At 72.1% G+C, this 114537-nt stretch carries 102 protein-coding genes and 2 riboswitches (1 of these 104 running past the window's edge); of the genes, 56 read left to right on the top strand and 46 right to left on the bottom strand.

Features of this window, described 5'->3' with window-relative positions; translation table 11 throughout:
• Positions 1-146 precede the first annotated feature (146 nt).
• The gene (locus tag ABZV93_RS10385) at positions 147-1163 is read left to right on the top strand and encodes a HEAT repeat domain-containing protein (RefSeq protein WP_354933169.1); all 1017 of its coding nucleotides are present in this window, start codon (positions 147-149) and stop codon (positions 1161-1163) included.
• A 6-nt stretch (positions 1164-1169) separates the two neighbouring features.
• Here ABZV93_RS10385 and ABZV93_RS10380 read toward each other — a convergent pair whose 3' ends face one another.
• From ABZV93_RS10380 to ABZV93_RS10370, 3 genes are read right to left on the bottom strand one after another with little or no spacing between them, the layout of a single operon-like run.
• On the bottom strand, positions 1170-1358 hold the full coding sequence (locus tag ABZV93_RS10380; protein ID WP_354933167.1) for a hypothetical protein: 189 nt from the start codon (positions 1356-1358) through the stop codon (positions 1170-1172).
• Complete coding sequence (locus ABZV93_RS10375) at positions 1355-2320, bottom strand: EamA family transporter (RefSeq protein WP_354933165.1); 966 nt, start codon at positions 2318-2320, stop codon at positions 1355-1357. The genes ABZV93_RS10380 and ABZV93_RS10375 overlap by 4 nt, the downstream gene beginning before the upstream one ends.
• A gap of 3 nt (positions 2321-2323) precedes the next feature.
• Positions 2324-4129, bottom strand: a complete 1806-nt coding sequence (locus ABZV93_RS10370) for an NAD+ synthase (RefSeq protein ID WP_354933163.1) — start codon at positions 4127-4129, stop codon at positions 2324-2326.
• Between the two features lie 142 nt (positions 4130-4271).
• On the opposite strand from ABZV93_RS10370, the gene ABZV93_RS10365 reads away from it, so the two are divergent.
• Both ABZV93_RS10365 and ABZV93_RS10360 read left to right on the top strand, forming a co-directional pair.
• Positions 4272-5609 (top strand): glutamine synthetase family protein, encoded by a 1338-nt coding sequence (locus tag ABZV93_RS10365; RefSeq protein ID WP_354933161.1) that lies wholly within the window; start codon positions 4272-4274, stop codon positions 5607-5609.
• A gap of 6 nt (positions 5610-5615) precedes the next feature.
• The gene (locus ABZV93_RS10360) at positions 5616-8642 is read left to right on the top strand and encodes a bifunctional [glutamine synthetase] adenylyltransferase/[glutamine synthetase]-adenylyl-L-tyrosine phosphorylase (protein ID WP_354933159.1); all 3027 of its coding nucleotides are present in this window, start codon (positions 5616-5618) and stop codon (positions 8640-8642) included.
• 38 nt (positions 8643-8680) lie between these two features.
• On the opposite strand, the gene ABZV93_RS10355 is transcribed toward ABZV93_RS10360, so the two are convergent.
• From ABZV93_RS10355 to ABZV93_RS10330, 6 genes are all read right to left on the bottom strand, one after another.
• Positions 8681-9952, bottom strand: a complete 1272-nt coding sequence (locus ABZV93_RS10355; RefSeq protein ID WP_354933157.1) for a DUF2786 domain-containing protein — start codon at positions 9950-9952, stop codon at positions 8681-8683.
• Positions 9953-10140: 188 nt separating this feature from the next.
• The gene (locus ABZV93_RS10350; RefSeq protein WP_354933155.1) at positions 10141-11271 is read right to left on the bottom strand and encodes a 3-deoxy-7-phosphoheptulonate synthase; all 1131 of its coding nucleotides are present in this window, start codon (positions 11269-11271) and stop codon (positions 10141-10143) included.
• A gap of 365 nt (positions 11272-11636) precedes the next feature.
• Positions 11637-12083, bottom strand: coding sequence for a GNAT family N-acetyltransferase (locus tag ABZV93_RS10345; RefSeq protein WP_354933153.1), 447 nt, complete (start codon positions 12081-12083; stop codon positions 11637-11639).
• A gap of 96 nt (positions 12084-12179) precedes the next feature.
• Entirely contained in the window at positions 12180-13961 is a 1782-nt protein-coding gene (locus ABZV93_RS10340; protein ID WP_354933151.1) for an ABC transporter ATP-binding protein, read from the bottom strand.
• Entirely contained in the window at positions 13958-15919 is a 1962-nt protein-coding gene (locus ABZV93_RS10335; protein ID WP_354933149.1) for an ABC transporter ATP-binding protein, read from the bottom strand. The genes ABZV93_RS10340 and ABZV93_RS10335 overlap by 4 nt, the downstream gene beginning before the upstream one ends.
• A gap of 119 nt (positions 15920-16038) precedes the next feature.
• On the bottom strand, positions 16039-16176 hold the full coding sequence (locus tag ABZV93_RS10330) for a hypothetical protein (protein ID WP_354933147.1): 138 nt from the start codon (positions 16174-16176) through the stop codon (positions 16039-16041).
• Positions 16177-16399: 223 nt separating this feature from the next.
• Between ABZV93_RS10330 and ABZV93_RS10325 the strand changes: the two genes are divergently transcribed.
• Complete coding sequence (locus ABZV93_RS10325) at positions 16400-16975, top strand: YceI family protein (protein WP_354933145.1); 576 nt, start codon at positions 16400-16402, stop codon at positions 16973-16975.
• A gap of 29 nt (positions 16976-17004) precedes the next feature.
• On the opposite strand, the gene ABZV93_RS10320 is transcribed toward ABZV93_RS10325, so the two are convergent.
• Together ABZV93_RS10320 and ABZV93_RS10315 are read right to left on the bottom strand one after the other, a co-directional pair.
• On the bottom strand, positions 17005-18165 hold the full coding sequence (locus tag ABZV93_RS10320; RefSeq protein ID WP_354933144.1) for an AAA family ATPase: 1161 nt from the start codon (positions 18163-18165) through the stop codon (positions 17005-17007).
• A gap of 122 nt (positions 18166-18287) precedes the next feature.
• Positions 18288-18611: a GNAT family N-acetyltransferase gene (locus ABZV93_RS10315; protein WP_354933142.1), complete on the bottom strand. Its 324-nt coding sequence runs from the start codon at positions 18609-18611 to the stop codon at positions 18288-18290.
• Between the two features lies 1 nt (position 18612).
• Here ABZV93_RS10315 and ABZV93_RS10310 point away from each other — a divergent pair, with 1 nt between their 5' ends.
• The 3 genes from ABZV93_RS10310 to ABZV93_RS10300 all read left to right on the top strand — a co-directional run bounded on the left by ABZV93_RS10310 (position 18613) and on the right by ABZV93_RS10300 (position 21092).
• Positions 18613-19299, top strand: a complete 687-nt coding sequence (locus ABZV93_RS10310) for a DUF402 domain-containing protein (RefSeq protein ID WP_354933140.1) — start codon at positions 18613-18615, stop codon at positions 19297-19299.
• Positions 19292-19870 carry a GNAT family N-acetyltransferase gene (locus tag ABZV93_RS10305; protein ID WP_354933138.1) on the top strand — a complete coding sequence of 193 codons (579 nt, stop codon included), beginning with the start codon at positions 19292-19294 and terminating at the stop codon, positions 19868-19870. The genes ABZV93_RS10310 and ABZV93_RS10305 overlap by 8 nt, the downstream gene beginning before the upstream one ends.
• Positions 19871-20180: 310 nt before the next feature.
• Positions 20181-21092: a helix-turn-helix transcriptional regulator gene (locus ABZV93_RS10300; RefSeq protein ID WP_354933136.1), complete on the top strand. Its 912-nt coding sequence runs from the start codon at positions 20181-20183 to the stop codon at positions 21090-21092.
• Between the two features lie 80 nt (positions 21093-21172).
• On the opposite strand, the gene ABZV93_RS10295 is transcribed toward ABZV93_RS10300, so the two are convergent.
• A complete protein-coding gene (locus ABZV93_RS10295; RefSeq protein WP_354933134.1) occupies positions 21173-22030 on the bottom strand; it encodes an aminoglycoside phosphotransferase family protein in 858 nt (285 codons plus the stop codon).
• A gap of 155 nt (positions 22031-22185) precedes the next feature.
• Positions 22186-23610: a type I glutamate--ammonia ligase gene (gene glnA / locus ABZV93_RS10290; protein ID WP_354933132.1), complete on the bottom strand. Its 1425-nt coding sequence runs from the start codon at positions 23608-23610 to the stop codon at positions 22186-22188.
• A 243-nt stretch (positions 23611-23853) separates the two neighbouring features.
• Here glnA and ABZV93_RS10285 point away from each other — a divergent pair, with 243 nt between their 5' ends.
• Positions 23854-24315 carry an RDD family protein gene (locus tag ABZV93_RS10285; RefSeq protein WP_354933130.1) on the top strand — a complete coding sequence of 154 codons (462 nt, stop codon included), beginning with the start codon at positions 23854-23856 and terminating at the stop codon, positions 24313-24315.
• A gap of 37 nt (positions 24316-24352) precedes the next feature.
• On the opposite strand, the gene ABZV93_RS10280 is transcribed toward ABZV93_RS10285, so the two are convergent.
• Both ABZV93_RS10280 and lipA read right to left on the bottom strand, forming a co-directional pair.
• On the bottom strand, positions 24353-25051 hold the full coding sequence (locus ABZV93_RS10280) for a DUF4191 domain-containing protein (RefSeq protein ID WP_354933127.1): 699 nt from the start codon (positions 25049-25051) through the stop codon (positions 24353-24355).
• Between the two features lie 71 nt (positions 25052-25122).
• A complete protein-coding gene (gene lipA / locus ABZV93_RS10275; protein WP_354933125.1) occupies positions 25123-26067 on the bottom strand; it encodes a lipoyl synthase in 945 nt (314 codons plus the stop codon).
• A gap of 104 nt (positions 26068-26171) precedes the next feature.
• Between lipA and ABZV93_RS10270 the strand changes: the two genes are divergently transcribed.
• Positions 26172-26750 carry an inosine/xanthosine triphosphatase gene (locus tag ABZV93_RS10270; RefSeq protein ID WP_354933336.1) on the top strand — a complete coding sequence of 193 codons (579 nt, stop codon included), beginning with the start codon at positions 26172-26174 and terminating at the stop codon, positions 26748-26750.
• 19 nt (positions 26751-26769) lie between these two features.
• Here ABZV93_RS10270 and lipB read toward each other — a convergent pair whose 3' ends face one another.
• Complete coding sequence (gene lipB, locus ABZV93_RS10265) at positions 26770-27429, bottom strand: lipoyl(octanoyl) transferase LipB (RefSeq protein WP_354933123.1); 660 nt, start codon at positions 27427-27429, stop codon at positions 26770-26772.
• Between the two features lie 93 nt (positions 27430-27522).
• On the opposite strand from lipB, the gene ABZV93_RS10260 reads away from it, so the two are divergent.
• Together ABZV93_RS10260 and ABZV93_RS10255 are read left to right on the top strand one after the other, a co-directional pair.
• Positions 27523-29307, top strand: coding sequence for a serine/threonine-protein kinase (locus ABZV93_RS10260; protein WP_354933121.1), 1785 nt, complete (start codon positions 27523-27525; stop codon positions 29305-29307).
• A gap of 66 nt (positions 29308-29373) precedes the next feature.
• Positions 29374-31026, top strand: a complete 1653-nt coding sequence (locus tag ABZV93_RS10255; protein ID WP_354933119.1) for a protein kinase — start codon at positions 29374-29376, stop codon at positions 31024-31026.
• 33 nt (positions 31027-31059) lie between these two features.
• On the opposite strand, the gene ABZV93_RS10250 is transcribed toward ABZV93_RS10255, so the two are convergent.
• The 3 genes from ABZV93_RS10250 to lpdA all read right to left on the bottom strand — a co-directional run bounded on the left by ABZV93_RS10250 (position 31060) and on the right by lpdA (position 35380).
• Positions 31060-31953 (bottom strand): TIGR01777 family oxidoreductase, encoded by an 894-nt coding sequence (locus tag ABZV93_RS10250; RefSeq protein WP_354933117.1) that lies wholly within the window; start codon positions 31951-31953, stop codon positions 31060-31062.
• Between the two features lie 188 nt (positions 31954-32141).
• Positions 32142-33941: a 2-oxoglutarate dehydrogenase, E2 component, dihydrolipoamide succinyltransferase gene (gene sucB, locus ABZV93_RS10245; RefSeq protein WP_354933115.1), complete on the bottom strand. Its 1800-nt coding sequence runs from the start codon at positions 33939-33941 to the stop codon at positions 32142-32144.
• A gap of 47 nt (positions 33942-33988) precedes the next feature.
• Positions 33989-35380 (bottom strand): dihydrolipoyl dehydrogenase, encoded by a 1392-nt coding sequence (gene lpdA, locus ABZV93_RS10240; protein WP_354933113.1) that lies wholly within the window; start codon positions 35378-35380, stop codon positions 33989-33991.
• A 351-nt stretch (positions 35381-35731) separates the two neighbouring features.
• Between lpdA and ABZV93_RS10235 the strand changes: the two genes are divergently transcribed.
• The gene (locus tag ABZV93_RS10235) at positions 35732-36100 is read left to right on the top strand and encodes a hypothetical protein (protein ID WP_354933111.1); all 369 of its coding nucleotides are present in this window, start codon (positions 35732-35734) and stop codon (positions 36098-36100) included.
• 67 nt (positions 36101-36167) lie between these two features.
• Here ABZV93_RS10235 and ABZV93_RS10230 read toward each other — a convergent pair whose 3' ends face one another.
• Complete coding sequence (locus ABZV93_RS10230) at positions 36168-37679, bottom strand: leucyl aminopeptidase (RefSeq protein WP_354933109.1); 1512 nt, start codon at positions 37677-37679, stop codon at positions 36168-36170.
• 146 nt (positions 37680-37825) lie between these two features.
• On the opposite strand from ABZV93_RS10230, the gene gcvT reads away from it, so the two are divergent.
• The 3 genes from gcvT to ABZV93_RS10215 all read left to right on the top strand — a co-directional run bounded on the left by gcvT (position 37826) and on the right by ABZV93_RS10215 (position 39901).
• Positions 37826-38920, top strand: coding sequence for a glycine cleavage system aminomethyltransferase GcvT (gene gcvT / locus ABZV93_RS10225; protein WP_354933107.1), 1095 nt, complete (start codon positions 37826-37828; stop codon positions 38918-38920).
• A 69-nt stretch (positions 38921-38989) separates the two neighbouring features.
• Positions 38990-39298, top strand: a complete 309-nt coding sequence (locus tag ABZV93_RS10220) for a helix-turn-helix transcriptional regulator (RefSeq protein WP_354933105.1) — start codon at positions 38990-38992, stop codon at positions 39296-39298.
• Positions 39299-39337: 39 nt separating this feature from the next.
• Positions 39338-39901 carry an ATP-dependent Clp protease proteolytic subunit gene (locus ABZV93_RS10215; RefSeq protein ID WP_354933103.1) on the top strand — a complete coding sequence of 188 codons (564 nt, stop codon included), beginning with the start codon at positions 39338-39340 and terminating at the stop codon, positions 39899-39901.
• Here ABZV93_RS10215 and ABZV93_RS10210 read toward each other — a convergent pair.
• From ABZV93_RS10210 to ABZV93_RS10195, 4 genes are read right to left on the bottom strand one after another with little or no spacing between them, the layout of a single operon-like run.
• Entirely contained in the window at positions 39856-40800 is a 945-nt protein-coding gene (locus tag ABZV93_RS10210) for an ECF transporter S component (RefSeq protein WP_354933101.1), read from the bottom strand. The two genes, ABZV93_RS10215 and ABZV93_RS10210, sit on opposite strands and share 46 nt — an antisense overlap.
• Positions 40797-42506, bottom strand: coding sequence for an ATP-binding cassette domain-containing protein (locus ABZV93_RS10205; RefSeq protein WP_354933099.1), 1710 nt, complete (start codon positions 42504-42506; stop codon positions 40797-40799). The genes ABZV93_RS10210 and ABZV93_RS10205 overlap by 4 nt, the downstream gene beginning before the upstream one ends.
• Entirely contained in the window at positions 42503-43675 is a 1173-nt protein-coding gene (locus tag ABZV93_RS10200) for an energy-coupling factor transporter transmembrane component T (RefSeq protein ID WP_354933097.1), read from the bottom strand. The genes ABZV93_RS10205 and ABZV93_RS10200 overlap by 4 nt, the downstream gene beginning before the upstream one ends.
• A gap of 4 nt (positions 43676-43679) precedes the next feature.
• Positions 43680-44462, bottom strand: coding sequence for an SCO2322 family protein (locus ABZV93_RS10195; protein WP_354933095.1), 783 nt, complete (start codon positions 44460-44462; stop codon positions 43680-43682).
• 171 nt (positions 44463-44633) lie between these two features.
• Positions 44634-44770, bottom strand: a riboswitch (cobalamin riboswitch).
• Between the two features lie 236 nt (positions 44771-45006).
• Here ABZV93_RS10195 and ABZV93_RS10190 point away from each other — a divergent pair.
• Positions 45007-45216 carry a hypothetical protein gene (locus ABZV93_RS10190; protein WP_354933093.1) on the top strand — a complete coding sequence of 70 codons (210 nt, stop codon included), beginning with the start codon at positions 45007-45009 and terminating at the stop codon, positions 45214-45216.
• Positions 45217-45268: 52 nt separating this feature from the next.
• Here ABZV93_RS10190 and ABZV93_RS10185 read toward each other — a convergent pair whose 3' ends face one another.
• Positions 45269-45871: a DUF3043 domain-containing protein gene (locus ABZV93_RS10185; protein ID WP_354933091.1), complete on the bottom strand. Its 603-nt coding sequence runs from the start codon at positions 45869-45871 to the stop codon at positions 45269-45271.
• Between the two features lie 366 nt (positions 45872-46237).
• Here ABZV93_RS10185 and ABZV93_RS10180 point away from each other — a divergent pair, with 366 nt between their 5' ends.
• From ABZV93_RS10180 to ABZV93_RS10165, 4 genes are all read left to right on the top strand, one after another.
• Positions 46238-47062 (top strand): PspA/IM30 family protein, encoded by an 825-nt coding sequence (locus tag ABZV93_RS10180; protein WP_354933089.1) that lies wholly within the window; start codon positions 46238-46240, stop codon positions 47060-47062.
• On the top strand, positions 47059-47337 hold the full coding sequence (locus ABZV93_RS10175) for a hypothetical protein (RefSeq protein ID WP_354933087.1): 279 nt from the start codon (positions 47059-47061) through the stop codon (positions 47335-47337). The genes ABZV93_RS10180 and ABZV93_RS10175 overlap by 4 nt, the downstream gene beginning before the upstream one ends.
• 130 nt (positions 47338-47467) lie before the next feature.
• Positions 47468-48370, top strand: coding sequence for a zinc metalloprotease HtpX (gene htpX / locus ABZV93_RS10170; RefSeq protein WP_354933085.1), 903 nt, complete (start codon positions 47468-47470; stop codon positions 48368-48370).
• A gap of 93 nt (positions 48371-48463) precedes the next feature.
• Positions 48464-49033 (top strand): hypothetical protein, encoded by a 570-nt coding sequence (locus ABZV93_RS10165; RefSeq protein ID WP_354933083.1) that lies wholly within the window; start codon positions 48464-48466, stop codon positions 49031-49033.
• 40 nt (positions 49034-49073) lie between these two features.
• Here the strand turns inward: ABZV93_RS10165 and ABZV93_RS10160 are convergent, their stop codons facing one another.
• Entirely contained in the window at positions 49074-49976 is a 903-nt protein-coding gene (locus ABZV93_RS10160) for a GNAT family N-acetyltransferase (protein ID WP_354933081.1), read from the bottom strand.
• 111 nt (positions 49977-50087) lie between these two features.
• Here ABZV93_RS10160 and ABZV93_RS10155 point away from each other — a divergent pair, with 111 nt between their 5' ends.
• Together ABZV93_RS10155 and ABZV93_RS10150 are read left to right on the top strand one after the other, a co-directional pair.
• Positions 50088-51194 (top strand): glycerate kinase, encoded by a 1107-nt coding sequence (locus tag ABZV93_RS10155; protein WP_354933079.1) that lies wholly within the window; start codon positions 50088-50090, stop codon positions 51192-51194.
• Between the two features lie 136 nt (positions 51195-51330).
• The gene (locus ABZV93_RS10150; RefSeq protein WP_092655922.1) at positions 51331-51696 is read left to right on the top strand and encodes an iron-sulfur cluster assembly accessory protein; all 366 of its coding nucleotides are present in this window, start codon (positions 51331-51333) and stop codon (positions 51694-51696) included.
• 151 nt (positions 51697-51847) lie between these two features.
• On the opposite strand, the gene ABZV93_RS10145 is transcribed toward ABZV93_RS10150, so the two are convergent.
• The 8 genes from ABZV93_RS10145 to ABZV93_RS10110 all read right to left on the bottom strand — a co-directional run bounded on the left by ABZV93_RS10145 (position 51848) and on the right by ABZV93_RS10110 (position 64053).
• A complete protein-coding gene (locus ABZV93_RS10145; protein ID WP_354933076.1) occupies positions 51848-53407 on the bottom strand; it encodes a CehA/McbA family metallohydrolase in 1560 nt (519 codons plus the stop codon).
• Between the two features lie 101 nt (positions 53408-53508).
• A complete protein-coding gene (locus ABZV93_RS10140; RefSeq protein ID WP_354933074.1) occupies positions 53509-56415 on the bottom strand; it encodes a hypothetical protein in 2907 nt (968 codons plus the stop codon).
• The gene (locus tag ABZV93_RS10135; protein WP_354933072.1) at positions 56412-58202 is read right to left on the bottom strand and encodes a sugar ABC transporter permease; all 1791 of its coding nucleotides are present in this window, start codon (positions 58200-58202) and stop codon (positions 56412-56414) included. The genes ABZV93_RS10140 and ABZV93_RS10135 overlap by 4 nt, the downstream gene beginning before the upstream one ends.
• Entirely contained in the window at positions 58202-59683 is a 1482-nt protein-coding gene (locus ABZV93_RS10130; RefSeq protein WP_354933070.1) for an extracellular solute-binding protein, read from the bottom strand. The genes ABZV93_RS10135 and ABZV93_RS10130 overlap by 1 nt, the downstream gene beginning before the upstream one ends.
• Positions 59676-60527 carry a hypothetical protein gene (locus tag ABZV93_RS10125; RefSeq protein WP_354933068.1) on the bottom strand — a complete coding sequence of 284 codons (852 nt, stop codon included), beginning with the start codon at positions 60525-60527 and terminating at the stop codon, positions 59676-59678. Before ABZV93_RS10125 ends, ABZV93_RS10130 begins: the two co-directional genes overlap by 8 nt.
• Before the next feature lie 80 nt (positions 60528-60607).
• On the bottom strand, positions 60608-62074 hold the full coding sequence (locus tag ABZV93_RS10120) for a M81 family metallopeptidase (protein WP_354933066.1): 1467 nt from the start codon (positions 62072-62074) through the stop codon (positions 60608-60610).
• 79 nt (positions 62075-62153) lie between these two features.
• On the bottom strand, positions 62154-63071 hold the full coding sequence (locus ABZV93_RS10115; RefSeq protein WP_354933064.1) for an amidohydrolase family protein: 918 nt from the start codon (positions 63069-63071) through the stop codon (positions 62154-62156).
• Entirely contained in the window at positions 63061-64053 is a 993-nt protein-coding gene (locus tag ABZV93_RS10110) for an aldo/keto reductase (protein WP_354933062.1), read from the bottom strand. The genes ABZV93_RS10115 and ABZV93_RS10110 overlap by 11 nt, the downstream gene beginning before the upstream one ends.
• 221 nt (positions 64054-64274) lie before the next feature.
• Between ABZV93_RS10110 and ABZV93_RS10105 the strand changes: the two genes are divergently transcribed.
• On the top strand, positions 64275-65651 hold the full coding sequence (locus ABZV93_RS10105) for an enolase C-terminal domain-like protein (RefSeq protein ID WP_354933060.1): 1377 nt from the start codon (positions 64275-64277) through the stop codon (positions 65649-65651).
• A 58-nt stretch (positions 65652-65709) separates the two neighbouring features.
• Here the strand turns inward: ABZV93_RS10105 and ABZV93_RS10100 are convergent, their stop codons facing one another.
• Positions 65710-66240, bottom strand: coding sequence for a hypothetical protein (locus ABZV93_RS10100; protein ID WP_354933058.1), 531 nt, complete (start codon positions 66238-66240; stop codon positions 65710-65712).
• Positions 66241-66634: 394 nt separating this feature from the next.
• Here ABZV93_RS10100 and ABZV93_RS10095 point away from each other — a divergent pair, with 394 nt between their 5' ends.
• From ABZV93_RS10095 to ABZV93_RS10075, 5 genes are all read left to right on the top strand, one after another.
• Entirely contained in the window at positions 66635-67636 is a 1002-nt protein-coding gene (locus ABZV93_RS10095) for a carbohydrate kinase family protein (protein ID WP_354933056.1), read from the top strand.
• A 148-nt stretch (positions 67637-67784) separates the two neighbouring features.
• On the top strand, positions 67785-68645 hold the full coding sequence (gene coxB, locus ABZV93_RS10090; protein WP_354933054.1) for a cytochrome c oxidase subunit II: 861 nt from the start codon (positions 67785-67787) through the stop codon (positions 68643-68645).
• Positions 68646-68731: 86 nt separating this feature from the next.
• On the top strand, positions 68732-70420 hold the full coding sequence (gene ctaD / locus ABZV93_RS10085) for a cytochrome c oxidase subunit I (RefSeq protein ID WP_354933052.1): 1689 nt from the start codon (positions 68732-68734) through the stop codon (positions 70418-70420).
• Complete coding sequence (locus ABZV93_RS10080; RefSeq protein WP_354933050.1) at positions 70417-70812, top strand: cytochrome c oxidase subunit 4; 396 nt, start codon at positions 70417-70419, stop codon at positions 70810-70812. Before ctaD ends, ABZV93_RS10080 begins: the two co-directional genes overlap by 4 nt.
• Before the next feature lie 216 nt (positions 70813-71028).
• On the top strand, positions 71029-72228 hold the full coding sequence (locus tag ABZV93_RS10075) for an Ig-like domain-containing protein (protein WP_354933048.1): 1200 nt from the start codon (positions 71029-71031) through the stop codon (positions 72226-72228).
• A gap of 169 nt (positions 72229-72397) precedes the next feature.
• Here the strand turns inward: ABZV93_RS10075 and ABZV93_RS10070 are convergent, their stop codons facing one another.
• Positions 72398-73273 carry a class I SAM-dependent methyltransferase gene (locus ABZV93_RS10070; protein WP_354933046.1) on the bottom strand — a complete coding sequence of 292 codons (876 nt, stop codon included), beginning with the start codon at positions 73271-73273 and terminating at the stop codon, positions 72398-72400.
• A 94-nt stretch (positions 73274-73367) separates the two neighbouring features.
• Between ABZV93_RS10070 and ABZV93_RS10065 the strand changes: the two genes are divergently transcribed.
• Complete coding sequence (locus ABZV93_RS10065) at positions 73368-73952, top strand: TetR/AcrR family transcriptional regulator (protein ID WP_354933044.1); 585 nt, start codon at positions 73368-73370, stop codon at positions 73950-73952.
• An 80-nt stretch (positions 73953-74032) separates the two neighbouring features.
• Here ABZV93_RS10065 and ABZV93_RS10060 read toward each other — a convergent pair whose 3' ends face one another.
• The 4 genes from ABZV93_RS10060 to ABZV93_RS10045 form a co-directional block, all read right to left on the bottom strand.
• Positions 74033-75748 carry a ubiquinol-cytochrome c reductase cytochrome b subunit gene (locus ABZV93_RS10060; RefSeq protein ID WP_354933042.1) on the bottom strand — a complete coding sequence of 572 codons (1716 nt, stop codon included), beginning with the start codon at positions 75746-75748 and terminating at the stop codon, positions 74033-74035.
• Positions 75745-76779 carry a Rieske 2Fe-2S domain-containing protein gene (locus ABZV93_RS10055; RefSeq protein ID WP_354933040.1) on the bottom strand — a complete coding sequence of 345 codons (1035 nt, stop codon included), beginning with the start codon at positions 76777-76779 and terminating at the stop codon, positions 75745-75747. Before ABZV93_RS10055 ends, ABZV93_RS10060 begins: the two co-directional genes overlap by 4 nt.
• Positions 76776-77603: a cytochrome c gene (locus ABZV93_RS10050; RefSeq protein ID WP_354933334.1), complete on the bottom strand. Its 828-nt coding sequence runs from the start codon at positions 77601-77603 to the stop codon at positions 76776-76778. Before ABZV93_RS10050 ends, ABZV93_RS10055 begins: the two co-directional genes overlap by 4 nt.
• A gap of 79 nt (positions 77604-77682) precedes the next feature.
• Positions 77683-78261: a heme-copper oxidase subunit III gene (locus tag ABZV93_RS10045; protein ID WP_354933332.1), complete on the bottom strand. Its 579-nt coding sequence runs from the start codon at positions 78259-78261 to the stop codon at positions 77683-77685.
• A 220-nt stretch (positions 78262-78481) separates the two neighbouring features.
• Between ABZV93_RS10045 and ABZV93_RS10040 the strand changes: the two genes are divergently transcribed.
• Together ABZV93_RS10040 and trpD are read left to right on the top strand one after the other, a co-directional pair.
• Positions 78482-78937 carry a hypothetical protein gene (locus ABZV93_RS10040; RefSeq protein ID WP_354933038.1) on the top strand — a complete coding sequence of 152 codons (456 nt, stop codon included), beginning with the start codon at positions 78482-78484 and terminating at the stop codon, positions 78935-78937.
• A gap of 10 nt (positions 78938-78947) precedes the next feature.
• Entirely contained in the window at positions 78948-79991 is a 1044-nt protein-coding gene (gene trpD / locus ABZV93_RS10035) for an anthranilate phosphoribosyltransferase (RefSeq protein ID WP_354933036.1), read from the top strand.
• Between the two features lie 71 nt (positions 79992-80062).
• On the opposite strand, the gene ABZV93_RS10030 is transcribed toward trpD, so the two are convergent.
• The 3 genes from ABZV93_RS10030 to ABZV93_RS10020 form a co-directional block, all read right to left on the bottom strand.
• Positions 80063-80344 carry an Lrp/AsnC ligand binding domain-containing protein gene (locus ABZV93_RS10030; protein WP_354933034.1) on the bottom strand — a complete coding sequence of 94 codons (282 nt, stop codon included), beginning with the start codon at positions 80342-80344 and terminating at the stop codon, positions 80063-80065.
• Positions 80345-80384: 40 nt separating this feature from the next.
• Positions 80385-82154: a DEDD exonuclease domain-containing protein gene (locus ABZV93_RS10025; protein ID WP_354933032.1), complete on the bottom strand. Its 1770-nt coding sequence runs from the start codon at positions 82152-82154 to the stop codon at positions 80385-80387.
• Positions 82155-82249: 95 nt separating this feature from the next.
• On the bottom strand, positions 82250-83011 hold the full coding sequence (locus ABZV93_RS10020) for a class I SAM-dependent methyltransferase (RefSeq protein ID WP_354933030.1): 762 nt from the start codon (positions 83009-83011) through the stop codon (positions 82250-82252).
• A 362-nt stretch (positions 83012-83373) separates the two neighbouring features.
• On the opposite strand from ABZV93_RS10020, the gene ABZV93_RS10015 reads away from it, so the two are divergent.
• The 6 genes from ABZV93_RS10015 (at position 83374) to ABZV93_RS09990 (ending at position 91079) form a co-directional block, all read left to right on the top strand.
• Positions 83374-84696 carry an NYN domain-containing protein gene (locus ABZV93_RS10015; protein WP_354933028.1) on the top strand — a complete coding sequence of 441 codons (1323 nt, stop codon included), beginning with the start codon at positions 83374-83376 and terminating at the stop codon, positions 84694-84696.
• 186 nt (positions 84697-84882) lie between these two features.
• A complete protein-coding gene (locus tag ABZV93_RS10010; RefSeq protein WP_354933026.1) occupies positions 84883-85224 on the top strand; it encodes a hypothetical protein in 342 nt (113 codons plus the stop codon).
• Between the two features lie 202 nt (positions 85225-85426).
• A riboswitch (cyclic di-AMP (ydaO/yuaA leader) is annotated at positions 85427-85595 on the top strand.
• Between the two features lie 10 nt (positions 85596-85605).
• Positions 85606-86625, top strand: a complete 1020-nt coding sequence (locus tag ABZV93_RS10005) for an NlpC/P60 family protein (protein WP_354933024.1) — start codon at positions 85606-85608, stop codon at positions 86623-86625.
• A 174-nt stretch (positions 86626-86799) separates the two neighbouring features.
• Positions 86800-88125 (top strand): hypothetical protein, encoded by a 1326-nt coding sequence (locus ABZV93_RS10000; protein ID WP_354933022.1) that lies wholly within the window; start codon positions 86800-86802, stop codon positions 88123-88125.
• A gap of 456 nt (positions 88126-88581) precedes the next feature.
• Positions 88582-89850 carry a M48 family metallopeptidase gene (locus ABZV93_RS09995; RefSeq protein WP_354933020.1) on the top strand — a complete coding sequence of 423 codons (1269 nt, stop codon included), beginning with the start codon at positions 88582-88584 and terminating at the stop codon, positions 89848-89850.
• An 83-nt stretch (positions 89851-89933) separates the two neighbouring features.
• Complete coding sequence (locus ABZV93_RS09990; protein WP_354933018.1) at positions 89934-91079, top strand: glycosyltransferase family 4 protein; 1146 nt, start codon at positions 89934-89936, stop codon at positions 91077-91079.
• A gap of 563 nt (positions 91080-91642) precedes the next feature.
• Here ABZV93_RS09990 and ABZV93_RS09985 read toward each other — a convergent pair.
• A complete protein-coding gene (locus ABZV93_RS09985) occupies positions 91643-92332 on the bottom strand; it encodes a UdgX family uracil-DNA binding protein (RefSeq protein ID WP_354933016.1) in 690 nt (229 codons plus the stop codon).
• 239 nt (positions 92333-92571) lie between these two features.
• Here ABZV93_RS09985 and ABZV93_RS09980 point away from each other — a divergent pair, with 239 nt between their 5' ends.
• From ABZV93_RS09980 to ABZV93_RS09965, 4 genes are all read left to right on the top strand, one after another.
• Complete coding sequence (locus tag ABZV93_RS09980) at positions 92572-93558, top strand: DUF3500 domain-containing protein (protein WP_354933014.1); 987 nt, start codon at positions 92572-92574, stop codon at positions 93556-93558.
• Between the two features lie 207 nt (positions 93559-93765).
• The gene (locus tag ABZV93_RS09975; RefSeq protein WP_354933012.1) at positions 93766-94218 is read left to right on the top strand and encodes an SRPBCC family protein; all 453 of its coding nucleotides are present in this window, start codon (positions 93766-93768) and stop codon (positions 94216-94218) included.
• Positions 94219-94508: 290 nt separating this feature from the next.
• The gene (locus ABZV93_RS09970) at positions 94509-95474 is read left to right on the top strand and encodes an ROK family glucokinase (protein WP_354933330.1); all 966 of its coding nucleotides are present in this window, start codon (positions 94509-94511) and stop codon (positions 95472-95474) included.
• The gene (locus ABZV93_RS09965; RefSeq protein WP_354933010.1) at positions 95474-96514 is read left to right on the top strand and encodes an ROK family glucokinase; all 1041 of its coding nucleotides are present in this window, start codon (positions 95474-95476) and stop codon (positions 96512-96514) included. The genes ABZV93_RS09970 and ABZV93_RS09965 overlap by 1 nt, the downstream gene beginning before the upstream one ends.
• Before the next feature lie 80 nt (positions 96515-96594).
• On the opposite strand, the gene ABZV93_RS09960 is transcribed toward ABZV93_RS09965, so the two are convergent.
• Positions 96595-97332: a GntR family transcriptional regulator gene (locus ABZV93_RS09960; RefSeq protein ID WP_354933008.1), complete on the bottom strand. Its 738-nt coding sequence runs from the start codon at positions 97330-97332 to the stop codon at positions 96595-96597.
• Positions 97333-97531: 199 nt separating this feature from the next.
• Between ABZV93_RS09960 and ABZV93_RS09955 the strand changes: the two genes are divergently transcribed.
• The 11 genes from ABZV93_RS09955 to ABZV93_RS09905 all read left to right on the top strand — a co-directional run bounded on the left by ABZV93_RS09955 (position 97532) and on the right by ABZV93_RS09905 (position 110073).
• Complete coding sequence (locus ABZV93_RS09955) at positions 97532-98533, top strand: Gfo/Idh/MocA family oxidoreductase (protein WP_354933006.1); 1002 nt, start codon at positions 97532-97534, stop codon at positions 98531-98533.
• Entirely contained in the window at positions 98530-99474 is a 945-nt protein-coding gene (gene iolC / locus ABZV93_RS09950) for a 5-dehydro-2-deoxygluconokinase (RefSeq protein ID WP_354933004.1), read from the top strand. The genes ABZV93_RS09955 and iolC overlap by 4 nt, the downstream gene beginning before the upstream one ends.
• A gap of 20 nt (positions 99475-99494) precedes the next feature.
• Positions 99495-100499: an aldolase gene (locus ABZV93_RS09945; protein WP_354933002.1), complete on the top strand. Its 1005-nt coding sequence runs from the start codon at positions 99495-99497 to the stop codon at positions 100497-100499.
• Positions 100496-101386: a 5-deoxy-glucuronate isomerase gene (gene iolB / locus ABZV93_RS09940; protein ID WP_354933000.1), complete on the top strand. Its 891-nt coding sequence runs from the start codon at positions 100496-100498 to the stop codon at positions 101384-101386. The genes ABZV93_RS09945 and iolB overlap by 4 nt, the downstream gene beginning before the upstream one ends.
• On the top strand, positions 101383-103272 hold the full coding sequence (gene iolD, locus ABZV93_RS09935; protein WP_354932998.1) for a 3D-(3,5/4)-trihydroxycyclohexane-1,2-dione acylhydrolase (decyclizing): 1890 nt from the start codon (positions 101383-101385) through the stop codon (positions 103270-103272). The genes iolB and iolD overlap by 4 nt, the downstream gene beginning before the upstream one ends.
• A 50-nt stretch (positions 103273-103322) precedes the next feature.
• Positions 103323-104864, top strand: coding sequence for a CoA-acylating methylmalonate-semialdehyde dehydrogenase (locus tag ABZV93_RS09930; protein WP_354932996.1), 1542 nt, complete (start codon positions 103323-103325; stop codon positions 104862-104864).
• A 207-nt stretch (positions 104865-105071) separates the two neighbouring features.
• A complete protein-coding gene (locus ABZV93_RS09925) occupies positions 105072-106118 on the top strand; it encodes a sugar ABC transporter substrate-binding protein (RefSeq protein WP_354932994.1) in 1047 nt (348 codons plus the stop codon).
• Between the two features lie 4 nt (positions 106119-106122).
• Entirely contained in the window at positions 106123-107214 is a 1092-nt protein-coding gene (locus ABZV93_RS09920; RefSeq protein ID WP_354932991.1) for an ABC transporter permease, read from the top strand.
• Positions 107211-108023 (top strand): ATP-binding cassette domain-containing protein, encoded by an 813-nt coding sequence (locus ABZV93_RS09915; protein ID WP_354932989.1) that lies wholly within the window; start codon positions 107211-107213, stop codon positions 108021-108023. Before ABZV93_RS09920 ends, ABZV93_RS09915 begins: the two co-directional genes overlap by 4 nt.
• A gap of 78 nt (positions 108024-108101) precedes the next feature.
• Positions 108102-109019, top strand: coding sequence for a TIM barrel protein (locus ABZV93_RS09910; RefSeq protein WP_354932987.1), 918 nt, complete (start codon positions 108102-108104; stop codon positions 109017-109019).
• The gene (locus tag ABZV93_RS09905) at positions 109012-110073 is read left to right on the top strand and encodes a Gfo/Idh/MocA family oxidoreductase (RefSeq protein WP_354932985.1); all 1062 of its coding nucleotides are present in this window, start codon (positions 109012-109014) and stop codon (positions 110071-110073) included. The genes ABZV93_RS09910 and ABZV93_RS09905 overlap by 8 nt, the downstream gene beginning before the upstream one ends.
• Before the next feature lie 13 nt (positions 110074-110086).
• On the opposite strand, the gene ABZV93_RS09900 is transcribed toward ABZV93_RS09905, so the two are convergent.
• Complete coding sequence (locus tag ABZV93_RS09900; protein WP_354932983.1) at positions 110087-110746, bottom strand: DedA family protein; 660 nt, start codon at positions 110744-110746, stop codon at positions 110087-110089.
• A 174-nt stretch (positions 110747-110920) separates the two neighbouring features.
• Between ABZV93_RS09900 and ABZV93_RS09895 the strand changes: the two genes are divergently transcribed.
• The 4 genes from ABZV93_RS09895 to ABZV93_RS09880 form a co-directional block, all read left to right on the top strand.
• The gene (locus ABZV93_RS09895) at positions 110921-112228 is read left to right on the top strand and encodes a histidine kinase (protein ID WP_354932981.1); all 1308 of its coding nucleotides are present in this window, start codon (positions 110921-110923) and stop codon (positions 112226-112228) included.
• Positions 112225-112884, top strand: a complete 660-nt coding sequence (locus tag ABZV93_RS09890; protein ID WP_354932979.1) for a response regulator transcription factor — start codon at positions 112225-112227, stop codon at positions 112882-112884. The genes ABZV93_RS09895 and ABZV93_RS09890 overlap by 4 nt, the downstream gene beginning before the upstream one ends.
• 51 nt (positions 112885-112935) lie before the next feature.
• Positions 112936-113673, top strand: a complete 738-nt coding sequence (locus tag ABZV93_RS09885) for an endonuclease/exonuclease/phosphatase family protein (RefSeq protein ID WP_354932977.1) — start codon at positions 112936-112938, stop codon at positions 113671-113673.
• Between the two features lie 147 nt (positions 113674-113820).
• Positions 113821-114537, top strand: the 5' portion of a protein-coding gene (locus tag ABZV93_RS09880; protein ID WP_354932975.1) for an aldo/keto reductase. Its footprint extends 273 nt past the window's final position; the window shows 717 of its 990 coding nt (coding positions 1-717); the start codon lies at positions 113821-113823; its stop codon lies off the right edge, out of view.

The following is a 114537-nucleotide window of genomic DNA, read 5'->3' as shown; positions in this document are numbered from 1 at the left end:
GGGGACGTGAGGACCAAGGGGGACGTGACGGCCAAGGGGGATGTGACGGCCAGGGGGGATGTGACGGCCAGGGGGAGTGACGGCCCGGAGCAGCGGGCCAGGGGAGTCGACAGCCACGGGCAGTGGCGGCCAGGAGGGTGGCAGCGGTGTTGATCGGTGACGTGGCCCGGCGATCGGGGGTCAGCGCCCGCATGCTCCGGCACTACGAGTCGCGCGGCCTGGTGCGGCCGACGGGCCGGACCGATGCCGGCTACCGGGAGTACTCCTGGGAGGACATCCGGCGAATCCTCCATGTCGAGATCTTGCGCTCGCTGGGACTGTCGCTGCGCGAGGTCGGCCGGGCACTGGACGATCCCGGCTTCCGGCCGGGCGAGCTGGTCGACGACCTCGTCCGCCGTACGCGGGAACGCATCGCCGCCGAGATGGAGCTGCTCACGCGGCTCCGGCGGATCGGCGCCACGGACCCCGCCGACTGGGAGGACGTACTCCACATCGTCGCACTCCTGCAGGGGCTGGGATCCGACAGCGCCGGGAAGCGGCAGCGCGCGGCGCTGTCCTCGGCCGGAGAGGTTCCGGTGCCGGTGGAGGCCCTCGTCGAGGCCACGCTGAGCGAGTCCGACCCGATCGTCGCCGGGGCCCTTCGATGGGCGCTCGCCCGGTCCGGCGAGGGCGGGGCCGACCGGGGGCTGGCGCTGCTGGCCGAGGGCCTCCGTTCACCGGCAGCGGAGGTGCGAAAGCGGGCGGTCGACTCCATCACCGAGCTCCCGAACGCCGAGGCGACCGCACTGCTGAGAGACGCGCTCACCGACGCCGACCTCGTGGTCCGCCGGAGCGCGGCCCTGGCGCTCGGGGCTCGCGGAGTGGCCGACGCGGTCCCGACGCTCGTCGACATGATCGTCGAGGAGGTGAACGACGTCGGCGCGGCCGATGCGCTGAGCGCGCTGGCGAGTGATCCGGCGCGGGCCGAGCCGATCGTCGCCCGGCTCGCCGACCGCCTCGCCCGGAGTGGCGCCGGTTCGCCGGCCCGTCAGCGGCTGACGCAGGCGCTCGCGGAGATTCCGGGGGAGGCGGCCGCACGTGCCCTGGCGGAGCTGTCAGACGACGAGGACCGGGTCGTCGCGCTGACCGCGGCGTACATCCTCAGGCTGCGGAGCGAGCGATGAAGGCGCTCAGGCGAAGCCCGCCACGCCGGGCAGCCAGAGTTCGCCGTCGCAGGTGCCGCAGGGCCGGCGGACCAGCCCGCTCCCGGTCCGGTCGCCGTGCAGCTCGACCGCCGAGCGTTCGGCCATGACCACGCCCGTGCCCGCGCAGCGTGGGCACACCACGCGCACGGCCGCGCACTCCGGTACCTCCGTCACGGCTTCGACCTCCTCGGGGCTGGGCTGGACACGTTCGGAACGGGTTCGGCGGTGCTGGTCGCCGCCGACGCCGGCCCGGCCCGGGTGACGCCGACGCTGGCGAGGACCACCAGGGCGATCGCGAGGAACTGCCAGCCGGTGAGCCGCTGCCGCAGGACGACGAAGCCGACAAGTGCTGCCACCACCGGCTCCAGGCTCATCAGTACCCCGAACGTCCTCGGCGGGATCCGGCGCAGCGCGGCCAGCTCCAGGGAGTACGGCAGCGCCGAGGACAGGACGGCGACTCCGAGCCCGAGCAGGAGCGTACCCGGCCGCACGAGATCGGGACCGGAGGTGATCGCGGCCGCCGGCACGATCGCGGCGCTGGCGACGGCGAGGGCAACCGCCAGGGCGTTCGTACCGCCGAGGCGCCGGCCGGCCTGTGCGCCGAGCAGGATGTAGCCCGCCCAGCACACTCCCGCGCCGAGCGCGAACGCGACACCTGTCGGGTCCAGCGGCTCGAACCCGGTCTCGCCCAGCAGGAACACCCCGGCGCCGGCCAGCCCGACCCAGATCAGGTCCCGCATCCGCCGCGACGTCGCCACCGCCAGGCCGAGCGGGCCGAGGAACTCGATGGTCACCGCTGCCCCGAGCGGCAGCCGGGCCACCGCCGAGTAGAAGCAGGTGTTCATCAGCACCAGGACCACGCCGAACGCGACGCCGACGAGCAGGTCGCGCCGGGCGAAGTGCCGCAGCCGGGGCCGTACCAGCGCCCAGACGATGGCGGCAGCGAGGACCATCCGCAGCGTGACCGCACCGACCGGGCCGACCCGCCCGAGCAGGACCACCGCGAACGCCGCGCCCACCTGCAGCGACACCGCGCTGCCGAGCACCAGGCCCACCGAGCGGACCTCACCGCCCGATGCGGATGAGCCGCCGCGGGTGCCGGGACCGCGGACCTCGGTGACGTCCCGGGTCGACACGACCTACGTCCGCGGACCCTCGCCGGGCGGAGCGGTGCGTTCGGGCGCCTGCGGATGGTGGCCCGCGACGACCGCCTCCCGCCAGCCGTTGGTGATCGGCAGTCGCCGGTCGCGGCCGAACGCCTTGAACGTGATCTTCGGGCCCGGGGGGTACTGCCGGCGCTTGAACTCCGCAGCGTCCACCATCCGGATGATGCGCTCGACGAGGTCGGGGTCGAAGCCCGCGGCCACGATGTCGGCGGCGCCGGCGTCCTCCTCGACGTAGTCCTCCAGGATCTGGTCGAGCAGGTCGTACGGCGGCAGGGAGTCGGCGTCGCGCTGGCCCGGGCGCAGCTCGGCCGAGGGCTCCTTGGTGATGGAGTTCTCCGGGATCGGCGGGGTCTCACCGAGGTCGACGGCCGCCTGGTTGCGCCAGCGGGCGAGTGCCCAGACACGGGTTTTCGGCACGTCCTTCAGCGGCGCGAACGCGCCCACCGCGTCGCCGTACATCGTGGAGTAGCCCACCGCCAGCTCGCTCTTGTTGCCGGTGGCGATGGTCAGGTGGCCCTCCTCGTTGGCGATCCCCATCCAGATCATGCCGCGGATGCGGGCCTGGAGGTTCTCCTGCGCGATCCCGGTCAGCTCGATGTTGTCGGCGAACGCGGACACCATCGGCTCGATCGGGATGACGCGGTAGTTGAGGCCGGTGCGGGCGGCGAGGTCGGCGGCGTCGTCGCGAGAGTGCTCGCTGGAGAAGCGGCTGGGGTTGGAGACCCCGTAGACGTTCTCCGGGCCGAGGGCGTCGCAGGCGATCGTCGCCGCGAGTGCGGAGTCGATACCGCCGGACAGGCCGAGGACGACGCTCTCGTAGCCGTTCTTGTGGATGTAGTCGCGCAGGCCGGTGACGATGGCCGTGTAGATCTCGGCCTCCTCGTCCAGCCTCGGCGCCTCGCCGGACGGGCTCGCCTCGTAGCCGGGCAGCGGGGTGTCGCTCACCACCGTGCGCTCGATCCGGATCCCGGCGTACTCGTCGGCACCCCGGGTGGTGGTCGCGAGGTCCAGGTCGACGGTCAGCAGGCCCTCGGTGAACTGCGGCGCGCGGGTGAGGACCGTGCCCGTCTCGTCGACGACGAGGGAGTCCCCGTCGAAGACCAGCTCGTCCTGGCCGCCGACCATGTTGACGTAGGCGAGCGGGCACATGGCCTCGCGGGCCCGGCGGGTGACGAGGTTGAGGCGGTCGTCGTCCTTGGCCAGCTCGTACGGCGAGGCGTTGACGGTCAGCAGCAGCCCGGCACCGGCGGCCCGCGCCGCGCGGACCGGCCCGCCCTCCTGCCAGAGGTCCTCACAGATCGTCACCGCGATGTCGACGCCGTGCACGGTTACCACCTGCAGGCTGTCACCCGGGACGAAGTAGCGGAACTCGTCGAACACGCCGTAGTTGGGCAGATGGTGCTTGACGGCGCGGGCGACGATCCGGCCCCGGTGGATGACGGCGGCGGCGTTCTGCGGCGACCCCTTCGGCCGACCGATGCGTTCGAAGCCGTCCTCGGCCCGGTCGAGGTAACCGCACACGACCACGAGGTTGCCGAGCCCGGCCGCGGCGAGCTTGCCGGCCAGCTCCTCCACGGCGTTCCGGCTGGCCTCCACGAACGACGACCGCAGGGCGAGGTCCTCGACGGGGTAGCCGGTCAGAGCGGTCTCGGGGAACGCGACCACGTGGGCACCGCGGTCGGCGGCGTGCTGTGCCCACCTCTGGATGGCCTCGGCGTTGCCCGCGATGTCCCCGACGGTGACGTTGAGCTGCGCGAGCGCGAGACGGATTTGTGCCACGTTCGCAGCGTAATGGGTGCGAGGTGATCTGACCGACCCAGCCGGTGCGGCCTCGCACGGTACCGCCCGGCGCCAGGCGGTAACGTGCTAACAGCGATCCGGTGGTGGCCGGCACCCCGCAATCCGAGCGGAGATGTGACCAGTGGACAAACAGCAAGAGTTCGTACTCCGCACGCTCGAGGAGCGAGACGTGCGGTTCGTCCGACTGTGGTTCACCGACGTGCTCGGCTTCCTCAAGTCGGTCGCGATCGCGCCGGCGGAGCTGGAGGGGGCGTTCGCGGAGGGGATCGGCTTCGACGGCTCGGCGATCGAGGGCTTTGCCCGGGTCTACGAGGCCGACATGGTGGCCCGGCCCGACCCGTCGACGTTCCAGATCCTGCCCTGGCGGGGCAACTCCCCGGCGACGGCACGGATGTTCTGCGACATCCAGATGCCCGACGGGTCGCCGTCGTACGCCGACCCGCGCTTCGTGCTCAAGCGCACGCTGAGCCGGGCCGCCGAGCTGGGCTTCACCTTCTACACCCACCCCGAGATCGAGTTCTTCGTCTTCAAGGACCCGCCGGAGAAGGGCCGGGTGCCGTCGCCGGTCGACCGCAGCGGCTACTTCGACCACACCGCCCACGGCATGAGCCAGGACTTCCGCCGCGAGGCGATCACCATGCTCGAGGCGATGGGCATCTCGGTGGAGTTCAGCCACCACGAGGGCGCTCCCGGGCAGCAGGAGATCGACCTGCGCTACGCCGACGCGCTGGCGACCGCCGACAACATCATGACCTTCCGGGTGGTGGTCAAGGAGGTCGCGCTCGGCCAGGGCATCTACGCGTCGTTCATGCCGAAGCCGTTCACGCAGTGGGCGGGGTCGGGCATGCACACGCACATGTCGTTGTTCGAGGGCGACCGCAACGCATTCTTCGAGTCGGGCGCGGAATACCACCTGTCCAAGGTCGCGCGGTCCTTCATCGCCGGACTGCTCCGCCACGCCGGCGAGATCACCGCGGTCACCAATCAGTGGGTCAACTCCTACAAGCGGCTGTGGGGCGGCGGTGAGGCGCCGGCCTACGTCTGCTGGGGCCACAACAACCGCTCGGCGCTGGTCCGGGTGCCGATGTACAAGCCGGACAAGGGACAGTCGACCCGGATCGAGTTCCGTTCGCTGGACTCCGCGGCCAACCCCTACCTCGCCTACGCCGTCCTGCTGTCGGCCGGGCTGAAGGGCGTCGAGGAGGGGTACGAGCTGCCGGCGGAGGCCGAGGACGACGTGTGGTCGCTCACCGAGGGCGAACGCCGGGCGATGGGCATCGACCCGCTGCCCCAGAGCCTGGACGAGGCCATCCGCACCATGGAGAACAGCGAGCTGGTTGCCGAGACGCTGGGCGAGCACGTCTTCGACTTCTTCCTGCGTAACAAGAAGGCCGAGTGGGAGGAGTACCGCCAGCAGGTGACGGCGTTCGAGCGCGACCGGCTCCTCCCGGTGATCTGAGGCACCTTGACGGAGCTGCGAACTCCTGACGAGGCCCGGCTTCCCGGCGAGGGCCAACTGGTGCGGTGGGGATTCGCCGAGCCGGAGGCGGCCCTCCGCCGCATCGGTGAGCTCCCGGCCGCTCTGATCCCTGCGCTGGACGCGACCGGAGCGGCCGCCGACCCGGACCAGGCGGTGGGGTTCCTGGCCGACCTGGTGGACGACGAACGCGAGGGGCCCGGACTGGTCGCCGCGCTCGTGGACGACGAGACGCTCCGGCGCCGGCTGATGCGGCTCCTGGGTGCGAGCACGGGGCTGGCCGAGCACCTGATCCGGCACCCCGAGCACTGGCGCGACCTCGCCGACCCGCACCTGTCCACCACCCGGCCCACGACCAGGGCGCTGCGCGCAAGCCTGCTCTCCGCGGTGGGCGCGGACCCCGCGGCGGAGGTGCCCGTCGCCGCCGACGGCGGCCCCGGAGCCGCTGACGCCCTGCGGGTGGCCTACCACCGCCTGCTGCTCCGGCTCGCCGTCCGCGACCTCGGCAACGAGATACGGGTGGACGACGCGGCCGCCGAGCTCGCCGACCTCGCCGCCGCCGCGCTGGAGGCCTCGCTCGCCCTGGCCCGGGCCAGGCTGCCGCGAAACGCCACACCGTGCCGGCTGGCGATCATCGGGATGGGCAAGACCGGAGCGCGGGAGCTCAACTACGTCAGCGACGTGGACGTTCTCTTCGTCGCCGAGCCGGCCGAACAGCCCGAGCAGGCCGAGCGGGCTGAGCGGACAGGGGAGGGCGACGCGACCCGGACGGCGACCCAGCTCGCCACGCAGGTGATCCGGATCTGCTCCGAACACAGCGGCGAGGGCACCCTGTGGCCGGTCGACGCCGGACTGCGGCCCGAGGGCAACGCGGGTCCGCTGGTCCGCTCGGTGGCGAGCTACGACGCCTACTACCAGCGCTGGGCGAAGACCTGGGAGTTCCAGGCGCTGCTCAAGGCCCGTACCGTGGCCGGGGACCACGAGCTCGGCGCCCGCTTCCTGGAGGTCATCGACCCACTCGTGTGGCGCGCTGCCGAACGCGACGGTTTCGTCGCCGACGTGCAGGCCATGCGGCGCAGGGTGGTCGACCACATTCCGGCCGCTCAGCTGGACAGGCAGCTCAAGCTGGGTCCGGGCGGGCTGCGCGACGTGGAGTTCGCGGTGCAGTTGCTGCAGCTGGTGCACGGCCGCTCCGACCCGTCGCTGCGCCGCCCGTCGACCCTGCGGGCGCTGGACGCGCTCACCGCGGGCGGCTACGTCGGCCGCGACGACGGCGCCGCGCTCGCGGAGGCGTACCGCTTCCTGCGTACGCTCGAGCACCGGATCCAGCTGTCCCGGCTGCGGCGTACGCACCTGCTCCCCGAGGACGAGCAGGACCTGCGTGCGCTCGGCCGCTCGCTGGGGATGTGGGCGGAGCCGGTCAACGAGCTCACCCAGGAGTGGAAGAAGCACGTCCGGGAAGTACGCCGGCTGCACGAGAAGCTCTTCTACCGCCCACTGCTCGCGGCGGTCGCGCGTATCCCGACCGCGGAGACGCGGCTGACTCCGGACGCCGCCCGGGCCCGGCTCACCGCGCTCGGCTACATCGACTCCGCGGCGGCGCTGCGGCACATCGAGGCGCTGGTGGCCGGGGTCTCCCGGCGGGCGTCCATCCAGCGCACGCTGCTGCCGGTGATGCTGGAGTGGTTTGCCGACGCCCCCGACCCCGACGGCGGACTGCTGGCCTTCCGTCAGGTGTCGGAGGAGCTCGGGTCCACGCCGTGGTACCTGCGGCTGTTGCGCGACGAGGGCGTCACCGCCGAACGCATGGCCAGGGTGCTGGCCTCCAGCAAGTTCGTCGTCGGCCTGCTGCGGCGCGCGCCGGAAGCGGTGGCGATGTTCGGCGACGACCGGGAGCTGCGCCCCCGCACCCGAGAGCAGGTGGAGACCGAGATGCTCGCCGCCGCCGGGAGGTACGACGACCCGGCGTCGGCCGCCGCCGCGGTCCGGGCGATCCGGCGCCGGGAGCTGTTGCGGGTCGCGGCCGCGGACGTCCTGGAGATGCTCGACGTGGACGCGGTCGGCGAGGCGCTCACCGACATCGCGGCGGCCACCCTCAGCGGAGGGCTGGTCGCGGCGGTGCGTTCGGTCGCCGCGCAGGGGCGGCCCACCATCCCCACCCGGCTGGCGGTCGTGGCGATGGGGAGGTTCGGCGGCCACGAGATGAGCTACGGCAGCGACGCCGACGTGATCTTCGTGCACGAGCCCTACGACGGCGCGGACGAGAAGGAGGCCGCCGACGCGGCCACCGCGGTGGTCAGCGAGCTCCGGCGGCTGCTCGCCGCGCCCGCACCCGACCCGCCCGTCGGGGTGGACGCCGACCTGCGCCCGGAGGGACGTCAGGGCCCGCTCATCCGCACGCTCGCGTCGTACACCTCCTACTACGCGCGCTGGTCGCACGTGTGGGAAGCGCAGGCTCTGCTGCGGGCCGAGTCGGTGTGCGGCGACCGCGGACTGCGCAGGAGGTTCATGGAGCTCGTGGACGGGCTCCGCTGGCCGGATGCCGGGCTCACCGGCGACGACGAGCGGGAGATCCGCCGGATCAAGGCCCGGGTGGACGCCGAGCGCCTGCCCCGCGGAGCGGACCCGACGACGCACACCAAGCTCGGCCGGGGCGGCCTGGCCGACGTGGAGTGGACCGTCCAGCTGTTGCAGCTGCGCCACGGTGCGGAGGTGCCGGGGCTGCGCACCACCCGCACCGTGCGGGCGCTGGAGGCGGCCGCCGACGCCGGACTGCTGGCTCGCGAGGACGCCGACGACCTGCTCGCCGCCTGGCGGCTCGCGACCCGCGCCCGCAACGCGATGATGCTGGTGCGCGACCGCCGCTCGGACTCCCTGCCCCGCGACCCGGCAGAGCTCGCCGCGGTGTCGCGGCTGCTCGGCTACGGGCCGCAGGAGTCCGGGCTGTTCCTCGAGGACTACCGCCGGATCACCCGGCATGCCCGCTCCGTGGTCGAGCGCGTCTTCTGGGAGTGAGCTCGGCGGTGGAGTGAGCTCGGTGCCCGACCGAGCCGTCACGACGCCGCCCGGCCGACACCTCGCCGCGCGCCCAGGTCCGCCAGGTCGGCGGCGCGTTTCCCGGCCTCCCACCCGGCTGGATTGGACGTCGACACGGCCGACTTCCGGATGCGGGGGAACAGCTCGGCGACCAGCTTCTGGACAGCGTGCTCGCGGGCGGTCAGCGCCGGCAGCAGCCGGGCGGAGGTGCCTGGGTGCCCGGCGTCGTACTCGGCCATGGACGCCTCGCTCGCCTCGGTGAGCCGCTGACCGATGCGGGTCGCGTAGGACACGAGGAACGACTGCCGCCAGGAACGGGTGCGGCTGTGCCCGCCCGCTCCGGCGGAGGGTGACGCCGCGAGCATGGCGCGGTCGGCCTGCAGGAGCAGCGACGTGACGAGCAGCTCCACCAGCGACAGGTCGGCCTCGGCGCCGACGATCGTGACGTGGCCCGTGTGGGTGTCGGACACCGCCTGGGCGCGGTTGGCCTTCGCGACCACGGACGCCAGCAACGCCTTGGCGTTGAGGTAGGGCGCTCGCAGCCAGACCCGCCGGACGCTCGCGTGCGCACCGGCGGCGCGGCACGCACCTGCCGAGGATTTCGCCGAGTTGGCGGCCAGCATGGCCTGGTCCAGGGAGAACTTCGTCATCAGCGCCTGCGCCTTGCTGCTCAGCGCCTCGGCCTCCTCGGGGAACTCGGTCGACTCGGCCTTGGCGAGCAGCGCCCGGATCCGGTGCAGCACCTTCTCACCTGCTTCGTCCCGCCGGAGCCGTTCACCCGCGCCGGCCGCGCCGACCCGCCCCGCCGCCCCGGATCGGCCGGGTGGAGGAAGGACCTGCGCGAGCCGCGGCGCGGCGTACAGGAACGTCAGCGCCGCAAGTGCCAGCCCGATCGTCTCCACCCGGTCGAGCCGTCGCCGGCTTGCCCACCGCGTCAGGTGCGCGCCGTCGGTCGCCCAGTGGGGCGAGGTCCCCAGCTCCTCCAGCTGGGATCGCCAGCGGGGGTCGAGCGTGGCCCTGGAGTAACGCGCGGCCTGGTGTGCCGTCACGTCGAGCACCAGCTGCCGGGCGGGCGCGGACAGGCGGCGGCTCGCGAACTCCGCCACGTCCAGCGGTTGCCAGCCCCGCTCCCAGAGCCTGCCGACGCCGCCGGTGAGGCAGTCGTCGACCACCCCGTCGACCAGTTGTGCCGGAAGGGCCGGATCGGCGAGGTCGTATGCGGCGCACTCGAGGAAGTCGGGCACTCCGTCCGCTGCCGCGCCCGCCGCATCGCACAGCCGTGTCTGCACCCATCCAGCTGGATCCTGGTGTCGCACGCCGACCATCTCCCCGTGAGTTCCGAACATCGATGTTGTTGGTGGACGGCGAGGATGCCAGGGCCCACCGACAACACCGAAATCCCTGTCTGCGTTGGCGTAGGGGGAGATCCACCGCCCTCGCAGGACACCGGGAGGACCGTGGAGAACGGGCAGGTACGTCAGTCCGTACGCGCGACCGAACGGCGGGCACGCACCCCGGCGGCGAGCCCCCGCAGCACCTCGACCGTGGGCTCCCAGCCCATGCAGGCGTCGGTGATGCTCTGGCCGTACCGCAGCTCCTCAGCCGCGCCCTCGACGAGGTTCTGCCGGCCCGGCTCCAGGAAGCTCTCCAGCATGACCCCGACGATTCCGCGCTGGCCGTCGGCGAGCTGGCCGGCGACGTCCGCGGCGACGACGGGCTGGCGCAGGTGGTCCTTACCGCTGTTGCCGTGGCTGGCGTCCACCACCACGTGCTCGCGCAGGTCCGCCTTGGCCAGCCGGCCGAGGGCGTCGGTGACGTTGGCGGCGTCGTAGTTGGGACCGGTCTGCCCCCCGCGCAGGATGACGTGGCAGTCGGGGTTGCCGCTGGTGGTGAGGATCGCGGCCACGCCGTCCTCGGTGACGCCGGTGAAGACGTGACTGACTGCGGCCGCCCCGATCGCGTCGATCGCACCCTGCACGTCGCCGCCGGTGGAGTTCTTGAAGCCCACCGGCATGGACAGGCCGCTGGCAAGGTGCCGGTGCACCTGGCTCTCCGAGGTACGCGCGCCGATCGCGCCCCAGCTCACGGTGTCGGCGATGTACTGCGGAATGATCGGGTCGAGGAACTCACATCCCGCCGGCAGACCGGTGGCCAGCACGTCCAGCAGCACCTTCCGCGCGGTGCGCAGGCCCTTGTTGACGTTGTAGCTGCCGTCCAGGTCCGGGTCGTTGATCAGGCCCTTCCAGCCGAGCGTCGTACGCGGCTTCTCGAAGTACACCCGCATCACCACGCACAGGTCCGCGGCCACCTCGGGCACGAACGCCGCCAGCATCCGTGCGTACTCCAGCCCCGCCTCGGGGTCGTGGATCGAGCAGGGGCCCACGACCACGAGCAGCCGGTCGTCCTCCCCGGCCAGGATGCGCGTCACGTCGTCGCGGCCGCGGACCACGACCTTCGCGGACTCCTCCGGAAGCGGGAGTTCGTCGCGGAGCAGTGCGGGGGAGAGCAGGGGACGCGACCGGGTGATCCGGACGTCGCTGAGGGCCTGCGGGGAGCTGGGCACGGCGTCGGAGGAGGGCGCGGAATCTGAGGCGGGGCTGGCAGACACGGGGACGGTCCTTTCGCTGGATCTTCGTCAGGAACCGGCCCGCGTCACCTCGGGCCGGCTCCCTTGTCGGGGCATGCAAAAAGGGCAGGTCCTGTGCGGACGCTGCCCTGCCGGCTCTGGGTGATGGATGTCAGCGGACGCGGTCGCCGCCGGGCCCACCCAGGGCCGGCTCGCTAAACCGATAGCACCACTGCATGCGGAGTACCTTAGCCGCCGCTCCCGAGGACCGGCAACGCGGTGTCAGGATCCGATGGCACGACGCGTCGCATCGGGGCAGTCCGGGCGAAGCCGGACATGCCCGGCAGCCGCGCCGGATGCCAACCGGCGCCGGGCCGGCCGGGCCGGCACCGGTCGGCTGGGCACCCTCAGGGCGTACCCGCTGAGGACCGTTCCCGGCGCGGGCGTTCGAGGTACGACGGGTCAGGCGGCGCGAAGCCGAACTTCGCGTACAGGCCGTGGGCGTTCGCGGTGTGCAGCATCCAACGGAAGTCCGCACCCGGCCCGCCGTCCACCATGACCTCCACCAGGCGAGTGCCGAGCCCCTTGCCGCGGAGGTCGGGGAGTACGTACACGTCGGCGAGGTAGGCGAGCGCCACACCGTCGGAGACCGCCCGCGCGAACCCCACCATCCGCCCACTCGCGGTCTCGTACACGCCGACCACCCGCCAGGCGGACGCGACCTGGCGGCGAACGTGGTCGCGGGTCCGCCACTTCCCCCAGTAGACCTGGGTGGACAGCACCTCCCACAGGGCGTCCAGATCCACCCGGCCGGGATCGTCGTCGAACTCGAACTCACCGTCCACGCTCTTCATGCCGTTCACCCTAGGCAAGCTCCCCAGCCGGCCGCCTCCGAATTCTTCCGCGGAAGAATCGCGTCCCGTCACAGGGCGTTCGCGGCGGGCGGGGCCTCAGCGGTAGCCGCGGGCCTGCAGCTCGTACAGCTCGGCGTAGTGACCGCGCGCCGCCACGAGTTCGACGTGGCTGCCGACCTCGGCGACCCGTCCGCCGTCGAGAACGACCACCAGGTCGGCGGCCGCCACTGTGGAGAACCGGTGGGTGACCAGCAGGGTCACCGCGCCCCGGCCGCCGGCAGCCCGCGCGGCCGCCGCGTAGCGTTCGAACAACGCGTGCTCGGTGGCGGCGTCCAGCGCCGCGGTGGGTTCGTCGAGGACCAGCAGCAACGGCTCGGTGCGCATCATGCCGCGGGCGATCGCGAGCCGCTGCCACTGCCCGCCGGACAGCTCCACCCCTTCCGGCCAGGACGAGCCCAGCTGGGTGGCCAGCCCGGAGGGCAGGGCGGTGAGGACGTCCTCGCCGGCGCCCTCGCGCAGCGCGCGGCGTACCTCCTGCTCGTCGTCCACGCGGGTCAGGTCACCCACGCCGACCGACTCCCGGGCGGTGAACTCGACCCGCGCGTAGTCCTGGAACGCACCGGACACCCGCGCCCGCCAGGCGGGCAGGTCGAGGTCGGCGAGGTCCGTCCCGTCCACCAGCACCCGGCCCGCGGTCGGGCGGTACAGCCCGGTCAGCAGCTTCACCAGGGTCGACTTCCCGGCACCGTTCTCACCGACGAGCGCCACGACCGAACCCGCCGGCAGGTGCAGACCGACGTTCCGAAGCGAGGGCTCGGCCGCCTCCGGATACGCGTACTCCAGACCCTCGACCGTGAGGCCGTGCCGGAGGCGCGCGGGTGGTGCCTGTGTGCCGTCGTGGGCCTCGCGGACCTCTCGCTCGTAGTCGCGCAGCCACAGGAACCGGCCGGTGGTGCGGGTCAGCTTGGAGATGTTGTTGATCGACCACCGCAGTACGTTGGCCGTGCTCTGCAGCCGGCCGACCAGCATGACCGCGAGCACCAGGGTGGGCACCGCCACCTGCCCTCGGATCGCGTCGTGCACCATCCAGGCGAGGACGGCGGCGGCGCTGCCGAAGAAGAACGCCGAGCAGGCGGCGTTGACCAGTTCGGTACGCCGGGCCAGGGCGACCATCGGCGCCCGCCAGCGCCCGACCGCCTCCGTCAGCCTGGCCCGCACCACGCCGCGCAGGCTGAACACGCGGACCTCCGCGCCCGGCCCGGCGGTCGTGCTCAGCTCCAGCAGATGGGTGGCGAGCCGCCCCGGCTCCGCGGACTCCTCCTCCGCCCGCGCCTGCCAGCGAACGACCCACCGGGTGACGACGACGCTGGGCACGCCGGCGAGCACGAGCAGCAGCAGCCGCACGTCGGCACCGGCGGCGAGCAGCACCGTGCCTCCGGCGAACACGAGGTTCCGGAACGTGTTGAGGAGGTTGTTGAGGGCACCTCCGAGCGCGCCCTGCTGGTCGCGCAGTGCCTGCAGCTGGTCGAGGTACCTGCTGGACTCCAGGTGGTCGATGGTCGGGATCGAGGCGGTGATCCGGGCGATCTCGGTGTCGAACGCGAACCCGACGCGTTCGAACTGCCGGACCCGCGCGTCGCAGCCGGCCATGTCCAGGGCGCCGCTGAGGCCGGTCGATGCGGCGACGGCAGCGACGGCGAGCGCGATCCTCCCGGTGTCGTGGTGGAGTACGCCGTCCACGAACCACGCGAGGTACAACGGCTGCAGAAGCGAGATGACGCTGCCCAGCGACTCGGCCAGGCAGAGCAGGCTCTGCCAGGGACTCACCCGCACCGACATGGCGACGACCAGCCACATGCCGCGCAGTGCCGTTCTCATCGGGGTTCCACCGCCGTCCCGGCCGTGCCGCCCGTCCGGCCCGCGTCGGTCCCGCCCGCGCCGGCCGCCGCGAACCGCGCCGCCTGCAAGGAGAACATCCGGGCGTACGCGCCGCCCGCGGCCATGAGTTCGGCGTGGCTGCCGTCCTCGATGACGCTGGTACCGGTCCGCGCCGGGTCGCCGGTCGGGCCGATCACCACGATCCGGTCCGCGTGCCGCACGCTGGACAGCCGGTGGCTCACGAGCAGCGTCGTCATTCCCCGGGTCATCTCCAGGAACCGGTCGAACAACGCCGCCTCGGCGCGTACGTCGAGAGCCGCGGTGGGCTCGTCCAGGACCAGCACCCCGGCCCCGCCGGCGACGGCGGCCAGCGCCCGGGCCAGCGCCACCCGTTGCCACTGGCCGCCGGACAGGTCCGTGCCCCCGGCGTACTCCGCGCTGAGGACGGTGTCCCAGCCGTGCTCGAGGCGGCTCAGCAGGGTGGTGCCGCCCGCGTCGTCGAGGGCCTTCGCCAGCACCACCTCGTCGTCGTGACGGGCGTGCGCGCCGAAGCCCACGTTGTCGCGCAACGGAAGGTGATAGCGAACGAAGTCCTGGAAGATGACCGCGACGCGGTTGCGGGTCGCCTCGTCGGCCGAGGGGTCGCCGCCGTCGATCCGGATGGTCCCGGCGTCGGGCGGATGGAGACCGCACAGCAGCTTGATCAACGTCGACTTTCCCGCGCCGTTGACGCCCACGACCGCGACCGACTGGCCGGCCGGAATGTGCAGGGACAGCCGCTCGACCGTCGGCTCGTCGCGGGAGGGGTAGTGGAACGTCACGTCGCGCAGGTCGATCTCGGCCCCTGCCGTCCGCGTCGCGGCGGAGGTCTCGGGCGTCCGGCCGGCGGGGGAGCGAGGAGACAGGTCAGGCAGGTCAGGAAGGTTGGGCAGAGCGGGCAGGTCGGGGAGCCCGAGCCGGGCGCGCAACGCGACCAGCATGGTCGTCGCGGAGGTGTTGCGGGCCAGCGCGGACTGGTTGTCGCCGAGTGGTCCGAACGCCTCCAGCGCGAGCAGCCCCTGCACCAGGGTGACCAGCGAAGCGAGGGAGACCGTACCCGCCGAGGCGTCCCGGGCCAGCAGGGCGAGCACTCCCGCGTTCACGACCAGCATGATCGCGCAGGTCACCAGGATCGGCCGCAGGTTGCGCTGACGGTTGCGCCACACGACGGTCATCGCGTCCCGCCATGCGGTCGAGTAGCGGTGCACCAGCCAGTCGGCCAGCCCGAACAGCCGGAGTTCCTTCGCCGCCGGTGCGCCCGTCATCAGGTCGCGGACGTAGCTCGCCTGGCGCCGCTGGTTGCCGGTCGCCTCGAGCAGGTCGTCGAAGATGGTTCCGATCCAGGCGACGAACACCTTGGCCAGCAGGGCGTACGACCCGGCCGCGAGCAGCGCGGCCCACCAGTTCCAGGTCGCCACCACGATCAGCGCGCCGGCACCGGTGAGGCGGTTGGCCAGCAGGTTCCAGGTCTCGTCCACACCCGTGACGAACGTCCAGTCCCGCATGGCGCGCTTCACCGCGTCCAGGCGGCCGGCGACCTCGGGGTCCTCCAGGTGCGCGATCCCGTACGGCACGGTGCCGACGTCGGCGACCATGCCGAAGACCAGCCGCAGGTAGCGCGCGGACACCACCTGGGTGACCGCGTTGTGCACGGCATGGATCAGCGGCGCGAGGATGTACGCTGCGGCGGCCGCCGCCAGCCACCACCACGCCCGGTCCGCGGCCGCCGAACCGGCGCCGGCGTTCACCGCGGCCGGCAGAGCGCCGACCAGTCGCCCGGTGGCGACGATGCCGAACGTCACGGTCGCCGCGCTGGCCACCACCAGGAGGAGGTTCAGCGCAGAATGCGCCGGTGCGGCGCGCCACAGCAACCGGGCGTGCAGGGCGTATCGCCTGGTGGTCTCGGTGTATCGGTGCACGTGTCCCTCCCCGTCCGGCGACTGCGTGCGCCGAAGAAAGGTCGCAGGTACGCCCGGCCGGGTCAAGCGTTAATTGGGGGGTCCCCGCGTCTGGCCGCTCCCGGACACGTGCGTCCTGCTCAGCTACGGAAGCCGGGCGGGTTGGCGGGAACCGCACCGCCGCAACCGTGCTCGTCGCGGGGGGCGAACGGCGTCACCTGGTAGCCGGGGTCGAGCAACTCGCCGAGGAAGCTCTCATCCACCGGGGTTCGGGTCACGGGCAGGGTCGGTCATCGTGGTCCTCCGGAGATCGTGTCGTCGGGAGTTTCGGTCGTTGTCAAGATCAGCTTGACGTGAGGTCAGCCGGCGGCGACGAGTACGACGGTGGCGCCCGCTCCGGCCAGGCCGGCCACCTGCCAGCGGGTCCGGCCGATGAGTCCGTGGCTCCAGCTCGTTCTACTGCGTGACGAAACGACCCGAACTCTTCACGGAGGCACGATCATGACGACGTTCATCCGCACCGTCGGCGGACGCGAACTCCCCGTCCCCGGCATCTACGCGATCGACGCCATGCACAGCAGCGTGGCGTTCCAGGTGAAGCACCTCGGCTTCTCGAAGGTACGCGGACGCTTCACCGACTTCGCGGGAACGATCACCGTCGACGAGGAGCCGCCGCACTCCTCGGTCGAGGTGACCATCCAGGCCGACAGCGTGGACACCGCCCAGGCACAGCGGGACGCACATCTGCGCAGCAACGACTTCTTCGCGGTCGAGGACCACCCCACGTTCACCTTCTCCAGCACAGGTGTCGGGGTCGCCGACGACGGGTCGCTCCAGGTCCACGGCGACCTCACCATCCGCGGCAAGACCTGTCCGGTCGTCCTCGACGCCGGGTTCGACGGCGCCTGCCCGGACCCGATGGGCGGCCCGTCCCGGGCCCGCATCGCCTTCACCGCGACGACCACGATCGATCGCTACGAGTTCGGCGTGACGTTCAACCAGTCGCTGGAGACCGGAGGGCTGCTGCTGAGCAAGCTGATCCGCGTCGAGCTCGACGTACAAGCGGTTCGCCAGTGAGCCCGCCACAGTGCTCCGCCGGAGTGCGGTCAGCGCTTCGGCCACTGCCAGGGCGGGTGGTCGAACCGTCCCTGGCCGTCGACCGTGGTCTCGCCGAGGTCCTTGACCAGTTCGATCCTGGTCGCGCTGTCGTGGGCGGTGAGTGCGTCGATCAGGGCACGTGAGTGGCTGACAACCACCACTTGCGTACGCTCCGCGCCGGCCGCGATCAGGTCCGCCAGCGGTCGGATCAGCTCCGGGTGCAGGCTGGTCTCCGGTTCGTTGAGTACGAGCAACGCTGGCAGCCGTGGGGAGAGCAGCGCGGCGGTCCACAGCAGGTAGCGCAGCGTCCCGTCGGACAGCTCTGCCGCCCCGAGCGACCGAAGCATCCCGGGCTGACTCAGCCGTACCTCGAACCGCGTGCCCTCGACCCCGATCTCCACCCGGCTGCCGGGAAACGCGGCGTCGACGGAGGCGGCGAGCGCTGCCTCGTCGCCGATCTCCAGGATCGTCTGCAGCGCGGCGGCGAGATCGGCGCCGTCCGGGGCGAGCACCGGCGTACGGGTGCCGATCCGTACCTGCCTGGCCGGTGCTCCCTGGTCGGTGCGGATCTGGTCGTAGAACCGCCATGAGCGCACGCGTTCGCGGAGCATCAGCAACTCCGGCGCGCGCTGCGGATCGGTGTACTCGCTGAGCATGCTGTCGAACGGCCCCACCGAGTCCGGGAAGGTCGACCACGAACGGCCGTCGCGGATCTTCAGCATGGTCCCGGCCCGCTCGGCCAGCAGGGCCGCGGGACGCAGGATCGGACCGGCCCACACCGCCTCCCGCTTCACTAGCGGGTCCAGCTGGAACGCCGACCGCGCAGGCTGCGGCAGCCCGAAGTCGATCGCGTACCCGAGGTCGTCGTCGGCGAAGCCCAGGCGCAGGGCGACCGGTCCGCGGCGGACCGTTCCCTGGACCGGATGGTCGCCCGCGCGCACCGACTTGCCGATCGTCTCCGGCCCGGCCCACAGCGTCGAGGGGAGCCCGCCCTCGCGGGCCAGCGCGGCCACCGCGCCGTTGCGCGCGGAGTCGGCCAGCAGCCGCAGGGCGCGGTAGAGGCTGGACTTGCCGGTGCCGTTCGCGCCGGTCACCACGGTCAGCTGGTCGAGTTCGACGACGAGGCTGCGCAGTGATCGGTAGTTCTCCACGGCCAGACAGCGAATCACCCCGCTACGCTACCCAGCCTCCTGACAGCGGCACAGCCCTGCGGGCGATCCGGCCGCGAGCGTGGCGGCGCAGAAGGTGCGACCAGGCGGCTCTTCTGACCGGTTGGGTCCAAGGCCCGCACCTACGAGATTCTCTTCGTCATCACGCCGGTTCGCTGTGCTGCTCTGAACCCACAGTGCTCGTAGAACCGGTGTGCCGCACCGTGCCGTTCGGTGAGGAGGTAGACCTGCTCCACACCCGCCAGGCGTGCCTCCAGAGCACCGAGGAGAGCGGTGCCGGCGCCCTGTCGTTGCAGATCGGTACGCACGCACATCTCCTGCAGCAGAAAGTGCTTCCCGGTGAACCACTGCTCGGTGTGGCCGATGGCGAAGCCCCTGAGGACCTGTGTGACTTCTCTGCACGGCGGCCCTAGAGTGCGCGATGCTCGCAAGGTCGAGGAGGTCATGATGCCGACTGACGGCGGGTTCGCGACGGGAAGCACGGTCGTACGCCGTGACGTCTTCCGCGGCAGGGTGTGGACGGCTACTCCCTTCCGGGTCGTGAGCGACAACGGCGACCTGCTCGCACTCACCGTCTGGCCGGGGGCGCTGAGGCTCGCGCCCACCCACCAGGCGGCGCTGTCGTCCCCACGGCGGGAGGAGGTCGTTCGCGACATCGCGCTACCGAATCTGGCCAACGGCAAGTGGGAGTTGACGGCCTGGACCTGGCGGACCAACACGAAGCTGACGCTCGCACAGCCCGGGGACTACTTCAGCGTCGATCTCTTCTTCGGGAACGGCGGCGAGCCGGTGATGTCGTACGTCAACTTCCAGCGTCCACTGCAGCGCACTCCGATCGGCATCGACACCTTCGATCTTCTGCTGGATCTGGTCATCGAGCCGGATGGTGCATGCCGGTGGAAGGATCAGGGCGAGTATGAGCACGCCCGCCGGCTTGGCATCGTCACAGACGACGACCATCGCCACGTACGGGACGCCCGTGAGCAGGTGCTGACCCTGTTCGCCCAGCGCACCGGCCCGTTCGACGAACAATGGCGGTCGTGGTGCCGTGAGCCCGACTGGCAGCAACCAGTCCTGCCCGACGACGCGACGACCCTGCCCGCAGGGGAATGGGAGAGAGAGCGGAGTGACTGACATCGTCGACTTCTCGGCATTCCCGAGGCTCACGGGCGACCGGGTGGTACTGCGGGAACTCCAGCCCGAGGACGCCGCCGACCTGTTCGTCTGGCGCAGCGATCCGGAGGTCCAGAAGTACAACTCCGAACCGATGCAGGAGGTGCGGCAGGCCTCGCAGCTGATCGAGGAACTGCGGCGTGAGTACTCCGCGCAGAAGGCCGTTCACTGGGCAGTCACCCTCTCCGGGGACGACCGCGCCATCGGGCTTTTCGGCTTGGTCTCCTGGGAGAGATTCCACCGTCGAGCCGAAGTCGGCTACGACCTCCGGCGAGACCACTGGGGACGCGGGATCGCAACAGAGGCGCTGGACGCGATGCTCCGGTTCGGGTTCACGAGGATGCAGCTCAACCGCGTCGAGGCGCAGACGATCGCGGACAACCACGGCTCCGTACGCCTCCTGCAGCGACTCGGTTTCCGGCGAGAAGGTCTGCGCCGGGCCTACTCCCTGGAGGAGGACGGCACGTACCACGACGGCGCGATTTACGGCCTGCTCCGGCACGACTACAGGCCATCCGTCGACCAGGCGTAGGTCGCGACGAGGACCGAGTCCGTGGATCACAGCAGGAGGCCCGTGATCGCTACGACGGCGCCGCCAAGCCCCGGCCACCACGCGACGATGGGAGTTGCCGCCAGGCGCTGTACGCGGTACGCCGCTCGCCGGCCGACAGGTCGTACAACTCCGCCCGCACCCGCTCATGGTGGGCCCATTCCAGGGGCACCGGCAGTGAGCGGGTCGAACGCAGCCTCCCGTCGCAAGCACAAGCGGGGCGTCGGCGCGTGACCGATGCTGCGCAACGGCGATCAAACGCGGCGGGCTCCGGCACCGGCAGGATGGGGGCATGCCAGCAGCCGAGCACTTCCTCGGGTTCGTCGACGCCCTCGCGTCCGCGCTCGACGACCACGACGCCACCCCGGCTGACCTGGCCGCACGCCTGCATTTGTCCCGGTTCCACCTCGATCGGATCGTCTCCTCGGCGGGTGGGGAGCCACCGGTGGCCCTGCGCCGCCGGGTGCTGCTCGAGCGGGCGGCGTACCGCCTGCTGTCCACCGAGCTGACCATCCTCGAGATCGCGGTCGAGGCGGGCTACGGCTCGCACGAGGCGTTCACCCGGGCCTTCACCCGCGCGTACGGAGTGGGGCCGGGCCGGTACCGGATCCGGCCCACGCGGCTACGCCTCGACGGGCCGAGCAACGTGCACTTCCACCCACCCGGCAGTCTTCGGCTGCCTGCCCGCAAGAAGGTGACCTCGATGGACCTGCTGACCAAGATGGTCGAGCACCACATCTGGCTCGTCGGCGAGATGGTCGAACGGGCTGCCCGGCTCGACGAGGAGCGGCTCGACGCCGTGATCGAACTGTCGGTCGACGAGGACCGGCAGACGATCCGGTCCCTGCTGTCGCGTCTGGTGGGGCAGATGGGCATGTGGAACGCGGCGGTGGCCAACCGGCCCTACGACTGGTCGGTCGAGGAGCACGAGCCGGTGGAGTCGCTGCGCCGTCGGCTCGCCGAGGAAGGCCCGGCCTTCCTGGCGCAGGTCGTCGAGACCACCGCGCAAGGCCGGCTTGACGACACATTCGTCGACGCGCTGTGCGAGCCCGCCGAGGTGTTCACGTACGGCGGCATGATCGCGCACGTCCTGACCTTCGCCGCGCACCGGCGCACCCTGGTCGCGCTGGCCCTCGACGCGGCGGGCATCTCCGACCTCGGCTGGGGCGACCCGATGCGCTGGGTCATGCAGGGCGCCTCGTAGACCCGAGGTACACAGTCCACCACCGGCGCAGACCTGGACCTCCTGCGGACAGCCAGCCGGCGCTCGGAACTCGGATGCACCTACCAATGAACGGAATCGAGCGCGGGCCAGGGCCGACCCGCCCGCAGGGCGTCGAGGAACGCCACTCCTGATCGCCGACCGCTCGGGTGCTGGTCGCCGAGACGCCAGCGGTGCATCGCGACGATCGCCAGCACTAGGCCCCGGCACTCGTCGACCAGATCTTGGTCGGCTTTCGGGTAGCGGTCGCTGACTGCTGTGGGCACCCAGGCAAGGTCGTACTCCACAGGCCCGTGGGCGGTGTTCTCGAAGTCGATGAAGAGCGGCCCGTTGTTCGTGTCGAGCACATTCCCCGGGTGCGGCTCTCCGTGCAGCAGCTGCTCGGGGGTGCCCCGGTCGACGATCGATCCCCGCAAATCACGCAGCACTTCGGCGAGCAATGCCCTGTCCGTCTCCGTGAGGTCAGGGGTGACGTCACGGCTCGCAACGTCTTGTTGCGTCTCCGCAACGCGGTCCGTGAAGTGTGGCATCGTGACATCCATCTGCCGCAGGCCGGCATGAAGGCGCCCAAGCGCGTGCGCGTACTCGGCCGGAGGAAGCACTCGACGTACCGGTTCGAAGTAGGTCCACATGGCGATCGCGAAGCCGTCACGCACGAAGACGCGTGGCTCGACCCGGGCGTCGAGCGCGGCGACCGGACTGTCCGTCCGCACCAGCCGCTTCACGAGCTCGACTTCCAGCTCTGCGCTCCCAGCGTGATGAGTGACGGGCGCGACCCGGGCGACGATGTCGCATGGCGCCAGGCGGACGACGAGCCGGTTGGAGTCGTTGAGGACGACAGCGTCCTCGACTGCCAAGCCGAGGGCTGAGGCGGTCGACCTCGCGGCAGACACCGCTCGGCGCACCTCCGCTGCGTGCATCAGCGACATCCTCGCCCGTGCCAGTTGGCCCGTGCAAGTCTTCCACCGGGGATGCTCATGGAAAACGGCGACTGACCGTGAGAAGCGCCGAGAGGCGTTTCCGCAGGTCAGCCGCCGTTTTCGCGGTGATCTTGCAGGTCGGGGACCTGCGTGGATCAGATGTCGTAGTAGAGCTCGAACTCGTGCGGGTGCGGACGCAGACGCACGGGGTCGATCTCGTTGGTGCGCTTCCAGTCGATCCAGGTCTCGATCAGGTCCGGGGTGAACACGCCACCTTCGAGGAGGTAGTCGTGGTCGACCTCGAGCCGGTCGAGGACCGCCCCCAGGGAGGACGGCACCTGGTTGACCGCCGCGTGCTCGTCCGGCGGCAGCTCGTACAGGTCCTTGTCGATCGGCTCCGGCGGCTCGATCTTGTTGCGGATACCGTCGACGCCGGCCATCAGCATGGCCGCGAACGCGAGGTAGGGGTTGCAGGACGGGTCCGGCACGCGGAACTCGATCCGCTTGGCCTTCGGGCTCGTACCGGTGACCGGGATCCGCACCGCAGCGGACCGGTTGCGCTGGCTGTAGACCAGGTTGACCGGAGCCTCGTAGCCCGGGACCAGCCGGTGGTAGGAGTTGACCGTCGGGTTGGTGAACGCCAGCAGGCTGGGTGCGTGCTTGATCAGCCCGCCGATGTACCACCGGCCCATGTCCGACAGCCCGCCGTAGCCGAGCTCGTCGTAGAACAGCGGCTGGCCGTCCTTCCACAGGCTCTGGTGGCAGTGCATGCCCGAACCGTTGTCACCGAACAGCGGCTTCGGCATGAACGTCGCGGTGTGGCCTTCGTTCCAGGCGACGTTCTTGATGATGTACTTGAACAGCATCAGGGTGTCGCCTGCGTGCTGCAGCGAGTCGAACTTGTAGTTGATCTCGGCCTGGCCCGCGGTGCCCACCTCGTGGTGGGCACGCTCGACCTCGATGCCCGACGCCAGCAGCTGGGCGACCATCTTGTCGCGCAGGTCGGCGAAGTGGTCGGTCGGGCCGACCGGGAAGTAGCCGCCCTTGTAGCGCGGCTTGTATCCCTTGTTGCCGCCCTCCTGGTCCTTGCCGGTGTTCCACGCACCCTCGATCGAGTCGATGTGGTAGTAACCGGCGTTCTGCTTGGTCTCGAAGCGCACGTCGTCGAAGACGTAGAACTCGGCCTCGGGTCCGAAGTAGGCGGTGTCGGCGATGTTGCTCGCCTTGAGGTAGGCCTCGGCCTTGGCGGCGACGTTGCGCGGGTCGCGGCTGTAGGGCTCGTCGGTGAAGGGGTCGACGATCGAGAAGTTCATCGCGATCGTCTTGTGCTCCCGGAACGGGTCGACGAACGCGGTCGCCGGGTCCGGAACCAGCTTCATGTCGGATTCGTGAATGGCCTGGAAGCCGCGGATCGACGACCCGTCGAACATCAGGCCGTTGGCGATGTCGTCCTGCGTGAACGACCCCGCCGGCACGTTGAAGTGCTGCATGACCCCCGGCAGGTCGCAGAAGCGAACGTCGATGAACTCGACGCCCTCGTCACGTACGAATGCCAACAGCTCGTCGGCGCTTTCGAACATTCGGCCCTCCTCCGTCTCTTGGCAGGCGACGCTAGGAGCTGGCCGTTTCCCTGCCGTATCACCGATGTTGCGCGCGTGTTACGGCCAGTTTGGCGCACTCGGACCGGGCGCGGGGCACCGACCCTGCACCTCATCGGTGGGCGCGGAGGAGCCGCGCCGGGGCCTCGCGAGGCTGTCTTACGCCTGGTCAGACCCGCCAGGCGGTCTCGTGGGACCGGAAGTGTCAGAGGATAACCTCTGACCATGCCCGAGCAGGAGAGGTCCCGTCGGAGTCCGGTCGCGGCCACCGATCAGCAGTACGCCGGACATCGGCTCGGCCTGCCCGAGGAGGGCCGCGGCGCCCTGGCAGGCTGGGGCGCGCGGATCACCGCCCTGCTCCTGGACTGGCTGCTGGCCAACCTGGTGGCGATCGCCCTGGTCCGCGACGCGGCTGTCTGGCAGTCGCCCTGGACGATCGTCGACTCCGTCCCACTGATGGTGTTCGGGGTGGAGATCTGGCTGATGACCGCGTTCGTCGGCGCGAGCATCGGTCAGCGGATGCGGCACCTGGTGGTCGCCCGGCTGGACGGGCAACCGGTGGGCTTCGCGCGTTCGCTGGTCCGTGCGGTGCTCGTACTGCTCGTCATCCCGCCACTGGTCGTGGACGCCGACGGCCGCGGCCTGCACGACCGGCTGGCCGGCACCGTCCTGGTCCGCGCGCGCTGAGCCCGAGCCCCCCAGGCCTCGGAGGGGACGCGGCGGGTTACCGGGGGCGGGACGCGCCCGGGGGAAGCTTGGCGTTGCGGGGGAGCGGCCCCTTCGGGATCGGCAGCTGGCTCCGGTTGGCCGACAGCGCCTTCAGCCGGTTGAGCACCTCGGTGACCTCGGCCGGGCGGAGGTTGCGGGGAAGCTTCATGACATGCCCGGACAACCTGCGCAGCGGGACCTGCCCCTCGCCGTCACCGACCACGACGTCGTAGATCGGGGTGTCGGGAGCTACCCGCGCGTGCTTGCGCTTCTCGTTGGCGAGCAGGTTGCCCACCCGGTTGGGCGCGCCCTCGGCGACCAGTACGATCCCCGGCCTGCCCACCACCCGGTGTACGACGTCCTGGTTGCGCGTCACCGCCACCGCCGGGTCGACCGTCCAGCCCTTGCGCAGGGTGGACAGGGCGTTGGCCCCGGCGCCGAGCTGACCCTCCAGGCGGGAGTAGGCGGCCTTCTCCACGCGCCGGCCGAAGAAGATCACCGTGAGCAGTACGGCGAACGGAATGCCCGTGACGCCCCAGAGGATGGGGTTCTTCAGCACGAAGCCGACAGCGACGAACACCACGATCACGGCGAGGAAGATGCCGGCGAGGATCAGCCCGATCAGCGGCTGGACTTCCTTGGTGATCGAGTAGGCGGCGCGGACCTGGGCGACCCGGCCTTGTTTGTTCTCGGGAGTCTCGTCGCGCTTGGCCATGGTCGGCTGGTGGGTCCTTCCTCAAGGTGTACGGGGCCGGCTGGGTCGGCCGTCCCGGCACGGGTGGTTGCTCAGCTGGACGACGCCGGCTGCTCCCGGGACTCCAGCGCCTGGCGGTAGAGCCGGCCGGCGCGGTAGGAGGAGCGGACGAGCGGTCCGGACATCACTCCCGCAAAGCCTAGTCCACTCGCCTCCTCGGAGAGCTCGACGAACTCCTCCGGCTTCACCCAGCGCTCGACCGGGTGGTGGCGTACGGAGGGGCGGAGGTACTGCGTGATCGTCAGCAGCTCGCAGCCGGCGTCCACCAGGTCGCGCATCGCGGCGCTGATCTCGTGGCGTTCCTCGCCCATGCCCAGGATGAGGTTGGACTTGGTGACCAGGCCGTACTCCCTGGCCTGCCGGATGACGTCCAGCGACCGCTCGTACCGGAAGCCGGGGCGGATCCGCTTGAAGATCCGGGGCACGGTCTCGACGTTGTGGGCCAGCACCTCCGGCCGGGAGTCGAACACCTCACCCAGCAGGTCGGGCTTGCCGTTGAAGTCCGGGATGAGGTTTTCCACCCCGGTGTCGGGGTTGAGCTCGTGGATGACCCGCACCGTCTCGGCGTACAGCCAGGCACCGCCGTCGGGCAGGTCGTCGCGGGCGACGCCGGTGATCGTGGCGTAGCGCAGGCCCATCTGGCGGACGCTCTCGGCCACCCGGCGCGGCTCGTCGCGGTCCAGCTCGGCGGGCTTGCCGGTGTCGATCTGGCAGAAGTCGCACCGCCGGGTGCACTGGTCTCCGCCGATGAGGAACGTCGCCTCGCGGTCCTCCCAGCACTCGTAGATGTTGGGACAGCCCGCCTCCTGACACACCGTGTGCAGCCCCTCACGTTTGACCAGTGAGCGGAGCTCGGTGTACTCCGGACCCATCCGTGCCCGGGTCTTGATCCATTCGGGCTTCTTCTCGATCGGCGTCTGGCTGTTGCGCGCTTCGATGCGCAGCAGCTTGCGTCCGTCAGGGGCCAGCGCAGTCACCCCCTCAGCGTACGGTGCGGTGGCGAGTCGTCCGGAAGTGCGTGCGTACGCCGCCCTCCTGTGCCGCGGATTTGCTACCCGGGGTTAGGTTGTGCCTCGTGTCTATGTGCGTAGTCATCGCCTCGGGCAATCCGGTCAAGCGCCGCGCCACGCTCGAAGCCGTCAAGGTCGCCCTCGGTGAGGACGAAGTGGACTCGGTCACGGTCGACGTGGCGTCCGGGGTTCGCCAGCAACCGGTCGGCGACGAGGAGACCCTGCGGGGTGCCCGTAACCGCGCCGAGGCCGCTCGTCAGGACCGCCCGAACGCCAACCTGTGGGTCGGCGTCGAGGGCGGCGTGATCGAACGCGACGGTGCCCTCGACTGCATGGCCTGGATCGTCGTCCTCGGCCGCCGGGAGCCGGACGGGCCGGTCATTCGCGGTGAGAGCAGGACCGCGACCTTCACCCTGCCCGCGGAGATCGCCGACCGGATTCGCGCCGGCGTCGAACTCGGCACCGCCACCGACGAGGTGATGGGTGGCACCGACACCAAGTCCACGACCGGAACGGTCGGCCCGCTCACCGGCGGTGTCATCGACCGGGTGGCGTTCTACGCCCACGCGCTGGTGCTGGCGATGGTGCCGTTCCGCAACGCCGACCTGACGTTCCCCTCGGCGGAGCCGGTCCTCGGCGGGCGCGAGTAGCGCTCAGCGCGCGTGGTCCTCAGGCCGCGTTGTCGGCGACCGGAGCCAGCGCCTCGGTGAGCCGGCGTTCGACGGTGTCGAGCACGTCGGCCACGCCCGCCGGCCGGCCGAGCTCGACCGACAGCGAGGTCGTACCCGCGTCGGTGATGCCGCACGGCACGAACCGGTCGTACGCCGACAGGTCGCAGTCGCAGTTGAGCGCGAACCCGTGCATGGTCACGCCCTGGGCCACCCGCAGTCCGATGGCGGCGATCTTGCGGGCGGGTCCACGCTCGTCGGCGGGCACCCATACCCCGCTGCGGCCCTCGATCCGTACCGTGTGCACGCCGGCGTCGGCGCAGACCGCTATCAGCGCGTCCTCGAGCCGGCGTACGAACGCCACCACGTCGATCGGCTCGGTCAGCCGCACGATCGGGTAACCGACCAGCTGGCCGGGCCCGTGCCAGGTGAGCTTGCCGCCGCGGTCGACGTTGATGACCGGGGTGCCGTCGACCGGCCGCTCGTGCGGCTCGGTCCGCTTGCCGGCGGTGAAGACCGCCTCGTGCTCCAGCAGAAGCACCGTGTCGGGGGCCTGGTCGGCTACGCGCGCGGCGTGCAGCTCGCGCTGGCGTGCCCAGGCGGTTGTGTACTCGACCGACTCCGATCCGAAGCCTGCCCGGACGAACCGCAGAGAACCCATGACCGCAGCTTAGAACGCTCGCGGTGCGCGGCCGCGGAACGGGTCTCGCCGTGATGCGGTCGCGCCTGATCACCATGGAATCATTGGCCCATCATGCAGGGTGACTTCCGCGTCGACGGATACGACATCGAGGGGCTGCTGGGCGCCGGGCCGGCGGGTGAGGTCTGGCTGGCCAGGGAGCGGTCCTCGGGTGCCCAGGCGGCGTTGAAGCGGGTCCGTCCCCGCGGCACCGACGCGCTGGAGGATGCCGGGAGGATCGTCTCCGCCCTCGAGTCCCTGGACCACCCGCACGTGCTGCGGATCCGGGAGATGCTGCCGTACGAGCGTGAGGTGGTGTTCGTCCTCGACTACGCCGAGGGCGGCAGCCTCGGCCAGTTGTTGCTCGCCCGGCCGACGCTGGACCCCGGCGAGGTCGTCACGGTGGCGACCGCCATGGCCTCCGCGCTGGAGGCGGTGCACCGGCGCGGCATGGTGCACGGGGACGTGACACCGGAGAACGTACTTTTCACCGCCGACGCCCGTCCGCTGCTCGCCGACGCGGGCCTGCTGCGGCTCGTGGACGGCGGCGAGGCGGGCACCGTCGGCTACTCCGACCCGGCCGGCCACGACGGCAGCCCGCCGACGCCGGCCGGAGACGTCTACGGGCTGGCCGCCGTCTGCTACACCGCCCTGACTGGCACGACGCCCGAGCCCGGGCTCGGCCGCCGACCGCTGCACCAGGTGGCGCCGGGGGTTCCGCCGGCGCTGGCGCACGTCGTCGAGGCCGGGCTGCAGGCCCAGCCCGCCCAGCGCCCGGCGATGACGCAGTTCGGTGCCCAGCTCGCCGCGGCCTGCCCGAGCACGTCGGTCCGCTTCCCGTCCGGGTTTGGTGCTGAGGACTCCTCGCCGTTCGGGCCGAACCTCGGACCTGGGACCGGCCGCACCGACGTCGGGGCCGACTCCGGGGCTGACTTCGGGGCTGACTTCGGGATCGGTGGGGGTCCGGCCACCGGCCGTGCCTCCGGTACGAGCGGTGGCTCACGCCCGGCGGGTGAGCCGGCGGCCGGGCGGGGTGGATGGGATCCGACGCGGGGGAGCGCGGCCCGTCCGCGCGCCGACGCGCCGGCCCCGGACTTCCCCAGTGTGCACGGCGACTCCGGCACGGTCGCCGGTGACGCGGGCCACGCGACCGGGTTCGAGGACTCCACCGAGCAGGAGCCGACCGGGCGCTCGTGGCGGCTCCGCCGCTCCAGCCGCTCCGGCAGGGCCACCCCTGTCGACTCCGGGGAGGCAGGCAAGGGCGCGGACGACCGCGAGGACGCGGAGGACACCGAGGGTTCGGGCCGCCGGCGGCTGCTGATGCTGGTCGGCATTCCGTTGCTGCTGGTGGTGGTCGCGGTCTCCGGCGTGCTCGGCTGGCGGGCTGTTCGCGAGCCCGGTCCCGATCCGACGCCGACCTCCACAGTGGCCGCGATGTCGCCGGAGGAGGCCAGGTGGGCGAAGGTGCTGGACGGCCTCGACGTGCGCCGCGCCAGGGCGTGGAAGGAATGGAACCGCGCCCTGCTCGCGCAGGTCTACACGCCCGGGTCGCCGCCGCTGAAGGACGACCTCGACCGGATGCGGGACTACGAGCGCCGGGGCGGCGTCACCAGCGTGGACGGTCTTCGCACGCCGATCCGTTCCCTGCACGTGGTGTCGCAGAGTGCGGACCGCGTGGTCGTCGACACCGAGAGCCAACTGCAGCCCTACCGGATGCGGGTCGACGGCAACTACTATCCGCACGACGGCGGGCCGCCCAAGCGCTTCCGCATCACCCTCGAACGCTCCGGCTCGGGCGGGTGGCTGATCGCCGCCAGCAGGCAGCTCACCGGTACGACGCCTGCCGAGCCGTCCCGCTAGGGTTTCGGCCCACCGACGAGACCGTTCGAGACCGTTCGAGACCGTCCGACCGCACGAGAGGCGACCATGGGGGCGCAGTTTCGCGTACAGGGCTTCGACCTTGGTGCGCTGATCAGCGCGAGCGCCACCGGCGAGGTGTGGGAGGCCCGCCGCCACGGCACCGGTGACCAGGTGGCCCTGCGGCGGATCCGCCCCCGCACCCCGGACGCACGGGAGGACGTACGCCGGCTGGCGTCCGTTCTCGGGATGATCGACCACCCGCACCTGGTGCGGGTGCACGAGGCACTGCCGCTCGGCGACGAGGTCGTCCTGGTGCTCGACCACGCCGACGGCGGCAGCCTCGACCAGCTCCTGCACGGGCGCGGCCGGCTGGATCCCGGCGAGGTGGTCACCACCGCCGCACCGGTGGCCGAGGCGCTGGCCGCGGCCCACGAACGCGGGCTCCTGCACGGCGACGTGACGCCGGAGGCGATCCTCTACACCGCCGAGGGGCGGCCGATGCTCGCCGACGTGGGCGTCCTCGCGCTGGTGGAGGGCGGCGAGACCCTCGGCACCCACGGCTACACCGATCCGGACGGCCCGCCAGGTCCGGCGACCACCCCGGCCGGGGACGTCTACGGGCTGGCCGCGGTCTGCTACACCGCTCTGAGCGGCGTGGTCCCGCGACCGGGGCAGGCCCGCCCGCCGCTGGCCGAGGAGGTTCCGGACGCGCCACCCGGGCTGGTGCACGCCGTCGGGGCGGGGCTGCAGCCGGTCGCGGCTCGCCGGCCCACCGCCGCGCAGTTCGCCGACCTGCTCTACGCCGCGTGCGCGCCGGCGCCGGTCCGCTTCCCGGTCGGGCTGGTGCTCACCGACGCCGACCTCGCGGCGATGACCGGTGCGGCCGCGGCTTCGCAGGCCCCGCCCGCGTCGAAGGACGACGGGCCTCCGGCGAGCCCGCGGGCGGAGCGGATCGCGGCCGAGCACCCGCCGGCGAGCGCTGGGGGGTTCGCCGTGCCGGACACTCCCGGCGGCCCGGGCGGCCCGGACGAACTCGACCTGGACGACGACGAACGCCGCCCGCGGGTCGGCCTGATCGCCGCGGTGGCGGCCGCCGTGGTGCTGGTCGCCGGTGCGGTCGTCGGCGGGATCGCCTGGGCGAAGCGTTCCGACAACGCTCCGAGCGCCGGGCAGACGTCCGCGCCGCGTGCCACGCCGGCTCCGAGCGCGACGGGCCGCCCTTCGGACCCGAGCACGGCGAAGTCCCGGACGGACCCCACGGCGAAGGGCACACCGAAGCCCACAGCCAGGCCGAGCACGTCCACCTCGCCGAAGGCCCCACCCGGGACGTCCGGCGCGGAGGCCAGGTGGCGGAAGGTGCTCGCCACCCTGGACTCCCGCCGCGCGCAGGCGTACGCCACGAACGATCCAGCCGTGCTGGGTCGCGTCTACTACCCGGCCGGCTCCGAGCTGGCCGCCGACGACCGGACCGAGATCGACAAGTGCGTGCGCGCGGGCTGCCATCTGGAGGGCCTGCGCTTCGCGGTCCGGACGCTGCACGTGGACAGCGAACGCCGCGACCGGGCGGTGCTCCGGGTCGTCGATCAGTTGCAGGAGTACTCCGTGGTGTCCGACGACGGGAAACGCGTGCCCCGTCCGGCCGGTGAGGCGAAGCACCGCCGGATCACGCTCGTCCGGACCGGCCAGGGCTGGCTGATCTCCCGGATCGAGGAGAGCTGACCCGGCGCACCGCAGAGGCCGGCGCGTTCTGGGTCAGCGGTGCAGCGCGCTGTCCACCAGCGCGGTGACGTCGGGATCGGCGAAGGTGAACCCCGCGGCCAGCAACCGGCGCGGTATCAGCCGCACGCTGCCGAGCATCTCCGCGGAGAACTCCCCGAGCGCGGTGCGCAGCGCCACCGCGGGCACCGGCAGCAGCGTCGGCCGGCGCAGTGCCGCGCCGAGCACCTTGGTGAACTCGGCGTTGGTGGTGGGCTCGGGGACCGTGAGGTTGTATGGACCACGTGCGTCGGCCTGCTCGGCCAGGAACTGCACCGCCGACAGCCAGTCGTTCAAGGAGATCATCGGGAGGTACTGCCGGCCGGACCCGAGCCGCCCGCCCGCACCGAGCCGGAACTGCAGCTCCATCACCTTGAACGCCCCGCCGGAACGATCGAACACCGGAGACGTACGCAGGTGCACGACCCGTACGCCGGCGTGCTCGGCCGGATCGGTGGCCGCCTCCCAGTCGCGGCAGAGTTCGGCGAGGAAGCCGTCACCGGCGGGGGAGTCCTCGTCCAGCAGCAGGTCGCCGCGATCCTTGCCGTAATAGCCGGTGGCGCTCCCGGAGAGGAACACCGGCGGGTCGGGCAGGTCGGCCAGCGCCCGGGCGAGCGTCGAGGTGGTGGCGAGCCGGCTGGTCCGGATCGTCTGCCGGTACGACTCGGTCCACGGCACCCGGCCGATGCTGGCTCCGGCGAGGTTGACCACCGCGTCGGCGCCGGCGAGCACCTCGGCGTCGACCTGGCTCCGGTCGGGATCCCACTGCGCCTGGTCGGCGGCCCGCGGCGGCCGGCGTACCAGCTGGGTCACCTCGTGCCCGTCGCCGGTGAGCCGCGCGCGCAGCGCCTGTCCGAGGAACCCCGACGCACCCGCCAGAACGAATCTCATGCGGCCAGCATGCCCTGCGGAGTGGTCGGCATGCTCAGCCAAGATCAGGTCGTGACGGGCCGCTGCCTGCCCCGATCGAGCCGGGACGCACACCGGCCCGTCCCCGGAAGGGTCCGGGAACGGGCCGGCGAGTGTCGCATCAGTGCTTCGTCGCTACGAGCGGAACGCGGTGACCGCGCGGAGGGAACTCAGCTGCCGAACTCCGCGGCCACGCTGCCGTCCTCCAGCCGGGTCTTGACCGCGACCAGGAACCTCGCCGCGTCCGCCCCGTCGATCAGGCGGTGGTCGTAGCTCAGCGCGAGGTAGACCATGTGCCGGATGGCGATGGTCTCCCCGAGCGGGGTGTCGACCACGACCGGACGCTTCACCACCGAGCCGGTCCCCAGGATGGCGACCTGCGGCTGGAAGAAGATCGGCGTGTCGAACAACGCGCCCCGGCTGCCGGTGTTGGTGATGGTGAACGTGCCGCCGGAGATCTCGTTCGGCGTGATCTTGTTGGTGCGGGTGCGCTCGGCCAGGTCGGTGATCCGCTTGGCGAGCCCGGTGACGTTGAGGTCACCGGCGTCGTGGATGACCGGCACCATCAGGCCGCGCTCGGTGTCGACCGCGATCACGAGGTTCTCGTTGGCGTGGTAGGTCACCTCGCCCTTGTCCAGGTCCAGGCTGGCGTTGAGCTTCGGGTGCTCCTTGAGCGCCTCCAGCGCCGCCTTGGCGAAGAAGGGCAGGAACGACAGCTTGATGCCCTCCCGCTGCTGGAACGCGCGCTTGGCCCGGTCGCGGATGCGGGCGATGGCCGTCACGTCGACCTCGACCACGGTGGTGAGCTGGGCGGTGTTCTGCAGCGACTCGTGCACCCGCTGCGCAATCACCTTGCGCGGGCGGCTGAGCTTCTCGGTCGTGCCCCGCAGCGGGCTGGGCTGCGTGGGTGCGGACCGCACGGCCGGTGCGGCACCGGGCAGACCCTCGGCGGACTCGGCCTGCTGGCTGGCGGCCTGCTCGGCCTCCTGCCGGGCTTTCGCCGCGTCCAGCACGTCCTGCTTGCGAATGCGCCCGCCGACGCCGCTGCCGGTCACCGAGGACAGGTCGACCTGGTGCTCGGCGGCGAGCTTGCGGACCAGCGGAGTGACGTACTGTGCCGAACCCTCCTCCGAGGAGGTGGCGGCCGCCGGCTTCTGGGCCGCGGGCTTCGCCGGCTCCTGGCGGGCCGCCGGCTGCTCGGGCTCACGCCTCGGCTCGGGCTTCGGCTCGGCCTTCTGCTCCGGCTTCGGCTCCGCCTTCGGGGCCGGCTTCTGCTCGGCCTTCTCCGGCTCGCCGGACTTCGGCGCGGCGTGCCGGGGCGCCGCGGCGGCGCCGCTGGAGATCACACCAAGCTCGGCGCCGACCTCGACGGTCTCGTCCTCGCCGACCGTGATCTGGACCAGGGTGCCGGCGCTCGGGGCCGGGATCTCGGTGTCCACCTTGTCGGTGGAGACCTCCAGCAGCGGCTCGTCGACCTCGACCTTGTCGCCGACCTGCTTCAGCCAGCGGGTGACGGTGCCTTCGGTGACGCTCTCACCGAGCGCGGGCAGGGTGACCGAGGTGCCCTCGTCCGACCCGCCGCTCGAACCGTTCGCCGACGCGGGCGCCGGCTCCTCCTGCTCCGGGGCGGGCTCCGGCTCGGCCTCGGCCGGCTCCTCCTGCTCCTGGGCCGCTTCGGGCTCCTGCTCGGCCTGGGCCGAGTCGTCCGCGCCGCCGTCCTCGGCCTGCTCGCCCTCCGAACCGATGACGGCGAGTTCGGCGCCGACCTCGACGGTCTCGTCCTCACCGACGGTGATCTGCAGCAGAACGCCGGCGCTCGGCGCGGGAATCTCGGTGTCGACCTTGTCCGTGGAGACCTCGAGCAGCGGCTCGTCAGCCTGGACGGTTTCGCCCACCTGCTTCAGCCACCGCGTGACAGTTCCCTCGGTGACGCTCTCCCCTAGGGCGGGAAGGGTGACGGAGACCGGCATGCTTGCTCCTTGTCGTGGTTTTTCCTGGGCCTTGGGGGTGAGGCGCCTCAGCCGTGCACGTGCAGCGGCTTGCCGGCGAGGGCCAGGTGAGCCTCGCCGATCGCTTCGCTCTGGGTCGGGTGCATGTGGACCAGCTGGGCGACCTCCTCGGGGAACGCCTCCCAGTTGTAGATCAGTTGGGCCTCGCCGACGAGTTCGCCGACCCGGGCACCCACCATGTGGATGCCGACGACCGGGCCGTTCTTGGCCCGGACCACCTTCACGAAGCCCTGCGTCTTCAGGATCTGGCTCTTGGGGTTGCCGGCCAGGTCGTAGGTGAACGTCTCGATGCCGTCCGCTCCGTGCTGCTCCTTCGCCGCGGCCTCGGTGAGGCCCATCGAGGCCACCTCGGGGTCGCAGTAGGTCACCCGCGGGATCCCGGTCTCGTCGATCACCGGCGGGTCGAGCCCCGCGATGTCCTCGGCGATGAAGATGCCCTGCTGGAAGCCGCGGTGGGCCAACTGCAGGCCGAACACGATGTCACCGGCCGCGCGTACGCCGGGGACGCTGGTGCGCAGCCGTTCGTCGACGCGGACGAACCCGCGCTCCAGCTCCACCCCGACGTCCTCGTAGCCGAGACCGGCGGTGGACGGCCCGCGTCCCACCGCGACCAGGAGCAGCTCCGCGTCGTAGGTGTCGCCGGACTCGACGGTCAGGCGTACACCCTGGTCGGTGCGTTCGACGCTCTTGTACGGCGTGTTGGTCTTGTAGGTGATGCCGCGCTTGCGAAAGCCGCGTTCGACGGCCTTGGAGCAGGCCTCGTCCTCGGCGGCCAGCAGGCGGGGGAGTGCCTCGATGATCGTGACGTCGGCGCCGAAGGAACGCCACACGCTGGCGAACTCGACCCCGATCACGCCGCCGCCGAGCACGATGACCGAGGACGGCACATCGGTGAGCTGCAGGGCGTGCTCGCTGCTGATGACCCGCTCGCCGTCGACCTCGAGGCCGGGCAGGGTGCGGGAGTACGACCCGGTGGACAGGACGACGTGGGGGGCTTCGTACCTCGTGCCGTTGACCTGGACGGCGTTCGGCGCGACCAGCCGGCCCTCGCCCTCGACGACCGTGACGCCACGGGCCTTGAGCAGTCCGCCGACGCCGCGGAACGCGCGGTTGACGACACCGTCCTTGTACTTGTTGACCCCCGCCATGTCGACGCCCTCGAACGTCGAGCGGATGCCGAAGTCGGCGCCGTCGCGGGCGTTGTCGGCGATCTCGGCGGCGTGCAGCAGCGCCTTGGTCGGGATGCAGCCGCGGTGCAGGCAGGTGCCGCCGAGCTTGTCCTTCTCCACGAGCGCGACCCGCAGGTCGAGTTCGGCCGCGCGCAGTGCGCACGCGTATCCGCCGCTGCCTCCGCCAAGGATCACAAGGTCGAACGAGGTGCCGGCGTCGTTGTCCGCCACGGGGTCCTCCGTGCCGCTGGTCTGATCCTGCCTGCCTGTACTGCGTGTCCTGCGTGTACCCCGCTGAACGTGGGTCGGCGGCTTCCTCCCGGTGTGGACCGGCACGAGGTCGTCACGCCACCGTCATCTTTCCACCCTCGATGCCCAAGTGCCCAAAGGGTCCGTCCCGGCCGTGTCGGCGTGGTATCCCGACCGGCGAATCGTGGTGGTTCGTACGAGCTTGGGAAGGTCTGTGCCGGGGTACGGGTCGCCCGTCGGCAGGGTGGAGTCCGGGCCTTCCGGACGGACGGAACCTGCGGCACACTTCGTGCGTTCGATCGACAAGTCAGCTCCGGTGCGAAGGAGGTCGCGATGCCGCGATGGTTCCGGCGGCGTGCCGGCTCGGCCCCTGCCCGCGGCCGGGGAGCGGACTCGGGCGAGGCCCTCGCCCACCTGACGGAGTTCGCCCGCACCCGCCGCGGTGTGGAGGGGTTCGTGGAGCCGCGGACGACCGTGACGGAGACCACCCTGCTGCTCGTCGCCGACGACGGGGAGTGGACCCGGCGGCGGGTGCCCGACGCCGCGAGGGCACACGAGTTCGCCAACCGGCTGGGCATCCCCAGCTACGACGCGCAGGTCGTCGGCTACCCCCAGCGCATGCGGGCCTGGAACAGCCGGCGTGCCGCCGCGGAGAAGCAGGCGAAGTCGCTGGGGCCGACCGCTCCCGGCGAGGTGGGCTGACCCACCCCGCCGGACGCGGTTCGTCGGGTTCGGCCGCTCGACCGGCGTTTCCGTGCGGTCGGTCAGGCTACAGCTCACCCGCCGCCGCGGCCTCGGCCAGGCCGACCAGCGTGCGCACGCTGCTGCCCGTACCGCCGACCGGCGTGTAGCCCCAGGCAGAGCTGTCGTTGTACGAAGGTCCGGCGATGTCCAGGTGCGCCCACCGGATCCCCTCGCCGACGAACTCGTTCAGGAAGCTCGCGGCCACCAGGGCGCCACCCAGCCGCCCGCGGGCGACGTTGGCGAGGTCGGCGACCTTGGAGTCCAGGCTCTCCCGGGTGCCCTCGGGGATCGGCAGCGGCCAGCCGTCCTCGCCGGCGCGGGAGGCGGTCCGGCGTACGAACGAGTTGAAGTCCTCGTCGTTGCCCATGATCCCGAACGTCCGGCCGCCGAGCGCGACCATGCAGGCCCCGGTGAGGGTGGCGACGTCGACGATGACGTCGGGCTTGTCCTCGCTGGCCCGGGCGATGGCGTCGGCCAGGACCAGCCGGCCCTCGGCGTCGGTGTTGAGCACCTCGACGGTCTTGCCGCCGTAGATGGTCAGCACGTCGGAGGGCCGCTGAGCGGACCCGGACGGCATGTTCTCCGCCATCGGCGCCCAGGCCGTCACCGCAACCGGGAGCTGCAGGTCGGCGACCGCGGTGACCGCGGCGAGCACCGCCGCCGCGCCGGCCATGTCGCTCTTCATGGTCAGCATGCCCTCGTTGGGCTTGAGGGAGATACCGCCGGTGTCGAACGTGATCCCCTTACCGACGAAGACCAGGTGCTTCTTGGCCCGGGCCGGCTTGTAGCTCAGCCGGACGACCCGCGGCTCGCGTTCGGAACCCTGCCCGACGCCGAGCGTCCCGCCGTACCCCTTGGCCACCATCGCCTTACGGTCCAGCACCTCGACGGTGAGGCCGGCCCGCTTGCCGGCCACCCTGGCCTCCTCGGCGAACACCTCGGGATACAGGTCGGAGGGCGCGGTGTTGACCCAGTCGCGGGTGAGGTTCACCGCCGCCGCCACCGTCTCCGCCCGCGTCAAGGCGGTCTTGACGGCCTTGTCGCGCGCCTTGCCGGTCAGCACGGTGACCGCGGAGATCGGCGCCGGCCGCTTGTCGGCGTCGGTGCGGTAACGGTCGAAGGTGTACGACCCGAGCAGCGCACCCTCGGCGAGGGCGCCGACGCTCTCGGCGGCTCCGTCGCCCACCGCGAACGCCACGGTGTCGGCCTTGCCCGCCAGCCGGCGTACGACGGCACCGGCGGCCCGGCGCAGCGCCTCGACTCCCGGCTCGTCACCTCCCAGCCCGACCGCCGCGACCACGGTGGCGTCCACGCCGTCGGGAGAGGGGAGCAGCGTCACCTCCTCGGCCTTGCCCTTGGCCCCCAGCGCGGTGAGGGTCGCGGCGAGCCGGCCGCCGAACGCCTTGTCGACCTCGCGGGCCCCGGAGTCGAGCGTCACTTCCTGGTCACCGGGCGACACGCCGACGATCAGCGCGTCCACCTTCACCGAAGGGGCGGACGCCTTGCGGACGGAGATGCTCGGACTTTTCGCACTCACGCTTGATCTCTCCTCGTTGCCGGCTCGTTGACGGTGCCGTGTGGGTGAACAGGGCGGGTGAACGGAGCTGAGAACTTCGAAACGCCTGTCCGGCGGATGCTACGCCGTGGGTCCCCCCAACCGGCCGGTTCGGTAGGTTCGCGGACATGAAACGTTCGCCGCTGCACGACCGGCACCAGGGGCTCGGCGCGAAGTTCGCGGAGTTCGGCGGCTGGGAGATGCCGCTGGAGTACGCCGGGGGAGGCGTGCTGCGCGAGCACGCGGCCGTGCGGTCCGGCGCCGGCGTGTTCGACGTGAGCCACCTGGGCAAGGCGCGGGTCAGCGGGCCCGGGGCGGCGGACTACATCGACTCCACCCTGACTAACTCCCTGGCCAGGATCGAGCCGGGCAAGGCGCAGTACACCCTGTGCTGCGACGACGCCACCGGCGGAGTCGTGGACGACCTGATCGCCTACCTGCGCGGACCGGACGAGGTGTTCCTCGTGCCGAACGCCGCCAACTGTGCCGAGGTCGTCCGCCGGCTGGCCGCCCGGGCGCCGGCCGGGGTGGAGGTGGCCGACCTGCACGACGACTTCGTGGTGCTCGCCGTCCAGGGCCCGCGCAGCGACGACGTTCTTGCTGCCGCCGGGTTGCCGACCGGGCACGGGTACATGTCGTTCGTGCAGGCCGACTGGCAGTCGGCGCCGGTCACCGTCTGCCGTACCGGCTACACCGGTGAACGCGGGTACGAACTCGTGGCGCCGGCGCACGCCGGGACGGCGCTGTGGGACGCGATCCTCGCCGCCGGTGCGGCGTACGACATCGCGGCCTGCGGACTCGGCGCCCGCGACACGCTGCGCACCGAGATGGGCTATCCCCTGCACGGGCAGGACATCTCCCTCGACATCACCCCGGTGCAGGCCCGCCTCGGCTGGGCCGTCGGCTGGAAGAAGCCCGCGTTCTGGGGCCGGTCGGTGCTGTCGGCCGAGCATGCGGCCGGGCCCGCCCGGCGGCTGCTCGGCCTGGAGGCGATCGGCCGGGGTATTCCGCGGCCGGGCATGTCCGTGGTCGACGCCGACGGCTCGCCGGTGGGCGTGGTGACCAGCGGGACGTTCTCCCCGACCCGGCGGGTGGGGATCGGACTGGCCCTGCTGGACGCATCGGTGAGCGAGGGGTCGGAGGTCGCGGTCGACGTACGCGGCCGGCGGGAGGCGTTCGCGGTCCGCCGCCCGCCCTTCGTCGAGGCCTCTCCGACTGGCTGACCGGCACCGCGCCCGGACCAGGCTTCGGTGGGCTGGCGGCTATCTCGTTTGCGAGATAGCGTTCCCGGTATGGCGAACGAGTCCTCCCCGTCGTCCCGGGCCGACGACGACCTGCCGGTGATGCCCGGATTCCGGGAGATGGCGCTGCGGCGCCGGGCGCTGGCGGAGTCGCTGGTCGACCTGCGCCGGCGGTCCGGGCTCTCCCAGACCCAGGTGGCCGCGCGGATGGGTACGTCCCAGTCGGCGGTCGCCCGGCTGGAGGCCGGTGAGGCCGACGTACGCCTGTCCACACTGGAGCGCTACGCCGCCGCCGTCGGCCACCGGCTCGACGTCCGGCTCGGCGGCTCGACCCGATCCGACGCTCGACCCGAAGCCTGACCAGCCCGTAGAGGCCGACCACACCGGAGGAGCCTTGAGATGAGGGACGACCGGGGGATGACCTTCGACTCCTATGTCGCCGAGCAGCTTTTCCAGCGCCGGGTCGTACTGGCCCAGGGCTTCCTGGACGAGGAGCGCGCGACCCGTACGGCCGCCCAGCTGCTCACGCTGGAGGCACTGGCCCCCGACCCGATCCAGCTGCACCTGTCCTGCCCGGACGGCACGCCGGGCGCCGCGCTCAGCCTGGCCGACACGGTGCGCGTCCTGCACGCCGAGCTCACCGCGGTCGCGGTCGGTGAGGTGAGCGGCCCCGCGGTCGCGGCGTTCGCGGCGGCGCCGGTGCGGATCGCCTACCCCCACGCACGGTTCCGGCTGGCCGAGCCGAAGACGGCCGAGCACAGCGGCACCGCCTCCGAAGTGGACACCTACGCCCAGGAGTACCTCCGTCAGCGCGACGACCTGGTGGGCCTGCTGGCGGAGGCGACCGGACGGCAGGCCGAGTCGGTCGCCGCCGACCTGCGCACCGGCCGGTTCCTCACTGCCGAGGAGGCCGTCGGCTACGGGCTCGCCCAGCGGGTGGCCGCCGGCCGGTCCGTTCGCTGACCCGGGGGTTGTCCGAGCTGCCCGACCTCGGCCGACTGCTCGACCGCGGCGGACTCCCGCGATTCCGCGGACTCCGCCGGCGCGCCGAAGTCCACCGGCGCCTCGAACGCCGCCCGCCTGGCCGCCCGGCGAAGCGTGCCGAGCACGACCCGGCCGGCGAGCAGGATCAGGACGGCGTTCACCACTGCGCGTACGCAGTCCCAGCCGAACGACGTGGTGACGTAGAACGCCGCGTAGTGGCGGAGGTTGGTGAGCACCGGCTCGCCCGCGGCGTAGCTCATCCCGGCTGGGAGCGAGGTGGAGAACGGCCAGAAGGACAGGTTCAGCAGCGCGCCGTAGGCGAACCCCGCCACCCCCGCGTACACCGCGAGCAGCATCCGCTCGGGCCGCCCGGACGCGCGCGGAAGCAGCCCCGCGACCAGCCCGACCCAGGCCAGGCCGACCATCTGGAACGGCAGCCACGGCCCCACCCCGCCGGTCGCCAGCCCGCTGGCCAGGATCGTCACCGACCCCAGCGCGAACCCGAACCCTGCGCCGAACACCCGGGCGGCCAGGATCACCAGGAAGAGGGTCGGTTCGAATCCGCCGGTGCCGGGGCTGAGCGCCCGCAGCGCGGTCCCGGCTGCGGCGAGCACCCCGAGCATGGCGACGGCCTTGGCGTCCATGCCGCCCTCGGTCAGCTCGGCCAGCACGACCGCGACGACGAGGGGAAGCAGGACGAGGAAGAGGTACGGCGCGTTCGGGCCGGCGCCCCGGGCCGCCGCGGCCGCGTCACCGGCTCCGGTCAGGAACGGCCAGCCGAACCCGAGGACGCCGGCCAGGCCGGCCACAGCGAGCGCGGCGACCGACCGGGGTCGCAGCCGGACGACGTTGGTCGGGGGGCTGGACCGCTCGGTCACGACGCGGGTTCCAGCGCGGCCGCGACGTCGGCGACGGTGAGCCAGGCCTGCGGCCGCAGGATCTTCGCCACCTGCGGGGCGAACGTCGGCGACGCCGACACCACCGAACCCACCGGCCCGTCGGCGACCACCTCCCCGTCGGCGAGCACGACGACCCGGGTGGCCACCTCGGCGACGAGCTCGACGTCGTGGGTGGCGAACACCACGCCGTGCCCGGCGGCGGCGAGGTCCCGGACGATCCGCGTCAACCGCGCCTTGGCGGTGTAGTCGAGTCCACGAGTGGGCTCGTCCAGCAACAGCAGCGGCGGCTGCCCGGTGAGCACGACGGCCAGCGCCAGGCACAGCCGCTGGCCCTCGGACAGGTCCCGGGGATGCCGGCCGGGGGGTACGCCGGGAGCCAGCCGCTCCAGCAGCCGGGCACAGCTGCCGGCCGGTGCGTCGAAGTCCCGGTCGGCCTGGCCGCACTCCTGCGCCACCGTCTCCGCGTACAGCAGACTGCCCGGGTCCTGCGGCACCAGCCCCACCGCCCGGGCGATCGCCCGCGGTTTCGCGGTCGCCGGGTCCACCGGCTCCACCCCGCCGACCCGGACGGTGCCGGCCACCGGTCGGACCAGCCCCACCAGCGAGCCGAGCAACGTGGACTTGCCGGCACCGTTGCGGCCCATCAGAGCGACCACCTCGCCCGCGGCGACGACCAGGTCGAGGTCGCGTACCGCGGGCGGCTGCGCCGACCGGCGGCCGCCGTACCGCACGGTCAGTCCGCGCACCGTCGCCACCGTGTCCGCGGTGCCGACCGTGCCGTTCTTGTCGTCCGGCCCGGCCGTGCCTGCCGAGGGGCGGCCGTTGGCCGGCGGCTTGCGGGGTACGTCGGCCCGCACCGGCGGGTGCAGCGGCGCGAGGCGTTCGCGCAGCGGACCGGCCATCCGCCGGGCGTCCCGGACGCTGAGGGGGAGCGGGTCCCACCCGGCCAGCCGGCCGAGTGCGACCACCGGCGGCGCCACCGAGGAGCGGGCCATCATCTGCGCGGGCGGGCCGACCTCCAGCGCGTGGCCGGTGCCGTGGACCAGCACCACCCGGTCGGCGTACTGCACGACGCGTTCGAGCCGGTGCTCGGCCAGCAGCACCGTCACCCCGAGGTCGTGCACCAACCGCTGGAGGGCGGCGAGCACCTCCTCGGCGGCCTGCGGGTCCAGCGCCGACGTCGGCTCGTCCAGCACCAGGATCCGGGGATGGGTGGTGAGGACCGCGCCGATGGCGACGCGCTGTTGCTGCCCGCCGGACAGCGAGGCGATCGGCCGCCCGCGTACGCCGGCCAGGCCGAGGAGGTCGAGGGTCTCCTCCACGCGGGTACGCATCACGTCCGGCGGCAGCCCGAGCGACTCCATGCCGTACGCGAGCTCGTCCTCCACCGTGTCGGTGACGAACCCGGCGAGGGGGTCCTGGCCGACGACACCCACCACGTCGGCGAGGTCCCGCGGCCGGTGCGTGCGGGTGTCCCGGCCGTCGACGAGCACGTGCCCGGCCATCGTCCCGCCGGTGAAGTGCGGCACCAGCCCGTTGACCGCCCGCAGCAGCGTGCTCTTGCCGGCACCGGTCTGCCCGACGACCAGGCACAGCTCGCCTTCGGCGACCTCGAACGTCACGTCCTGCAGGACCGGCGACGCGGCACCCGGATAGCGCACGGACACCGCCTCGAACCTGATCATGCGAGCACCTCCGAAGAAGAGTCGGACGAGTCTGCCGGGACTGAGGTGCCTGTCGAGGCTGACGAGCCGGGCGGGCCGGTCGCCGGTTGCGGCGGCGGTGAGCACCAGGCGGGCAGCAGCCCGAGCAGGGCGCCGATCGTGGGCAGCACCGGCAGGCCGGGCAGGGTCAGGGGAGAGGCGGACACCACGACGTCGGGTAGGCCGGTGGACGCGGCCCAGGTGAAGGCCGCCGCCACGGCCACCCCGCTGGCGGCGACCAGCCACTCCGGCAGTGCCCACGGGTCGGGGCGGTACCGCGTGCGCACGGCCCGCCGCCCGGCCAGCGCCAGCCCGGCCACCGCGGCGGCGCCACCGGCCACCAGCATCGGCACGCCGAACAACGGCCCGCCGTCGGCGGCGAGCAGGCCGTAGGCACCCGCGCAGAGGCCGACAAGCCCGCCGAGGACGAGCACCGCGGTCGTCGCCCGGGTGGCCCGCGGCACCTGGCCCACCCGGCCGTACCCGCGCGAGTCCATCGCCGCCGCCAGCGCCAGGGAGCGTTCCAGCGCGCCCTCCAGGAGGGGTACGGCGGTGGCCCGCAGCGAGCGCAGCCCCCGGTCGGCCCGGCCGCGCAGCCTGCGTGCCGACCGGGCCCGCGCGGCGTCCCCGACCAGTTGGGGAGCGAACGTCATCGCCACCACCACGGCCACGCCGAGCTCGTACAGCGCGCCCGGCATCGCGGCCAGCAGCCGCTTGGGGTTGGCCAGCGCGTTCGCGGCGCCGATGCAGGCGAGGACGGCGGCCAGCCGCAGTCCGTCGTACGCCGCGGACGCCAGCGCCTCGGCCGTCACCGCGCCACCGATCCGGATCCCCTCCAGCCAGCCCGGCAGCGGCACCTGCGGCAGCGTGAACAGCACCGTCCGCCCGGTCACCGCCGCGCCGAACAGCGACTGGAAGACCACCCGGATCGCGATCACCACGAGGCCGAGCCGCAGGAACGCGGCGTACGAACGTGCCCACGGCGCGGACGTACGACGGGCCGCCACCACGTAGCCCGCGACGGCGAGCACCAGCACCAGCAGCAGCGGGTTGGTGGTGCGGCTGGCCGCCGTCGCCAGGCCGAGCGCCCACAGCCACCACGCACCCGGGTGCAGGGTGCGCGGCAGCGTGGGACGGTGGACGGCGCGCATCGGCTCAGGCGCCCTGGTCTGCGTTCCGCCGTCGGCGCAGGAGCAGCAGCCCGCCGCCCAGCAGGACGACGACGACCGCCACCACGGGAAGGACGGGCAGCCCGCCCGAGCCCGCGTCGACGGCGCGGTCGCCGGCACCTTGGCGGGGTTCGCCGGCGCCGGCCTTCTTCCCGGACGCCTTGGCGTCGGTGTGACTCGCGGGCAGGGCCAGCGCCACGGTGGGCTCCGGCGAGGCGACCGCCGGCTCCTTCTTCACCGGATCGCCGCAGCCGGTGGACGGGAAGCCGTCGATCCCGCAGATCATGCTCTTCTGGTCGCGGACGTCGGCGACGGCGGCGAGGACCTGCGCGGAGGTCGCCTTGGAGTCCACGACCGCGCACGCGCCCCGTGGTTTCGCGGGCTGTTGCCCGCCGGGCGCCTCGTCGGCCAGGCCGTAGTCGAGGACGACCCCCACCCGCTTCTTGCCGGCCTGCGCCTTGGCGTCACCGCACAGCGCGCCGAAGTCGGCGGCCGCCCGCGGCAGCCGGGGCGGCGACTTCTCACCGGACACCGCGAACCGCCAGCCGTCGACGGCGCCGTCCTTGGGGGTGACCGAGCCGGGTCCGACCGAGGCCATCTTCCAGGTGTTGTCCTTCCACTGGAAGAACCCCCAGTAGCGGTACGCGGACGCCTGCGCGACCCCCGCGCCGACGGTCGTGGCGAGCAGGCCGGCGGCCAGCACGGTCGCCAGGGTGGTCAACAGGAAGGCCGCGGCAGAGCGCCTGGCGGCCTTCGTAACGAGCCTCATTCGGTGTCCTCTTCTCATGGTGCGGTCACGGCCAAGGGAACCGGGACCACACATGAGAACGCCCCCGGCCGCGCGGCGTGGAACGCCGGCAGACGAGGGCAGGGCTCGGGTGCGTGACCCGCGCTCCGCCCGCAGACCTCGACGGGTGTCGTGGAGCCGGTCGTCGTCGGCAGGTGCTCCGGCTCGCCGCGGGCACCCGGTGAGTTCGCGGCGATCCGGCTCGACGGCGGGTCGAGTCAGGTCGTACGGACGTGCGGGCACGCGGCCTACGGTTGCGGGTCAGCGCCGGATTCGGACCGGCTTCCCCTGCGTGCGAGACCTGGGTGGGTCTCGCCCGACGACGTCGTGCAGGACGGACGCTCTCACGGCCGACCCGGGAAGTCAAAGATGTCCGGAACCCGGTGAGGCGCTCCGGTGGGAGGGAACTGTGCCGGGACCTCTGCGGGGCCTGTTCGGGTCGGGTGCGGTCCCGCGCGACCGGCACCGGCCGTGCCCGACCGAGCTGACCACGACGACCCCCGGGAAACCTCTAAGCTCGGCTTTCATGACCTGGACGTGGCGACTCGAAGATTCCGAGGGCAACCCCGTGGACGCCGGCGAGCTCGCCCACAGCGAGTTCCCGTCGCAGAGCGACGCCGAGAGCTGGATCGGCGAAACCTGGCGCGAACTCGCCGGAAGCGGTGTCGACCAGGTGACACTGCTCGAAGCCGGGCGCGAGGTCTACGGCCCGATGAGCCTGCACCCGGCCGACTGAGAGACCGGCCCGGGAACCCGAAGCCGGACGCCGGGCGGGGAAGGTCGTACCGCTAGGCGGAGATCTTCTCCCCGCCGGGCTTGACCTGCGGCTTGGGCATCCGCAGCCGGCGGATCTGCGTCGACCGCATGATGCCGTACGACAGCGCGCCGCGGTGGCTGTCGTTGGGGAACTCCTCGCGCAGCCGCTTCTTCAGCCGCCGCCCCAGCAGGAGCAGGTCCAGCGGCACGATGATGATCGCCACCAGCCAGAGGTAGGTCGCCACCACCCGCACCTGCGGCATCGGCAGGGTCATGAAGATGAAGATGACCAGGAAGTACGGCAGGAGGTACTCCGCCGGGGTGCGCCGGGAGTCGACGTAGTCGCGGACGAACCTCCGGACCGGGCCCTTGTCCCGCGCCGGGAGGTAGCGCTCGTCGCCGGTGGCCATCGCCTGCTGCATCCTGGCCCGCTCCGAGCGTGACTTCTCCCGCTGCTGGCGGACCGCCTCCTTGCGGTCGCGCGGCGCGCTGACCCGCGTCTTGCGGGCCTGCTCGGCCTCGCGGCGCTTGGGCGTGGGGCGTCCCTTGCCGCCGGCGCCGGCGACCTTGGTGGACGGCGTCGGCTCGGTGGCCGTCTCGGCGGGGGCCTCGGTTGTCGTACGGCGTCGGAACACGCCCACAGAGTAACGGTCCGGCAAATCAGCGCCCCAGCCCGCCCGGGGACGTCGCCGGCGCGGTCCACGACGGGATCCGCCCCGGATTAGCCCCGGGATCTGCCCGGGCTCCGCCCGGACCTCCACCCGGCGTCGCGGCGCCGCGAAACGCCCGGAATCACCGTCGGAACACCGGGGGAAACCGCGTGGGGGAGTCCGCCGGGAACTCCGCGGGATCGCGGCTCGTCTAGGGGAAATGTCCGGGACAGGTGGGGTCGCCCTTGTACGTTCGTCGGCATAGGGTGAACCCACACACGACGCCGTCCCGTGCCATCCTGCGGCAGGGAGGCACGACCGGCCTGGAGACGAAGGGGGCGGCCGACCTCGATGGGTATTCTCAACCGCTTCGCGATGATCTTCCGCGCGAAGGCCAACAAGGCGATGGACCGCGCCGAAGACCCGCGCGAGACGCTCGACTACTCCTACACGAAGCAGCTGGAAATGCTCCAGAAGGTCCGGCGTGGTGTGGCTGACGTCGCGACCAGCCGCAAGCGGCTCGAGCTGCAGATGAACCAGCTCAACCAGCAGTCGAACAAGCTCAAGGACCAGGCGCAGAAGGCGCTGTCGATGGGGCGGGAGGATCTCGCTCGCGAGGCGCTCACCCGCCGGTCCGGCGTGGAGCAGCAGATCGGCGACCTCAGCACGCAGCACGCCACGCTCCAGGGCGAGGAGGAGAAGCTCACCCTCGCGGCGCAGCGCCTGCAGACCAAGGTCGAGGCGTTCCGCACCAAGAAGGAGACCATCAAGGCCACCTACACCGCGGCCGAGGCGCAGACCCGGGTGGGCGAGGCGTTCACCGGTATCTCCGAGGAGATGGGCGACGTCAACCTCGCCGTGCAGCGGGCCGAGGACAAGACGGCCGAGCTGCAGGCCCGTTCCGGTGCGATCGACGAACTGCTGGCCTCCGGTGCGCTGGACGACGTCACCGGCACCAGCAAGGACGACATCTCCCTGGAGCTGGAGCGCATGGCGTCGGGCAACGACGTCGAGAGCGAGCTGGCCGCGATGAAGGCCCAGCTCGGTGGGGGCTCGGCACCGGCCAGGGAGATCGAAGGACAGGCCACCCCCGGCGAGGAGGCATCGCCGTCCGCGACGCAGCAGTCCGCCCAGCCCGCACCGGACCGGCCACAAAGGCAGGGTGAGGGATCGTGATCGTTCGCATCCTCGGCGAGGGGCAGCTTCGGGTTCCCAACGAGCACCTCGACGCACTGAACGAGCTCGACGCGAGGCTGGAGGTCGCGGTCAACGCCGGGGACGAGGAGGGTTTCCGGGGAGCGCTGACCGGCCTCCTCGACCAGGTACGCGCGGTGGGCACGAAGCTGCCGGACGACTCGCTGGAGGAGTCCGACCTCTTCCTCCCGCCGGAGGACGCCACGGTCGACGAGGTGAAGGAGCTTCTCGGGGAGGAAGGCCTCATCCCCGGATAGATCGGACGGTCCCCGCAACCGACCCGACACAGCAGGTGAGTGACCTCATACGCCACACGCGCGAGCGCCGGGAACATTCCGGTGCTCGCGCGTCGTCGTATGAGTGACTCTTCAAGGAGCGGTGAAACACATGGCTCGCACACGATTCCAACCCGACCGGGGCCTCACCTCGCGGATGGTCCTGGTCATGTTCCTGCTCGGCCTGCTGTACGTCGCGGCCGTCGGCGGACTCATCGCCGCCGGGCTCAGCTGGGCCTGGGTGATCATCATCGCCGGCGGGTTCCTGCTGGCGCAGTGGTTCTTCTCCGACAAGATCGCGCTGGCAGCGATGGGCGCCCGCGAGGTCACGCCCGACGAGGCGCCGGAGCTGCACGCGGTGATCGACCGGCTGTGCGCCCTCGCCGACATGCCCAAGCCGCGGGTGGCGGTCGCCGACACCGACATGCCGAACGCCTTCGCCACCGGGCGCAGCCCGAAAAAGGCCGTGGTGTGCGTCACCACCGGCCTCATGCGCCGGCTGACCCGGACCGAGTTGGAAGGCGTGCTCGCCCACGAGCTGTCCCACGTCGCCCACCGCGACGTCGCGGTGATGACCATCGCGTCGTTCCTCGGTGTGCTCGCCGGCCTGGTCGCGCGGTTCGGGATGTACTCCGGCATGGGCCGCGGCAGCCGGGACAACAACGCCGCGATGGTGTTCGCCGTGGTCTGGCTGGCCAGCATCGCGGTCTACGTGATCAGCTTCCTGCTCACCCGGGCGCTGTCCCGCTACCGCGAGTTCGCCGCCGACCGGGCCGGTGCCTACCTCACCGGCAACCCCTCCGAGCTGGCGTCCGCGCTCACCAAGATCTCCGGTGACATCGCCCGGATCCCGACCCGGGACCTGCGCAGGTCCCAGCCGGCCCAGGCGTTCTTCTTCGCCCCCGCGGCGGTCGGCAAGTCGCTGGGCAACCTGCTGTCCACCCACCCATCGACCGAGCAGCGCCTGGCCCGGCTGGCGCAGGTCAGCGCCGAGCTCGGCAAGCCGATGCTGTAAGGAAGTCCCACCATGTGGGCGCTCACACCGAGTGGGCGCCCACGGTCGTTCACCTCCAGGCCTCCGTCCCCGTGGACCCGAAAGGCTGCCGGCATGAAGTTCCTCGACGCGATCCTCGGACGTAGCCAGCCGAAGCGGCCCGACCTCGACCAGCTGTTCGGGCTTCCGCAGGCCGCGCTGACGCTGCAGGCGGCCGCCGACTTCCGGCCCACCGGCGTGGGCTCGGTCTGCTACCGCGCCGCCGAGGGCGGGGCGTTCGCGACCACCCAGGCCGACATCCAGGAGCTGCTGGACGCCGACGAGGGTCCGAAGGTCGAGCGGGTCAGCGACGACTACGGCTTCACCTGGCTGGTCATACGTCACGACCCGGAGGACTCCTCCGGCCTGGTCACCGACCTGCACGCGGTCAACTCCTCGCTGGAGGCGGCCGGGTTCGGGCCGTTCCTGCTGTGCTCGCTGGTCACCTTCGTCAACGGCGACGGCCGCCGGCTGGCGCTGGTCTACCTCTACAAGCGCGGCGCGTTCTACCCCTTCGCCCCGCTGTCGGGCGAGCGCCGGGACAACGCGCTGGAGCTGCAGACCCGGGGCATGGTGGCCAACGACCTGAAGATCGAGCAGGACCTGTCCCGCTGGTTCCCGGTGTGGGGTGCGCCCGGCCTGTGAGCGGCGGTGCGCCGCGCCTGCGGGTCCGCTTGCGAGCTGGTCAGAGGAACGCGCCGGACGGCAGGTACGTCGCGGGCGGGCGCATGTGCCGCAGGCACAGGTAGCCCTCGGTACGCAGGGACAGCCCGGCCGCCAGGGCCACGTCGACGGCCCACTCCTGGTCGGCGGTGAGGTAGTCGATGTGGACGTCCGCGCCCTGCGGCGACACCGCCAGCGCTCCCCACAGCAGCCGCTGGGCGATCTTTCGGCTGGTGGCGGCCAGCATCACCGGTGACCCGGACGGGTCGACGAAGCAGTAGCCGCTCCCGGTGAGGGTGTCCGACACCAGCAGGCCGTACTCCGCGCACAGGAACTCGTGGTCGACGCCGTGCGCGGCTCCGCGTACCCGCCGGTCCACCGAGTCGCACAGGTCCTGGTCGCCGGGCCCGCCCGTACGTACACCGTCCACCACCGGCAGTGCCGAACGATCGACCGAACCGGCGATCCGGATGGTCGGGTGCAGCGTGAAGCCGGCGAGCCGGTAGCGGCGGGCGGCTCGGGGGTCGGCGGTGGAGATGATGATGCCGCGCAGGCAGCCCTGGCTGTAGCCGAGGGCGGCGTCCAGCAGTGCCGCTCCGACCCCCGCGCTCTGCGCCTGCGGGTGGACGAAGTAGGCCGACAGGCCCCACAGCTTCTCCCGGCGCAGCGACATCGCCACCCCGACCACGTTGCTGCCGCCCCTGCTTCCGCCGTCGGCTTCGGCGACCCAGCACCCGTCGGCGTCGTGCCGCAGCAGGTGCTTGGCGCGGCGTTCCCAGCGCCCGCTCCAGTCAGGTGTCGGCGGGCCGGACGGGGGAGCCGGCAGCGCGGCCGGACGGGTGGCCGCGCGGCTCCGCTGCAGCGCCTCGTGGGTGAGCGCACGCGCTGCCCCGATGTCGTCGTCACGCATCGGCCTGATCAACACGGGCTCGACCCTAGTACGGCGCATTACACGGCGGCATCACGTGAGGACCTGGGGCGTTCGGACCGGATCAGGCGCACCCCGGAGCCGGGTGCGCCGCGCCGACCCGCAAGGATGGCGCCCGTGCGCGTGTTGATCGCTCCCGACAAGTTCGCCGGAACTCTCACTGCCGTCGAGGCCGCGCAGGCGATGGCCGCCGGTTGGCTCGACCAGGCGCCGGACGACGAGGTGATGACCGTACCGATGTCGGACGGCGGCCCGGGCTTCGTGGACGTCCTGTCCGCCGCACTGGGCGGTGAGCTGCTCGCGGAGACGGTCACCGGCCCACTCGGTGAGCCGACCCCGGCGACCGTCCTGCTGGACGAGGGCACCGCCTACATCGAGACGTCGCAGGCGTGCGGACTGGACCTGGTGCCGCCGGCGCTCCGGGACCCCGAGCGCGCCACGACCTACGGCGTGGGCGAGCTGGTCGCGGCCGCGCTGGAGGCGGGTGCTCGCCGGCTGGTGCTCGGCCTCGGCGGGAGCGGTACCAACGACGCGGGTGCGGGCCTGCTCGCCGCCCTCGGCGCGACCTCGGAGCCGGCCGGTGCCCTGACCTCCGGCGGAGCGGCCCTGGCTCAGGTGACGGCGCTCGACCTGGCGCCCGCCCGGGCGCGGCTCGCCGGCGTCGAGGTCCTCGCCGCCAGTGACGTCGACAACCCCCTGCTGGGGCTGCGGGGCGCGACCAACGTGTTCGGCCCGCAGAAGGGTGTCACGGAGGAACGCCGGATCCCGCTGGACGCGGCCCTGGAGCACTTCGCCGACCTGGCCGACCGGTCGCTGGCCGATGCCAAGGGCGCGGGCGCGGCCGGCGGGCTCGGCTACGCACTGTTGCTGCTCGGTGGCACCCGGGTGCCCGGCATCGAGACGATCTCGGCCGCGGTGGGGCTGCCGGACCGGGCGCGGGCGGCCGACCTCGTGCTCACCGGGGAGGGGTCGTTCGACTTCCAGTCCGCCAGCGGCAAGGTGGTCTCCGGCGTGGCGGCGGTGGCCGGTGAGGCGATCCGGCCGTGTGTCGTACTGGCCGGTCAGGTGCTGGTCGGAGTCCGGGAAATGCGGACGATGGGTGTCGAGTCCGGATACTCCCTGGTCGACCTGGTTGGCCGGGAGCGGGCGCTCGGCGCGCCGCGCGACAGCCTGGTCGAGCTGGCCCGGCGGGTGGCTCGAACCTGGTCCCGCTGAGGCCGGACGAGGTCCCGAAGAGCGTCGTCCGCTTCGAACTATGCGACCATGGTCGGGTGCATCGGAATGTACGGTGCACCCGCAGGCGTTGAGCCTCACGACATCTATCTCCGGGACAACCACGGGAGTCCGAAGGATGACCATTCAGGGCGACGTGACCCAGCAGGACCAGCAGGCCGACGGCGTGGTGCTCACCGACGCGGCCGCGTCCAAGGTCAAGAGCCTCCTCGAGCAGGAGGGTCGGGACGATCTTCGACTGCGACTCGCCGTGCAGCCCGGTGGCTGTTCGGGCCTGCGCTACCAGCTCTTCTTCGACGAGCGCGACCTGGACGGCGACACGGTTCGTGAGTTCGGGGGCGTCGGTGTGGTCGTCGACCGGATGAGCGTTCCCTACCTGCAGGGTGCGGTGATCGATTTCGTCGACACCATCGAGAAGCAGGGCTTCACCATCGACAACCCCAGCGCCACCAGCTCCTGCGCCTGCGGCGACTCGTTCCACTGAGTCGACCCGCCACGCCCTGCCCGGACACCTGAGCCGGGTGGGTGGGGCGTAGCTGACGGCTGTCGGAGCATCGGACGGCCCCTTCGGCGCGGACTCTGTGTCCGCGCCGAAGGGGCCGTCTCGTATGTCCGGGGGCGGGTTCTCGGGGGGCTCAGCTTTGCCCTGCCGGGTCGTCGGCGTCCAGGAAGATCGGGTTGGTGAACGCCGCCATGCCCTCGAACACGGCCGGCTGGGGGGAGGTGTGGCGTACCTCCACCCGGACGTACTTCGAGACCGCGGCAGTGGTGGTCCAGGTGACCCGCCAAGGCTCCACGTCGACCTCAGCTTGAGCCTCGACCCCGGATCGAGGGTCGTCGGCCGGGTCCGATCCCGCGCCCGATTCCGGCGGGGCGAGCGCCGGCAGCGGCAGTTGGGCAAGAATCCCCTCGTCGGAGACGAACCGGACGAACCCGTTCCGGACACCTCGGACCGTCACCGCGAGCTCGACCGGAGTGTCGGACGCCACTGGCAGCCGCTCACCGATGCCGACGGCCCGCCCGTCGGCACTGGCGCCGAACGTCACCTCCACCGCGGCCGACTCCGCGACGTAACTGCGGCCCGCGCGCACGCCGGCGAGGATCGCGTCCCGCGTCAGGTCCTCGGCCCACACCACCGTCTGGCCCAGCCCGACCGCGTCGTCGTGGGCGTGGGTGTCGCTGCTGCCGACGGCCGGCAGCCAGCGGCCTTCGGCGTCCGCGACCAGCGCCGCGTCCCACTGCCGCAGCGACACCTCGTCGTCGGGGGTCCACGGGCCGTTCCACACCTCCACCACGTCCACCTCGGCGAAGCCGAACTTCCAGGCACAGCCGACGTACGGGCAGAAGGGATGGGCCGCGATCGCCAGCCCGCCGAACCCGTGCAGCATCTCGACCACGCGGGGGAGCACGCCGTCCACGGCCCGGAACCGCCAGTCGACCCAGGTGCCCGCGGGCAGGCCGGCCACCACCAGGTGACCGTTGCGGGTGGTGACCTCCTCGCCGTTCACCACCAGCAGGTCGTCCGGCACGTGGTGGCCCCAGATGCCGTGGGCGGAGGTCGTGTTGTGCTCGGTGGAGACGACGAAGTCCAGCCCGGCGGCCCGCGCGGAGGCGAGGAGTTCGGCCGGTTCGCGTACGCCGTCGGAGTGGACGGTGTGCGTGTGCAGGTCGCCGCGGTACCACGCCGGCCCGCGGCCCGCGGCCCGGAGCGGGGCGGGGCTCGGGACGAACGGCGGCCCGGGGTCGCCGGTACGAGCGGTGACCTCGACCCGGTAGGCGAGACCCTGCGGCGCGACGGTGTAAGGGCCGAGCGCGATGTGCCACGTGCCGGGCTGGATCGGTCCGGGCAGGTAGCCCGGGGTCGCGCCGGAGGCGGAGAGGACGAACTCGTCGCGCGCGCCGCCGGACCAGCCGCGGAACCCGGCCCGGTCCTCGACGCGGTGCCCGCGCGGGTCGAAGATGCCGATGTCGAGTGCGTTGCCGGGCACCCCGGGCGGTGCGGCGGGACGGTCGTAGTCGTAGCGGACGGCGAGCTCGGTCACGCCGGGCGGTACGTCGACGGGCAGGTAGACCCAGTCCGGCGTACCGGGCTCCAGCCGGCCCGAGAGGACCTGGGTGAGGAAGTCGTCCCGCCGGGTGTTCGCGGGGTCGGGCACGGCGGGCGGGGTGTCCGGGGTTTCCGGGGAGAGCGTCACGGCACCGAGTATGGCCGGGCAGCCGCGGTCGCGGAGGCGGTGCCGGGACCGGCCGCGGGCCGGCGTTCAGTCCGACGTTCAGCCGACGTTCAGGCCGACGTTCAGGCCGAGGACGTGGGACGGCGGCCGAAGCCGGCGAGGAACCGGCCGATCCGGGTGGCCGGCCCGGAGTCCGGCCGGGCCGGCTGCGCGTCGGCGGGGAGTTCCTCCGGCCCGGTCGGCGGTGCGGCGCCGGCCCGGCGGGCGTGCCGGCGGGCCAGCGTGAGGTACTGCTCGGCCACCGCGGTCGGCGGCCCGCTGCGCAGGCGCCGGCTGCGTTCCAGCCAGGCCTGCGCCTGCCGGGCCGCGGCCACCTCGTCGTGCGGACGGCGGCGTTCCTCCAGCAACAGCCCGGTCAGCTCGGGGGCCACGAGCACCGCCGAGCCCAGATGCTGCAGACACCTGGCCTGGCCGGCGGTGTCGGCGATCTGACGGAACCCGGTGAGCGCACGCTGCCAGCGCACGACCGCCGCCGGTGAGCGGCCCTGCATCCAGGCGGCGACACCGCGGAGTTCGTGCGTGTACGCCAGGCCGCTCGGGTCGGCGCTGTCGGCCGCCCGGGCCTCGGCCAGGTCCAGCCGGTCCAGCGCGCGGCCGGGCAGCCCCTGTCGCAGATGCACCTCCGCCATCGTCAGCAGCGTCGTCACCTCGCCGGACACGTCGCGGACCGGCAGGGCGGCCCAGCACAGGTAGAGCTCCTGTTCCGCGTCGCGCAGGCGTACGCCCGCGGCAGTCGGATCCTCCGCAGCGGCAGCCAGGGCCAGCTGGTGCAGGGCGGCCTCGTGGTGGCGGCGGGCCTGCAGAGCGGAGGCGTACCTGCGGTGGCGGACCGGCAGCCGGGTGTCCGCGGCCCGCGCGAGCTCCGCCTCGGCCTCGGCCAGCCGTCCCGCCTGGCGGACGGTGGCGGCGTGCCGGATCCGCGCGAGCTGGGCGAGGTCGGGCCGGCGGGCCTGTCGCAGTACGCGGACGAACTCGGGTGGCTGTCCAGCCGGGTCGCCGGGCCGTCCGGTCCGGGCGCGCCAGCGGTCCAGCGCGTCGGCGAGGGTGCACAGGTCGTCGACCAGCCCGGCACCCAACCCGGCACCCAACCCGGCACCGAGCCCACGCCCAAATGCCGGGCCGGATCCCGACGAGGGGCCCGCGACGGGCTCGGCACCCTCGTCGTGGGGGCCGCCGGCCAGCAGGGCGTTCAGCAGCGGCTCGGTCGTCTGGAACCAGCGCGCCGCCGCCGCGGCGCCGGCGGTGGAGTCGAGTGCCCGCATCCAGGTGCGGGCCAGGGTGGCGTAGTGGCGTACGAGTGCCTGCCGGGCCACCGCCGCACCCGCCGCGCCCTCGGGCGTACTCCCCGGCGCGCGGATCACCGCCCGGATCTCGTCCGGCAGGCGGTACCTCCCAGCCTCGGTCTCCCGGACGAGCCGGCGGTCCCGCAGCTCGGCGACCGGATCGGGGCTCGGCTCGACCTGCCCGCCGGGCAGCGGGTCCTCGCCGCGTTCGAGGATCTCGATCAGGTCGTCCAGGCTGCCGCGTACCGCCTCGATGGCCTCCACGGTGAGCTCGGTGACCGAGAGCTCGGCCAGCGCGCCCAGCAGCAGCCTGGCCCGCCGGGACAGGCTGCCCCCGGTGCGTTTGAGGATCACGGTCCAGACGAGCTCCATCCCGGGCCGGCCCACCGTGCCGTCGAACGCACGGAGCAGTTCGTCCGGCGTCCACGGCCCGCCCGGGCGGACGTATTCGCGGGCGAGGTCGTGCGCCGCCTTGGGCAGGCCGCCGCAGTGGGGGAGTACGCCGTCCAGCCAGTCCCCGGGCGGATCGCTCGGGCCGCCCGCGTTCACCCAGACCGCGCGGAGGGTCTCGGTTCCGACCGGCGGCAGCGTCACCACCTCGTACGGCCGCCCGACCGAACCGTCGCGGTCGGGGTCGGTGCGCTCGGCGAGCTGGTCGGGCTGGCCGAGCTCGCCGGGTTGGTCGTCGGGTTGGTCCGGCCGACCGGGCTCGATCGGCTCGAACAGCCCGGCCAGACCAGGCCGCCCGACCACGAGCAGCCGGGGTTCGCCCGGCCGGGCGGACAGTACCGGCGCCAGCCACTCCAGCTGGCCGGTCGCGGTGAGGTTGTCCAGCACCAGCAGCACCCGGCGGTCGGCGAGTACGCCGTGCAGCCGGCGGGCGGCCTCGGGCAGGTCGGCGTCCGACGTCGGCGCGGTCAGCCCGAACGCCGGCAGCAGGTGGCTCGCCAGGGTCAGCGGACTGTCCGGCTCCCACGCCCATCCCCGCAGGTCGAACGGTGCGACCTGGCCGGCCCGGATCGTGCCCAGCTCGAGGAGCGTGTGGACGACGCCGGCGGCCACCGCCGAGGTGCCGGTTCCGGGTTCGCCGAGGATGGCGGCGACCCCGTGTTCACGCAGCAGGTGGGCACCGCGCGCGACGGCGGCGTCCCGGTCGTCCAGCACCGGCCTGGGCCGGTGCCAGACCGGCCGGATCGGCGTACCCGGGGCGACCAGCGCCAGTTCCCTTCCCCGGCCGGCGGCCTGGACGCGCCGCCGCTCCAGCACCCGCAGGACCACGGTGCCCAGCACCACGCCGACGAGCACGACCACCAGCCCCACCCGCACCGCGCCGTTGAGGTCGGCGCCGAGTGGGCTGGTGTTCCACACGTCGGTGAGGACGTTGACCGCCACGCCGCTGAGCAGTGCCAGGGCGATCGCGCTGGTGCTGCGCAGGAGGAGGTGGAGCGGACCCGAGCGCGGTCGGCGCAGTACCCACGGCTCCGGGCCGCCGAGGTCGGTGACGTCGGCGGGGGAGACGCGCTCGGGCTGGCGCGCCGGGCCCGGTCGGTAGCCGGGACCCGACGGTGCACTGCCCGGGCGCTGGCCCGGCCCGCCGTCCCCGGCGCCGGAACCGGGGACGTTGCCGGGGACGACCGCCGGAGAAGCGCTCGGAGGCCGGCTGTCGTCCACCGGTGGCGTACTCATCGCAACACCCCGCCGGTGAGGCCGGGCACCACCCAGCGCCGCCAGGTCAGCAGCAGCAGGATCGACGGCACGGCGGCGGAGACGACCGCCGCCGCGGCGACCGGACCGGTCGAGGTGGCGAACTGCCGAGCCTCGCCCCACAGCACCAGGGTGAGCGGGCTGGCGCCCGGGCCGCTGACCAGGAAGCTCACGATGAAGTCGTCCCACACCAGCACGAACTCCACCACCGCCACCGCCACCAGCGCCGGTCCGGTGGTACGCCAGACGCGGGTCGCACCGGTGCGGTAGCCGGTCAGCCCGCCGAGCGCGTCGGCGTAGCGGCCCTCGTTGCCCGCCGACAGCGCCGCCCGCAGCAGCAGGATCGCGAACGGCAGTCCGGCCGCGGCGTGCATCATGACCAGCGGCAGCCGGGACCCGCTCAGGCCGACCGCGGTGAACGCCTGGCGCAGCGGTCCGACGTACATCTGCACCGGCAGCACCGCGAGGACGCTGAGGACGGCCAGGACGACGGTGAGCGCTCGGCCGCGGACGACACCGGCGGCCAGCGCGTGCGCGGGCACCACCGCGATGCTGACCACGAGCAGCGCGGAGCCGGTGGCCACGCCGAGCGTGCCGAGCAGCGCGCCGGGCAGTCCGGCGTTCCACACCTCGGCCAGCGAGGCGAGGCTGAGCAGGTGGCTCGCCGGCTGCCACCAGCCGAGCAGGCCGGCGTCGCCCGGTTCGCGAACCGCAGTCGCGACGAGCACGAACAACGGGAACGCCCACAGCAGGCCGACCGCGATTCCGACCGTGCCGCTCAGCCACGGAACGCGGCGTCGCCAGCCGGCCAGCAACTGGCGCCGCCACCACGGCGGAGGTGGCTGCGGCACGCCGTGCGGGATGCGCATCCCCTTGCGGGCGGCCAGCGCGGCAGCGGCCACCACCGCGAGCAGGACCAGCGCGATCGCGGCGGGTTCGCCCTGCTCGGTGGCCGACGTGGTGAGCCGCCACCAGCGCACCGACACCACGTCCACCTCGTCCTGCATCGGCACCGGCACCACGATCAGCACCAGGTCGAAGATCCGGGCGGCGGCGACGAGGAGGGTGAGGACGACCACCGCGGTGACCGGGCGGAGCATCCGCCACTGCAGCCGCCACACGCCGTCCAGCCAGCCGGTCGGTCCCTGCAGCCGGGCCCGGCGGATGAGCTCGGGAGGGATCGCCTCCAGCCCGGCCCGGAACAACGAGACCACGAAGCCGAGCCAGGTCCAGGCGAACGCCGACACCAGCACCCACCAGACCCACCACGGGCCGAGCCAGACCGGACTGCCGCCGAAGAGGTACGTCAGCAGGGCGGTGGCGGTGCCGCGTTCGGGTGCGGGGTCGAAGATGATCCGGAACGCCGCACCCGAGGCCAGCGCGGACAGGCCGAACGGCAACATCAGCACGTTGACGAAGACCACCGACCAGCGGCCCAGCCGCCGGCTGAGCAGCGCGATCCAGAAGCCGACCAGCACCAGGACCAGCGCCACCACCAGCCAGCCGATGGTGTTGAGGAACGCCCGCCGGGAGTCCTGGTCGGTGAACACCCGGGCGAGGTGCCCGAGGTGCAGCCAGCGCGGCGACCCGAGCGCGGAGCCGGCGGTGAGGACCGTCGGGACCACCAGCAGCGCGACCAGGAGGGCGCCGGCGGCCACGAGCAGGGCCGCGTACAACCCGGCGAACCCGCGGCCGCCCGGAACGAGCGGGCCGGACATCGGGCGGCTGGTGACCTCCAGTCGCAGGCCGCGGTGGCTTCGGATCACCATCAGCCGCCGCCGGTTCCGACGCCGATGTCGCGGGAGGTGCCCTCGGCGCCCTCGGAGGCGTTGGTGCCGCCCGCGCCGGCCGCTCGTTCCCGCTCCTCGGCCAGCCGCATCCGGGCGACGAACCGCGCGATCGCCTCGTCCACGGTCCGGCCCGCGCCACCGTCCTTCCTGGGTGCCACGTCGGCGAGGAAGTCCTTCAGTGCCCGCCACATGCCTTCCCGGGACCCCACCGCGCCGAGCTGGTCGGACAGATCGAAGTGAAACCTGCCGGTGCGCAGCTCCTTCGCGAGCGCGGCGGCCTGCGGGGAGTAGGACGTGGCGGGCGTGTCGTGGTCGGCGGCGATGAAGCCGCCCGTCCGCGCGATCCACGGACGCGGGGCGAGCGGGTTCGCGAGCCGGCGGAGCAGGTCCACCGCCTCCGGGGCGGCCGGCCGGGTGAGCACCATCACGTCGCCACCGGCGACCAGCGGAGCGGGCAGGTCGGGCGACATGTGCGGGAAGCGGAACACCCCGACGCTCGCCCGGTCACCGGCGGTGAACCGGCGTACGTACGGCTCGGCGTAGTCGGCCACGACCACCATCGCCGCCCGGCGGTAGGCGAACACCTCCAGCACCGACTCGGGGAACTGCCGGACCAGCGACCCGGTCACCCCGCCTGTCAGCGTCCCGGCCGGACCCCACAGCTCGGCCAGCCGGCGCAGGCACGCGCGCACGGGGGCGCTGCCCCACAGGGCGGGCCGGAGCGCGGGATCGCCGGCCAGGCGTTCGTACGTCGCCGGCGAGGTGCCCACCAGGACGTTCTCGAAGAAGTCGGTGAGCGACCACCCGTCGGCCACGCCCAGGGCCAGGGGGTGCACGCCGGCGGACCGCAGCGTCCGGTTGAGCCGCAGCCACTGGGCCCAGGTGCCCGGCGGTCGCAGGCGGAGGCGGCGGAACAGGTCGCGGTCGTACCAGACCGCCGACTTGTTCGACATCTTGAACGGCAGGCCGTACGGCCGGAGCGTGCCGGCGTGGTCGGCGGCGAACAGCAGCGAACGCCACACCGGCGCGTAGCGAGCGGCCCGCCCGGCGGACCGGGAGGAGTCGGCAGCCCCGGACGTCCCGGCGGAGGCGTCCGGCCACAGGTCGGTGGGGATCGGTGCCAGCGTGTCGAGGTGGCGGCGCAGCTCACCCGGCAGCGGCAGCATCACGAGGTCCAGCCGCCCCGCGCCGCGCGCCGCCGGCGCGGTCCCGATGTCGTCCCCGAACGGCACCGGCGTCACGTCGTAGGTCATCGGCCCGAAGCCGGGCAGGTGGTCCAGCCCGGCGAGCACGCTGCGGAACGCCGCCAGCTCACCCGCGCTCCAGCTCACCGCGACCCGCACGGTGGGACGCTCGCCGAGGACGGTGGACGCGCCGCAGCCGGTCGCGGCACCGGCCAGCGGGGTCAGGGCGGCCGCGCGCAGCAGGGCTCGCCGCGTCGGCGCGGGCGGCTCAGGCATGGCGGCTGCCGCGGTCGGGGTCCCGGGACGCGCCGCCACCGACCCGCTCGGCCGGCTCGTCCGGCTCGTCCGTCTCGTCCGTCTCGTCCGGCTCGGCCGGCTCGGCTGTCTCGGTCGGTCGACGTTCCGCCGACCGTGCCGGCGAGTCGCCTGCCGGAGCACTCGCGGGGTGTACGTCGACCGGGTCGGGGTCGAGCAGTCTGGTGCGGGCCGGGTCGGTGGTGAGCACCAGCCCGGCCACCTCGCCGAACAGCCCCCTCGGCCCCGGCACACCCGCCGGGTCCAGCCGCAGGCGTTCGAACTCCAGTGCGGCGTCCCACGTGGGGAGGTCGGGGGAGTCCTCCACCACCAACGCGCACGGCCGCCAGCACAACGCCATCGCGAACCCGCCGAGCTGGCGCTGGCCCACGGTGAGCTGCTCGGGGTAGCGGCCCAGCAGGCGGCGCAGCCCGAGCCGGCTCGCGGTCTCCCGGGCCTGCGCCGCCGCCCTTCGCCGGGACACCCGCACGGTGGGACAGCTCGCGCGGGTGAGGTTCTGCTGGAGGGTCAGGCCGGGTTCGAGTCCGCCCGAGGGCGGGACGTACCGCACCCGGCACTGGTCGCCGTTGCCGGCCCGGTGCCGGCGGCGCCGGTGGTGGTCGTCGGGTTGCTCGAGGACGTTCACGTCGTCGACGAGCACCCGGCCGTCGTCCGGCGCGACCAGCCCGAGGACCACCTCGAGCAGGTCGCGCACCGACTCCTGGTCGCGTACGACGGCGGCGCGGACGGTGCCGACGGGCACGTTCAGCGACCAGGACGTGCACACGTCCTCGACGCTGAGGTCGTCCAGTCGCAATCCGGCCATGCCGCTCCCCGTACCGACGCCCCGACAGGTAGCCCACCCGACAGACAGGTAGACCACCTTAGGTGATCACGCTCAGGCCTCTACCCGAAGATCACCGGAGTCAGGTCGGGGTCGTCGAAGTCGGCGTCCAGCGGGTGGATCGGACGTACGACGTGCTGGTGGTCCAGCCGGAGCAGGTCCTGGTCGACGCCGCCGGGGGTCAGCGCCAGCACCCAGCCCTTGGCGGCCTGGTACAGGTCGGGCTGGAGGTAACCGATCTTCACCGCGGTCAGGTCGTGGTCGGCCGGCTCCAGTCCGAGCGCCTGCAGGTGGGCGACGTAGTGGAACGGCTTGCGCCTGCTGGTGAGCACCGCGGACACCCCGCCGGAACGCACCACCGCGATGTCGCCACCCACCTGGTCCTCGCGAGTGACGTGGGTGACCTCGCCGCTCATCGCCACCGGCTCGCCGCCACCGAAGACCCCACCGACCTCGACGTCGACCCGGCCGCCGACGCCCGCGTCCACACAGGCGCGAACGGCCTCGGGGGCGACGCAACTCGCCCAGATCGCGGTGCGTTCGCCGGAGGCGAGCGCCGGGGTCGCCAGCAGGTGGCCGAGCAGCCAGGCGACGTCGTTGGACCCGCCCGCGGTGGGGTTGTCGCCGGAGTCGCTGACGAAGAAGGGCCGCTGACCGGACTCGAACGCCTGCGCCACGCACCACTCGGCCGGTCCGGCCGGTGCGCAGAACTCGAAGTCGTGCCGCGCGTCCCACCAGGCCCGGGCGATCCGCTCGGCCTGGGTGCTCACCACGTCGTGGTCGGTGCCGTACACGACGACCGTCGCCGCCGAACGCGGCTCGTCCGCCCAGGCGTAGCCCACCCACAACGAGGCGTCCATGACGCCGTCCAGGCGTTCGGCCTCTTCCACCGAGGCGTAGACCGACTTCGCCGGCTCCACCCGGGTGCTGGTCTTCTCTCCCGGCAGCAGCACAGGGACCCGCACCCACGCCCGCACCGGGCGGATTCCCTCGACCAGGCACCGGACGAGGTTGCGTACCGCCCGCTCGCGCGTCTCCACGTAGTCCAGGTGCGGAGCCGTGCGGTAGGCGGTGAGCAGGTCGACGGTCTCGGCGAGGTCCTCCGACACCTGCCCGTGCAGGTCCATCGACGCCGAGATCACGCAGTCCGAACCGACCAGCGACCGAATCCGGTGCGCCAGCGCGGCCTCCGCGTCACGGCGCCCCTCGACTGCCATCGCGCCGTGGATGTCGAAGTAGAAGCCGTGCAGCTCGCCCTCGTCCAGCGCGGCCCGCAGCCGGTCCAGGATCTCCGCCTCGATGGTGTCGTACACCTCCGGCAGCACCTGACCGCCCGGCAGCGCGGACGCCTGCAGCAGCGGGACGAACTCCACCTCGGGCTGCTCCGGCAGCCGCCAGTCGACCAGGAACGGGTAGCGGTCGGCGAGCTCCGTGCCCCGGCCGACGCGGAAGTCGTCCAGGGCGGTGCGGTGGGTGGTGAACGTGCTCGACTCGGTGGACATGCCGGCGATGGCGATGCGGTAGGTCATGTCGGAGGTTCTACACCAGGGCGGGGACGGGTCGCGCCCGGGAGTACGGCGGTCGGTCGGGGATGGGTTCGGTTCGGGGTCAGTCCAGCGCGTACACCCGGCGGGCGGTGCCGCCGAACACGTCGGCGCGTTCGGCCGGGTCCAGGTGTGCGGTGAGCTCCCGGGCCGCCGCCACCCAGTCGGCGTACGACGAGGCCAGCAGGCACACCGGCCAGTCCGAGCCGAACATCACCCGGTCCGGGCCGAACGCCTCCAGCACCACGTCGACGTAGGGCCGCAGGGCGGCGACGTCCCAGGACGCCCAGTCGGCCTCGGTCACCAGCCCGGAGAGCTTGCAGGTGACGTTGGGGTACGCGGCGAGCCGGCGGACCAGCCCGGCCCACGGCTCGGTCTCGCCCTTGGCGATCTCCGGCTTCGAGCAGTGGTCGAGGACGAACGCCGCCTCCGGCAGCGCCTCCACCGTGTCCACGGCTGCCGGCAGCTGCACCGGGATCGTCAGCAGCTCGTAGCGCAGCCCGGCGTCGGCCACCGCGGCCAGGCCGCGCCGCACGTCGGGCCGGCAGAGCCAGGCCGGGTCCTCCTCGCCCTGCACCCCGTGCCGGATGGCGCGAAGGTACTGCCCGCCGGGCGCGGCGGCCAGCTCGGCGAGGTCGTCGGCCACCGAGTCCGCGGTGAGGTCCACCCAACCGGTCACCGCACCCACCAGGTCGCTGCCGTCGGCGAGGGCGAGGAAGTCCCGCGTCTCGTCGACGTCGGGCACCGTCTGCACCAGCACGGTCCGGGCCACCCCGGCCGCCTTCGCGTGCGGCGCGAGGTCGAACAGGTGGAACGTCTTGTCGATCGGGGCCATCTCCGGCCCCTCGATCCACGGCTCCGGTCGTACGGACAGGTCCCACACGTGGTGGTGGGCGTCCACGCCGCCGGGGCCGGCCGCCGCGCCCGGAACCGCAGTGGGATCTGCCGCGTCGCCCGGGCCGGCGCCGGCGTCAGGCGCCATGCCGCTTCACCCCCGCGTCGGCGAGGTCGTCCCACAACGCCTCCGGGATGTCGTACTCCATCATCTGGAGGTTCTCCTCCAGTTCGGCCACGCTCCGCGCGCCGGTGAGGACGGTGGCCACCGCCGGGTGCCACAGCGGGAACTGGATCGCCGCCGCCTTGAGGGGTACGCCGTGCCGCTCGCAGATCCCGGCCAGCTCCTGTGCCCGGGCGATCAGGTGCTCCGGCGCCTCGGCGTAGTTGTACGTCGCACCCGGCCGGGGGTCGGCCAGCAGACCGGAGTTGTAGACGCCGCCGATCACGATCGAGGTGTCCCGCTCCAGGCAGGCCGGCAGCAGGTCCTCGGCCCCGGGCTGCTCCAGCAGCGTGTAGCGCCCGGCCAGCAGAACCGCGTCGACGTCGGTCTCGCGGACGAACCGGGTAGGGATGCGGGACTGGTTCATGCCCACGCCGATCGCCCGCACGATGCCCTGGTCGCGCAGCTCGCGGACCGCGGGGTAGGCGACCGTGAGGGCCTCCTCCTCGTGGTCGTCCGGGTCGTGGATGTAGAGGATGTCCACCCGGTCCAGGCCGAGGCGCTCCAGGCTCTCGGTCACCGAGCGCTGGATGCCGTCCCGGGTGTAGTCGAACGTCGCCTCCGACGGCGGAGCGTCGGCGTACCCGTTCGCGTTCGGCCCCCCGGCGCCGTCCGCGCCCTCGACAGGCACGATCAGGCGGCCGACCTTCGTGGACAGGACGTACTCGGAACGGCCGATCCCGGACAGCGCGGCGCCCACCCGGCGCTCGGCGGTCCCGTGGCCGTACAGCGGAGCGGTGTCGAGGTAGTTGAGGCCGGCGTCCAGCGCGGCCTTCACCACCGCGGCCGCGGTTTCGTCCGCGACGGAGGTGAACAGCCCGCCCAGCGGGGCGGTTCCCAGCCCCAGCGTGGTGACCTCGACGTCGCTCGTGCCGAGCCGGTGCCGCTGCGTGGCCCGCTTGCCCATGCTTGCCTCGTTTCGCGTTGCTTCGCACACGGCAGGGGCGTGGCGTACGGTCCGACGGCCGCTCGCCGCGATCGGTCGACCGGCCCCGCCCGGCCACGTGGCAAGCTGATTCCGGATCCTAGTGGTCGTCTGACGTATTGGGTGGTCACGCGGACGGCCGTCTCCGGTAGCCGCGAACCCGGCTCCGCGGATCACCAAGCCCCTTCGAACGAGGAGACCCGGTGGCGAAACTGGTCGCGGTCGACGTACACGACGTGCGGTTCCCGACGTCCCGTGAGCTGCACGGCTCCGACGCCATGAACCCCGACCCCGACTACTCCGCGGCGTACGTCGTGCTGCGCACCAGCGACGGGCCCGACGGCCACGGCTTCGCGTTCACCATCGGCCGGGGCAACGAGGTGCAGTGCGCGGCGATCCGGGCGCTCGCCCCCGCCCTGGTCGGGAGGGACGTGGAGGAGATCTGCGCCGACCTCGGCCGGGTCTACTTCGACCTCGTGGACGACTCGCAGTTTCGCTGGCTCGGCCCCGAGAAGGGCCTGATGCACATGGCGATCGGTGCGGTCGTCAACGCCGTCTGGGACCTCGCCGGCCGCCGGGCGGGGCTGCCGGTGTGGAAGCTGCTGGCGGACCTGACGCCGGAGCAGATCGTCGGCCTGGTCGACTGGCGCTACCTTCGCGACGCGCTCACCCCGGAGGAGGCGCTCGACCTGCTCAAGGAGGCCGAACCCGGCCGTGCCGCCCGCGAGGAACGCCTGCGTACGCACGGACTCGCGGCGTACACCACCACGCCGGGGTGGCTCGGCTACGACGACGAGACCGTCGACCGGCTGTCCCGGCAGGCCGTCGCGGACGGGTTCGGGCAGATCAAGCTGAAGGTGGGGCGCGACGTCGAGGACGACCGGCGCCGGCTCGGCGTGGCCCGCCGGGCGGTCGGTCCGGACGTACGGATCGCCGTGGACGCCAACCAGTGCTGGGACGTCGCGGAGTCCGTGCGCTGGGTCGACCGGTTGCGCGATTTCGACCTGTGGTGGGTGGAGGAGCCGACCTCACCCGACGACGTGCTCGGCCACGCCGCCATCCGGCGCGGGATAGCGCCGATCCGGGTGGCGACCGGTGAGCACGCCCAGAACCGCGTCATCGTCAAGCAGCTGTTGCAGGCGGGCGCGATCGACGTCCTGCAGCCGGACGCGGCCCGGGTCGGCGGGGTGAACGAGAACGTCGCGATCCTGCTGCTGGCCGCGAAGTTCGGCGTACCCGTGTGCCCGCACGCCGGGGGCGTCGGCCTGTGCGAGCTCGTGCAGCACCTGGCGATGTTCGACGAGGTGGCCGTCGCGGGGCACCGGCCGGACCGGGTGGTGGAGTACGTCGACCACCTGCACGAGCACTTCGTCGACCCGGTGCGGATCGTGGCGGGCGCCTACGCCGCGCCGACCGCGCCCGGGATGTCGGCGGAGCTGCTCCCGGAGACGCTCGCCGACTACCGCTACCCGGACGGCCCGGTGTGGGCGGGCTCGCCGGCGCCTGCGGGTACCGGGGGAGTCGTAGGGGACGAGGGCGGCAGCGGGTCCTGGCCGTCCGGCGTCGCGGTCGGCGGCTGAGCGGCCGGACGCGGAACGGCCGTCGAGGGCCGCCGCGGGCTCTTCCGAACCGCGGGCCTCAGCCGCGCAGCTTGACCACCCGGCCGGAGGACCCGTCGACGAGCGGCCGGTCACCGACCGGCGCGTCCAGGTGGATGTCGACGGCATGCTCCTTGATCACCTGGGCGCAGATCACGTCGCTCTTGCCCGGCGGTTCACGGTGCAGCCTGACCACCACCGCGTCGGCGCGTTCGGTGACCTCGGCGCGCCTCAGACCCGGCGCGCACGGCGTCGGAAGGGTGTAGTGCACCTTGAGCGTTCGCGCGGCGGGCGTGCCGTCGGCTGCGTCGACCCGGATCAGTGGCTGCCAGTTGTCACCGGGCGGCTTCGCCGGCGGCATGCCGGGGTTGCCCGGGCCCTTGCCGCCCCGTGTCCGGGTCGGGCTGGGGGAGGACGGGGTCGGCGTCGGCCCGGCCGACTTCGTGACCGAGGCGGTGGGCGACGGCGTGGGTGAGGCCTGCTGGTCGCCGGACTCGGCGGTCGTACCCGCCCCGCACGAGGTGAGGACGAGCGCGGTGAGGACTGCCAGCGCGGCCAGTGCGATCAGCACGGCCGGTGGGGCCGAGGTGCGGGCTCTGTGGGCTCTGCCTGCTCCGTCGGCTGTTCCGGCTCTGCCGGCGGTGCCGAAGGGAACCGCGGACGGTGACCTCATCTGTTCCCCCGGGGACGTCGAGGTGCCTGGCTTCGCCGGCGTACCGGCGAGGACCGGTGGTGCCGGACGACCACGGCGGACCCGCGACCGGGGCGAACACCTGCCCGCCACATGGACGCGCTCCCGCCGCCGCCGGTTCCGGACGCGGCGCACTCCCGGAGTACGAGGGGAGGCGTGCGGGGAGACGGGCGGCCCGACCGGACTCGCCGGGCCGAGCGCGACGCCGACCGGCCCGGCCTGGGTATGGTGAGCTGCCGGTTCGCCGTCCGACCATTCCTGAGGGGAACTCTTCGTGCCAATCGCGGTTACCGGGTCGATCGCCACCGACCACCTCATGACGTTCGGCGGCAAGTTCCGCGACTCGCTCGTGGTCGACCAGCTGGACAAGATCTCGGTGTCCTTTCTCGCCGACGACCTCGAGGTGCGCAGGGGCGGCGTCGCCGCCAACATCGCGTTCGGCATGGCCTGCCTCGGCCTGGACCCGGTCCTCGTCGGCGCGGTCGGCCACGACTTCGCCGACTACCGTTCGTGGCTGGAGCGCCACGGCGTCGACTGCGGCTCGGTGCGCACCAGTGACGGACACCACACGGCAAGGTTCGTGTGCACGACCGACTCCGCGCACGCCCAGATCGCCACCTTCTACCCCGGCGCGATGAGCGAGGCCCGCAAGATCGAGCTCGCCCCGGTGGCCGAACGCGTCGGCGGGCTCGACCTCGTGGTGGTCGGCGCCAACGACCCCGAGGCGATGCGCCGGCACACCGACGAGTGCCGCGACCGCGGCTTCGCGTTCGCCGCCGACCCCTCCCAGCAGCTCGCCTGGTCCGACGGCGAGCTGATCCGTGAGCTGATCGACGGCGCCACCTACTTCCTCTCCAACGAGTACGAATCCGCGCTGACCGAGCAGAAGACGGGCTGGAACACCGAGGAGATCCTGACCCGGGTCGGCACGGTCGTCACCACGCTCGGCTCGGAAGGCGTCCGCGTCCAGCGCAAGGGCGAGGCGCCGATCCACGTGGGCGTCGCACCTGTGCAGGGCCTGGTCGACCCGACCGGCGTCGGCGACGGCTTCCGCGCCGGTTTCCTGGCCTCGGTCGGCTGGGGGCTCGACCTCGAGCGGGCCGCCCAGGTCGGCTGCCTGCTCGCCGCGCACGTGATCGAGACCCTCGGCCCGCAGGAGTACCACCTCACCCGGGAGACCTTCCTCGGCCGGCTCGCCGAGGCGTACGGCGACGACGCCGCGGCCGACGTGGAGCCCATGCTGACCCGGGTCCAGCAGAAGATCACCCAGCCCTGAGCAGACCGCCTGCCCGCCGGGAGGGTGCGGGTCTGCGAGTCCAAGTGCTGCGAGTAGGGTTCTGTCGCTGATACGAGGTTGCGCCGCTGTGCACCCGGTGGGTCTGTGTAGTCGCCGGTGCGGAGGGTCTGAGGGAGAAAGGCATCCCGTGAGGTCGAACGCTGGCGAACGCGCTCCGCGCCCGATTCTGCGCAGGGCGTCCGTGGCGCTCGTAGGCATCGCCCTGCTGGTGGTGAGCGGATGCTCCACCGAGCAGCTCGACACCTGGAAGCGGGGCGGCATGCCCCCGCCGGCGAGTGACCGAGCCACCCACACCCTGAGCCTGTGGCAGGGCGCCTGGATCGCCGCGCTCGCGGTCGGCGTACTCGTGTGGGGACTGATCATCTGGGCGGTGATCGCCTACCGCCGGCGTGACGACTCCGTTCCGCCACAGGTCCGTTACCACCTGCCGATCGAGATCCTCTACTCCGCGGTCCCGTTCGTCATCATCGCGGTGTTGTTCTTCTTCACCGTGCGCGACCAGAACGCCATCCTCAAGGTCGACAAGAACGACCCGCCCGCCACCGTCGTCAACGTCGTCGGCCAGCAGTGGAGCTGGACCTTCAACTACGTCGACGCGCCCGGCACCGGCACGGTGTGGGAGAGCGGGACCCCCGAGCACCTTCCGACGCTCTACCTGCCCGTGGGCAAGAAGGTCGGTTTCAAGCTCAACTCGCCCGATGTGGTCCACTCCTTCTTCATCCCGGCGTTCCTGTTCAAGATGGACGTCTTCCCGGGCAAGACCAACTACTTCGAGCTGACCCCCACCAAGGAGGGTGAGTTCGCCGGCAAGTGTGCCGAGCTCTGCGGTGTCTACCACTCCCGGATGCTGTTCACCGTGCACGTGGTGAGCCAGGAGGAGTACGACGCGCATCTGCGTCAGCTCAAGGCGAAGGGCCAGACGGGCCTGAACACCGGTGGTGCGGCCGCGCACACCCAGCAGGGCACGCAGGTGGAGGGAACCAAGTGACGATTCTCAGTGAGCGCCGGCAGGCGTCAGACTTCCCGACCGAGCCGGTACGTCGCCGCAGCACGGGCGCGAAGATCGTGTCGTGGATGACGACAACCGACCACAAGGTGATCGGCCACCTCTACCTCGTCACGTCGTTCGCGTTCTTCCTGGTCGGCGGCCTGATGGCGCTGATCATGCGGTCCGAGCTGGCCCGCCCGGGCATGCAGGTCCTGAGCAAGACCAACGGCGAGCTCCTCTACAACCAGCTGTTCACGATGCACGGCACGATCATGCTGTTGCTGTTCGCGACGCCGCTGTTCGTCGGGTTCGCCAACGTGATCATGCCGCTGCAGATCGGTTCGCCCGACGTCGCGTTCCCGCGGATGAACATGCTGAGCTACTGGATGTTCCTCTTCGGTGGGCTGATCGTGCTGGGCTCGTTCCTGACCCCCTCCGGAGCGCCGGACTTCGGCTGGACGGCGTACACCCCGCTCTCCGACGCGGTGCGGACCCCGGGCGTCGGCGGTGACCTGTGGGTGATGGGCCTCTACATCGCCGGTCTGGGAACGATCCTCGGCTCGGTCAACTTCGTCACCACGATCTTCTGCATGCGGGCGCCGGGCATGACGATGTTCCGGATGCCGATCTTCACCTGGAACGTCCTGGTCACCAGCGTGCTCGCGCTGATCGCGTTCCCGATCCTGGCCGGCGCCCTGCTGATGCTGGAGGCCGACCGGCAGTTCGGTGCGCACGTGTTCGACCCGGCCAACGGCGGCGCCGGTCCGCTGTTGTGGCAGCACCTGTTCTGGTTCTTCGGCCACCCCGAGGTCTACATCATCGCGCTGCCGTTCTTCGGGATCATCACCGAGATCATCCCGGTGTTCAGCCGCAAGCCGCTGTTCGGCTACGTCGGCATGGTGCTGGCCACGATGGGGATCGCCGCCCTGTCGGTCGCGGTGTGGGCGCACCACATGTTCGTGACGGGCATGGTCGACCTGCCGTTCTTCTCCTTCATGACGTTCCTCATCGCGGTACCGACCGGGATGAAGTTCTTCAACTGGATCGGCTCGATGTGGCGCGGCTCGGTGAGTTTCGAGACGCCCATGCTGTGGTCGATCGGGTTCCTGGTGACGTTCCTGTTCGGCGGGCTCACCGGCGTGATCCTCGCCGCGCCGCCGCTGGACTTCCACGTCAGCGACACCTACTTCGTGGTCGCCCACTTCCACTACGTCGTCTTCGGCACCGTGGTGTTCGCGATGTTCGCGGGCTTCTACTTCTGGTGGCCGAAGATGACCGGCCGGATGCTGAACGAAACCCTCGGGAAGATCCACTTCTGGACGCTGTTCTTCGGCTTCCACCTGACCTTCCTGGTGCAGCACTGGCTGGGTGTGGAGGGCATGCCCCGCCGGTACGCCGACTACCCGGTCGAGGACGGCTTCGCGACCCTGAACACCGTCTCCACCATCGGCGCATTCCTCCTCGGTATGTCCACGTTGCCGTTCCTGCTCAACGTGATCCTGTCCTGGAAGTCTCCGAAGGTCGGGGTCGACGACCCGTGGGGCTGGGGCCGTTCGCTGGAGTGGGCCACCTCGTCCCCTCCGCCGCGGCACAACTTCACCTCGATCCCGCGGATCCGCTCCGAGAGCCCGGCGTTCGACGTCCACCACCCGGAGATCGCGCTGCTCGAACTCGCGCAGAACGATCCGCACGGCGTCGCCGACCTGCCTGAACACGACGGCCGCGACAGTCAACTCCAGTCCAGCTCGCAGCAGAACCGGAAGGACCGCTCGTGAAGGCCGAGGGATACATCTTCGCGATCCTGACCGGATTCTTCGTGATCGTCACGCCCATCTACTGGTTCCTCTCGCACGACCCGACCGGGACCAGCGCACTGGTGATGACCACGCTGCTCGCCGCCCTGGTGGCGTTCTACGTGCTTCTCACGGCCCGCAGGGTGGGGCCGCGACCGGAGGACCGCAAGGACGCCGAGATCGCGGAGGGAGCCGGCGAGCTGGGCTTCTTCAGTCCGCACAGCTGGTGGCCGCTGGCCTGCGCGGGCTCCCTCTCGGTGGTCGTCCTCGGCATCGTCTTCGGCTGGTGGCTCTTCATCATCGGCGCCGCTGTCGGCGCGGCGTCCGTGCTCGGCATGGTTTTCGAGTACTACCGCGGGGAGCACGCGCACTGATCGACGCTCGCTGAACGAGGGGGGCTGTCCGTACGGACAGCCCCCCTCGTTCTGTGTTCGGTTGATCCGGTTCAGTATTCTTTACAAGGACACATCTACTCATGTGCAACTTCCCGGGAGATCGAGACGTCTTCAACCCGGGGGTCCCTGCAGGGGGGATCGACCAGCTTGAGTAGCACCGCCGGGACGGGAGCATTCATGGGGAATCGGGGGCGCATGCGGTCAACGGTGCGTAGGGCAGGGGCGCTGGCAGCGTTGCTGGCGATGGTGCTGGTGGTCGGATGTCAGTCGAAGTCCACAAGTGATCCGATCGAGGCGAACGCCAATCCGGGCAACGGCTCGAAGGAGACTCCCAAGAAGACGGCACCACCGGCGAAGGTCGAGCTGTCGGTGAAGAAGTCGTCGAAGGGGGCACTCACCGACCCGGTGAAGGTCTCCGCCGGCGGCGGAAAGCTCGACAAGGTGACGGTCACCAGTGAGGGCGTCGACGACCTCCAGGGCACGCTGAACGCCGCCAGGACGGTCTGGACAGCGAAGGCAAACGCACTTCTGCCCGACAGGACCTACAAGGTCGTTGCGAGCGCCAAGAACGCCGCCGGCCGGACGACGAACCTCACCCAGAGCTTCACCACGGCCCCGCCGGCGAAGGTGCTGGGCACCGACATCACCCCGCTGAACGGCTACAACGTCGGCGTGGGGATGCCGATCATCGTGAAGTTCACCGAGCCGGTCAAGGACCGTGCCGCAGCGCAGAAGCGGTTGGTGCTGGAGACCTCCAAGCCGGTCGAAGGGGCCTGGCACTGGTTCAGTGACTCCGAGGTGCACTACCGCCCGAGGACCTACTGGCCCGCGCACACCAACGTGACGCTGAAGGTCAACACGAAGGACTTCGACGCCGGCAACGGCGCGTGGGGGATCAAGGACAAGGTCCGCACGTTCAGCATCACCAACTCGGTGGTCACCAAGGTCGACCTCGACCGCACCCACACCGCGAAGGTCTACGTCGACGGCAAGCTGGCCCGCACGATCGACGTGACCGGTGGAAAGAAGGGCTGGCGCACCCGCAACGGCACGAAGGTGATCCTGGAGAAGCGGGAGAACGTCCTCTTCAAGAACGAGGCCATCGGCGAGAAGGAGCACTACCGGCTGACCGGAAGGTGGGCCCTGCGGCTGACCTGGAGCGGTGAGTTCCTGCACACCGCCGCCTGGTCGACCGGCTCCCAGGGGCGCGCCAACGTCAGTCACGGCTGCGTCGGCATGAACACCCGTGACTCCGACTGGCTGTGGCACGTGTCGCACGTCGGTGACCCGGTGGAGGTCGCCAGCAAGTACGGCGCCCCGATGCAGACCACAGGCAACGGGTACGGCGACTGGAACGTCTCCTGGAGCGACTGGAAGGCCGGAAGCGCGCTGTAGGGCGCAATGCGACGCAGCGGGTCCCACGCCTACCAGGCGTGGGACCCGCTGCTTGTTCCCGGTGCGGTCCCACGTCTACCAGGCGTGGGACCCGTTTGCTTGTTCCCGGTGCGGTCCCACGTCTACCAGGCGTGGGACCCGTTTGCTTGTTCCCGGTGCGGTCCCACGCCTACCAGGCGTGGGACCCGTTGCTTGTTCCCGGTGCGAACTCCGATCTGGTGTCGTTGGCTGCGCGCAGGGCGGTCGTCGCCAACGTGGTGTACTGCATCGTGAAGTGCCCGCCCAGCCGGTCGATGGCCTCGCCGACGGCTTGGAGGATGTCGGCTGTCCGGTCCGACGGCAGCTGGGTGAGGCCGCCGGTGGTGGGCAGCAGGTCCAGCCACTGGTCGCGGGTGTAGGTCAGCTCCCAGTCGAACCTCCACTGCTCGGGGAGCTCGAACAGCCCGGTGGCGTGGACCTGGTCGGCGAACCTCGCGTAGCCCTCCTGGTACACGCTCAGCGGCCGCCGGGCCGGTTGGGAACTGAACGGGGAGTCGGGCGCGGCCCGGCGGAACGCGGCGGCGAACGGCTCGGCCACCTCGCTGGGCGGCTCGTACACGTGCCCGAAGATTGCCAGCCGGCCTCCCGGGCGCAGGACCTGCGCGGCCTTCACCGCGCCGACCGCCTGGTCCACCCAGTGCCACGCCTGGGCGGCGACCACCGCGTCGAACATCCGGCCGGCCGACTGCCAGACCTCGAACGTCGCCACCTCGACCCGCAGCCCGCGGGTCCGGGCGAACTCGGCCATCCGCGCATCAGGCTCGACGCCCAGGACGCTGCAGCTGGCTGCCTCGAACTGACGGGCCGCGATGCCGGTACCGCAGCCGACGTCGAGTACGTCCGGCCCGGGGCTCCCCGCGACGATCCGCGCCACCAGCGCGTCGGGGTAGCCGGGCCGGGCCTGGTCGTAGCGGTGGGCGTCCGAACCGAACGACTCGGCCATCCGGCGGGCGCCGTGCAACCTGGGGAGGGAGGGCTCAGCCGACTCCCAGGGTAAAGTGGGCACACGCCCACCGTAGTGGGCAAGCGCCCACTACGGCAACGGAGTCGGCGGTTGCGGGGCGAGTTGCAGGGAGGGGGGACGACGAGTGCCGACCGGGGTGCATCTTCGTGACGCACGGCAGCAGCTGTTCGACGCCGCCGAACGCGTGCTGCTGCGGGACGGGCCCAGCGGGCTGACCACCCGGGCGGTTACCGACGAAGCTGGTTGCGCCAAGGGGGTCCTGCACCGGCACTTCAGCGACCTGGACGCCTTCCTCGCCGAGCTGGTGCTGGACCGGGCCGCGCAGTTGGAGAGGCAGGCGAACGCCCTGCTGGAGTCCGCGGGCAGCGGAGCCGTGACCGACAATCTCACCGGTGCCCTGATCGGCCTGTTCGGGCCGGTGCCGATGGCGATCATTCCGTTGATCACCTTCCGGGACGGGCTGCGCGCCCGGCTGCGGGAGGCCAGGCCCGGTGGGGGAGTCGGGATCCTTGCGCAGGTCACGAATGCCGTCGCCGCCTACCTGGCCGAGGAGCGCGCGCGGGGCCGCATCGTGGCCGACGCCGACATCGACTCCCTCGGTCTGTCGGTGGTCGGGGGAGGGCACCTGCTGTTCGCGGACCGCGAGGCAGGCGCGCCGACCACGGAAGCCGTACGGAAGTTCGTGGCAGGTGTCCTCGCCGACGCCGTACGAACTTCCTGAGGTCTGTCCCGGACAGCACTGTGCCGCGGCCATCAAGTGGTGGACCGCGGCACAGATGCGGGTTGGGCGGGGTTCCCGTCTCAGTGCTCGGAGCGGGTGCTCCCGCCGCCGGCGCCGACCTGCTTCGTGCCCTCGCCGTGGCCGTTGCCCTCGGCCAGCTCGCGGGCATGGCCGTTGCCGTTGGCGAGTTCGTGGCCGTGGCCGTTGCCGTGAGCGGCCTCCAGCTCGGCCTTCGTCGGCACCTGCAGTTGGTCGCTGAAGTAGAAGCGGGACGCACGTGCCCGCAGCTTCCGCCGCCGGAAGTGGGGGTCTGCCACACCGTGGGCGTCCACTCCCGAACCGACCTCCAGGGGCTCCTGGCGGTCGTGGCTGGCGATCGCCCAGGCCTCCTCCGGGTCGAGGGGAGCGTGGATCTCGCTGACCTCGCCGTTGGGGGCCCGCATGACGATGCCGGTTTCCCGGCCGTGGAGCAGCCGGTCCCGGTCCGCGCGCTGCAGGCCGATGCAGATCCGCTTGGTGATCAGGAACGCGATCACCGGGCCGATGAAGATTGCGAAGCGGAGGAACCAGGTGATGGCGTTGATCGACAGGTGGAACGTGGTGGCGAGGATGTCGTTGCCTCCGCCGATCCACAGCAGGCCGTAGAACGTCATCCCGGCCACACCGAACGCGGTCCGCACCGGCTGGTTGCGGGGCCGGTCCAGCAGGTGGTGCTCGCGCCGGTCACCGGTCACCCAGGACTCGATGAACGGGTAGAGCGCGAGGACGACGGCCATCAGCCCGAGCAGGCCGAAGCCCGGGATGAAGATGTTCCAGCTGATGGTGAAGCCCGCGATGTGGGTTTCCCAGTTGGGCATGATGCGCAGTCCGCCCTCGACCCACCCCATGTACCAGTCGGGCTGGGTACCGGCACCGACCTGGGACGGGTTGTACGGGCCGTACACCCAGACCGGGTTCAGCTGGAACAGCGCGCCCATCAGGGCGGTGACGCCGAAGACGATGAAGAAGAAGCCGCCGGCCTTGGCCATGTACACCGGCAGCAGCGGGTAGCCGACGACGTTCTGGTTGGTCCGTCCCGGGCCCGGGAACTGCGTGTGCTTGTGGTAGACGACCAGCGCCAGGTGTGCGGTGATCAGCGCCAGGATGACTCCCGGCAGCAGCAGGATGTGCACCGGATACAGGCGTGGAATCACCACGTCACCCGGGAACGCACCGCCGAACACGAAGTACGACAGGTAGGTGCCGACCACCGGGAACGCCCGCAGCAGACCCTCGATGAACCGCAGACCGGTGCCGGAGAGCAGGTCGTCGGGGAGGGAGTAGCCGGTGAAGCCCTCGACCAGACCCAGCTGCAGCAGGATGGTCCCGAGCAGCCAGTTGAGCTCGCGCGGCTTGCGGAACGCGCCGGTGAAGAAGGTCCGGAGCATGTGCAGCGTCATCGCGCCGATGAACAGCATCGCCGACCAGTGGTGGATCTGCCGCATCAGCAGACCACCGCGGACGCCGAACGAGATGTGCAGCGTGGAGGAGAACGCCTCGGACATGTGGACGCCGCGCAGCGGCAGGTAGGGGCCGCTGTAGACGACCTCCTGCATGCTCGGCTTGAACCACAACGTCAGGAAGGTGCCCGACAGCAGCAGGATGATGAAGCTGTAGAGCGCGATCTCACCGAGCAGGAACGACCAGTGGTCGGGGAAGACCTTGCGGATGTTCTTCTTGACGAGCTTGGCCAGGCCGATGCGATCGTCGAGGAACTCCAGGGGCTTGCCGAGGGGGTGTGGTGTCGCGCTGCTCATCCGCGCTCCCAGTAACTCGGTCCGACGGGCTCATGAAAGTCGCTCTGGGCGACCAGGTATCCCTCGGAGTCGACCATGATCGGCAACTGTGGCAGCGACCGCGCAGCCGGCCCGAAGACGACCCTTCCATTGTCGGCGAGGTTGAACGTCGACTGGTGGCAGGGGCAGAGGACGTGGTGTGTCTGCTGTTCCCACAGGTTAACCGGGCAGCCGACGTGGGTGCACACCTTGGAGTAGCACAGGATGCCGGAAACGCCCCAGTTGCGGCGGTTCGGCAGCGCGTGGATGTCGTTCTCCTTCATCCGGACGATGATGATCGACGACTTCGCCCGGGCGTCCTGGCGTTCGGCGCCCTCGGGCACGTCCTCCAGCGTGATCGGCACACCGTTGACCAACTGACCGAGCTCGAGGTCCTCGGCCTTGATCGGCTCGAACGTCACGTCGTTGGCGAGCCGGGTGCCGCGACGCCAGATCGTGTGCGCGGAGGAGTTGCCGGGCAGCGGCCCGAGGTCACGCAACAGCACGATCACCGGCAGGCCGAGGGCTGCCAGCGCGCCGATGAGGGAGTTGCGGATCAGCTTGCGACGGCCGATCCCGCTTTCTTCGGCGCCCTGCCGGACGGTCGCGATGGCCTCGGCGCGTTCCTCGTCGGTCGACCTGGCCGGGTGGCGTTCCTCGACCATCTCGGTGTCGGACATCAGCTTGCGGGCCCACTGGACCGCACCGATCCCGATCAGCAGCAGAGCGAGACCGAGCGCGCAGCCCATGATGAAGTTGGACGCACCGAAGCCGAGGAAGCTCGCGTCGGTGGGGATGGCGAAGTAGGCGACCACGAAACCGAGCGTCAGCAGCGTGGCCAGCCCGAACATCGTGGCGACCTGGCGCTCGGCCCGCTTGGCGGCGCGCTCGTCGACGTCGGTGGGACGCGGCTCGTGCGTCGGCAGACCGGGGTTGGGCACCGGGTCCTCGTGCCCGGTGCCGGTGGGGCCGGCCGGGACGGGAACCTCGCCACGAGAGGTCTCGTCGCTCATTTGCCCTGTGCTCCCTTTCCGTTGGTCCGTGCGGTCTTCGCCGCGATCCACACCGCGAGAACGACGCAGGCGGCGAGACCGACGAGCCAGGCGGCGACGCCCTCGCTCACCGGGCCCAGCCCGCCGAGGCCGAACCCTCCCTGGGTCGGCTGGTGCTTCAGTTCGTCGAGGTAGGCGATGATCTGCCGCTTGTTCTTCGGGGTGATCACCTGGTCGGAGAACACGGGCATGTTCTGCGGGCCGGTCAACATCGCCTCGTAGATGTGCCGGTCCGAGGTGCCGTCGAGGTTGGGCGCGTACTTGCCGTGGGTGAGCGCCCCGCCCTTGCCGGCCACGTTGTGGCAGGAGGCGCAGTTGGTGCGGAACAGCTCACCGCCCTGGGCGATCTCGGCGTCGCTGAGGTCGGAGGTGTCGAGATCCTGCTTGGAGGGCACCGACGGGCCGGGGCCGAGCGAGGCGACGTAGGCCGCCAGCGCGGCGGTCTCCTCGTCGCTGAAGGCGACGGGCTTCTTGGGGATCTGGGCACCCGGCTGCTGTGCCGGCATCCGCCCGGTGGCGACCTGGAAGTCGACCGCCGCGGCGCCGACCCCGATCAGCGGGGGACCCGCGTTGGTACCCGCCGCGTTCGTACCGTGGCAGGAGGAGCAGCTCACCGCGAACAGCTTGCGGCCCTGCTCGACCTGCGTCGACTGGGCGGCGTCGGCGGACGCCTTCGACGAAGGGGATGCGACGGCGTAGACACCGCCGAAGACCGTCAACGCCAGGGCGACGACGACCAGGCCGGCGAACCGGTTGCGCCGTCGCGCGCTCAGGATGGTGCTCAGCCGGGGACGAGTCCGGAACCCGACCGTCTGGAACCGGGGGCGACCCCGGACGCCGAAAGGCACGTCTTCCAGCTCCGTCCTACTTGATGAGATAGATGGTCGCGAACAGTCCGATCCACACGACGTCGACGAAGTGCCAGTAGTACGACACCACGATGGCGCTCACCGCCTGCTCGTGCGTGAACCGCTTCGTCATGAACGTGCGACCGAGGACCAGGAGGAAGGCGATCAGGCCGCCTGTCACGTGGAGTCCGTGGAAGCCGGTGGTGAGGTAGAACACCGAGCCGTAGGCGGTGGAGGAGATCGAGACGCCCTCGTGGATCAGCTCGGCGTACTCGTAGGTCTGGCCGCCGATGAAGAACGCACCCATGAGATAGGTAAGGACGAACCACTCCCGCAGGCCCCACTTCGCGGGGTTCAGGATGCCGCTGGCGCGCCCCACCTGGCCGCGTTCGGCAGCGAAGACGCCCATCTGGCAGGTCACCGACGACAGCACCAGCACCGTCGTGTTGACGAAGGCGAAGGGGACGTTGAGCTTCGCCGTCTCCTGCGCCCACAGGTCCGGCGAAACTGCCCGAATCGTGAAATATGCCGCGAAGAGCGCGGCGAAGAACATCAGCTCGCTCGCCAGCCACACGATCGTCCCGACACTGACCATCGAGGGGCGGTTCGGGTGGCCGTGGAAGCGCGCGGTGGGTTCTATGGTTGCTGTCGCCACGTGCGCCATTATGTCGGTCGATCCCCGCCGCCTTCGGGCGACCCCCGGGCGCCCGCGGGTCGGGCGCGTGACGGCGAGCCGGGTAACATCACCGCCGTACGCCGACAGGCGTCTTCACCGACGCCCCCGCCAGTGACGAACTCTCGCCGAGGACACCCCGATGAGCGCTGAAGCCACCGCGTCCCAGTCCGGTTCGAACGCCGGCTCGCCCCCGGGTTCCCTCCGGATCCTCGTCTACTCCGACGACCGGACCACCCGCGACAAGGTGAGGTTCGGCATCGGCAAGCGGCCCGAGCGCGATCTCCCCCCGGTGGAGTTCGTCGAGTGCGCCACGCAGTACGCCGTCCTCAAGGCGCTCGACGCCGGCGGCATCGACGTGGTGATCCTCGACGGGGAGGCGGTCCCCGCCGGCGGCATGGGCATCGCCCGCCAGCTCAAGGACGAGATCTTCAACTGCCCACCGATCCTGGTGCTCACCGGCCGGGTCCAGGACGCATGGCTGGCCACCTGGTCGCGAGCCGAGGCGGCGGTGCCGTACCCCATCGACCCGATCGCCCTGTGCCGGGCCACGGTGGCCCTCGCCCGGCAGCGCCTGGCCGCCACCTCCGGGCGATGAGCCGCCCGTCATGGCGCAGCAGCAGCCGGCCCTGACCTGGCCGCGACTTCTCGGCCTGCTCCTGCGCGGAGAGGACCTCACCAGCGAGCAGGCGTCCTGGGCGATGGGCGAGATCCTCGACGGCCAGATCACCCCGGTGCAGGTGGCGGGTTTCGCCGTGGCACTGCGCCTGAAGGGGGAGACCGTCGACGAGGTGGACGGCATGGTCGGTGCGATGTACGCCCACGCCCGCACGATCGACGTGCCCGGCCGCGCGGTCGACGTGGTGGGTACCGGCGGGGACGGCGCGCACACGGTCAACATCTCCACCATGGCCGCACTGGTCGCCGCCGGCGCAGGCGCCCGGGTGGCCAAGCACGGCAGCCGCAGCGCCTCGTCCCTGTGCGGTGCGGCCGACCTGCTGGAGTCCCTCGGCATCCCGCTGGACCTGCCGCCCGCCCGGGTCGCGGAGATAGCCGCGGAGGTGGGCATCACGTTCTGCTTCGCCCCGCACTTCCACGCCGCCATGCGCCACGCCGCGCAGACCCGGCGCGAGCTCGGTGTACCCACGACGTTCAACATCCTCGGGCCGCTGTCCAACCCCGCCCGGCCGGGCGCCCAGGCGGTGGGGGTGGCCGATCCACGGATGGCGCGGATCGTCGCCGGCGTGTTCGCCGCGCGCGGCGTCGACGCCTTCGTCTTCCGCGGCGACGACGGGCTGGACGAGCTCACAACCACGACCACCTCGTCGGTGTGGGTCGTGGGGGACGGCGTGGTGAGCGAGGAGAAGCTGGACCCTGCCGAGCTCGGTATCGACCCGGCGCCGGCGGATGCCCTGCGCGGCGGTGACGTGACGTTCAACACAGACGTCTGCCGGCGGGTGCTCGCGGGCGAACGCGGGCCGGTGCGGGACGCGGTGCTGCTGAACGCCGCCGCCGCGCTCGCCGTGCACGAGCCGTCACCCGAGCCGCTGCTGGACCGGATTCGCGCGGGCTACGCGCGCGCCGTCGACTCGGTGGACGAGGGCCGGGCCGAGGCGACCCTCAAGCGCTGGGTGGCCGCGGCCCGCAGTTAGGGCATGTCCTGGACGGCCGGCCACTCGGCCGGCCGTTCGGGTCGGGTTGGACGGCCCCCGGCCGCTGGGTCCTACTCGGGGATCCCCAGGCTGAACGCGGCCTCCAGGTCGTGCTGGGAGTAGGCCCGGAACGCGATGTGGGTCTCGGTGGACAGCACGCCCGGCACCTTGTTGAGCCGGTCGGCCACGACGTCGGCCACCTGGTCGTGCTCGCGGACGCGGACCAGCGCGATCAGGTCGATGTCACCGGTGACGGAGTAGACCTCGCTCACGCCGTCGAGCTGGGCGATCTCCTGGGCCACCTCCGGGATGCGCGCGACATCTGCCTGGACGAACACGATGGCGGTGATCAAGGTGCCTCCTCGGCGCCTGGGGTGATGGGGGTCGGGCACCTCATCGGGCCGGCCGGTGGGTCGGCCGCAGGCGCCTGCGGTCCTGGCAGGGTACGACGTCGTCACGGGCGGCGTACGCGGTGTCCAGCCACTCGGTGTGCGCCTGGGCGCCGCCGACCGGGCAGCTCCACTCACCGGCCAGCTCGACCAGGCGTACGCCCGGTTGCTCCAGCCAGGCGAGGATCCGCTCGGTCTCCTCGGCGGTGGCGGCCGGCGTGGGCGGCGGTGGCGGCTCGACCGTCTCCGCGGTGGCAACGATCTCGTCCACCCCGGCGCGTGCGGGCATGCCGCGGGGAACGACGCCGGCGGCGGCCAGCCGGCCGTACCGCACGACGTGTGCCTCCCAGCCGCCTTGGTCGGTGCGTTTCGCGGCGACCAGCTCGGGACAGCGGGCCAGGGCGCTCATCCGCTGGAAGCGTGCCGCGGCGCGGACGAACGCGGCCATCCGGTCGCGGTGGACGCTCGCCTCCTCGAACCTCGACTCTGCCGCCAGCCGGCCGATCCGGCGGGTGGCCGCCGCGATCACCGGGGTGGGGTCGGCGGCGACGGCATGCCGGATCGCGTCGACGTGGGTGGCGTACGTCTGCACGTCGACCGCGCCGACGCAGGGTGCCACGCACCGGTCCATCTCGGCCAGCACGCACGCGGAGCCGGCGCGCGGGGTGCGGGAGAGCCGCTGGGTGCACTGCCGGATGGGGAACGCCTCGTGGATCGCGGCGACGGCCCGCTCTGCCACCCGCCGCGAGCCGAACGGACCGAGATAGGTCGCCGCGTCGGCCTTCACCTCGCGGACCAGCGACAGCCGCGGGAACGGCTCCACCGTGATCTTGAGCCAGGTCGCGCGCTCGGGGAATCTGGACCGGCGGTTGTACCGCGGCTTGTGCGCGGCGATGAGGCGCAGCTCGCGTACCTCCGCCTCCAGCGGGGTGGCGCACTCGATGCCGGTCACCTTCGCCGCGAGGCTCACCATCTCGCCCATCCGCGAACGGGTCTCCGACGCCGTGAAGTAGGTGCGCACCCGGGTGCGGAGGTCCTTGGACTTGCCGACGTAGAGCACCCGGCCGCGGTCGTCGGTGAAGACGTAGACCCCGGGCGCGTGTGGCAGCTGGTCGGCGAGGTGGCGTTTGCGGCGCTGGGCGGGGGAGACCCGCGAGCTGAACGCGGCCAGCTCCTCCAGTGAGTGCACGCCCAGCGGGCCGAGACGCTCGAACAGCCCGTGCAGGACGTCGACGGTCGCCCGGGCGTCGCCGAGGGCACGGTGCTGGGGAACGGTGCCGGAACGGAAGAAGCGTGCAAGGGTGGCGAGCTTGCAGTTGGGTGCGTCGTCGCGGGTGAGGACCCGACGGGCCAGCCGGGCGGTGTCCAGGACCTCGAACGACGGCCAGGGCCGGCCGTGCTCCTGCGCGGCGGCCCGGAGGAATCCCACGTCGAAGGGCGCGTTGTGCGCCACGAGCACGCAGCCGTGCGCGAACTCCAGGAACGCCGGCAGCGCGGCACCGAGAGGTGGGGCGGAGGCCACCATCGAGTCGGTGATGCCGGTGAGCACGGCGATGAACGGCGGGATCGCCGAGCCCGGGTTGACCAGCGTCTGGAACTCGCCGAGCACCTCGCCCGCCCGGACCTTCACCGCACCGATCTCGGTGATCCCGGCCTGCTGCGGCGAACTCCCGGTGGTCTCCAGGTCGACCACACAGAAGGTCACGTCCCGCAAAGGGGTGCCGAGCTCGTCGAAGCTCGCCTGGACGGGCAGGGAGGGTTCCGCGACGGTCATGGGCCAGACGCTACGGGCGGCCACCGACAACCGGCCGAAACGGCGCGCCTGGGGTCCGGTCCTCGCCCGTGGCGGACCGAACGCGGGTCAGGCGGTCAGGCGCGCCGCAGGCGGATCTTCGACTGGCCGTGCGGCCGCTTCTCCCAGTCGGCCATGAACTCTCCGCGCAGGCCGTGCCGCTGGGCGAGCTGCAAGAGGGTCTCGGTGCGGTAGTAGAAGTCCTCGCGCAGCACCTGGTGCTCTCGTCCCTCGGTGCGGTCGAAGGTGAAGTCGAAGAACCCGCTGGGGGCGAGGACGCGCCCGACGTGGGCGAAACACTCCTCGATCACCGGGAGCGGGGAGTGGGAGAAGACGCTGTGCGCGTGCACCACGTCGAAGTACGCGTCCGGAAGGAACTCGAACCTCAGGTCGCGCACCGGTGTGAGGTGCGGGAGCTTGGCCTGCAGGCCGTCCTCGACCAGCGTCAGCTGGGCGGCGATCAGGATGTCGGGAGAGATGTCGATCCCGTAGTAGTTGCCGGCGTCGAGGTGATCGATGAACAACCGTCCGGCGCGGAGGTTTCCGCAGCCGATCTCGAGCATCCGGTGGCCGGGCTTCAGACCGTGCTCGACGAGGTAGTCGAACTGCATCCGGCCCAGGGCCAGCCAGCGTGCGTGCGACTTGCTGCCCACCGCGGCCTCGGCGCTGCGGGACGCGTCGGACTTCATCACCGCCCGGTAGTAGTCCACGTGGTCGCGGTTGCGAAGACGCAGCACCGTGTCCCGGGCGAGCCGCCGGGCGTAAGGCGGTACTTTCGCCGGGTTTCGCAGGGCGTATCGCAGCTGGTAGAGGAGGTTCTCGCGGTCCTTCGTCGTCACGCTGGCGAAGTTAACCACGCTTCGGTCGGGCGTTCGGCGCCACCTCGCCGTGTGCGCCTGCCCGGGCGTCCGGCTCAGCGTCTCATCCAGCGTCTGTCGCCCTCCGGGCGTCACGCTGCGCTCTCATTCGGACCAGGCCACGGTCGCGGCCGCGCGCCGGGCCCACTGCCGCGCTCCTTCGCCGCCGGGTTCCCATCGGGTGCTGAACGCCCTTGACCACCACCGCACCGTCGCCGACGGTGCGGTTGGTGTAACCGTGTGGCAGACGTCGCATGCCGGGCATTCTCCACCGACGTGTTCCGGCCGGGGGCCGCGGCGGGAGTTGCGCCCGAGCGAGCCGGTGCGCCGATACGCTCGCAGCCGTGAGCAACGGAGCAGCGGCGCCGCAGGACCCGCCCGACGACCTCGGCCGGCCGCTGCCCGAACCGGTGCGCCAGCGCGTCGTCGGGATGGCCTCGGACACCCTCGGCGAGCTGGCCGCCGACGAGGTGCCGTCCGCGCTGCGGCCGTTCGCCCGGTTCGCTCCGGGCCGGCGCGCCCGGCTGGCGGCCATCCCCATCGCGGCCGCCGTCGACGCCGACGCGGACTTCCGTGCCCGCGTGGCCGACCGCATCCGGAACCTCGTGCCCGATCTCGCCGCGGCGGTCGCCGAGGGGCGCCGGCCGTCCGCGGTCGATCCGATGGACGTCGCCGCCACGGCGTACGTCCTGCGGCCACTGGGCTGGGAGGTCGTCGTCGGCGAGGTGCTCGACCAGCTCGAACGCGAGACCGCCACGCTGGCCGGTGAGCGCGAGTCGGAGTCGCTCACCCGGTTGCGGGAGCAGGTGGCCGAGGCGCGCGCCGGAGTACGCCAGGAACGCGATCGCCGCCGGCACGAGCTCGCCGCGCTGAAGGAGGAGAACGCCACCCTGCGGCGGACGCTGCGCCAGGCCCGGGAGCGGGCACGGGCGGCGGAGGAGGAGGCGGCCCGGCAGGCGGAGCTGGCCGCCCGGGCCAGGGAGGAGGCGGCGGCCGACACCGCCCGTGCGGACGCCGAGCTGCGCCGGCTGCGAACGCGCATCGCGGACGCGGAAGCCGCCATCGAGGTGAACCGCCGCTCCGCGAGGGAGGGCCGGGACCTGGCGAGCGTCCGGTTGCGGCTGCTGCTGGACACGCTGGTGGACGCCGCCCAGGGGCTGCGGCGCGAGCTCGCACTGCCGCCCACCCAGTCACGGCCGGCCGACTCGGTGCCGGCGAGGGAAGCTGCCGTCGGTGGGCTGCCGTCCGGTCCGGAGGGCGTCATACCGCTGGAGACGCTGCTCACCGTGCCGCAGGTCCACCTGGTCGTGGACGGCTACAACGTGACCAAGACGGCCTGGCCGACCCTTCCGCTGGAGACTCAGCGCACCCGCCTGGTGACCGCGCTGGGCGGCGTGGCCGCTCGGACCGGCGCCGAGGTGACCTGCGTCTTCGACGGGGCGAAGCTCGCCGTGCCGCCGCCGCTGAACACACCGAGAGGTGTGCGTGTCCGGTTCAGCCCGGCCGGGATCAGCGCCGACGACGTGATCCGCCAGCTGGTCGCGGCCGAGCCCGAGGGCCGTCCGGTGGTGGTCGTCTCCAGCGACCGTGAGATCGCGGACGGGGTACGCCGCTCCGGCGCCCGGCCGATCGCCTCCGACGCGCTGGTGCGTCTGCTGGCGCGCTGACCGCGGCATCGTTTCGAGGCTCACCCCGGGCCGATCCGAGCTGTCCCGCGCGAACCGTCCCCACTCTGGTCCGAGGGCACTGTCGGTGGTCATGTCTAACGTTTTCGGCAACGGCGATGCCGGACGCGAGACAGGCGCCACCAGGTGCCGGGCGAACGGCCGCCGAGGAGACGGACGGAGGGCAGCATGCGGATCCAGTGCGATCGCTGCGCGGTGCGGGAGCGTCACTGTGAGGACTGCGTGGTCGCGGTCGTTCTCGGTGCGCCACCCGCGTCGATCGAGCCGGTGGGCGTCGAGCCCGTCGGGCCCGCGCCGGCGCAGGTGGAGCCGGTCGCGGTCGACGCGGCGTGGCTGGAGGCGTCGGGAGTGACCCCGCCGGAGTTCGGCGAAGTGGGGTTCGAGCTCGACGACGCGGACCGGAAGGCATTGCGGGTGCTGGCCGAATCCGGCCTCTGGTCACCCGACCACCCGCCGTGGCTCGCGGAGCCGGAGACGCCGCACCGGAACGGCATGTCGGCCGCCCGGTGACCGGTCCGGGACACCACCGGGAGCGGGGAGTGTGGAAGTCGCCACGATCGGCGACGGCCGCGTGTCGGCGTGACCCGGGACAGCGGCACCTGTTTCGGTGATATGTGCGCGCACGACGTCGGTCGGATTTGAAAAGTCTCGGGCGCGGTCACTACAGTGCCGCCCGAAGTGTCCGTTCTGCGTAAGTCGGCTACCCAGCCGGCGCGGGCACCCGCTTAGTCTCCACCGGCCACCCGGAGGAGAGCCGGGGACCCAGGTTTCCGGGGTGAATCGGCGGCCCTGGCGGTCCACGTTGACCGGCGGGCCACCGTAGGGCGACTTCCCGGCCCGAACCCGTCAGCTGACCCGGTAGGCGTCCGAGGAGAAGGGGCTCACCGCCCGATGTCCAATCGCCGCACCTGCCCACCCGGGCGCGCGCTGCTCGCCGTCGGCACCGCCGCCGTCGCGCTCGTCGCCGCGGTTCCCGGGGCCAGTTACGCCGAGCCCCGCCGCGACATCGGCCAGGTTCGCAAGCAGGTCGACGACCTGTACGCGCAGGCGGAGAAGGCCGCCGAGCAGGCCAACGAGCTGAACGACCAGACCAGGGACATCGGCCGCCGCCTCGGCAAGCTCGACGTCGACGTGGCCCGGCGGCAGAAGGGCCTGGACGCACTGCGTGGCCAGATCGGCCAGTACGCCGCCGCAGAATACCGCGCGGGTGCCGTCGACAGCACGGTGCAGCTTCTGGTCGCGAAGGACCCCAAGGAGTACATCGCGCAGATGAGCACCGCGGAGGCGTTCGCGGGCCAGCAGGGTGACCTCCTCCGCCAGCTCCAGTCCGAGCAGAAGCGTCTGTCCGAGCAGAAGGCGGCCAGGCAGGCGGAGCTGAACCGCCTCCGCGACGCCCGTGACGCCGCGAAGGCCCGGAAGAAGCAGGCCGACGCCAACGCCGCCAAGGCCAAGTCCGTGCTCAGCCGCCTCACCGCCGCCGAACGGCGCCGGGTGCAGGCCCGCGAGCAGGCGGCGGTCCGGTCCTCGCGAGGGCAGGAGCGCATCCCGCTTCCGTCCGGCAGCGGCCGGGGTGCCACCGCCCTGGCGTTCGCCCGTGCCCAGTTGGGTGAGCCCTACGTCTTCGGCGCCTCCGGTCCGAGCACCTGGGATTGCTCCGGTCTGACGATGATGGCCTGGCGGCAGGCGGGGGTGTCCCTTCCGCACTCCTCCAGGTCGCAGTACGCCATGTCGGCCAAGGTGTCCCGTTCGCAGTTGCGGCCCGGTGACCTCGTGCTCTTCTACTCCGACAGGCACCACATCGGCCTGTACGCCGGAAACGGCATGGTTCTGCACGCGCCCCGCCCGGGCAAGAGCGTCGAGTACATCCAGATGCGATACATGCCGTACGCCGGAGCGGTGCGACCCGGATAGGGTCCCGCGGAATCCTCGTACGGCACAAAGCTGTCCACTCGCCGCCTCTCCTCTTTCAGCGGGAGAGGCGGCGAGCTCTTTCCGTACGATGCGGGTGTGATCGGCGACTCTGCGCAGCGGGTTCGCCGTCGGGTCGCTCCACGCCGACGGTTCGTTGCACGGACCCTCTCCGCCTTGGTCGCCGGCTTCCTGCTGGTGTCCGGGGTGTTCGCGTCCACCGTGGCGGTGGTGACCGGAGCGGCCGTTCCGTCCGCGGTCGGCTCACTGGACGCCCGCGGCCCCACGCGTGAATGGGCCGCCGCCCCGACGGTCCGGCCCACGCCGGCCGCCAGGAGCGCACAGCTCACCGCTCAGCGTGTCGCGGTCGCGCAGGAAGTTCTCGGCCGGCAGGCCGCCGCGATCAGCCGGGACGACCGGCGTGCCTACCTCGCCACGGTCGACCCGCGGGCCCGTTCGTTCGCCGCGACAGCCGCCCGTACCTTCGACAACCTGCAGCGGATGCGGGTGCGCCAGGTGCGGTTCGGCACCCCGGTCGTCCACTCGCACGCGTTCGCTCCGGCCCGGCGGGCCGCGCTCGGGCCGTCCGCCTGGGTCGCCTCGGCCGAACTCTCCTTCCGGCTCGCGGGCGGCGACACCCAGCCGTGGAGGACCACACTGCGGATGGCGTTCGTGGACCGCGACGGAGTGAGCTACGTCGCCGGTGACCGGGAAGGGCCGGATGCCGGTTCCTCGCTGCCGCTGTGGCTGACCGAACGGATCGACGTCGTGCACGGCGAGCACAGCATGGTGGCCGGAGCCGCCCCTCGGGACGAGCTTCGACGCTTCGCCCACACCGCCGACCTCTCGGTCCAGCGGGTGTCGGGGGTGTGGGGGAGAAGCTGGGACCGGTACGTCGTCGTTCTGGTCCCGCCCAGCCAGCAGCAGATGGAACGCCTGATCGGGGTCGGTTCACACACCCAGACCGCGGTGGCGGCGGTGACGACCTCGGTCGGGCGACCCGATCCGGCTCTCGCCTCGCACATCGTGGTCAACCCGCACACGTTCGGCCGGATCGGCAGTCTCGGCCGGCTCGTCGTCCTCACCCACGAGGCGACCCACGTCGCGGCCCACGCCACCGTGAGCGGCGTGCCGGTGTGGCTGTCAGAGGGTTTCGCCGACTACGTCGGCTTCCACCGGTCCGGGTTGCCGTCCGCGGTGATCGCGCACGAGTTCCTGCGCGACGTGAACCGACGCGGCCCGCCGGGAGGGTTGCCGGGCGGTGCGGAGTTCGACCCACGAGCCAAGGCGCTGGACGAGGCGTACGAGGCGGCGTGGACGGCCTGCCGCTACATCGTGCACCGCTGGGACCAGGCCACGCTCCTGCGCTTCTACGTCGCGATGGACGGTGCCCGGACGAAGGCCGACCAGGAGCGCGTCTATCGGCGCGTGCTCGGCACGTCCTCCGACCGGTTCGTGCAGGGATGGCGTGCCTACGTACGAGACCACAGCGACGACGACTGAAGCACGGCCGACGACGACCGGCCGGCCAGGCTGACGTGGCTGGCCTGGCCGGCCTGGCTGACGTGGCCGGCCAGAGGTCGGCTGCCTCCGGCCGGCAACTGGCTGCCAAGGACTGGTTGACAACCACCCAACTACCTGAACCGACGACGGCGGGCTGACGACGGGGTGAGGATTATGGCGAGACCGCGGGCCGGGGGAACCTAGCCGGCCGGGCTCGGAGCGTGCGTTGGGGGGAACGTGCGTCGACGGGGGAACGTGCGCCTGCGAGAGTCCGCGCCTCGGCCGGATTCCTCAGGCCCACAAGAGATCGTGCACGGCCGGGTGGCCGTGCGTCACCGGACGAGCCGTCATCGGCCGGAGTACCAACCCGAAGCCGCGGGGTGCCGGCCGGGATGTCAACCGGGCTGTGGGTCAGCGTGTCAACCGGGAATTGACAGAGGCGCGGCGATACTCGCATTGGCGGCACTGCTGACCGGGCTCGTCGTGCTGATCCTTCTCACCACTCCGTGGAGTCCGTGGGCTCGCACGAGTGTGCTGCTGCCGACGTCGACCGCGCCGCTGACCGAGGACTTCGACCGGACCGAGATCGCCAGCAGCGTGGCGTTCCAGCAGTTGGTGCGCGCTCCCGCGTACCTCACCGGCCTGGCCGGGCTGGTGGTCTCGGCGTGGCTCGGCCTGACCAGGACCGGCGCTCGGATCGCCGGCCGCCTGCTGCCCCGCGTACGAAGGTGGTGGCTTCGGGTCGTGCTGGGGACCTTCGCGGTGACGCTGGCGGTACGGATCCTGGTGCTGCCGTTCGACCTGTGGCTGGAGTTCGTCCGCAGGGACAGCGGGGTGTCCACGCAGAGCTTCGCCGGTTGGGCGGGGGACACCGCGATCGCCTTCGCGGTGACGTTCGCGGTCACCGCCGCGCTGCTGGTCGGCATGCTGGCCCTGGTCCGGAGGTTCCCGCGCTGGTGGTGGGCGCTGGGGTCGGCGATCGGCGCCGGGATGGTGGTGGCCGGATCGTTCGCGTATCCCGTCCTGGTCGAGCCCCTCTACAACCACTTCACCCCGATGCCGGCCGGGCAGCTGCGCACGGACCTGCTCGACCTGGCCGCCCGCGACCACGTACCCGTCAAGGACGTCCTCGTCGCCGACGAGTCCCGGCGCACCACCCGGCTGAACGCCTACGTGTCGGGGTTCGGCTCCACTCGCCGGATCGTCGTCTACGACACCCTGCTGGCCGACGCCACGCCGGACCAGGTGCGGCTGATCGTCGCGCACGAACTCGGCCACGCCAAGCACAACGACGTGCTGCGCGGGACCGTGGTGGGCGCGGTCGGGGTGGCGGCCGGGATGGTCGCGCTCGCGCTGTTGCTGGACTCGGCCAGGTTGCGCCGGCGGGCAGGTGTCGGGTCGGCCGCCGACCCGCGGGTGGTGGCGCTCGTCATCGCCCTCAGCGCGATCGGCATGCAGGCCAGCCTGCCGCTGCAGAACGCGATCTCCAGGCGGATCGAGGCCAGCGCGGACGTGCACGCCCTCGACCTCACCAGGGACCCGCAGGGGTACGCCGAGGTGCAGCGCTGGCTCGCGGTGTCCAACCGCAGCGACCTGACCCCCGCGCCGGTGCTGTACGTCTTCTACGCCACGCACCCCACCGCACCGGAGCGGATCGCGCTGATCCGGTCCTGGTCGCGGCGTCAGGGCCTGCCGGCCGTCCCGGCGATGGCCACGACGGAGTGACCGCGCGATGACATCCGACGCCGACGGGCGCCGAACCGAGCGAGTACCGGCCGCCGCCCCGGTGCCGGATAGGGTCGGTCGTCGTGGCCCGCACTCTGGTGGTGACGAACGACTTCCCGACCCGGCAGGGAGGCATCGAGGCGTTCGTGCTCGCCCTGTGCCAGCGGATGCCGCCGGCGGAGGTGGTGGTCTACACCGCGTCGATGGCCGGTGGCCGTGAGTACGACGCCACCCTGCCGTTCCCGGTGATCCGCGACCGCACGTCGACGCTGCTGCCCACGCCGGGACTGGCCCGGCGTACCACCCGGGTGCTGCGCTCGGAAGGCTGCGACCGGGTGCTGTTCGGCGCCGCCGCGCCGCTCGGCCTGCTCGCGCCCACGCTGCGCCGGGCCGGAGCCAAGCGGATCGTGGGGCTGACCCACGGCCACGAGACGTGGTGGGCACGCGTGCCGGGCCCGCGCGGGTTGTTCCGCCGGATCGGGCGTTCCACGGACTCGCTCACCTACCTGGGGGAGTACACCCGCGCGGTGCTGGCCCGTGGGCTCGCTCCGGAGGACGCGGCCCGGATGACCCGCCTCACTCCCGGCGTGGACACGGAGACGTTCCGGCCGGGCACCGGCGGGGAGGTGGTCCGCAAGCAGCTCGGCCTTCCCTCCGACCGGCCGGTCGTGGTGTGCGTGGCGCGGTTGACCGAACGCAAGGGCCAGGACACGCTGATCACCGCCTGGCCGCACGTGCTGCGGGAGGTGCCGGGGGCGACCCTGCTCGTCGTCGGCGACGGTCCCTACCGCGCCGACCTGGAGCGGCTGGCCGACGAGACCGGCGTTCGCGAGAACGTCGTGTTCGCGGGCGCGGTGCCGTGGACCGACATCCCGCCGTACTTCGACGCCGGTGACGTCTTCGCGATGCCGTGCCGCACCCGCCTGGCCGGCCTTGAGCCGGAGGGACTCGGGATCGTGTTCCTGGAGGCGCAGGCCAGTGGGCTGCCGGTCGTGGTCGGCGACTCCGGCGGCGCGCCGGACGCCGTACGGCACGGGGAGACCGGCTACGTCGTGGACCCGTACAACCCGGTGGCGGTGGCGTCGAAGGTCGTCACGCTGCTCCGGGATCCGGCCGCCGCGCGGGCGATGGGTGAGCGCGGCCGCGCGTGGGTCCGGGAGAGCTGGACCTGGGACGCGTCGGTGGCACGACTGCGGGGGCTGCTGGGATACCCCGGCGAGGATGCCTGATGCCCCAGGTGGACCTCGCCGACGACACCTTCGTCGTGGCCGAACCGGACCGGCTGGCGCGGCGGCTGACCGCGCCGGAGTTCTGGTCCGCCTGCTGGCCGGCGGTCCGGCTCGAGCCGTACCACGACCGAGGCGTGGAGGGCATGCGGTGGTACGTCCGGGGCGAGTTCACCGGCACCGCGGAGCTCTGGCTGGAGCCGTACCGGGACGGCACAGTGGTGCACGTGTTCCTGCGAGCCGATCCGGCGGCCGGACCGGTGGCCGGCCGTCGGCTGGGACGAGTGCGGCGGGACTTCGCCGTGGCGGTGAAGGCGGCGATGTTCGCGGTCAAGGACGAGGTGGAGGCGGACCGGACGGTGGGCGTCGGCCGGCAGCCGCTGCCCGGACCGTCGGCCGGCTCCGGGCCGGCCACCGAACCGGCGCCGGCCGCTGAACCGCGGGCTGCCACCGAACTCGAGCAGGCCGACATCTCCGAACCCCGGGCGGACACGGATATCGAGCCCGCCGCCGATTTCGAGCCGGCCGCCGGATCCGAGCCCGCGTCGACGACAGAGCAGGGCCGGTCAGGCAAGCTCTCGGGCGACGACCCGCAGGTCGTCGACCAGCCCGGCGTACATGTCGTCTCGGTCGCGGGAGCGCAGGACCGCCGACGGGTGGATCGTCGCGACGACGGCCGGCCCGGCAGCGCTCGCTGAGGAGCCGTCCGCGGAACCCTCGCCCGCGGCGGTGCCCGCGAGGTCTTCGGGCGGCGGCAGCACCTGACCGCGTTGCCGGCTCACCCGGAAGTCCGGGCCGAACACCGCCTTCGCGGCCGTCGCGCCGAGGCAGACCAGCACCAGCGGGCGTACGGCGGCGAGCTCGGCGACCAGCCACGGCCGGCAGGCGACGATCTCGGTGCGCCCCGGCGTCTTGTGCAACCTCCGCTTGCCCCGCTCGGCGGGGGTGAACTTGAAGTGCTTCACCGCGTTCGTGACGTACGCGTGCCGCCGGTCGATGTCCGCGTCGGCGAGCGCGCGTTCGAGCACGCCGCCCGCGGGACCGACGAACGGCTCACCGCGCCGGTCCTCGACGTCACCCGGCTGCTCGCCGACCAGCATCACCCTGGCATGCGGGTCGCCCGCGCCGAACACCGTCTGGGTGGCGTCCCGGTAGAGGTCACAGCCCCGGCAGGTCCTCGCGGCGGCGCGCAGCTTGGTCACGTCGGTGGAGTCGGGAACGTGGTCGGCGGCGGTGTGGGTGGTACGCCGGGCCATCCAGACGGACTACCCGTCCCGGTGCCGGTCAAGCGTGCCGATCCACCACGGCCCCGTCCACCAGTCAGTCCATGGGCCGTGCATCACCCGGTCCACCGTCCTTCCACTGGTCCGCTCACCAGGCCGAACGCCTGCGGGCCCGGCCGATGCGGGACAGCGTGGCCGAGCGGGCCGGGCTCTGTCGGCGTCCCCGGTTAGGGTCTGTCCTGCGGATCATGGCCGGCGAAACTGGAGGACCGATGCCCGCATCCCAGGCAGCCACGACAGCTCGGATGGTCGCGGCGGCGACGGCGTTCCTGTCCGCGTTGACACCGGACCAGCGGACGGCGGCCACCGCTCCGTTCGACACCGACGACCACCGGGTCTGGACCTACCTGCCCGGCCCGCGGCCCGGGCTCGCCCTGGCGGACATGTCCGAGGAGCAGCGGGGCCTCGCGGCCGCACTGCTGGCGACGGGGCTGAGCGACGAGGGCAGCGGCCGGGCGCGGGCGATCATGACGCTGGACGGCATTCTGCGCGGCCTCGAACGCGAGGCCGGTTCGGACATGTGGAAGCAGCGCGACGCCGGGTACTTCTGGGTCCGCGTCCTCGGCGACCCGGCCGGCTCCCAGCCGTGGGCGTGGCGGGTCAACGGCCACCACCTGGCCGTCCACTTCGCCGTGGTCGGTGACGAGGTGGCCTCGACTCCGCAGTTCTTCGGTGCCAACCCGGCCAAGGTGCTGTCCGGTCCACACGCCGGGCTCCGCACCCTTCCGGAGTCGGAGGACCTCGGCCGTGCGCTTCTTGCCTCGCTCGACCCCGACCGGCGGGCGCGGGCCGTGGTCGACGCCGAGGCGCCCGACGACATCCTCACCCGCCGCGACCCGGTGGCCGACGCCGGCCGCCTTCCCCGTGGTCTGGCGTACGCCGACATGACCGACCCTCAGCGCGGCCACCTCGAGACGTTGGTCCGGCACTACCTCGGCCGGTCCACCGCGGAAGTGGCCGAGGCGTCCTGGCACGACGTGGAGAAGGCCGGTCTGGAGCGGGTCACCTTCAGCTGGGCGGGTTCACTGCGTCCGGGCGTGGGCGAGCGGCACTACTACGCCGTGGCCGGCCCGACGTTCGTGCTGGAGTACGACAACACCCAGAACGACGCCAACCACATCCACACCGTGTGGCGCGACCTGCGCAACGACTGGGGCGAGGACCTGCTGGCCGCGCACTACGCCCAGCAGCACCGCTGAGCCGGCGCCGCCGGCAGAGCCGAGCCGGCCGAGCTCCCGGTGCCGGCGACAGCATCGTCGCCTAGGTGCCCGAACCGGTCCGGGACCACTGACCGAACCCGGCGCGCGTGGCCGGTTGGGCCCTGCCCGGCCGGGTGCCGGGACCCGGCACCTGCTTTTCGGTAACCTGCCAAGGCGGGGACACCAAGCGTTCAGGCGGAGGGCACAGTGGCAGAGCAGACGAGCTCGAGCGTCACCATCGCGGCGGAGCCGGCGCAGATCATGTCCGTCATCGCCGACTTCGAGTCCTATCCGAGCTGGGCGGCGGCGGTGAAGGAGGCGGAGGTGCTCTCCGTCGACGAGGGGAGCGGCCGGCCGGAGCGGGTCCGCTTCGTCCTGAACGCCGGTGCGATCAAGGACGAGTACACCCTCGGCTACAGCTGGGACGCCGACCGCGAGGTGCGCTGGAACCTGGTGGAGGGCAAGGTCGTCAAGGCGATGGACGGCGCTTACACCCTGCGCGACAAGGGCCGCGGCAACACCGAGGTGACCTACCGGCTGGCAGTCGACGTGACGTTCCCGATGATCGGCCTGATCAAGCGCAAGGCGGAGAAGGTCATCATCGACACCGCGCTGAAGGAGCTGAAGAAGAAGGTCGAGCAGGGTCAGGGCCCGGCCTGAGCGAAGCACTGGCCGTTCCGGTCGCCCGGCTCGAGCTGGGCCGACTGGTGGGCCGACCGGTGACAGCGAAGGTTTCGGTGCGTGCGTGACCCGATAACCTCTGCCGGAAGCTCGGGTCCGCTCCTGGTGCCCCGGCCACCGACCGACCTGCCCGGGAGCATCGCTTCGGCATCAGCAACAGACGGTGAGAGGGGCACACTGGCGTGAGTGACGTGCGCGAGGCCGGTCAGGACAGTCCGGCGAGTACGCCGACGGCCGCGAGGACGGCTGCCGGCGTCGAAGGCTCGTCCGTGCTGACTCGCGGGCTGACCATCGGCGTGGACGTCGGCGGCACCAAGATCGCCGCCGGGCTGGTCGACAGCGCCGGGAAGATCCTCGCCGAAGGCCGCCGGGAGACCCCCGCCACCAGCCCGCCCGAGATCGTCGCGGCCATCGTCGCGGTCGTGAAGGAGCTCCGGAGCCGGGCGGAGGGCCGCGAGGTCGAGGCGATCGGGGTCGGGGCTGCGGGCTTCGTCGACGCCACCCGCTCGGAGGTGCTGTTCGCTCCCAACCTCGCGTGGCGCAAGGAGCCGCTGAGGGAGGCCGTGCAGGCCGGCACCTCGCTGCCCACCGTGGTGGAGAACGACGCCAACGCTGCCGCCTGGGCGGAGTTCCAGTTCGGCGGCGGACGCGACGTCGACGACGACATGATCCTGCTCACCATCGGCACCGGGCTCGGCGGCGGCCTGGTCCTCAACGGCGAGCTCTACCGCGGCGCGTTCGGCGTGGGCGGCGAGGTCGGCCATTTCCGGGTCGTTCCCAACGGCCACCTGTGCGGCTGTGGCAACCGCGGCTGCTGGGAGCAGTACGCCAGTGGCCGCGCTCTCGTGCGGGAGGCCCGCGACTTCGCCCGGTCCAGCCCGTCCCAGGCCGACGCGCTGCTCGCCCTCGCCGGCGGCACGGCCGACCGCATCGAGGGCCCGATGGTGACCAAGGCCGCGGCGGCAGGCGACACCGCGGCGACCGAACTCGTCCAGGACCTCGGCCGCTGGCTCGGTGAGGGCATCGCCACCCTCGCCGCCATCCTCGACCCGGCCGTCGTGGTCATCGGCGGCGGCGTCTCCGAGGCGGCCGACCTGCTGCTCGAGCCCGCCCGTAACGCCTTCTGGCGGCAGCTCACCGCCCGCGGCCACCGGCCGACCCTGGAGATCCGCCCCGCGGTGCTCGGCAACGAGGCCGGCATCATCGGCGCGGCCGACCTCGCCCGGCGGCGGTGATGGCGTTCATCCAGGCGCTGACCGTCGGGGTCGACATCGGCGGCACGAAGGTCGCCGCCGGTGTGGTCGACCCGGAGGGCAACATCCTCGAACGCGTCCGGCGGGACACGCCGTCGACCAGCCCGCAGGCCACCGAGGACACCATCGCCGACGTGGTGACGGAGCTGCGCAGCCGGTACGAAGTGACCGCCGTCGGCATCGGCGCCGCCGGCTGGATCGACGTGACCGGCGCCTCGGTGCTCTTCTCGCCGCACCTGGCGTGGCGGCACGAGCCGTTGCGGGACGCCGTGCGCCGGCGGGTCCGGCTGCCGGTCATAATCGAGAACGACGCGAACGCCGCCGCCTGGGCGGAGTGGCGCTTCGGAGCGGGCCAGGGGGAGAGTCATCTGGTCTGCGTGACCCTGGGCACCGGCATCGGCGGCGCGGTGGTGACCGACGGCGTGATGCTGCGCGGGAAGTATGGCGTGGCGGGGGAGTTCGGCCACATGACGATCGTCCCCGGCGGCCACCGGTGCGAGTGCGGTAACCGTGGCTGCTGGGAGCAGTACGCCAGCGGCAACTCCCTGGTGCGCGAGGCCCGCGAGCTCGCGGCCTCGGGTTCCCCGGTTGCCCAGAACCTTCTGGACCGGGTGGGCGGCGACCCGCTGCGGATCACCGGCCCGTCGGTGACCGAGGCGGCCAAGGACGGCGACCCGGTGGCGGTCGAGCTGCTGGAGGAGGTCGGCCGCTGGCTCGGCGTGGGGCTGGCCAACCTCGCCGCGGCGTTCGACCCCGGCACGTTCGTGGTGGGCGGAGGGGTGTCCGAGGCCGGCGACCTCTTCCTGGCACCGGCTCGGGACACGTTCAAGCGGTCGCTGACCGGGCGCGGTTTCCGCCCGGAGGCGCAGATCCAGCGCGCGGCACTCGGCAACGAGGCCGGGCTGGTCGGGGCCGCCGACCTGGCCCGGGAGAACATCCGGTTGTTCCGCCGACGCCGTCGCCGCCGTCGTCCGGCAAGTGAACGACTGCGCGAACGCGTCGACCGGTTGGCCGACATCTAGGACGCCGTGCCTCGGGATTTCCCTGCGTACGTAGGGAAATGTGGCATGCTCATGCCCGGGCCAGGGGAGCCAGTACGCGGTCAGCGCTCGATCAGGGTGAGCTCGAAGGCATACCGCGCGGCCCGGTAGACGTGCGAGCCGTACTCCACGGCGCGGCCCACGTCGTCGTACGCCGTCCGGGTCATCGTGAGCAGCGCGGCGCCCTTGCTCTCGTGCAGGTCCTTCGCCTGCACGGCCGAGGCGGCGCACGCCCCTATCGTCTGCCGGGCGACGCGGAGCTGGATCCCCGCGCCCCGGAGTACGGCGTACAGCCCGTTCGACTGCAGTTGCTCGGCGGTCACGTCGACCAGCCCCGGCGGGAGGTAGTTGGTCATCAGTGCCAGCGGCTCGTCCTGGGCGTACCGCAGGCGACGGATCCGCAGCACCTCGGACTCGGCGGGCAGCCCGAGCGCGGCCGCCGCGTCCTCCGGCGCCGGGCACAGCCGCAGGTCGCGGACGACTGTCGAGGGGTGCTGGCCGGCGCGGGCCAGGTCGTCGTACAGGCTGGAGAGTTCGATCGACCGGCGTACCTGCGACTGGACCACCTGGGTGCCGACACCGCGCTTGCGGACCAGCAGGCCCTTGTCCACGAGGTACTGGATCGCCTGGCGCATCGTCGGCCGGGACAGCGACAGCTGGTCGGCCAGGACGATCTCGTTCGGCAGCTTGGCGCCCGGTGCGAGCCGGCCGGCGACGATCTCGGCCTCGATCTGCTCGGCCACCTGGAAGTAGAGCGGCACCGGGCTACGCCGGTCCACCGTCACGGCGAGTGGCGTCACGGTCGCTCCTAGGCTGGAATCGCTGGGCTTTGGGTGTCTACTGGCTGCTGTACGGGCTCGCCGGTCGGGTCGCTGTCGGCGTCCAGTGTGCCGTACGGCCACCCCGACAGCCTAACGTCATAATGTCCTGACAAACTATTGACACGGTCGTACCGGGAGAGAACACTCTCCCGAGAACTCCCCGGACGAGAGGGCGGGTATGAAGGTCGGACTGGTCGGCGTCGGACGGATCGGGGCGCTGCATGCCGGCACCCTGCGTGACCTGCCCGGCATCGACGCCGTTCTCGTCGCCGACGCCGATCCCGGCCGGGCCAAGGTCTGCGCGGACCGGTTCGGGCTCACTCCGGTCGCAGGCGTCGACGAGCTGTTCTCCGCCCGGCCCGACGGAGTGGTGATCGCCGCACCCACCGCCGCCCATGCCGAGCTGGTGGGTCAGGCGGCGCGTGCCGGGGTGGCGGTGTTCTGTGAGAAGCCGCTCGCGCCCGACGTCGCCGGCACCCGCGCGGTGCTCGCGGAGGTCGAGGCGGCGGGGATTCCTCTGCAGGTCGGCTTCCAGCGCCGCTTCGACCCCGGTTTCCGGGCGGCACGAGAGCGACTGCGGTCCGGTGAACTCGGCCGGCTGCACTCGGTGTGGGCCTGCACCCTCGACCCCGCGCCGCCGCCCGCCGCCTACCTGCCCACCTCCGGTGGCATCTTCCGTGACTGCGGCGTGCACGACTTCGACGCGGTGCGCTGGGCCACCGGCGCGGAGGTCGTCGAGGTGAGCGCCACCGGGGCCAACCGGGGAGCGGACTTCTTCGCCGCCGCCGGCGACGTGGACACCGGGCATGCCCTGTTGACCCTGGACGACGGGACGCTGGTGTCGGTGGCGGTGTCGCGCTACAACGGCAGCGGCTACGACGTACGGCTGGAGCTGCACGGGTCGCAGGGCACGGCGGTCGCCGGACTCGACGACCGCGCCCCGCTGACGTCCACCGAACCAGGGTCGCAGCGGACCGGGTCCCCGGCGTACGCCAACTTCGCCGAACGTTTCGCCGCCGCCTACGTCGCCGAACTCGCCGCGTTCACCGACGTGGCGGCCGGCTGGATCCCGTCGCCGTGCGGCGGGGCGGACGCGCTGGAGGCGTTCCACGTCGCGGACGCCGCTGAACTGTCCCGCCGGGAGAACCGTCCCGTGCGGCTTGAGGAGGTACGCCGGTGAGCTATGACCTGATCACCATGGGAAGGGTCAGTGTCGACCTGTATCCCAACGACGTGGGCGTACGCCTGCCCGAGGTGACGTCGTTCGCGAAGTTCCTCGGCGGCAGCGCCACGAACGTCGCGGTGGCCGCCGCCCGGCACGGCCGGCGGTCGGCGGTGATCACGCGTACCGGCGCGGATCCGTTCGGCGACTACATCCACCAGGCGCTGCGCGGCTTCGGTGTGGACGACCGGTTCGTCACGCCGGTGCGGCACCTGCCCACGCCGGTGGTGTTCTGCGAGATCTTCCCGCCGGACGACTTTCCGCTGTACTTCTACCGCTTCCCGAAGGCGCCGGACCTGGAGCTGTACGAGTCCGAGCTGGACCTCGACGCCATCCGCGCCGCCAGGATCTTCTGGGTGACCGGCACCGGCCTGTCCGAGGAGCCCAGCAGGGCAACGACTCTGGCCGCGCTGCGCGCCCGCGAGCATCGTTCGCACACCGTGCTCGACCTGGACTACCGGCCGATGTTCTGGAACGACGTGGAGACGGCGCGTTCGGTGATCGGCGCCGCCGTCGAGCACGCCACGGTCGCGGTCGGCAACCTGGACGAGTGCGAGGTCGCCGTGGGCACCCGCGACCCCGACAAGGCCGCGCAAGCACTGCTTGACAGGGGCGTCGAACTCGCCGTCGTGAAGCAGGGACCGCGCGGTGTGCTCGCACGTACGCGGACCGAGGAGACCGTCGTGCCTCCGGTTCCGGTGGACGTGGTGAACGGCCTCGGTGCCGGTGATGCCTTCGGTGGCGCGTTGTGCCACGGGCTGCTGTCCGGTTGGGATCTGACCCGGGTGATGCGGTTCGCCAACGCCGCCGGGGCGTACGTCGCCGGACAACTCGCCTGCGCGGACGCGATGCCCGACGAGGCTCAGGTCGATGCACTGCTGGCGAAGGTCACCCCGTGATGGGCTCGATGGGGAGCGTGGTGAGTGCTCAGACCGTGGCCGGCACGCGTACGTCCGCGCCCGTGGACGTGGAGGCCCTGGCCACCAGGCGCTTCACCGATCCGGACGCGATCGCGCGGGCCTACGCGACCCGTCGCCGCCGTCGGCTGGTCGGACCGAGTGGCCGGCTGATGATCGTGGCCGCCGACCACCCCGCGCGCGGTGCTCTGGGTGCGGGCACGCGGGTCCTGGCGATGGCCGACCGGGCCGAGTTGCTCGGCCGGTTGCTGGTCGCGCTCGAGCGGCCCGGTGTGGACGGTGTGCTCGCCGCGCCGGACGTGATCGAGGACCTGCTGCTGCTCGGCGCCCTGGACAACAAGGTCGTCTTCGGCTCGATGAACCGCGGTGGTCTGCCGGGCGCGGCGTTCGAGGTGGACGACCGGTTCACCGCGTACGACCCGTCGAGCATCGCCCGGTACGGCCTGGACGCGGGCAAGATGTTGTTGCGCATCGACCTGGCCGACCCCGGCACCGCAACGACGCTGGAGAGCTGTGCACGTGCGGTGAGCGCGCTCGCCGAGCAGGGCCGGATCGCGCTGGTCGAGCCGTTCCTGTCCCGCCGGGTCGACGGGCGGCTGACCAACGACCTGGGCGGTGAGGCGGTGCTGCGGTCGGCGGTGATCGCCGCCGGGCTCGGCACCACCAGCGCCTACACCTGGCTGAAGCTGCCGGTGGTCGCCGACGCGGAGGAGATGGAACGCGTGGCCGCCGCCACCAGCCTGCCGGTGATGCTGCTCGGCGGTGAGGTCGCGGCCGACCCGGACGCGGTGTACGCGCGGTGGGCGAAGGCGCTCACCCTGCCCACCGTGCGCGGGCTGGTCGTGGGGCGCTCGCTGCTCTACCCGCCCGGCGACGACGTGGCCGCCGCGGTCGACACCGCCGTGAGCCTGCTCCCGGCGGACGCTCCGCCAACCTCCGCGACGCAGGCCCCGGCCCCGACGGCCCCGACGGCCCCGACGACCCCGACGGACCTGGAGGCATCGTGAACCACCACCTACCCGCCGGGTCGCTGGCCGAGGACGGCTGGAGCCTGCGGCTCACCCCCAAGCAGGCCGGCTGGACCTACAGCGGGCTCTACACCCTCGACCTTGCCGCCGGCGGCTCACACACCTTCGCCACCGGCGAGGAGGAGCTGGTGGTGCTGCCGCTGTCCGGGCAGGACGTCCGCGTGGAGTGCGAGGGCACGGCGTACGACCTGACCGGCCGGGCCGACGTGTTCTCCGGCGTGAGCGACTTCCTCTACGTCCCGCGCGACGCCGAGGTCACGGTGTCCTCGCCTACCGGCGCCCGGGTGGCCCTGCCGTCCGCGCGCTGCGAACGCCGGCTGTCCGTGCGGTACGGCCCGGCCGACCAGGTGCCGGTTGAGCTGCGCGGTGCCGGGCAGTGCAGCCGCGAGGTGCACAACTTCGCCGCGGCCGGCGTCTTCGAGGCCGACAAGCTGATCGCGGTGGAGGTGCTCACTCCCGGAGGCAACTGGTCGTCGTACCCGCCGCACAAGCACGACGAGGACCGGCCGGGGCAGGAGTGCCCGCTGGAGGAGATCTACTACTTCGAGGTCGCCGACGGTCCCGCCGGTCCCGGCGTCGCCTACCAGCGCGTCTACGGAACTCCGGAGCGCCCGATCGACGTGCTGGCGGAGGTCCGCACCGGCGACGTGGTGACGATCCCACACGGCTGGCACGGTCCGTCGATGGCGGTGCCCGGCTACGACCTGTACTACCTGAACGTGATGGCCGGACCCTCGCCCGACCGGGCCTGGCTGATCTGCGACGACCCGGCCCACGGCTGGATCCGCGACACCTGGACCGACCAGCCGGTCGATCCCCGGCTTCCGATGACGGAGCCGACGAACAACAACGGAGGGCAGCGATGAGCGACGGCGCATCCACGGTCCGGCTGACGGTGGGGCAGGCTCTCGTCAGGTTCCTGGCCCAGCAGTGGTCGGAGCGCGACGGCGTGGAGCAGCGGTTCTTCGCCGGCTGCTTCGGCATCTTCGGGCACGGCAACGTCGCCGGTGTGGGCCAGGCGCTCGCGCAGGCCGCGCACGCCGACCCCGACGAGCTGCCGTACTACCAGTCGCGCAACGAGCAGGCGATGGTGCACGCGGCGGTCGGCTTCGCCCGGATGCGCGACCGGCTGCAGACGTTCGCGTGTACGACGTCCATCGGGCCCGGTGCCACCAACCTGGTGACCGGTGCGGCCCTGGCCACGATCAACCGGATCCCGGTGCTGTTGCTGCCCGGCGACATCTTCGCCACCCGGGTCGCGAACCCGGTGCTGCAGGAGCTGGAGGACCCGCGGTCCTACGACGTCTCCGTCAACGACACCTTGCGCCCGGTGTCGAGGTACTGGGACCGGATCAACCGGCCGGAGCAGCTGATCCCGGCCGCACTGGCGGCGATGCGGGTGCTGACCGACCCGGCCGAGACCGGTGCGGTGACGCTCGCGCTGCCGCAGGACGTGCAGGCCGAGAGCCACGACTGGCCGGTGGAGTTCTTCACCCGCAGGGTGTGGCACGTCGCCCGCCCGGTGCCCGAGCCCGCGGCGCTGGACCGCGCCGTCGACCTGATCCGCTCCGCGCGTAGGCCCCTGGTGGTCGCGGGTGGTGGGGTGATCTACTCCGGCGCGACCCAGGCGCTCGCCGACTTCGCCGCGGCGACGGGTGTCCCGGTCGGGGAGACCCAGGCCGGCAAGGGCTCGTTGACATGGGACCACCCGGCCGCCGTCGGCGCGATCGGCGCCACCGGCACCGCCGCCGCCGACGAGCTGGCCGCACAGGCCGACGTGGTGATCGGTGTGGGCACCCGCTACAGCGACTTCACCACCGCGTCCAGAAGCGTGTTCGCCAATCCGGACGTGAAGTTCGTCAACGTCAACGTCGCGTCCTTCGACGCGGCCAAGCACGCCGGGCTCGCGGTGGTCGCCGACGCCAAGGCGGCGTTGACAGCGCTGACCGAGCGCCTCGCGGGCTGGCAGGTCGACGCCGACTATCGCACCCGTACGACCGAACTGGCCGGGCAGTGGCAGCAGGTCGTGGACGGCGCGTACGCCGCGACCGCGCCCACCAACCTTGCCCAGACCGCCGTACTCGGGGCGGTCAACGAGGCGGCCGGTGAGCGCGGCGTGGTCATCAACGCCGCCGGGAGCATGCCGGGCGAACTCCACAAGCTGTTCCGCGCCAGGGACCCCAAGCAGTACCACGTGGAGTACGGCTACTCCTGCATGGGCTACGAGATCGCCGCCGGCCTCGGCGTGCGGATGGCCGCACCGGACCGCGAGGTGATCGTGCTGGTCGGCGACGGCTCCTACCTCATGCTGGCGCAGGAGATCGTCACCGCGGTGCAGGAGAACGTCAAGCTCACCATCGTCCTGGTGCAGAACCACGGCTACGCCTCGATCGGTTCTCTGTCGGAGTCGGTCGGCTCCGAGCGCTTCGCGACCAGCTACCGCTACCGCAACCCGAAGACCGGTGCGCTGGACGGCGACGTGCTCCCGGTCGACCTCGCGGCCAACGCCGCGAGCCTGGGCGCCGACGTCATCCGTGCCGGCAGCCTGGACGAGCTGCGCTCGGCGCTGGTGAAGGCCCGGGAGGCGACCCGGACCACCCTCGTGCACGTGGAGACCGACCCGCTCACCGGTGCGCCCGACTCGCCGGCGTGGTGGGACGTTCCGGTCGCCGAGGTCTCCACCCTGGAGGCGACGCAACGGGCGCGCGCCGAGTACGACAAGTTCAAGCTCAGCCAGCGGCACTACCTGTAGGGCGTTCGGCAGAAGGCGTTCGGCAACTACCGAGAAGAAGGTTCAGGTCAATGTCCACCAGCGACTCCACGAGCACCGCCGGTACCGGCAGCACCCCGTCCATCGTCGAGCACTGGATCGGCGGTGCCCCGACACCCGGCACCTCGACCCGGCGCGGCCCGGTGTGGAACCCCGCGACCGGCGAGCGGCAGGCCGAGGTGGTGCTGGGCACTCCCACCGACGTCGACCTCGCCGTGCAGACCGCGGCGAAGGCGTTCGCCGGCTGGCAGGAGGTCTCGGTCAGCAAGCGGGCGAAGATCCTGTTCGCGTTCCGCGAACTGGTGAACAGCCACGTCGACGACCTGGCCAGGCTCGTCACCGCCGAACACGGCAAGGTGCTGTCCGACGCGCGCGGAGAGGTACTGCGCGGGCTGGAGGTGGTGGAGTTCGCCTGTGGGATTCCCCAACTGCTCAAGGGCGAGTTCTCCGAGCAGGTGTCCTCCGGGGTGGACGCCTACTCGTTCCGGCAGCCGCTCGGCGTGGTGGCCGGCATCACGCCGTTCAACTTCCCGGTCATGGTGCCGATGTGGATGTTCCCGATCGCGATCGCGTGCGGCAACACGTTCGTGCTCAAGCCGTCCGAGCGTGACCCGTCGGCGTCCCGGCTGATCGCCGAGCTGTGGCAGCAGGCCGGTCTGCCCGACGGTGTCTTCAACGTCGTGCAGGGTGACAAGGAAGCCGTCGACGCGCTGCTGGAGCACCCCGACGTAGCGGCGGTGTCGTTCGTCGGCTCGACCCCGATCGCGAAGTACGTCCACCAGAACGCGGCCAAGACCGGCAAGCGGGTGCAGGCACTCGGTGGCGCGAAGAACCACGCGGTGGTGCTGCCCGACGCCGACCTGGACTTCGCCGCCGACCACATCACCGCGGCCGCGTACGGCTCGGCCGGCCAGCGCTGCATGGCGATCTCCGCCGTGGTGGCCGTCGGTGCGGCGGGCGACGCCCTGGTGGAGAAGCTGCGCGAACGCGCCGCGACGGTGAAGGTCGGGCCGGGGGCCGACGACACCGCCGAGATGGGCCCGGTCGTCACCCCGCAGGCGCGTGACCGGGTGGTCGCGGCCGTCGAGCGGGGTACGGCAGAGGGCGCGAAGCTGGTCGTGGACGGCCGGGGACTGCGCGTCGACGGGCACGACGGCGGCTTCTTCGTCGGCCCGAACCTCCTCGACCAGGTGACCCCGGCGATGAGCGTCTACCAGGAGGAGATCTTCGGCCCGGTGCTGGTGGTGTTGCGGGCGGAGACGCTGGCGGAGGCGATCGCGGTGGTCAACGCCAACCCGTACGGCAACGGCACGGCGGTCTTCACCAACAGCGGCGAGGTGGCGCGGACGTTCCAGCGCCAGGTCACCGTGGGGATGATCGGCATCAACGTGCCGATCCCGGTGCCGATGGCGTTCTACAGCTTCGGCGGCTGGAAGGACTCGCTGTTCGGCGACCGGCACGTCCACGGCCCGGAGGGTGTCGGCTTCTACACCCGGGGCAAGGCGGTCACCGCCCGCTGGCCGCACGTGGAGCACGTCTCCGACGCGGCGTTCCACTTCCCGACGTCGGGCTGACCAGGAACGCAGACCCCACCCGGCAGGCCGGAACGACCGACCACGCCGTGACCGCAGGGCAGCAGTGCAGCAACGCAGGCGACGTAGCGACGCATCGACGTAGTACGGCTACGCGGCAACGCACCAACGCAGCAACGCAGCAAGGCAGCTACGCAGGTTCGGAAAGCGAAGGCCCGGTTGTATCCGTACCTCCGAAGGGGAGGACCGATGAGACTCATCCGTGGGCTGGGTGTGTGCGCCGTGGCGGCGATGCTCACCCTCGCCGGCTGTTCCAACTCGGCACCGCAGCAGTCCGGCACCGACGGGGGCGGCGGTGGTGGCGCCGCTGCCGGAGGCGGCGCGGACAAGGGCGGGGCCGGCAAGGGTGGTACGGACAAGGGAGGCGCGGCGAAGGCCGACCTGACCGTCGCGGTCGTCACCCACGGCCAGGCCGGCGACGCCTTCTGGGACATCGTGAAGTCCGGCGCCGACCGGGCCGGCAAGGACGAGCACGTCAAGGTCACCTACAACGGTGACGGCGACCCGGCCCGGCAGAGCCAGCTGATCGACAACGCGGTCGCCTCGCACGTGGACGGGCTGGTCGTGTCGATGGCCAACCCGGACGGTGTGCGGGAGAGCATCCACCGGGCGGTCAAGGCGAACATCCCCGTCGTCACGATGAACTCCGGCCTGGAAAAGTACAAGGAGTTCGGCGCGATCACCCACGTCGGGCAGAGCGAGGAACTCGCCGGCGAGGCGGCCGGCCGCAAGCTCGCCGAGGCCGGGGTGAAGAAGGTGCTGTGCGTGGTGCACGAGGCCGGCAACGTCGGGCTGGAGTCCCGCTGCAACGGCGTACGAAAGACTCTCGGCGGGACGGTCCGCAACCTCCAGGTGGACGTGTCCAACGTCGCCGACGCGCAGAACACCATGAAGGCACAACTGCTCGCCGACAAGAGCGTCGACGGCGTGCTCACCCTCAACCCGGTGATCGCCAAGGCCGCGATCTCCGCCCGCGAGGAGGCCGGCAGCACGGCGAAGCTGGCGACGTTCGACGTGTCCGCCGACATCTGCGCGGCGGTCGCACGCGGCGACATGCTGTTCGCCGTCGACCAGCAGCCGTACCTGCAGGGCTATCTGCCGGTGGTGTTCGTCGCGCTGAAGATCCGCAACGGCAACGATGTCGGCGGCGGTCAGCCGGTATACTCCGGTCCGGGCTTCGTCACCAAGGAGAACGCCGAGCAGGTGCGGAAGTTCGCCGAACGCGGGACCCGGTGACGCCATGGCCACCGAACCCGTTCGTACGCAGCAGGAACGTGGCCCCGAGCGCCCCGGCCGGCCCGACCGGCCCGGACCCGCCGAGGACGCGCCGAGCGCGGTCAGCACGCTGACGCGGGTCCTCCGCCGGCCCGAGGTCGGCGCCGCCGTCGCGGCCGTGGCGGTGTTCGTGTTCTTCTCCGCGATGACCCGCACGTTCCTCACCCCGGGTGGTGTCGCCACCTGGCTGGACTCCGCGGCGCTGTTCGGGATCATGGCGATCGCGGTGGCGCTGCTGATGATCGGCGGCGAGTTCGACCTGTCGGCCGGCACGATGGTCGGGTCGACCGGCCTGATCGTGGGCATCCTCACCACGCACTCCGGTGTCAACGTGTGGTTGGCGGTGGTGCTGGCGCTGATGTTCGCTGTGCTGGTCGGCGCGGGCAACGGGTTGCTGGTGATGCGTACCGGACTGCCGAGCTTCATCGTCACCCTCGGCACGTTCTTCGTGTTGCAGGGACTCAACCTCGCGGTCACCAAGCTGCTGATCGGGCAGGTCGCGGTGCAGGGGCTGGACCAGGTGCCCGGCTTCTACGACGTGAAGTGGATCTTCGGCTCGACGGTCGCGGTGCTCGGCACGGTGTTCCAGGTTTCGATCGCCTGGTGGGTAGGGCTGACCGCGGTCGCCACCTGGGTGCTGCTGAGGACCCGGGCCGGCAACTGGATCTTCGCTGTCGGCGGGGCACAGACCAGCGCTCGCCAGGTCGGCGTACCCGTGCTGTCCACCAAGGTCGGGCTGTTCATGACGACCGCGGCGGCGGGCTGGCTGGCCGGCATGCTGCAGTTGTTCCGTACGTCCACCGTGCAGGCGTCCACCGGAGTGGGCCAGGAGTTCATCTACATCATCTGTGCGGTGGTGGGCGGCTGCCTGCTGACCGGCGGGTACGGCTCGGCCATCGGGGCGGCGCTCGGTGCGCTCATCTACGGCATGACCTACCAGGGCATCGTCTTCGCCCAGTGGGACAACAACTGGCTGAAGACGTTCCTCGGCGTGATGTTGCTGGCGGCGGTGCTCGTCAACACCTACGTGCGCAGGCGGGCGGAGGTGAGCCGGTGAACGCCGCGGCAGACCACGTGACTCCGGCGCCCGCGGGCACGGCGCTGCTGGAGGCGGACCGGATCGGCAAGTCGTACGGCAGTGTCGTCGCGCTGCACGAGGTGAGCACCACCGTGCGGGCAGGCGAGGTGACCTGTGTGCTCGGCGACAACGGAGCGGGCAAGTCCACCCTCATCAAGATCCTGTCCGGCGCGCACGCGCACACCTCGGGGGAGCTGCGGGTGGACGGCACTCCGACGACCTTCGCCAGTCCCCGGCAGGCGCTGGACGCCGGGATCGCCACGGTGTACCAGGACCTCGCCGTGGTGCCGCTGATGCCGGTGTGGCGGAACTTCTTCCTCGGCTCCGAGTTCACCCGGGGCAAGGGGCCGTTGCGGCGGCTGGACGTCGGGCGGATGCGGGCCACCACCCGGGAGGAGCTGGCCCGGATGGGCATCCGGCTGCGCGACGTCGACCAGCCGATCGGCACCCTGTCCGGCGGTGAGCGGCAGTCGGTCGCGATCGCCCGCGCGGTGTACTTCGGCGCGAGCGTCCTGATCCTGGACGAACCCACCGCCGCCCTCGGGGTGAAGCAGTCCGGGGTGGTGCTGAAGTACGTCGCCGCCGCCCGGGACGAGGGGCTCGGCGTGGTGTTCATCACGCACAACCCACACCACGCCTACCTCGTCGGTGACCGCTTCGTCCTGCTGAAGCGGGGCAGGATGGCCGGGAGTCACGCACGAGCGGACGTGGGCGTCGCCGATCTCACCCGGGAGATGGCCGGTGGCGCGGAGCTGGAGGCGCTGAGCCACGAGCTCGGCGAGAAGTAGCGAAACAACCCGAATAGGCAAGCCACGAAGCACGCAACACGGCTACACCACGAGACACGCAACAAGGAGTTGACACGTATGGACCTGGGACCTCTGACCGGCAGAGTGGCCGGTGCGCCCATTTCCTGGGGAGTGTGCGAGGCACCGGGCTGGGGCCACGAGCTGCCGGCGTCGCTGGTACTCGCGCAGATGGCCGAGCTCGGCCTGGCGGCGACCGAGCTCGGTCCCACCGGGTACCTCGGCGCGGACCCGGACGCGGTCCGGGCCACGCTGGACACCCATGGGATCGGCCTGATCGGCGGGTTCTTGCCGGTGACCCTGCACGTCGGCTCCGAGGTCGACCTGACCGAGGCGGACGCGGCGATCCGTACCCTTGCCGCCGCCGGGTCGCAGGTCGTGGTGCTGGCCGCGGACGCCGGACCCGCGGGGTACGACAGCAAGGTCGTCCTCGACGAGGACCAGTGGAAGGATCTGGTGCACAACCTGGACCGGGTGCGGGCCCTGGTGGCCGACCTGGGCATGCGGACGACGCTGCACCCGCACGTCGGCACCGCGATCGAGTCCGCCGAGTCCGTACGCCAGTTGCTGGCGCGCTCCGACGTGCCGCTGTGCCTGGACACCGGCCACCTCGCCGTCGGTGGGGCGGACCCGCTGGAGCTGGCGAAGTCCGCACCCGAACGAGTCGGCCACGTGCACCTGAAGGACGTACGCAGCGACGTCGCGGCGCAGTTCAACGCCGGCGCCTTCAGCTGGGTGGACGCGGTGCGCCGCGGGTTGTTCGCGCCCCTGGGTGACGGCGACCTGGACATCGCCGGGGTGGTCGTCGAGTTGGAGCGGGCGGGCTTCACCGGCTGGTACGTCCTCGAGCAGGACACCGCGCTGGACGGCGTGCCCGCGGCCGGCGAGGGCCCGGTGGTCGACGTCCGCCGCAGCATCGAGTACCTCCGCGACACCGTGGTGCCGGCACTGGACGCGGGGGCGAACCCCCGTGGCTGAGCTGGGACCGAACGCCGAACCGAACGGCGGGCCTGGCCGTGACCTTCGCGTCGGGGTGATCGGCACCGGGATCATGGGTGCGGACCACGTGCGCACCATCGCGACGTCGGTCGCGGGTGCCCGGGTCAGCGCGGTCACCGACCTCGACACCGAGCGGGCGCGGGCCGCGATCGACGGCATCGACGGTGCGCGCGTCCTGTCCGACCCGCTCGGCCTGGTGGCCGACGACGAGGTGGACGCGGTGCTGGTCGCCTCGGCCGACTCCACCCACGAGGAGCTGGTCCTCGCCTGTGTGGAGGCGGGCAAGCCGGTGTTGTGCGAGAAACCGCTCACGCCCACCCCGGACGGCTCGCTGCGCATCGTGGAGGCGGAGGAGAAGGCCGGTCGGCGGTTGGTGAGCGTGGGCTTCATGCGCCGCTACGACCCTGGTTACGTCGATGTCAAGGAGACCTTGCGCGAGGGCGTGGTGGGCGCTCCGCTGTTGCTGCACTGCGTTCACCGCAACGCCTCCTCCAGGCCGGACGCCCCGAGCTCCGGGCTGATCACCGGCTCGGCCGTGCACGAGTTCGACGTCATCCGGTGGCTTCTGGGTGAGGAGCTCACCCAGATCACGGTGTTCCGGCCGCGTTCGTCGTCGATGGTCGCCGGGGACACCACCGACCCGCTGCTGGTGCTGGTCGGCACCGAGAGCGGGCTGCTGGCCGACGTGGAGGTGTTCGTCAACGCGCAGTACGGCTACGACGTGCGCTGCGAGCTGGTCGGTGAGCTCGGCTCGCTGTCCCTCGACGAGCCGGTGCGGGTGCGGCGCCGGGCCGAGCGGGCCCGGGCGAGCACGGTGTCGCTGGACTGGCGGGACCGGTTCGCCGAGGCGTACCGGCGCGAGCTGCAGGACTGGGTGACCGGCGCGGCGACGGGTGAGCAGCGCGGTGCCGATGCCTGGGACGGCTACGTCGCGACGGTGGCGGCCGCCGCCGGGGTGGCGGCGCTGGGCAGGCCGGGCTCCCCGGTGCCGGTGGACCTGTCGCCCCGGCCGGAGCTCTACGCCAGGTCCTGAGCGACCGGGGCGTTCACGCCGACTGCCGGTCGGCGGCCGGGACAAGTACGCGTTCGGGGTCCTCGCGCCGGTGGCGACGGCGTCGGCGTACGTAGCGAACCGCCTCCACCAGCGCGGTGACCCCGAGCGCGAGTCCGACGCCCAGGACGACTCCCTTGATCGGGTCGTTCTCGAACGCCATCCCGCCGACGTACCCGACGAGGACGGAGTACACCGCCCACGACGTCGCGGCGAGAACGTCGAAGCGGGTGAACCGGGGGCGGGAGTAGCCGAGCGCGCCCATGGTGACGGTGACCGCGGTACGCCCGCCGGGCACGTACCTCGCCACCACCAGCACCAGGCCGCCGCGTTCGGCGAGTGCGTCGGCGGCCCGGCCGAACGCCCTGCGCTGCCGGCTGCCCGGCCGTGCCCGGGCGAGCAGCCGGCCGCCCGCGCCGCGGCCGATGGCGTAGGAGATGTGGTCCCCGGCGAAAGCCCCGGCGGCGGCCGCGAGCACGACCAGCGCGAGGTTCGGCGAACCGCTCGACGCGGCGAACACCCCCGCGGTGATCACCACGCTCTCACTGGGGACCGCGGGCAGGAACGCGTCCGTGGCGGCGAGCAGGAACAGTGCCAGGTAGATCCACGGCGAGCTCATCACGTCGTGGACCACCTGCAGGATCGACTCGGTCACGGCCGGTCCCGCCTGTCGGCGAGGGTGCTGGTCGGGGAACTCATGCCTTCGACCCTTCCGGACTCCGGGCAGGCCGAAATCGGCCTGTGGTCGAGCGTGATCTCATCCTTAGGTAGTGGGTCCGGTGACGATCGGTTGAGGGCCCGCCCGGCACGTGCGTCCTACGCTGTCGACGTGGACAGGACCGAGGTGGTCGGCGAGCGGGTGCAGCGCTGGGTCGCGCGCGCGTACGACCGGAGCGCGCCGTGGCTGCTCGGCGTCGCTGTCTGCGTCTTGTCGCTGTCGACGGTCCGTGACTGGAACGCGCCGGTGGTGCTGGTGCTGACCGCGCTGACGGGTGTGGCCGCGTGGATGGCGAGGCGGCGGCGGTGGCCGTTGTTCGCCACGACGGCGGCCGGAATGCTTCTGCTCGGCCTGTGGCCTGGCCTGCTGGTCTCCGCCTACTACGCGGGTACGACGCTGCGCCGTCGCCGCGAGCTCGCCGCGTTCGTGGGCGGGTGCCTGGCGCTGATCATCCCGGCGTACACCTTCTACAGCGATCTCGGGATCCGGATGGCCGGCTGCCGTCAACCCTGCCTTGGCACCGGCGCGCAGCTGGAAGGGCTTGCCAACAAGGGCTCCGCGCTGCTGTTCGTCGGACTGGGCCTGGTGCTGGGGTTGTGGGTGCATGCCCGCCGGGAGGTGCTGGCCGGCCTGCGCGAGCGCGCCGAACGGCTGGAACGCGAACAGGCCGCCCGGGCCGAGCAGGCACGTGCACAGGAGCGGGCCAGGATCGCCCGGGAGATGCACGACGTGGTGGCCCACCGGGTGTCCCTGATGGTGCTGCACGCGGGTGCGCTGGAGGTGAACGCGCCGGACGAGCGGACGGCGCGGGCCGCCGAACTGATCCGGGGCACCGGGCGGGAGGCGCTGGACAACCTGCGGGAGGTGCTCGGTGTGCTGCGTGCACCGGCCGGCGGGCCGCCCGCTCCGCTCGCGCCGCAACCCGGCCTTGACGACCTCGACTCGCTGCTGGAGCAGTCGCGGGCGGCGGGTGTCGAGGTGACCCGCCGGGACGAGGGCGTGCCGGGGGAGCTGCCGGCGCTGGTGGGGAGTACGGCCTACCGGACCGTGCAGGAGGCGCTGACCAACGTGCACAAGCACGCGCCGGGCGCGAGTGCGGAGGTCGTGGTCGGCCACGGCCCGGAGGAGGTGTCGGTGACGGTTCGCAACGATGCCGCGCGGGGACCGGCCACCGGGCCCAGCGGTGGGTTCGGGCTGGTCGGTCTGCGCGAGCGCGTCCACCTGCTGGGCGGGTCCTTCTGCGCCGGCCCGACCGGACGCGGCGGCTTCGAGGTCGTCGCCCTGCTGCCCGCGCGGACATCCCGCACCGACCCAGATCCGACCGGGGCCGAGCCGGCCGGCGCGGATCTGGCAGACGCGGATCGGACCGGCGCGGATCCGGCAGACGCAACACACGGCAGAGGAGCGGCGGCGACGTGATCCGCGTACTGGTGGTGGACGACGAGGCGCTGGTCCGGTCCGGCCTGCGGATGATCCTGGAGGCCGCCGACGACGTGGTGGTCGTGGCCGAGGCCAGGGACGGCCGGGACGCGGTCGCGGCCGTCGGCCGGCACCGGCCCGACGTCGTTCTGATGGACGTCCGCATGCCGGAGCTGGACGGCGTACGGGCCGCGGAGGAGATCGGACGGGCACCGGCGCCACCCCGGGTGATCATGCTGACGACGTTCGACCTGGACGAGTACGTCCACGCCGCGTTGCGCGCCGGTGCGGTCGGCTTCCTGCTCAAGGACACCCCGCCGCGCGACCTGGTGGCCGCGGTCCGGACCGTCGCCGCCGGCAACGCGATGCTGGCACCGGAGGTCACCAGACGGCTGATCAGCTCGTTCGCCGGCCGTGGGCCCGGCCGGGCGGAAGCCGCGCGGGAACGCCTGCGGGCGCTGACCGGCCGCGAGCGCGAGGTCGTGAGAGCCGTCGCCCGGGGTCTGTCGAACGCCGAGATCGGCCGGGAGCTCGCGATGAGTGAGGCGACCGTGAAGGCACACGTCAGCAGGTCGCTGGCCAAGCTCGGCCTGGACAACCGCGTCCAGGCCGCGATCCTCGTGCACGACGCGGACGTGACCGATCCCTTGGCCTGACCCGGACCGAGTCGCGCGTTTCGGCCCAGCCCGGTCGGCTACGGTCGACCGGTGACGACGGTGCGGCTGATGACCTACAACGTGCACGGCCTGAACGACGACGTGGCTGCCCTGACGGCGGTGGTCGACGACCTGCGGCCCGATGTCCTGGTGGTGCAGGAGTCGCCCAAGCTGCTGCGCTGGCGGTCACGGTGCGCGGGGCTCGCCCGGGCCACCGGTCTGCTCTACGTCGCGGGCGGGCGTACGGCGGGCGGCAACCTGCTGCTCGCCCACCAGCGGACCGTCGTACACGGGCATTCGGAGGAACGCATCCCGCAACGGCTCCGCGACCCGATCCGCGGCGTGGTGTCGGCGACGTTCGCCGTGGGCGGCACGAGGTTCGGCGTCGTGGGTGTGCACCTGAGCCTGTCCGCGGCCGGCCGGGTGCGCGACCTCGACCGGGTGCTGGGAACGGTGCGAGCGTTCGGCGACCTGCCGGTCCTGGTCGCCGGCGACCTCAACGAACCCCCGGGCGGGCCGAGCTGGCGCGCGCTCACCGGCGCCGGGCTGCACGACGTGGCCGGTGACGGAACCCCCACCTTCCCGGCAGCCGAGCCCCGGGCCCGCATCGACGCGGTGTTCGCGTCCGGGAAGGGAGTTCGCGGCAGGACCGTCGACCTCCCCACCGACGACGAGGGACGTGCCCGGCTGGCCCGGGCGTCGGACCATCTTCCGGTCGTGGTGGACGTCGACCTGGACGCTGCCCTCGACGACCGGCCCGGTGCGGCGAGCCGGGGCCGGACCGGTTGACCACCGTCGGGGGTGCACCCGGGGGATTCGAAGGTCGTAAAAGACGCCGGCCGCACCGCCGGACACGCGAACGCTGCAAGCACAGACGCGCGACGCACTGACGACAGCACGCAACCAGGACGGAGCCCCATGAGCCGCATGAGCCACGTGAGTACACCCAGGCAGGGCGGGACGAACCTGCTCGCCCCACGCCGGCTCGGCTCGACCGGACTGGAGGTGACCCCGGTCTGCCTGGGCTGTGGCGTGCTGGGCGGCATGCCGGGGATCTTCGGGTACGACGTCGCCGCCGACCGCGGCGTCGCGACCGTACGCGCGGCACTTGCGAGCCCGCTCAACTTCCTGGACACCTCGGCCGGCTACAGCGACGGCGAGAGCGAACGCCGGGTGGGCGCGGCCATCGCCCAGCACGGCGGTCTGCCGCCGGGGTTCGTGCTGGCGACCAAGGCCGACCCGGACCCGAAGACCGGTGACTACTCCGGTGACCAGGTGCGGCGCAGCGCCGAGCAGAGTCTGGAGCGCCTGGGCCTGGACAGCTTCGACCTGCTCTACCTGCACGACCCGGAGGTGATCGGCTTCGAGGCGGCGACGGCGTCCGGGGGAGCGGTGGAGGCGCTGGTCGACCTGGCCGAGCAGGGCATCGCCCGCCACCTCGGCGTGGCCGGCGGGCCGGTCGACCTGCTGGGCCGGTTCGTCGGCACCGGTGCGTTCGAGGTGGTGCTCACCCACAACCGCTACACGCTGGTGGACCAGTCCGCCCGCGACCTGCTCGAGCAGGCGAAGGCGGCCGGAGTCGCGGTCGTCAACGCCGCGCCCTTCGGCGGCGGCCTGCTGGCCAAGGGACCGGAAGCCCTGCGCACGTACGCC

The organism is Actinopolymorpha sp. NPDC004070 (genome assembly GCF_040610475.1).
Lineage (GTDB): Bacteria > Actinomycetota > Actinomycetes > Propionibacteriales > Actinopolymorphaceae > Actinopolymorpha.
This window is presented reverse-complemented; position numbering and strand designations above follow the sequence as displayed.

What these genes read in the sequence shown, in the direction of transcription:
- ABZV93_RS10345 (WP_354933153.1), bottom strand. Translation starts at nt 12,083, where the DNA reads ATGAAGAGCGTGGACGGTGAGTTCGAGTTCGACGACGATCCCGGCCGG.
- ABZV93_RS10340 (WP_354933151.1), bottom strand. Translation starts at nt 13,961, where the DNA reads ATGAGAACGGCACTGCGCGGCATGTGGCTGGTCGTCGCCATGTCGGTG.
- ABZV93_RS10325 (WP_354933145.1), top strand. Translation starts at nt 16,400, where the DNA reads ATGACGACGTTCATCCGCACCGTCGGCGGACGCGAACTCCCCGTCCCC.
- ABZV93_RS10315 (WP_354933142.1), bottom strand. Translation starts at nt 18,611, where the DNA reads ATGACCTCCTCGACCTTGCGAGCATCGCGCACTCTAGGGCCGCCGTGC.
- ABZV93_RS10310 (WP_354933140.1), top strand. Translation starts at nt 18,613, where the DNA reads ATGCCGACTGACGGCGGGTTCGCGACGGGAAGCACGGTCGTACGCCGT.
- ABZV93_RS10300 (WP_354933136.1), top strand. Translation starts at nt 20,181, where the DNA reads ATGCCAGCAGCCGAGCACTTCCTCGGGTTCGTCGACGCCCTCGCGTCC.
- ABZV93_RS10295 (WP_354933134.1), bottom strand. Translation starts at nt 22,030, where the DNA reads ATGCACGCAGCGGAGGTGCGCCGAGCGGTGTCTGCCGCGAGGTCGACC.
- glnA (WP_354933132.1), bottom strand. Translation starts at nt 23,610, where the DNA reads ATGTTCGAAAGCGCCGACGAGCTGTTGGCATTCGTACGTGACGAGGGC.
- ABZV93_RS10285 (WP_354933130.1), top strand. Translation starts at nt 23,854, where the DNA reads ATGCCCGAGCAGGAGAGGTCCCGTCGGAGTCCGGTCGCGGCCACCGAT.
- ABZV93_RS10280 (WP_354933127.1), bottom strand. Translation starts at nt 25,051, where the DNA reads ATGGCCAAGCGCGACGAGACTCCCGAGAACAAACAAGGCCGGGTCGCC.
- ABZV93_RS10270 (WP_354933336.1), top strand. Translation starts at nt 26,172, where the DNA reads ATGTGCGTAGTCATCGCCTCGGGCAATCCGGTCAAGCGCCGCGCCACG.
- lipB (WP_354933123.1), bottom strand. Translation starts at nt 27,429, where the DNA reads ATGGGTTCTCTGCGGTTCGTCCGGGCAGGCTTCGGATCGGAGTCGGTC.
- ABZV93_RS10260 (WP_354933121.1), top strand. Translation starts at nt 27,523, where the DNA reads ATGCAGGGTGACTTCCGCGTCGACGGATACGACATCGAGGGGCTGCTG.
- ABZV93_RS10255 (WP_354933119.1), top strand. Translation starts at nt 29,374, where the DNA reads ATGGGGGCGCAGTTTCGCGTACAGGGCTTCGACCTTGGTGCGCTGATC.
- ABZV93_RS10250 (WP_354933117.1), bottom strand. Translation starts at nt 31,953, where the DNA reads ATGAGATTCGTTCTGGCGGGTGCGTCGGGGTTCCTCGGACAGGCGCTG.
- sucB (WP_354933115.1), bottom strand. Translation starts at nt 33,941, where the DNA reads ATGCCGGTCTCCGTCACCCTTCCCGCCCTAGGGGAGAGCGTCACCGAG.
- ABZV93_RS10235 (WP_354933111.1), top strand. Translation starts at nt 35,732, where the DNA reads ATGCCGCGATGGTTCCGGCGGCGTGCCGGCTCGGCCCCTGCCCGCGGC.
- gcvT (WP_354933107.1), top strand. Translation starts at nt 37,826, where the DNA reads ATGAAACGTTCGCCGCTGCACGACCGGCACCAGGGGCTCGGCGCGAAG.
- ABZV93_RS10220 (WP_354933105.1), top strand. Translation starts at nt 38,990, where the DNA reads ATGGCGAACGAGTCCTCCCCGTCGTCCCGGGCCGACGACGACCTGCCG.
- ABZV93_RS10215 (WP_354933103.1), top strand. Translation starts at nt 39,338, where the DNA reads ATGAGGGACGACCGGGGGATGACCTTCGACTCCTATGTCGCCGAGCAG.
- ABZV93_RS10205 (WP_354933099.1), bottom strand. Translation starts at nt 42,506, where the DNA reads ATGATCAGGTTCGAGGCGGTGTCCGTGCGCTATCCGGGTGCCGCGTCG.
- ABZV93_RS10200 (WP_354933097.1), bottom strand. Translation starts at nt 43,675, where the DNA reads ATGCGCGCCGTCCACCGTCCCACGCTGCCGCGCACCCTGCACCCGGGT.
- ABZV93_RS10195 (WP_354933095.1), bottom strand. Translation starts at nt 44,462, where the DNA reads ATGAGGCTCGTTACGAAGGCCGCCAGGCGCTCTGCCGCGGCCTTCCTG.
- ABZV93_RS10190 (WP_354933093.1), top strand. Translation starts at nt 45,007, where the DNA reads ATGACCTGGACGTGGCGACTCGAAGATTCCGAGGGCAACCCCGTGGAC.
- ABZV93_RS10180 (WP_354933089.1), top strand. Translation starts at nt 46,238, where the DNA reads ATGGGTATTCTCAACCGCTTCGCGATGATCTTCCGCGCGAAGGCCAAC.
- htpX (WP_354933085.1), top strand. Translation starts at nt 47,468, where the DNA reads ATGGCTCGCACACGATTCCAACCCGACCGGGGCCTCACCTCGCGGATG.
- ABZV93_RS10165 (WP_354933083.1), top strand. Translation starts at nt 48,464, where the DNA reads ATGAAGTTCCTCGACGCGATCCTCGGACGTAGCCAGCCGAAGCGGCCC.
- ABZV93_RS10155 (WP_354933079.1), top strand. Translation starts at nt 50,088, where the DNA reads ATGGCGCCCGTGCGCGTGTTGATCGCTCCCGACAAGTTCGCCGGAACT.
- ABZV93_RS10150 (WP_092655922.1), top strand. Translation starts at nt 51,331, where the DNA reads ATGACCATTCAGGGCGACGTGACCCAGCAGGACCAGCAGGCCGACGGC.
- ABZV93_RS10140 (WP_354933074.1), bottom strand. Translation starts at nt 56,415, where the DNA reads ATGAGTACGCCACCGGTGGACGACAGCCGGCCTCCGAGCGCTTCTCCG.
- ABZV93_RS10135 (WP_354933072.1), bottom strand. Translation starts at nt 58,202, where the DNA reads ATGGTGATCCGAAGCCACCGCGGCCTGCGACTGGAGGTCACCAGCCGC.
- ABZV93_RS10130 (WP_354933070.1), bottom strand. Translation starts at nt 59,683, where the DNA reads ATGCCTGAGCCGCCCGCGCCGACGCGGCGAGCCCTGCTGCGCGCGGCC.
- ABZV93_RS10125 (WP_354933068.1), bottom strand. Translation starts at nt 60,527, where the DNA reads ATGGCCGGATTGCGACTGGACGACCTCAGCGTCGAGGACGTGTGCACG.
- ABZV93_RS10120 (WP_354933066.1), bottom strand. Translation starts at nt 62,074, where the DNA reads ATGACCTACCGCATCGCCATCGCCGGCATGTCCACCGAGTCGAGCACG.
- ABZV93_RS10115 (WP_354933064.1), bottom strand. Translation starts at nt 63,071, where the DNA reads ATGGCGCCTGACGCCGGCGCCGGCCCGGGCGACGCGGCAGATCCCACT.
- ABZV93_RS10110 (WP_354933062.1), bottom strand. Translation starts at nt 64,053, where the DNA reads ATGGGCAAGCGGGCCACGCAGCGGCACCGGCTCGGCACGAGCGACGTC.
- ctaD (WP_354933052.1), top strand. Translation starts at nt 68,732, where the DNA reads ATGACGACAACCGACCACAAGGTGATCGGCCACCTCTACCTCGTCACG.
- ABZV93_RS10075 (WP_354933048.1), top strand. Translation starts at nt 71,029, where the DNA reads ATGCGGTCAACGGTGCGTAGGGCAGGGGCGCTGGCAGCGTTGCTGGCG.
- ABZV93_RS10060 (WP_354933042.1), bottom strand. Translation starts at nt 75,748, where the DNA reads ATGAGCAGCGCGACACCACACCCCCTCGGCAAGCCCCTGGAGTTCCTC.
- ABZV93_RS10055 (WP_354933040.1), bottom strand. Translation starts at nt 76,779, where the DNA reads ATGAGCGACGAGACCTCTCGTGGCGAGGTTCCCGTCCCGGCCGGCCCC.
- ABZV93_RS10045 (WP_354933332.1), bottom strand. Translation starts at nt 78,261, where the DNA reads ATGGTCAGTGTCGGGACGATCGTGTGGCTGGCGAGCGAGCTGATGTTC.
- ABZV93_RS10040 (WP_354933038.1), top strand. Translation starts at nt 78,482, where the DNA reads ATGAGCGCTGAAGCCACCGCGTCCCAGTCCGGTTCGAACGCCGGCTCG.
- trpD (WP_354933036.1), top strand. Translation starts at nt 78,948, where the DNA reads ATGGCGCAGCAGCAGCCGGCCCTGACCTGGCCGCGACTTCTCGGCCTG.
- ABZV93_RS10025 (WP_354933032.1), bottom strand. Translation starts at nt 82,154, where the DNA reads ATGACCGTCGCGGAACCCTCCCTGCCCGTCCAGGCGAGCTTCGACGAG.
- ABZV93_RS10010 (WP_354933026.1), top strand. Translation starts at nt 84,883, where the DNA reads ATGCGGATCCAGTGCGATCGCTGCGCGGTGCGGGAGCGTCACTGTGAG.
- ABZV93_RS10005 (WP_354933024.1), top strand. Translation starts at nt 85,606, where the DNA reads ATGTCCAATCGCCGCACCTGCCCACCCGGGCGCGCGCTGCTCGCCGTC.
- ABZV93_RS09985 (WP_354933016.1), bottom strand. Translation starts at nt 92,332, where the DNA reads ATGGCCCGGCGTACCACCCACACCGCCGCCGACCACGTTCCCGACTCC.
- ABZV93_RS09980 (WP_354933014.1), top strand. Translation starts at nt 92,572, where the DNA reads ATGCCCGCATCCCAGGCAGCCACGACAGCTCGGATGGTCGCGGCGGCG.
- ABZV93_RS09965 (WP_354933010.1), top strand. Translation starts at nt 95,474, where the DNA reads ATGGCGTTCATCCAGGCGCTGACCGTCGGGGTCGACATCGGCGGCACG.
- ABZV93_RS09955 (WP_354933006.1), top strand. Translation starts at nt 97,532, where the DNA reads ATGAAGGTCGGACTGGTCGGCGTCGGACGGATCGGGGCGCTGCATGCC.
- iolD (WP_354932998.1), top strand. Translation starts at nt 101,383, where the DNA reads ATGAGCGACGGCGCATCCACGGTCCGGCTGACGGTGGGGCAGGCTCTC.
- ABZV93_RS09930 (WP_354932996.1), top strand. Translation starts at nt 103,323, where the DNA reads ATGTCCACCAGCGACTCCACGAGCACCGCCGGTACCGGCAGCACCCCG.
- ABZV93_RS09925 (WP_354932994.1), top strand. Translation starts at nt 105,072, where the DNA reads ATGAGACTCATCCGTGGGCTGGGTGTGTGCGCCGTGGCGGCGATGCTC.
- ABZV93_RS09920 (WP_354932991.1), top strand. Translation starts at nt 106,123, where the DNA reads ATGGCCACCGAACCCGTTCGTACGCAGCAGGAACGTGGCCCCGAGCGC.
- ABZV93_RS09910 (WP_354932987.1), top strand. Translation starts at nt 108,102, where the DNA reads ATGGACCTGGGACCTCTGACCGGCAGAGTGGCCGGTGCGCCCATTTCC.